The 112,525-nt window shown below is 62.1% G+C and carries 107 protein-coding genes and 1 tRNA gene (2 of these 108 only partly in view); 59 read left to right on the top strand and 49 right to left on the bottom strand.

What is annotated here, in order from left to right; translation table 11 throughout:
• Nucleotides 1-1,164, bottom strand: the 5' portion of a protein-coding gene (locus tag JHX88_RS02145; RefSeq protein ID WP_076522587.1) for a cytochrome P450. The gene continues 12 nt to the left of window position 1, outside the view; the window shows 1,164 of its 1,176 coding nt (coding positions 1-1,164); it begins with the start codon at nt 1,162-1,164; the stop codon falls past the left edge of the window.
• Between the two features lie 149 nt (nt 1,165-1,313).
• On the opposite strand from JHX88_RS02145, the gene JHX88_RS02140 reads away from it, so the two are divergent.
• From JHX88_RS02140 to JHX88_RS02125, 4 genes are all read left to right on the top strand, one after another.
• Nucleotides 1,314-2,246: a LysR family transcriptional regulator gene (locus JHX88_RS02140; protein WP_076522586.1), complete on the top strand. Its 933-nt coding sequence runs from the start codon at nt 1,314-1,316 to the stop codon at nt 2,244-2,246.
• A gap of 116 nt (nt 2,247-2,362) precedes the next feature.
• Complete coding sequence (locus tag JHX88_RS02135; protein WP_076522585.1) at nt 2,363-3,406, top strand: TRAP transporter substrate-binding protein; 1,044 nt, start codon at nt 2,363-2,365, stop codon at nt 3,404-3,406.
• The gene (locus JHX88_RS02130; RefSeq protein ID WP_076522584.1) at nt 3,406-3,915 is read left to right on the top strand and encodes a TRAP transporter small permease; all 510 of its coding nucleotides are present in this window, start codon (nt 3,406-3,408) and stop codon (nt 3,913-3,915) included. Before JHX88_RS02135 ends, JHX88_RS02130 begins: the two co-directional genes overlap by 1 nt.
• Nucleotides 3,916-3,918: 3 nt before the next feature.
• A complete protein-coding gene (locus JHX88_RS02125; protein ID WP_076522583.1) occupies nt 3,919-5,277 on the top strand; it encodes a TRAP transporter large permease in 1,359 nt (452 codons plus the stop codon).
• Between the two features lie 384 nt (nt 5,278-5,661).
• On the opposite strand, the gene JHX88_RS02120 is transcribed toward JHX88_RS02125, so the two are convergent.
• Both JHX88_RS02120 and JHX88_RS02115 read right to left on the bottom strand, forming a co-directional pair.
• A complete protein-coding gene (locus JHX88_RS02120) occupies nt 5,662-6,885 on the bottom strand; it encodes a UbiH/UbiF/VisC/COQ6 family ubiquinone biosynthesis hydroxylase (protein ID WP_076522582.1) in 1,224 nt (407 codons plus the stop codon).
• A gap of 44 nt (nt 6,886-6,929) precedes the next feature.
• Nucleotides 6,930-7,787 carry an SDR family oxidoreductase gene (locus tag JHX88_RS02115; RefSeq protein ID WP_076522581.1) on the bottom strand — a complete coding sequence of 286 codons (858 nt, stop codon included), beginning with the start codon at nt 7,785-7,787 and terminating at the stop codon, nt 6,930-6,932.
• A gap of 92 nt (nt 7,788-7,879) precedes the next feature.
• Between JHX88_RS02115 and JHX88_RS02110 the strand changes: the two genes are divergently transcribed.
• From JHX88_RS02110 to JHX88_RS02100, 3 genes are all read left to right on the top strand, one after another.
• On the top strand, nt 7,880-9,364 hold the full coding sequence (locus JHX88_RS02110; RefSeq protein ID WP_076522580.1) for an AMP nucleosidase: 1,485 nt from the start codon (nt 7,880-7,882) through the stop codon (nt 9,362-9,364).
• A gap of 149 nt (nt 9,365-9,513) precedes the next feature.
• Nucleotides 9,514-9,813: an HU family DNA-binding protein gene (locus JHX88_RS02105; protein ID WP_076522579.1), complete on the top strand. Its 300-nt coding sequence runs from the start codon at nt 9,514-9,516 to the stop codon at nt 9,811-9,813.
• 124 nt (nt 9,814-9,937) lie between these two features.
• Nucleotides 9,938-10,840 carry a DMT family transporter gene (locus JHX88_RS02100; protein WP_076522578.1) on the top strand — a complete coding sequence of 301 codons (903 nt, stop codon included), beginning with the start codon at nt 9,938-9,940 and terminating at the stop codon, nt 10,838-10,840.
• Between the two features lie 106 nt (nt 10,841-10,946).
• Here JHX88_RS02100 and JHX88_RS02095 read toward each other — a convergent pair whose 3' ends face one another.
• The 3 genes from JHX88_RS02095 to JHX88_RS02085 form a co-directional block, all read right to left on the bottom strand.
• Nucleotides 10,947-11,729: an inositol monophosphatase family protein gene (locus tag JHX88_RS02095; protein ID WP_076522577.1), complete on the bottom strand. Its 783-nt coding sequence runs from the start codon at nt 11,727-11,729 to the stop codon at nt 10,947-10,949.
• Nucleotides 11,716-13,077 (bottom strand): TldD/PmbA family protein, encoded by a 1,362-nt coding sequence (locus JHX88_RS02090; protein WP_076522576.1) that lies wholly within the window; start codon nt 13,075-13,077, stop codon nt 11,716-11,718. Before JHX88_RS02090 ends, JHX88_RS02095 begins: the two co-directional genes overlap by 14 nt.
• 102 nt (nt 13,078-13,179) lie before the next feature.
• Nucleotides 13,180-14,790 carry a DUF2125 domain-containing protein gene (locus tag JHX88_RS02085; RefSeq protein WP_076522575.1) on the bottom strand — a complete coding sequence of 537 codons (1,611 nt, stop codon included), beginning with the start codon at nt 14,788-14,790 and terminating at the stop codon, nt 13,180-13,182.
• Nucleotides 14,791-14,863: 73 nt separating this feature from the next.
• Here JHX88_RS02085 and JHX88_RS02080 point away from each other — a divergent pair, with 73 nt between their 5' ends.
• Entirely contained in the window at nt 14,864-15,484 is a 621-nt protein-coding gene (locus JHX88_RS02080; protein WP_076522574.1) for an enoyl-CoA hydratase/isomerase family protein, read from the top strand.
• On the opposite strand, the gene JHX88_RS02075 is transcribed toward JHX88_RS02080, so the two are convergent.
• From JHX88_RS02075 to JHX88_RS02060, 4 genes are all read right to left on the bottom strand, one after another.
• The gene (locus JHX88_RS02075) at nt 15,475-15,816 is read right to left on the bottom strand and encodes a DUF2853 family protein (RefSeq protein ID WP_076522573.1); all 342 of its coding nucleotides are present in this window, start codon (nt 15,814-15,816) and stop codon (nt 15,475-15,477) included. The genes JHX88_RS02080 and JHX88_RS02075 overlap by 10 nt on opposite strands.
• A gap of 87 nt (nt 15,817-15,903) precedes the next feature.
• Nucleotides 15,904-17,196: a TRAP transporter large permease gene (locus tag JHX88_RS02070; RefSeq protein WP_076522572.1), complete on the bottom strand. Its 1,293-nt coding sequence runs from the start codon at nt 17,194-17,196 to the stop codon at nt 15,904-15,906.
• The gene (locus JHX88_RS02065) at nt 17,189-17,683 is read right to left on the bottom strand and encodes a TRAP transporter small permease (protein ID WP_076522571.1); all 495 of its coding nucleotides are present in this window, start codon (nt 17,681-17,683) and stop codon (nt 17,189-17,191) included. Before JHX88_RS02065 ends, JHX88_RS02070 begins: the two co-directional genes overlap by 8 nt.
• A gap of 92 nt (nt 17,684-17,775) precedes the next feature.
• Nucleotides 17,776-18,741: a TRAP transporter substrate-binding protein gene (locus tag JHX88_RS02060; protein ID WP_076522570.1), complete on the bottom strand. Its 966-nt coding sequence runs from the start codon at nt 18,739-18,741 to the stop codon at nt 17,776-17,778.
• A gap of 290 nt (nt 18,742-19,031) precedes the next feature.
• Here JHX88_RS02060 and JHX88_RS02055 point away from each other — a divergent pair, with 290 nt between their 5' ends.
• The 3 genes from JHX88_RS02055 to JHX88_RS02045 are packed head-to-tail and all read left to right on the top strand — an operon-like array spanning nt 19,032 to nt 21,207.
• A complete protein-coding gene (locus tag JHX88_RS02055; protein ID WP_076522943.1) occupies nt 19,032-19,796 on the top strand; it encodes an amino acid ABC transporter substrate-binding protein in 765 nt (254 codons plus the stop codon).
• Nucleotides 19,796-20,470, top strand: a complete 675-nt coding sequence (locus JHX88_RS02050) for an amino acid ABC transporter permease (RefSeq protein WP_076522569.1) — start codon at nt 19,796-19,798, stop codon at nt 20,468-20,470. The genes JHX88_RS02055 and JHX88_RS02050 overlap by 1 nt, the downstream gene beginning before the upstream one ends.
• Nucleotides 20,467-21,207 (top strand): amino acid ABC transporter ATP-binding protein, encoded by a 741-nt coding sequence (locus tag JHX88_RS02045; protein ID WP_076522568.1) that lies wholly within the window; start codon nt 20,467-20,469, stop codon nt 21,205-21,207. The genes JHX88_RS02050 and JHX88_RS02045 overlap by 4 nt, the downstream gene beginning before the upstream one ends.
• Before the next feature lie 241 nt (nt 21,208-21,448).
• Here JHX88_RS02045 and JHX88_RS02040 read toward each other — a convergent pair whose 3' ends face one another.
• The 3 genes from JHX88_RS02040 to JHX88_RS02030 form a co-directional block, all read right to left on the bottom strand.
• Nucleotides 21,449-22,036 carry an ATP-binding cassette domain-containing protein gene (locus tag JHX88_RS02040; RefSeq protein WP_076522567.1) on the bottom strand — a complete coding sequence of 196 codons (588 nt, stop codon included), beginning with the start codon at nt 22,034-22,036 and terminating at the stop codon, nt 21,449-21,451.
• Nucleotides 22,026-22,739, bottom strand: a complete 714-nt coding sequence (locus JHX88_RS02035) for an ABC transporter permease (RefSeq protein WP_084202796.1) — start codon at nt 22,737-22,739, stop codon at nt 22,026-22,028. The genes JHX88_RS02040 and JHX88_RS02035 overlap by 11 nt, the downstream gene beginning before the upstream one ends.
• 61 nt (nt 22,740-22,800) lie before the next feature.
• Complete coding sequence (locus tag JHX88_RS02030) at nt 22,801-23,781, bottom strand: ABC transporter substrate-binding protein (protein WP_076522565.1); 981 nt, start codon at nt 23,779-23,781, stop codon at nt 22,801-22,803.
• Nucleotides 23,782-23,957: 176 nt separating this feature from the next.
• On the opposite strand from JHX88_RS02030, the gene JHX88_RS02025 reads away from it, so the two are divergent.
• From JHX88_RS02025 to JHX88_RS01995, 7 genes are all read left to right on the top strand, one after another.
• Nucleotides 23,958-24,665, top strand: coding sequence for a response regulator (locus JHX88_RS02025; RefSeq protein ID WP_076522564.1), 708 nt, complete (start codon nt 23,958-23,960; stop codon nt 24,663-24,665).
• A complete protein-coding gene (locus tag JHX88_RS02020) occupies nt 24,665-25,834 on the top strand; it encodes an FIST N-terminal domain-containing protein (protein WP_084202733.1) in 1,170 nt (389 codons plus the stop codon). The genes JHX88_RS02025 and JHX88_RS02020 overlap by 1 nt, the downstream gene beginning before the upstream one ends.
• Nucleotides 25,824-27,146: an ATP-binding response regulator gene (locus JHX88_RS02015; protein ID WP_076522563.1), complete on the top strand. Its 1,323-nt coding sequence runs from the start codon at nt 25,824-25,826 to the stop codon at nt 27,144-27,146. Before JHX88_RS02020 ends, JHX88_RS02015 begins: the two co-directional genes overlap by 11 nt.
• A 92-nt stretch (nt 27,147-27,238) precedes the next feature.
• A complete protein-coding gene (locus JHX88_RS02010) occupies nt 27,239-27,859 on the top strand; it encodes a hypothetical protein (protein ID WP_076522562.1) in 621 nt (206 codons plus the stop codon).
• On the top strand, nt 27,856-28,200 hold the full coding sequence (locus JHX88_RS02005; protein WP_076522561.1) for a hypothetical protein: 345 nt from the start codon (nt 27,856-27,858) through the stop codon (nt 28,198-28,200). Before JHX88_RS02010 ends, JHX88_RS02005 begins: the two co-directional genes overlap by 4 nt.
• Before the next feature lie 137 nt (nt 28,201-28,337).
• Entirely contained in the window at nt 28,338-29,024 is a 687-nt protein-coding gene (gene rpe / locus JHX88_RS02000; protein ID WP_076522560.1) for a ribulose-phosphate 3-epimerase, read from the top strand.
• A 51-nt stretch (nt 29,025-29,075) separates the two neighbouring features.
• Nucleotides 29,076-29,855 (top strand): SDR family oxidoreductase, encoded by a 780-nt coding sequence (locus JHX88_RS01995; RefSeq protein ID WP_076522559.1) that lies wholly within the window; start codon nt 29,076-29,078, stop codon nt 29,853-29,855.
• Nucleotides 29,856-29,885: 30 nt separating this feature from the next.
• Here the strand turns inward: JHX88_RS01995 and JHX88_RS01990 are convergent, their stop codons facing one another.
• Together JHX88_RS01990 and JHX88_RS01985 are read right to left on the bottom strand one after the other, a co-directional pair.
• Nucleotides 29,886-30,206, bottom strand: a complete 321-nt coding sequence (locus tag JHX88_RS01990) for a TM2 domain-containing protein (RefSeq protein WP_076522558.1) — start codon at nt 30,204-30,206, stop codon at nt 29,886-29,888.
• A gap of 112 nt (nt 30,207-30,318) precedes the next feature.
• Complete coding sequence (locus JHX88_RS01985) at nt 30,319-31,179, bottom strand: D-amino-acid transaminase (protein ID WP_076522557.1); 861 nt, start codon at nt 31,177-31,179, stop codon at nt 30,319-30,321.
• 175 nt (nt 31,180-31,354) lie between these two features.
• On the opposite strand from JHX88_RS01985, the gene JHX88_RS01980 reads away from it, so the two are divergent.
• The gene (locus JHX88_RS01980) at nt 31,355-32,311 is read left to right on the top strand and encodes an L-malyl-CoA/beta-methylmalyl-CoA lyase (RefSeq protein WP_076522556.1); all 957 of its coding nucleotides are present in this window, start codon (nt 31,355-31,357) and stop codon (nt 32,309-32,311) included.
• 556 nt (nt 32,312-32,867) lie between these two features.
• Here JHX88_RS01980 and JHX88_RS01975 read toward each other — a convergent pair.
• Both JHX88_RS01975 and JHX88_RS01970 read right to left on the bottom strand, forming a co-directional pair.
• Complete coding sequence (locus tag JHX88_RS01975) at nt 32,868-33,752, bottom strand: TIGR02186 family protein (RefSeq protein WP_272848163.1); 885 nt, start codon at nt 33,750-33,752, stop codon at nt 32,868-32,870.
• A complete protein-coding gene (locus JHX88_RS01970) occupies nt 33,752-34,666 on the bottom strand; it encodes a sulfite exporter TauE/SafE family protein (RefSeq protein ID WP_076522555.1) in 915 nt (304 codons plus the stop codon). Before JHX88_RS01970 ends, JHX88_RS01975 begins: the two co-directional genes overlap by 1 nt.
• 146 nt (nt 34,667-34,812) lie before the next feature.
• On the opposite strand from JHX88_RS01970, the gene surE reads away from it, so the two are divergent.
• Genes surE through JHX88_RS01955 form a run of 3 tightly spaced genes read left to right on the top strand, consistent with a single transcriptional unit; the run spans nt 34,813 to nt 37,459 of the window.
• Complete coding sequence (gene surE, locus JHX88_RS01965; RefSeq protein ID WP_076522937.1) at nt 34,813-35,637, top strand: 5'/3'-nucleotidase SurE; 825 nt, start codon at nt 34,813-34,815, stop codon at nt 35,635-35,637.
• Nucleotides 35,634-36,293 carry a protein-L-isoaspartate(D-aspartate) O-methyltransferase gene (locus JHX88_RS01960; RefSeq protein WP_076522554.1) on the top strand — a complete coding sequence of 220 codons (660 nt, stop codon included), beginning with the start codon at nt 35,634-35,636 and terminating at the stop codon, nt 36,291-36,293. Before surE ends, JHX88_RS01960 begins: the two co-directional genes overlap by 4 nt.
• Nucleotides 36,294-36,331: 38 nt before the next feature.
• Nucleotides 36,332-37,459, top strand: a complete 1,128-nt coding sequence (locus JHX88_RS01955; RefSeq protein WP_076522553.1) for a LysM peptidoglycan-binding domain-containing protein — start codon at nt 36,332-36,334, stop codon at nt 37,457-37,459.
• Between the two features lie 62 nt (nt 37,460-37,521).
• On the opposite strand, the gene JHX88_RS01950 is transcribed toward JHX88_RS01955, so the two are convergent.
• The 3 genes from JHX88_RS01950 to JHX88_RS01940 all read right to left on the bottom strand — a co-directional run bounded on the left by JHX88_RS01950 (nt 37,522) and on the right by JHX88_RS01940 (nt 40,332).
• Nucleotides 37,522-38,208, bottom strand: coding sequence for a hypothetical protein (locus tag JHX88_RS01950; protein ID WP_076522552.1), 687 nt, complete (start codon nt 38,206-38,208; stop codon nt 37,522-37,524).
• Nucleotides 38,209-38,284: 76 nt separating this feature from the next.
• Nucleotides 38,285-39,655: a TolC family outer membrane protein gene (locus JHX88_RS01945; RefSeq protein WP_076522551.1), complete on the bottom strand. Its 1,371-nt coding sequence runs from the start codon at nt 39,653-39,655 to the stop codon at nt 38,285-38,287.
• Between the two features lie 23 nt (nt 39,656-39,678).
• Entirely contained in the window at nt 39,679-40,332 is a 654-nt protein-coding gene (locus tag JHX88_RS01940) for a protein-L-isoaspartate O-methyltransferase family protein (RefSeq protein WP_076522550.1), read from the bottom strand.
• A 126-nt stretch (nt 40,333-40,458) separates the two neighbouring features.
• On the opposite strand from JHX88_RS01940, the gene JHX88_RS01935 reads away from it, so the two are divergent.
• The 8 genes from JHX88_RS01935 to opgC all read left to right on the top strand — a co-directional run bounded on the left by JHX88_RS01935 (nt 40,459) and on the right by opgC (nt 50,909).
• Nucleotides 40,459-40,532: transfer RNA gene (locus JHX88_RS01935), tRNA-Cys, on the top strand.
• Nucleotides 40,533-40,553: 21 nt separating this feature from the next.
• A complete protein-coding gene (locus JHX88_RS01930; protein WP_076522549.1) occupies nt 40,554-41,747 on the top strand; it encodes a 3-deoxy-D-manno-octulosonic acid transferase in 1,194 nt (397 codons plus the stop codon).
• A 34-nt stretch (nt 41,748-41,781) separates the two neighbouring features.
• Complete coding sequence (locus tag JHX88_RS01925; protein ID WP_076522548.1) at nt 41,782-42,195, top strand: DUF1178 family protein; 414 nt, start codon at nt 41,782-41,784, stop codon at nt 42,193-42,195.
• Between the two features lie 112 nt (nt 42,196-42,307).
• Nucleotides 42,308-43,564, top strand: coding sequence for an aspartate kinase (locus JHX88_RS01920; RefSeq protein WP_076522547.1), 1,257 nt, complete (start codon nt 42,308-42,310; stop codon nt 43,562-43,564).
• Nucleotides 43,565-43,631: 67 nt separating this feature from the next.
• On the top strand, nt 43,632-45,875 hold the full coding sequence (gene ptsP / locus JHX88_RS01915; protein WP_076522546.1) for a phosphoenolpyruvate--protein phosphotransferase: 2,244 nt from the start codon (nt 43,632-43,634) through the stop codon (nt 45,873-45,875).
• 215 nt (nt 45,876-46,090) lie between these two features.
• On the top strand, nt 46,091-47,581 hold the full coding sequence (locus JHX88_RS01910; RefSeq protein ID WP_272848162.1) for an OpgD/OpgG family glucan biosynthesis protein: 1,491 nt from the start codon (nt 46,091-46,093) through the stop codon (nt 47,579-47,581).
• Nucleotides 47,578-49,671 (top strand): glucans biosynthesis glucosyltransferase MdoH, encoded by a 2,094-nt coding sequence (gene mdoH, locus JHX88_RS01905; protein WP_076522935.1) that lies wholly within the window; start codon nt 47,578-47,580, stop codon nt 49,669-49,671. The genes JHX88_RS01910 and mdoH overlap by 4 nt, the downstream gene beginning before the upstream one ends.
• Entirely contained in the window at nt 49,668-50,909 is a 1,242-nt protein-coding gene (opgC, locus tag JHX88_RS01900) for an OpgC domain-containing protein (protein WP_084202730.1), read from the top strand. The genes mdoH and opgC overlap by 4 nt, the downstream gene beginning before the upstream one ends.
• 67 nt (nt 50,910-50,976) lie before the next feature.
• On the opposite strand, the gene JHX88_RS01895 is transcribed toward opgC, so the two are convergent.
• Genes JHX88_RS01895 through JHX88_RS01880 form a run of 4 tightly spaced genes read right to left on the bottom strand, consistent with a single transcriptional unit; the run spans nt 50,977 to nt 54,539 of the window.
• Nucleotides 50,977-51,735 (bottom strand): iron ABC transporter ATP-binding protein, encoded by a 759-nt coding sequence (locus JHX88_RS01895; RefSeq protein ID WP_076522543.1) that lies wholly within the window; start codon nt 51,733-51,735, stop codon nt 50,977-50,979.
• On the bottom strand, nt 51,732-52,688 hold the full coding sequence (locus JHX88_RS01890) for an iron chelate uptake ABC transporter family permease subunit (protein ID WP_076522542.1): 957 nt from the start codon (nt 52,686-52,688) through the stop codon (nt 51,732-51,734). The genes JHX88_RS01895 and JHX88_RS01890 overlap by 4 nt, the downstream gene beginning before the upstream one ends.
• Entirely contained in the window at nt 52,681-53,637 is a 957-nt protein-coding gene (locus JHX88_RS01885) for an iron chelate uptake ABC transporter family permease subunit (protein ID WP_076522541.1), read from the bottom strand. The genes JHX88_RS01890 and JHX88_RS01885 overlap by 8 nt, the downstream gene beginning before the upstream one ends.
• The gene (locus JHX88_RS01880; RefSeq protein ID WP_076522540.1) at nt 53,637-54,539 is read right to left on the bottom strand and encodes a siderophore ABC transporter substrate-binding protein; all 903 of its coding nucleotides are present in this window, start codon (nt 54,537-54,539) and stop codon (nt 53,637-53,639) included. Before JHX88_RS01880 ends, JHX88_RS01885 begins: the two co-directional genes overlap by 1 nt.
• Nucleotides 54,540-54,739: 200 nt before the next feature.
• Here JHX88_RS01880 and JHX88_RS01875 point away from each other — a divergent pair, with 200 nt between their 5' ends.
• Entirely contained in the window at nt 54,740-55,723 is a 984-nt protein-coding gene (locus JHX88_RS01875) for an aldo/keto reductase (RefSeq protein ID WP_076522539.1), read from the top strand.
• A gap of 270 nt (nt 55,724-55,993) precedes the next feature.
• Here the strand turns inward: JHX88_RS01875 and JHX88_RS01870 are convergent, their stop codons facing one another.
• Together JHX88_RS01870 and JHX88_RS01865 are read right to left on the bottom strand one after the other, a co-directional pair.
• On the bottom strand, nt 55,994-56,389 hold the full coding sequence (locus tag JHX88_RS01870) for a VOC family protein (RefSeq protein ID WP_076522538.1): 396 nt from the start codon (nt 56,387-56,389) through the stop codon (nt 55,994-55,996).
• A 219-nt stretch (nt 56,390-56,608) separates the two neighbouring features.
• Nucleotides 56,609-57,913, bottom strand: a complete 1,305-nt coding sequence (locus JHX88_RS01865; protein WP_272848161.1) for a S8 family serine peptidase — start codon at nt 57,911-57,913, stop codon at nt 56,609-56,611.
• 70 nt (nt 57,914-57,983) lie between these two features.
• Between JHX88_RS01865 and JHX88_RS01860 the strand changes: the two genes are divergently transcribed.
• From JHX88_RS01860 to JHX88_RS01845, 4 genes are all read left to right on the top strand, one after another.
• Complete coding sequence (locus JHX88_RS01860) at nt 57,984-58,475, top strand: RNA polymerase sigma factor (RefSeq protein WP_076522536.1); 492 nt, start codon at nt 57,984-57,986, stop codon at nt 58,473-58,475.
• A 51-nt stretch (nt 58,476-58,526) separates the two neighbouring features.
• Complete coding sequence (locus JHX88_RS01855; RefSeq protein ID WP_076522933.1) at nt 58,527-59,225, top strand: RseA family anti-sigma factor; 699 nt, start codon at nt 58,527-58,529, stop codon at nt 59,223-59,225.
• A 149-nt stretch (nt 59,226-59,374) separates the two neighbouring features.
• On the top strand, nt 59,375-59,869 hold the full coding sequence (locus tag JHX88_RS01850) for a L,D-transpeptidase family protein (protein ID WP_084202792.1): 495 nt from the start codon (nt 59,375-59,377) through the stop codon (nt 59,867-59,869).
• 80 nt (nt 59,870-59,949) lie between these two features.
• On the top strand, nt 59,950-60,303 hold the full coding sequence (locus JHX88_RS01845; protein ID WP_076522535.1) for a hypothetical protein: 354 nt from the start codon (nt 59,950-59,952) through the stop codon (nt 60,301-60,303).
• 88 nt (nt 60,304-60,391) lie between these two features.
• On the opposite strand, the gene JHX88_RS01840 is transcribed toward JHX88_RS01845, so the two are convergent.
• Nucleotides 60,392-60,754: a DCC1-like thiol-disulfide oxidoreductase family protein gene (locus JHX88_RS01840; RefSeq protein WP_084202728.1), complete on the bottom strand. Its 363-nt coding sequence runs from the start codon at nt 60,752-60,754 to the stop codon at nt 60,392-60,394.
• Nucleotides 60,755-60,845: 91 nt separating this feature from the next.
• Between JHX88_RS01840 and JHX88_RS01835 the strand changes: the two genes are divergently transcribed.
• The 4 genes from JHX88_RS01835 (at nt 60,846) to JHX88_RS01820 (ending at nt 65,921) form a co-directional block, all read left to right on the top strand.
• Entirely contained in the window at nt 60,846-62,252 is a 1,407-nt protein-coding gene (locus tag JHX88_RS01835; RefSeq protein WP_076522533.1) for an HTTM domain-containing protein, read from the top strand.
• Nucleotides 62,253-62,439: 187 nt separating this feature from the next.
• Nucleotides 62,440-63,282: an alpha/beta fold hydrolase gene (locus tag JHX88_RS01830; RefSeq protein ID WP_076522532.1), complete on the top strand. Its 843-nt coding sequence runs from the start codon at nt 62,440-62,442 to the stop codon at nt 63,280-63,282.
• A gap of 39 nt (nt 63,283-63,321) precedes the next feature.
• Nucleotides 63,322-64,374, top strand: coding sequence for a P-loop NTPase family protein (locus JHX88_RS01825; RefSeq protein ID WP_076522531.1), 1,053 nt, complete (start codon nt 63,322-63,324; stop codon nt 64,372-64,374).
• On the top strand, nt 64,356-65,921 hold the full coding sequence (locus tag JHX88_RS01820; RefSeq protein WP_076522530.1) for an ABC transporter transmembrane domain-containing protein: 1,566 nt from the start codon (nt 64,356-64,358) through the stop codon (nt 65,919-65,921). Before JHX88_RS01825 ends, JHX88_RS01820 begins: the two co-directional genes overlap by 19 nt.
• A gap of 58 nt (nt 65,922-65,979) precedes the next feature.
• On the opposite strand, the gene mgrA is transcribed toward JHX88_RS01820, so the two are convergent.
• A complete protein-coding gene (mgrA, locus tag JHX88_RS01815; RefSeq protein WP_076522929.1) occupies nt 65,980-67,011 on the bottom strand; it encodes an L-glyceraldehyde 3-phosphate reductase in 1,032 nt (343 codons plus the stop codon).
• Nucleotides 67,012-67,206: 195 nt separating this feature from the next.
• Here mgrA and JHX88_RS01810 point away from each other — a divergent pair, with 195 nt between their 5' ends.
• Nucleotides 67,207-67,983 (top strand): VOC family protein, encoded by a 777-nt coding sequence (locus JHX88_RS01810; protein WP_076522927.1) that lies wholly within the window; start codon nt 67,207-67,209, stop codon nt 67,981-67,983.
• A gap of 14 nt (nt 67,984-67,997) precedes the next feature.
• Here JHX88_RS01810 and JHX88_RS01805 read toward each other — a convergent pair whose 3' ends face one another.
• Nucleotides 67,998-68,681: a GntR family transcriptional regulator gene (locus JHX88_RS01805; protein WP_076522529.1), complete on the bottom strand. Its 684-nt coding sequence runs from the start codon at nt 68,679-68,681 to the stop codon at nt 67,998-68,000.
• A 182-nt stretch (nt 68,682-68,863) separates the two neighbouring features.
• Here JHX88_RS01805 and JHX88_RS01800 point away from each other — a divergent pair, with 182 nt between their 5' ends.
• From JHX88_RS01800 to JHX88_RS01785, 4 genes are read left to right on the top strand one after another with little or no spacing between them, the layout of a single operon-like run.
• Nucleotides 68,864-70,555: a thiamine pyrophosphate-binding protein gene (locus JHX88_RS01800; protein ID WP_076522925.1), complete on the top strand. Its 1,692-nt coding sequence runs from the start codon at nt 68,864-68,866 to the stop codon at nt 70,553-70,555.
• A gap of 49 nt (nt 70,556-70,604) precedes the next feature.
• Nucleotides 70,605-71,588: a Bug family tripartite tricarboxylate transporter substrate binding protein gene (locus JHX88_RS01795; protein WP_076522528.1), complete on the top strand. Its 984-nt coding sequence runs from the start codon at nt 70,605-70,607 to the stop codon at nt 71,586-71,588.
• A gap of 24 nt (nt 71,589-71,612) precedes the next feature.
• Entirely contained in the window at nt 71,613-72,119 is a 507-nt protein-coding gene (locus tag JHX88_RS01790) for a tripartite tricarboxylate transporter TctB family protein (protein ID WP_076522527.1), read from the top strand.
• A gap of 4 nt (nt 72,120-72,123) precedes the next feature.
• On the top strand, nt 72,124-73,629 hold the full coding sequence (locus JHX88_RS01785) for a tripartite tricarboxylate transporter permease (RefSeq protein WP_076522526.1): 1,506 nt from the start codon (nt 72,124-72,126) through the stop codon (nt 73,627-73,629).
• 188 nt (nt 73,630-73,817) lie between these two features.
• Here the strand turns inward: JHX88_RS01785 and JHX88_RS01780 are convergent, their stop codons facing one another.
• The 4 genes from JHX88_RS01780 to JHX88_RS01765 all read right to left on the bottom strand — a co-directional run bounded on the left by JHX88_RS01780 (nt 73,818) and on the right by JHX88_RS01765 (nt 78,151).
• Entirely contained in the window at nt 73,818-73,979 is a 162-nt protein-coding gene (locus JHX88_RS01780) for a putative hemolysin (RefSeq protein WP_272848160.1), read from the bottom strand.
• Between the two features lie 349 nt (nt 73,980-74,328).
• Nucleotides 74,329-74,484, bottom strand: coding sequence for a hypothetical protein (locus JHX88_RS01775; RefSeq protein ID WP_176011379.1), 156 nt, complete (start codon nt 74,482-74,484; stop codon nt 74,329-74,331).
• 290 nt (nt 74,485-74,774) lie between these two features.
• Nucleotides 74,775-77,162 (bottom strand): phenylalanine--tRNA ligase subunit beta, encoded by a 2,388-nt coding sequence (gene pheT / locus JHX88_RS01770; protein WP_076522523.1) that lies wholly within the window; start codon nt 77,160-77,162, stop codon nt 74,775-74,777.
• 248 nt (nt 77,163-77,410) lie between these two features.
• Complete coding sequence (locus JHX88_RS01765; RefSeq protein WP_076522522.1) at nt 77,411-78,151, bottom strand: N-formylglutamate amidohydrolase; 741 nt, start codon at nt 78,149-78,151, stop codon at nt 77,411-77,413.
• Between the two features lie 114 nt (nt 78,152-78,265).
• Between JHX88_RS01765 and pyk the strand changes: the two genes are divergently transcribed.
• The 7 genes from pyk (at nt 78,266) to pheS (ending at nt 84,510) form a co-directional block, all read left to right on the top strand.
• Nucleotides 78,266-79,711 carry a pyruvate kinase gene (gene pyk, locus JHX88_RS01760; protein WP_076522521.1) on the top strand — a complete coding sequence of 482 codons (1,446 nt, stop codon included), beginning with the start codon at nt 78,266-78,268 and terminating at the stop codon, nt 79,709-79,711.
• Between the two features lie 32 nt (nt 79,712-79,743).
• A complete protein-coding gene (locus JHX88_RS01755; RefSeq protein ID WP_076522520.1) occupies nt 79,744-80,040 on the top strand; it encodes a hypothetical protein in 297 nt (98 codons plus the stop codon).
• 121 nt (nt 80,041-80,161) lie between these two features.
• Entirely contained in the window at nt 80,162-80,362 is a 201-nt protein-coding gene (gene rpmI / locus JHX88_RS01750) for a 50S ribosomal protein L35 (protein WP_076522519.1), read from the top strand.
• Nucleotides 80,363-80,379: 17 nt separating this feature from the next.
• Complete coding sequence (gene rplT, locus JHX88_RS01745; RefSeq protein WP_076522518.1) at nt 80,380-80,739, top strand: 50S ribosomal protein L20; 360 nt, start codon at nt 80,380-80,382, stop codon at nt 80,737-80,739.
• 134 nt (nt 80,740-80,873) lie between these two features.
• Nucleotides 80,874-81,977: a calcium:cation antiporter gene (locus tag JHX88_RS01740; protein ID WP_076522517.1), complete on the top strand. Its 1,104-nt coding sequence runs from the start codon at nt 80,874-80,876 to the stop codon at nt 81,975-81,977.
• Nucleotides 81,974-83,335: a cytochrome P450 gene (locus JHX88_RS01735; protein WP_076522516.1), complete on the top strand. Its 1,362-nt coding sequence runs from the start codon at nt 81,974-81,976 to the stop codon at nt 83,333-83,335. The genes JHX88_RS01740 and JHX88_RS01735 overlap by 4 nt, the downstream gene beginning before the upstream one ends.
• Nucleotides 83,336-83,427: 92 nt before the next feature.
• On the top strand, nt 83,428-84,510 hold the full coding sequence (gene pheS, locus JHX88_RS01730; protein WP_076522515.1) for a phenylalanine--tRNA ligase subunit alpha: 1,083 nt from the start codon (nt 83,428-83,430) through the stop codon (nt 84,508-84,510).
• A 34-nt stretch (nt 84,511-84,544) separates the two neighbouring features.
• Here the strand turns inward: pheS and JHX88_RS01725 are convergent, their stop codons facing one another.
• The 8 genes from JHX88_RS01725 to JHX88_RS01690 all read right to left on the bottom strand — a co-directional run bounded on the left by JHX88_RS01725 (nt 84,545) and on the right by JHX88_RS01690 (nt 93,187).
• Nucleotides 84,545-85,501 (bottom strand): phosphate acetyltransferase, encoded by a 957-nt coding sequence (locus JHX88_RS01725; RefSeq protein WP_076522514.1) that lies wholly within the window; start codon nt 85,499-85,501, stop codon nt 84,545-84,547.
• A 3-nt stretch (nt 85,502-85,504) separates the two neighbouring features.
• Nucleotides 85,505-86,530, bottom strand: a complete 1,026-nt coding sequence (locus JHX88_RS01720; RefSeq protein ID WP_272848159.1) for a YeiH family protein — start codon at nt 86,528-86,530, stop codon at nt 85,505-85,507.
• Between the two features lie 70 nt (nt 86,531-86,600).
• Nucleotides 86,601-88,382, bottom strand: coding sequence for a sulfoacetaldehyde acetyltransferase (gene xsc, locus JHX88_RS01715; RefSeq protein WP_076522513.1), 1,782 nt, complete (start codon nt 88,380-88,382; stop codon nt 86,601-86,603).
• Nucleotides 88,383-88,394: 12 nt separating this feature from the next.
• Complete coding sequence (locus JHX88_RS01710; RefSeq protein ID WP_076522512.1) at nt 88,395-89,786, bottom strand: NAD(P)/FAD-dependent oxidoreductase; 1,392 nt, start codon at nt 89,784-89,786, stop codon at nt 88,395-88,397.
• A gap of 7 nt (nt 89,787-89,793) precedes the next feature.
• The gene (locus tag JHX88_RS01705) at nt 89,794-90,189 is read right to left on the bottom strand and encodes a nuclear transport factor 2 family protein (protein ID WP_076522511.1); all 396 of its coding nucleotides are present in this window, start codon (nt 90,187-90,189) and stop codon (nt 89,794-89,796) included.
• A gap of 15 nt (nt 90,190-90,204) precedes the next feature.
• Complete coding sequence (locus JHX88_RS01700) at nt 90,205-91,545, bottom strand: TRAP transporter large permease (RefSeq protein WP_076522510.1); 1,341 nt, start codon at nt 91,543-91,545, stop codon at nt 90,205-90,207.
• Nucleotides 91,545-92,102 carry a TRAP transporter small permease gene (locus tag JHX88_RS01695; RefSeq protein WP_076522509.1) on the bottom strand — a complete coding sequence of 186 codons (558 nt, stop codon included), beginning with the start codon at nt 92,100-92,102 and terminating at the stop codon, nt 91,545-91,547. Before JHX88_RS01695 ends, JHX88_RS01700 begins: the two co-directional genes overlap by 1 nt.
• 83 nt (nt 92,103-92,185) lie before the next feature.
• Nucleotides 92,186-93,187 carry a TRAP transporter substrate-binding protein gene (locus JHX88_RS01690; RefSeq protein ID WP_076522508.1) on the bottom strand — a complete coding sequence of 334 codons (1,002 nt, stop codon included), beginning with the start codon at nt 93,185-93,187 and terminating at the stop codon, nt 92,186-92,188.
• A 114-nt stretch (nt 93,188-93,301) separates the two neighbouring features.
• Here JHX88_RS01690 and pdxR point away from each other — a divergent pair, with 114 nt between their 5' ends.
• Nucleotides 93,302-94,777: a MocR-like pyridoxine biosynthesis transcription factor PdxR gene (gene pdxR / locus JHX88_RS01685; protein WP_076522507.1), complete on the top strand. Its 1,476-nt coding sequence runs from the start codon at nt 93,302-93,304 to the stop codon at nt 94,775-94,777.
• 48 nt (nt 94,778-94,825) lie between these two features.
• On the opposite strand, the gene arsH is transcribed toward pdxR, so the two are convergent.
• From arsH to JHX88_RS01670, 3 genes are read right to left on the bottom strand one after another with little or no spacing between them, the layout of a single operon-like run.
• Nucleotides 94,826-95,539 (bottom strand): arsenical resistance protein ArsH, encoded by a 714-nt coding sequence (arsH, locus tag JHX88_RS01680; protein WP_076522506.1) that lies wholly within the window; start codon nt 95,537-95,539, stop codon nt 94,826-94,828.
• A 29-nt stretch (nt 95,540-95,568) separates the two neighbouring features.
• On the bottom strand, nt 95,569-96,621 hold the full coding sequence (gene arsB / locus JHX88_RS01675) for an ACR3 family arsenite efflux transporter (protein ID WP_076522505.1): 1,053 nt from the start codon (nt 96,619-96,621) through the stop codon (nt 95,569-95,571).
• Nucleotides 96,622-96,628: 7 nt separating this feature from the next.
• Nucleotides 96,629-96,985 (bottom strand): ArsR/SmtB family transcription factor, encoded by a 357-nt coding sequence (locus JHX88_RS01670; RefSeq protein WP_076522504.1) that lies wholly within the window; start codon nt 96,983-96,985, stop codon nt 96,629-96,631.
• Nucleotides 96,986-97,131: 146 nt separating this feature from the next.
• Here JHX88_RS01670 and JHX88_RS01665 point away from each other — a divergent pair, with 146 nt between their 5' ends.
• The 5 genes from JHX88_RS01665 to JHX88_RS01645 all read left to right on the top strand — a co-directional run bounded on the left by JHX88_RS01665 (nt 97,132) and on the right by JHX88_RS01645 (nt 104,132).
• Nucleotides 97,132-97,617, top strand: a complete 486-nt coding sequence (locus tag JHX88_RS01665; RefSeq protein WP_076522503.1) for a DUF1801 domain-containing protein — start codon at nt 97,132-97,134, stop codon at nt 97,615-97,617.
• 200 nt (nt 97,618-97,817) lie between these two features.
• Nucleotides 97,818-98,627 (top strand): endonuclease III domain-containing protein, encoded by an 810-nt coding sequence (locus JHX88_RS01660; RefSeq protein ID WP_076522502.1) that lies wholly within the window; start codon nt 97,818-97,820, stop codon nt 98,625-98,627.
• A 21-nt stretch (nt 98,628-98,648) separates the two neighbouring features.
• Nucleotides 98,649-99,437, top strand: coding sequence for an ImuA family protein (locus JHX88_RS01655; RefSeq protein WP_076522501.1), 789 nt, complete (start codon nt 98,649-98,651; stop codon nt 99,435-99,437).
• Nucleotides 99,340-100,914, top strand: coding sequence for a Y-family DNA polymerase (locus tag JHX88_RS01650; protein ID WP_076522500.1), 1,575 nt, complete (start codon nt 99,340-99,342; stop codon nt 100,912-100,914). The genes JHX88_RS01655 and JHX88_RS01650 overlap by 98 nt, the downstream gene beginning before the upstream one ends.
• The gene (locus JHX88_RS01645; RefSeq protein WP_076522499.1) at nt 100,911-104,132 is read left to right on the top strand and encodes an error-prone DNA polymerase; all 3,222 of its coding nucleotides are present in this window, start codon (nt 100,911-100,913) and stop codon (nt 104,130-104,132) included. The genes JHX88_RS01650 and JHX88_RS01645 overlap by 4 nt, the downstream gene beginning before the upstream one ends.
• A 134-nt stretch (nt 104,133-104,266) precedes the next feature.
• Here JHX88_RS01645 and JHX88_RS01640 read toward each other — a convergent pair whose 3' ends face one another.
• The gene (locus JHX88_RS01640) at nt 104,267-105,133 is read right to left on the bottom strand and encodes an NAD(P)-dependent oxidoreductase (RefSeq protein WP_076522498.1); all 867 of its coding nucleotides are present in this window, start codon (nt 105,131-105,133) and stop codon (nt 104,267-104,269) included.
• A 168-nt stretch (nt 105,134-105,301) separates the two neighbouring features.
• Between JHX88_RS01640 and JHX88_RS01635 the strand changes: the two genes are divergently transcribed.
• Nucleotides 105,302-107,719, top strand: a complete 2,418-nt coding sequence (locus JHX88_RS01635; protein ID WP_076522497.1) for a penicillin acylase family protein — start codon at nt 105,302-105,304, stop codon at nt 107,717-107,719.
• Between the two features lie 39 nt (nt 107,720-107,758).
• On the opposite strand, the gene JHX88_RS01630 is transcribed toward JHX88_RS01635, so the two are convergent.
• Genes JHX88_RS01630 through JHX88_RS01620 form a run of 3 tightly spaced genes read right to left on the bottom strand, consistent with a single transcriptional unit; the run spans nt 107,759 to nt 110,861 of the window.
• Nucleotides 107,759-108,595 carry an HTD2 family dehydratase gene (locus tag JHX88_RS01630; RefSeq protein WP_076522496.1) on the bottom strand — a complete coding sequence of 279 codons (837 nt, stop codon included), beginning with the start codon at nt 108,593-108,595 and terminating at the stop codon, nt 107,759-107,761.
• Nucleotides 108,592-109,698, bottom strand: a complete 1,107-nt coding sequence (locus tag JHX88_RS01625) for a CaiB/BaiF CoA transferase family protein (protein ID WP_076522495.1) — start codon at nt 109,696-109,698, stop codon at nt 108,592-108,594. The genes JHX88_RS01630 and JHX88_RS01625 overlap by 4 nt, the downstream gene beginning before the upstream one ends.
• A complete protein-coding gene (locus JHX88_RS01620; RefSeq protein WP_076522494.1) occupies nt 109,698-110,861 on the bottom strand; it encodes an acyl-CoA dehydrogenase family protein in 1,164 nt (387 codons plus the stop codon). Before JHX88_RS01620 ends, JHX88_RS01625 begins: the two co-directional genes overlap by 1 nt.
• A 116-nt stretch (nt 110,862-110,977) precedes the next feature.
• Between JHX88_RS01620 and JHX88_RS01615 the strand changes: the two genes are divergently transcribed.
• Nucleotides 110,978-111,931 carry a LysR family transcriptional regulator gene (locus JHX88_RS01615; RefSeq protein WP_076522493.1) on the top strand — a complete coding sequence of 318 codons (954 nt, stop codon included), beginning with the start codon at nt 110,978-110,980 and terminating at the stop codon, nt 111,929-111,931.
• Between the two features lie 17 nt (nt 111,932-111,948).
• Here the strand turns inward: JHX88_RS01615 and JHX88_RS01610 are convergent, their stop codons facing one another.
• On the bottom strand, nt 111,949-112,525 hold the end of the coding sequence (locus JHX88_RS01610) for an acetyl-CoA C-acyltransferase (protein WP_076522492.1). The gene runs 590 nt beyond the window's last position; only the last 577 of its 1,167 coding nucleotides appear in the window; its start codon lies beyond the right edge, outside the window; it ends in the stop codon at nt 111,949-111,951.

Below are 112,525 nucleotides of genomic sequence, written 5' to 3'. Positions count from 1 at the left end.
GACGGGCATGTTGATCGGACCGCGAAAGCCGAAACCCCTCCAGACCACGTCCCCGGGATTTTCAAGCCGCATGTTCGGGAAGCGCTCGAACAGGATCGGCAGCAGCAGCCTGCCGACCGTCATGCGCGCCATATGCGTTCCCATGCAATGATGCGGCCCGCTGCCAAAGCTTTGATGCGGCTGCGATTTGCGCAGGGCGTCATAAAGATGGCCATTCTCGTACAGATCCTCGTCGTGATTGGCCGATGCCTGGATGGTCATCACCACCGTTCCCTTGGGGATATCGCAACCGCGGATTTCTGTGTCCTCAAGCACCAGCCGCGAGCTGGCCTGGATCGGCGCAACCCAACGCACGCCTTCCTCGAATGCCCCCGACCAGTTGCCCGAAGCCGTGATGGCCTCCAACTGGTCGGGATTGCTCAGAAGCCCATAGACTATCGTCAGCAAGGCGTCGCGCGGTTCGTTGATGCCTCCGCCTATGGCAATCTTGATATTGGCAACGATCTGGCTCCACGGGATCGGATCCTCGGCGTTCAGCATCACCGACAGGGCGGACTGGTCCGGAGTGGCCTTCACCCGCTCCGCGTTTCCCTCGATGATCAGGTTCATCTCCCTGTTGGCGCGGGCAACCCGTTCGAAAGGCTCGTCGAACCAGCCGAAATTGCCCGCCCCGTCGATCAGCGCCTGACTCCAGAACTGCATCTGTTCGTCGCTCGCATCGGGGATGCCCATGCATTCGGCGAGTATCCGGGCGGCCAATGGGCCGGCAAGCGTCGGGAAAAGATCGACAACCTCGCCCTTAGGCAGGCGATCGAGATATTCCGCGGCGTAGCGTTCATACATCGGGCCCCAGATCGTCTTGAGATTCCGGGGCGAGAATGTCGGCATCATCGCGTTGCGTTCGCGCAGATGCTCCTCACCATCCTTGCGCATCAGCGTATGCGCCTCAAACGCCTTTTCCATCGGGGTCGTGGGATCGTTGGAACTGAACAGCGCCGGGTTGTCCTTGACCATCCGGCAATCCTCGGCCTTGGTCAGCATCGTGCGCTTGACGGAAGGCACCTGAACTACCGGCGTATTCGCCCGCATTTCCGCATAGACCGGGTATGGATCATCGATCAGCCGATGAACCGTCACGCTGTCATTTACTGGCGCCGTAGCCATTGCCGGTATCCTCCACCTTCTCCTCCGTCACGAGCCCTGCCCGAGTTTGGCCGACTATACGAGGGCGAACGACCATCAGACAATTGGATGGAATTGATTGGCACAATCAAAAATATGTATCATGGGTGATGAAAAGGAGGATCGCCTGCATGAAGAACTCGCTGCCCTTGGGCGTTGATTTCGCTGCGCTGCGAACGCTGCGGCTGGTCTTTGAGCTGCGGTCCTTCACGGCGGCGGCCACGGCCTTGGGCGTCAACCAGTCGGCGGTCAGCTACACGGTCGACAAGCTGCGCCGGATATTCAACGACCCGTTGTTCTTTCGCCTCGGCGGCAAGGTCGTCCCGACCGAGCGATGCGAACAGCTCGTTCAGCAAGCATCGGATATGCTGGACATGTTCGAGGCGATGATCTCGTCCGCCACTTTCGAGCCTGCCGAAGCGGACCAGACCCTGTCCATCGCCTGCAATCACTATGAACGGCTGGTCATCCTTCCGCAGGTGATCCGCGCGCTGCGCAAACAGGCGCCGGGGCTGCGCCTCGGGCAGGTCAATTCGACCAATCAGGGGCCGGATCTGCTCAAACGCGGGATTGCGGATGTGCTGATCGGGCCGATCAGGCCGGATGAGGACGGCTTCTATTGCCGCACGGTTCTGGCCGAGCGGTATTGCTGCATCATGGACCCGTCGAACCCGCTGGCTTCGGACAAGTTGACGAAAGACGCCTATACCGCGGCCAATCACCTGACCGTCAACTATGGCGGCGACTGGCGGTCGCGCTTCCTCGTCGATCTCGAGAATGACGGCCGGAAACTGAATGAAGTGATCCAGATCCCCAGCCCCGCAGGGCTCGATGAGTTGCTGCCGGGAACCGACCTGATCTCGACTCTTCCGGTACGGCTGGCGGAACCCATGGCCGACCGGTTGGCGTTGCGGCCCTGCCCCTATCCCGGGGAGTTCGAGATCCACATGGTCTGGACCGCGCGAACCCATCATTCCCCGATGTATGGCTGGTTCCGCGATCTGGTCGTTGATACCATACGCCGAACCGTGAGGCGGGAACCCGAGCCGGACTGCTTCATCTAAATTTTTGATGCAGGTCATGCACAGCGCCAAATTGTCTTTATCGGCGAGGGATGGCTATAGTCCAAGGTGATCCATTCTCCCTCGACGGGTCTGGATCGCAACGAAAGGGAGGAAAGATGAAACGCAGAACCGTACTTGGCGGGCTGGCTGCCGGTGCCGCCGTGATGACCGGGGCCGGACGGGCGCTGGCACAGGAATTCACCTTCAAGCTGCACCAGCCGCTGAGCGCGAATGCCTCGGCACAGGTCAACATGCTCGAACCCTGGGCGAAGGCCGTGGAGGAAAACTCCGGCGGTCGCGTCAAGATCGAGATCTTTCCTTCCATGACGCTTGGCGGACGCCCGCCCGAATTGATCCAGCAGGTGCGCGATGGCGTGGTCGATCTGATCTGGACCGTGAACGGCTACACGCCGGGCCTGTTCCCGCGCAGCGAGGCCTTCGAGTTGCCGACCGTCTACAAGAACGATCCGGTTGCAACGAATCTCGCCATGCATGACATGTTCGAAAGCGACCTGAAAGAGGACTACAAGGGCGTCGAGGTGATGTTCCTGCATGTTCATGCGGGACAGGCGCTGCAAATGCGCGACAAGGAAGTGCGCAGCCCCGGCGACACCGCAGGAACCAAGCTGCGGATTCCCACGCGCACCGGTGCGTGGGTCATCGAATCCCTTGGCGCCGCACCGACCGCGATGCCGGTTCCCGAACTGCCGACCGCCCTGCAAAAAGGCGTGGTGGACGGAGCGCTGATCCCGTGGGAGATCATCCCACCGCTGAAAATCCAGGATCAGACGGAATACCAGATCGAGCTTAACAACCAGGAACGCTTCGGCAATACCACCTTCCAGGTAGCGATGAACCAGGCTCGTTGGGACAGTCTGCCCGACGATATCAAGCAGGCATTCCGGGATGCGTCGAATCGCGACTGGTGGGCGAAGGTCGGCGAGATCTGGCGCAAGGCCGATGATGATGGTCTCAAGATCGCGGTGGATTCGGGCAATACCTATATCGCCCTGTCCGAGGAAGAGACCGAGACCTTCCGGCAGGCAATGGCCCCGGTCGTCGATCGCTGGATCGAAGAGGTCTCTGACAGCGGTATCGACGGTGCGGGCCTTGTCGAGAAAGCCCGCGGATTGATCGCCGAGAACGCCGGAGCCCAGTGATGGCGCTGGATCTGAAACTGGGCCGCAGCGGGTTTCCCGGTGCGGTCGCCGCCGCTGCGACCTTGTGGGCGCTTGCAGGCGGCATGGTCCTGCTTGCGGTCGTGCTGATCAATTTCTTCTCGGTCATCGGCGGCGTCGTCTGGAAGCCCTTCCCCGGCGATTTCGAATTGACCGAGATCGGGGTCGCCGTCGCCGCCTTCAGCTTTCTGCCCTACACCCAGATCACCGGCGCCAATGTCACGGCGGATATCTTCACCGCCAGGGCCAGTCCGCGCACCATCGCGGCCTTCACCTGTCTGGCCGCACTGATCGCGGTGCTGTTTGCCGGCTTTCTGACATGGCGGATGTATTTCGGCCTGCTCGATCAGAAGGCCTATAACTACACCAGCGCCATCCTGCAGATTCCGCTCTGGTGGGGCTTCGTACCGATCCTGATTTCCCTTGTGTTGCTGGCCTTGGCCGCCATCGTCACCTTCCTTGAAAACACGCGCATATTCGCCGGGACCTGACGCATGACCGATCCGATCACCCTTGGCGTCATCGCGCTGATCGTCCTTGTCGCCCTGATCGCGATCCGCATTCCAATCGCCTACGCGATGATCCTGGTGGGCGGGATCGGCGTGACCATGATGGATGGTCCGGCGCTGATGCTGAGCCAGCTCAAGACGCTCGCCTATGGGCAGTTCTCGATCTACGATCTTTCGGTCGTGCCGATGTTCGTCCTGATGGGCGCATTGGCCTCACGTGCGGGGCTGTCGCGGGCACTGTTCCGCGCTGCCAATGCATGGCTCGGCCGGATGCCGGGTGGAACCGCGATGGCCTCGATTGCAAGCTGCGCCGGGTTCGGCGCGGTCTGCGGATCCTCACTGGCGACGGCGGTGACCATGGGGCGCGTCGCCCTGCCGGAACTGTCGCGCTACAAATATTCCGGCGCGCTTGCCACCGGATCGCTGGCGGCCGGAGGGGTGCTTGGAATCCTCATACCGCCTTCGGTCGTGCTGATCGTCTATGCCGTCATCGTCGAGGCCAGCATCGTTGACATGTTCGCCGCCGCCCTGCTGCCCGGCATTCTTGCAGTAATCCTGTTTTTGCTGACCATCGCGATCTATGTCGCGATCAATCCCAAGGCCGGCCCGGCGCATGGCGGTGTCGAGCCGGGCGAGTTCCGCGAGGCAACCATCGGGGTGATCCCGGTGCTGCTGATCTTCGGGATCGTGCTGGGCGGGATCTATGCGGGGCTGTACACGCCGACGCCCGCCGCCGCGATCGGAGTTGTCATGGTCTGGCTCTACGGTGCGGTAACACGCCAGATCCGCATCGGCGAACTGATTGAATCCCTTAAGGAAACGGCAAGCACGACCGGCATGATCTACCTGATCCTGCTAGGCGCCGAGATGATGAAAATCTTCATGAGCCGCGCCGGACTGCCACAGGCCACGGCAGAATGGATCATCAATTCGGGCCATGCGCCGATGACGGTGATGATCCTGCTGCTGGTCGGCCTGATCGCCCTGGGCTGCCTGATGGACAGCCTGTCGATGATCCTGCTGGTCATCCCGTTCTTCTGGCCGGTCCTGTCCGAACTGAATGGCGGCATCTACCAGGCCGCCGATGGCGCAGCCTTTGGCATGTCCACCGAAGACCTGAAAATATGGTTCGGAATCATAGCTTTGATCGTGGTCGAGCTGGGCCTCATCACGCCGCCGGTCGGCATGAATGTCTTCGTCATCTCGGCGCTGGCCAAGGATGTGCCGATGTCCGACACATTCAAGGGCGTGATGCCCTTCTTCCTCGCCGAACTCGTCCGGGTCGTGCTGATCCTGTTATTCCCGGCGCTGACGCTATGGTTACCGATGCTGGTCCGGGGCTAGACGCGACGCCTCTGGACAGAAGACGCAACAGCAGCGCGCGCTGCAAAGGCACAGTGACGCAACAGCCGCTCAGTTTTCCCAGTAAATGCTGGGTTTTCGGCTGCACAAGCTGTGCACAACATGTACACAGCGCGTACACAGCCTGTACACAGGTAGCGCGCGTTGCACTGTAAATTGCGGCGATTTGCGAGGGTCACATGACACGCCAGGCAGCGTCTGGAAACGAAACCGCCCAAGTCAGTACGAAAAACATACTAACCAAATTGCACATGCCAGCCCGCCCTTTCTTCTTCATGCAAATATCCTCTGGGGGTCCGGGGGGCGAAGCGCCCCCGGCCATCGCGGGACGCAAGCCCATCCGGCCCGAGGGCACCCTGACAGATCCTATAACGACTGCCCCGCCAGCAATCTCGGCATCGGGTCCACGGACAGCCCGGCGGCCTGCCGCATGAAGCGCCGGCGAAGTCCCGGCAGGGCGGTGACGGCCCCCATGCCCGCGCCCCGCAAGCCGCTCAGCAGCGGGTTGCCGCTGGCGAACAGGTGGTTCACGGCATCCATCTCAAGGGCAAGGCTGGTCGCGTCGAAACGCCGCCATTGCTGGTACCGCTCCAGCACATCTTCGGCGCCGATATCCTCGCCACGCCGGGCCGCCTCGACCAATGTCTGGGCCAGCGCCGCGACATCGCGCAGTCCGAGATTGAGCCCCTGCCCGGCAACCGGATGCACGCCATGCGCCGCATCGCCGACAAGGGCGACACGCGGTGCGGCATAGGCTTCGGCCAGCGACAGGCTGAGCGGATAGGAAAAGCGCTGACCGGCGAGGGAAATTTTGCCGAGGAAATCGCCAAAGCGGGGCCGCAGCACCTGCAGGAACTCTGCATCCGGCAGGGCCTTGATGGCAGCGGCATTGGCTTCGGTCTCCGACCAGACCACGCTGCTGCGATTGCCGGGCAGCGGCAGGATCGCCAGCGGTCCGGTCGCCATGAAATACTGATGCGCGATGCCCTCATGCGGCAAGTCGTGGTCGATCGCCGCCACCAGCGCCGTCTGGCCGTAATCCCATCCGCGCCGCGTGATCCCGGCACGCTCTGCCACGCCCGAGCCGCGCCCATCCGCGCCGATCAGCAGGCGCGCCGTGACCAGCCGCCCATCCGACAGTTCTGCCGTAACATGCGCCGCCCCGACCTGTTGGCCGATCACCGAGACCCCCGGCATATGCGTCACCTGCCCGTCCATCGCGGATAGCAAGGCGCGATACAGGAAGCGGTCCTCTAGCATGAAGCCGACCGGACCTTCCTCGATCTCGGCACTGTCGAAATGCAGGAAGAAGCGGGCGGCACCTTCGCCGGGTTGTCCCTGGGAGGCCTTGACCTGGTGGATCGGCTGGCACTTGTCGGCCAGGTCTCCCCACATGCCGAGCGCCTTCAGCAGCCGCTGCGACGCCACGGCGAGGGCGTAGGCGCGGCCATCGAAGGCCTCTGCCGATCTTGCATCGGCGGGGCGGGGATCGACCACGGCCACGCGCATCCCGGCCCCGGCAAGGGCCAGCGCCAATGTCGGGCCGTTCAGCCCGCCGCCCGCGATGAGAATGTCGAAATCCGTGGTCATGACGCGCAATCATGCATGTGGCGGCGGCAATGGCAATGCGGCAATCACTCCTCCGCCTCGGCCTTCAGGATCGCCGCAAGGGCGCTGCGGTAATCCGGGTATTTCAGCGTGATCCCCAGGTCGCGCTTGATCCGCGCGTTCGAGACGCGCTTGCTGTCGGAATAGAAAGAGCGGGCCATGGGCCCCAGATCGGCCTCTTCGAAATCGACAGCCGGGGGGGCCGGCATGTCCAGCATCCGCGCGGCGCAGGCAATGATATCCTGCGGCGGCGCCGGATCGTCGTCGCAAAGGTTATAGACCGCCCCCGGCGCGGGCGCATCGATGGAGGCCATCAGGATTCGCGCGATATCCTCGACATGGATGCGGGAAAAGACCTGCCCCGGCTTGACAATCCGCCGTGCCGTGCCACCTCGCAGCTTGGCGAAGGGGCCGCGGCCGGGACCGTATATCCCGGCCAGCCGGAAGATATGCAGGGGCAGGTCATGCGCGGCGGCCAATGCCTGCCATGCCTGTTCGGCCCGCACCCGGCTGCGCCCCCGCGCAGTGGAGGGGTCCAGATCGCTTGTCTCGTCCACCCATCCGCCATTGCGGTCCCCGTAGACCCCGGTGGTGGACAGATAGCCCAGCCAGTGCGGGCGCGCCCGGCCCAGTTCTTCGGCGAAAGCCGCCAGGACCGGGTCGCCTACTTCCGTCGGGGCGGCAGAGACCAGGATCGCATCGGCGCGCGCGATGGCGCGGCGAATATCGTCCTCTTGCCCCGGCCAGAGCAGGGCGTCGGCCCCTGCTCTGGCCACGCGCTCGGGGTGGTTGCGGGTGGTGCCGGTGACGCGCCAGCCTCGTGCAATAGCAAGGCGCGTCAGGTAACCGGCGGTGTAGCCATGACCGAATATCAGCATTTCCATGACGGCAAGGTAACCATCCGGGCGCGCCTGCGCCAGATGCTTGCGTGTCGCGCATGGTGCAGGCAGGGTAACGGTAAAGAAGGAAAGAACAGATGGATACGGATTCGCGTTTTCTGCCGGTCGAGACACCGCCCATGGGCCCCCGCGAGCAGTTCACCGACCCTGCCGCAGCAGCAGCCCGCCTGTGCGAGTTGTATGACGAGGCAACGGGATTCCTGCTGGATCATTTCACCCGGCTTCTGGCAGGCGAGCAACCGCAGGCGCGGTATCGTGCCTTCTATCCCGAGCTGCGCCTGACCGTCACCAGCCACAGCAAGATCGATTCACGGCTGTCATTCGGGCATGTCGCCGAGCCCGGCATCTATGCCGCCACGATCACCCGGCCCGACCTGTTCCGGACCTACCTGACCGAGCAGATCGGCCTGCTGATGCGCAATCACGGCGTTCCCGTCAGCGTCGGGGTCAGCGAGACGCCGATGCCGGTGCATTTCGCCGTCGCCACGCAGAACGACCTGAACGTGCCGCAGGAAGGCGTGCTGACATTCTCGCTGCGCGATGTGTTCGACGTGCCCGAGCTGAACACGATGAACGACGATATCGTGAACGGGGTCGCCGCGCCGATGCCCGATGGCAGCCAGCACCTGGCGGCCTTCACCGCGCAGCGCATCGATTATTCGCTGGCGCGGCTGCAGCATTACACCGCCACCGCGGCCGAGCATTTCCAGAATTTCGTCCTGTTCACCAATTACCAGTTCTACGTGGACGAGTTCGAGGCCTTCGCCCGCCGGGCGCTAGCCGATCCCCTGCTTGGATACGACTCCTTCGTCGCCCCCGGCAACCAGGAGATCAGCGAGCCGGATGCCCCCCTGACCCCGCTGGCGAAGATGCCGCAGATGCCGACCTATCACCTCAAGCGGGCCAATTCGCAGGGGATCACGCTGGTCAATATCGGGGTCGGCCCGTCCAACGCGAAAACCGCGACGGATCATATCGCCGTGCTGCGCCCGCATGCCTGGCTGATGGTCGGGCATTGCGCGGGGCTGCGCAATTCGCAGAGCCTCGGCGATTTCGTCCTCGCCCATGCCTATCTGCGCGAGGATCACGTGCTGGACGACGATCTGCCGGTCTGGGTGCCGATCCCGCCGCTGGCCGAGGTGCAGGTGGCCCTGCAAGAGGCTGTGGCCGAGGTCACCAGGCTGGACGGTTACGAGCTCAAGCGGATCATGCGCACCGGCACCGTCGCCACGATCGACAACCGCAACTGGGAGCTGCGCGATCATTCCGGCCCGGTCCATCGCCTGTCGCTGTCGCGCGCAGTCGCGCTGGACATGGAGAGTGCCACCATCGCCGCCAATGGCTTTCGCTTCCGGGTGCCTTACGGCACGTTGCTCTGCGTCAGCGACAAGCCGCTGCATGGCGAGCTGAAGCTGCCCGGCATGGCCACGGATTTCTATCGCACACAGGTCGCCAACCACCTGCTGATCGGAATCCGGGCGATGGAGAAGCTTCGCGAGATGCCTCTGGAACGCATACATTCGCGTAAATTGCGGTCATTCAGCGAAACAGCATTCCTTTGACCTAACGTCAACTTGACTATTTTGCGCTGGTTTACCCATGTTTTGCGAAAAAGGCTTGATCTGCCGGTCAAAACCGTGTGTAGCAAGCTTTATGCCGAAAAAGGCGCAAAATTGTTAGTGCGCGAAACAGGGCGAGAGGAGACAGATATATGGCAACGCCTTCCGCAAAACCGATGACGAAAACGCAGCTCGTGGCGGTTCTGGCCGAAGAATTGGGTTCGGACAAGAAATCTGCTGCCGCGGCTCTGGATGCGATCTCTGCGGTCGTGACCCGTGAAGTCGCCAATGGCGGCGCAGTCACACTGCCGGGGATCGGCAAGATCGCCTGCCGCGCTCGTCCCGAGCGTCAGGTCCGCAACCCGCAGACCCAGGAAATGATGACCAAGCCGGCTGACAAGCAGGTCAAGGTGACCGTCGCCAAGGCTCTGAAGGACAGCGTCAACAGCTGATCCTGCTCAGGAATGCGAATGCAAAGGGTCGTGCCCGACAGGGCGCGGCCCTTTTCCTTTCCGCCCTTCCGGTCACCGCCGCCTTCTGCTAGCGGTCTTGCATCATCTGCATGAAAGGCGGTCCATGGATATTCGCGCGATCCTGATGGGGGTGAGCTTCGCAGTCATGTGGGCTTCGGCTTTCACGACCACACGGATGATCGTCACCGAGGCTCCTCCGCTTCTGGCGCTTTCCCTGCGCTTCGCCCTGTCCGGCGTCATCGGGATCGCGATCGGCCTTGCAATGGGGCAAACCTGGCGCAAGCTCAGCCGATTTCAGTGGCGCGCGGTGATCGTGCTGGGGCTGTGCCAGAACGCGCTCTACCTGGGGCTCAACTGGGTGGCCATGCAATGGATCGAGGCGGGGCTTGCCTCGATCATCGCGGCAACCATGCCGTTGATGGTCGCGGCGATGGGCTGGATCTTCATGGGCGAAAGGCTGCGCCCGCTCGGTTACGGCGGGCTGTGCCTTGGCCTGGTCGGCGTGGCGATCATCATGGGAGCGCGCCTGCAGGGCGGCAGCGATCCGATCGGCATCGCCATGGGCTTTGTCGCGGCGCTGGCACTGGCCATCGCCACCCTCTCGGTCCGAGGGGCCAGTTCCGGCGGCAACGTGATGATGATCGTCGGGCTGCAGATGCTGGTCGGTGCCGCCACACTCGCACTCGTCGCACCGTTTTTCGAGACTTGGAATGTGGCGGTTAGCGGACGGCTCGCCTGGGCCTTCATCTATACCGTCCTTGTGCCGGGACTGGCGGCAACATGGATCTGGTTCCTGCTCGTCCAGCGCATCGGCGCGGTTCGCGCCGCCACCTTCCATTTCCTGTCGCCCTTCTTCGGCGTCGCCATCGGGGCGCTGGTCCTTGGCGAAAAGCTGGGGTTCAGCGACGTGATCGGTGTCGGCATCATCATGGCAGGCATCCTTGCGGTGCAGCTGTCCAAGGCCCCCGCGACGATACCCCCGGTGAGGCGGCCACCGCCTGCATAGATGGGCGGGCACGGCCCCGGCACGCTTCCCTTCTTCTTCATCGAAATATCCCACGGGGGTCCGGGGGTGTGAAACCCCCGGCCATCGCGGGACGCAAATCACCTGCTCACGGCTTCAGCCGCTCCAATATCTGCCCGTGCAGCCGGTCTCCGGCGACGATCAGGCCATCGACCATGGCGCGCTGGCTGTTGAAGCGCATCCGCTCGCCGCGCCGGTCGGTGACGGCAGCACCGGCCCGTTCCGCAATCAGGCTGCCTGCCGCGATATCCCATTCCCATGCCGCCCGCAGCGAAAGTGCGGCGTCGAACCTGCCCTCGGCGGCGAGGCATAGCCGCCAGGCCAGCGAGGGGCGGAATTCGCGGCGGAATGGCGGGACCTGTTCGTCGCGCCAATGCCCAGGCTCGGAAACGGCGCGATAGGTCAGCACGGAGGCGCCGTCGATATCGGCCTGCGCGGGCGTTATCGGCTGACCGTTTCGCTGCGCCGGGCCATCGGCGAAGGCTGTATAGGTGATGTCACGGACCGGCAGATGGACGACCGCGGCCACGATCCGGTCGCCATCCGTCACGGCGAGGGAATGAGAGAAACCTTCCTGCCCGGCGATGAAGGCGCGCGTGCCGTCGATCGGGTCGATGATGAAGCAATGCTGCGCGTCCAGCCGCGACGGGTCCGCCTCGCTTTCCTCGGACAGCCACCCATAGCCCGGCCGGGCGGCCATCAGGCTCGCCTGCAACTCGTCGTTCACGGCCAGGTCGGCCTCGGTGACGGGACCGGCATCTCCACCCTTGTCCCATGAGCGCGGATCACGCCGCCAGAAACCGAGCGCGATCCGCCCCACCCGCCGCGCGGCATCGACCAAAAGCTCCAGATCGGCCTCAGGCGCCGGCAACGGTCATGCCCTCCACCAGCAGGCTGGGAACCTCGATGCCGCGCCATGGCAGCGCGTCATTCCCCGCGATCAGCGTCATCAGCATGTCGCGCAGGTTGCCCGCGATGGTGCATTCATTCACCGGATAGGCGATGCGCCCGTTCTCGACCCAGAAACCCGCCGCCCCGCGTGAATAATCCCCGGTCGTGCCATTGATCGAGGCACCCAGCATGGATGTCACGATCAGCCCGCGCCCCATATCGGCGATCATCTGTTCCTGCGTCTGCGTGCCGGGTGTCAGGATGACATTGCTGTTCACCGGAGAGGGCGGCGATGTCAGCCCGCGCGCGGCAGAGGCGGTGCTTTCCATATCCAGCTTGCGCCCAGTGGCCAGATCCAGCGTCCAGCCCTGCAATATCCCCCCCGAGACGATCTCGCGCCTGCGGGTGGCCAGCCCCTCGGCGTCGAAGGGGCGCGAGGATGGATAGCGGATGCGCAGCGGGTCTTCGATCAGGTCCATGCCGAGGGGCAGGACCGCCTCGCCCATCTCCTTGCGCAGCCAACTTGCGCCGCGCGCGATTGCGCCTCCGTTCACTGCCGCCAACAAATGAGCGATCAGCGAAGAGGCAATCCGGCGATCATAAAGGATCGGGAACGCCCCGGTCGGCGGCTTCCTAGAACCGGCGCGGGCTAATGTGCGTTCGGCGGCAAGCGCGCCGATCTCTTCGGGATCGGGAAGATCCTCTGCCCAGCTTCGGGATTCGGCGGCATAGTCGCGCTCCATCCCCAGCCCCTCGCCGGTGATGGCGACGGTCGAGATGACATGGGTGCTGCGGCCGTAACCGCCCGAGAACCCGTTCGAGGCCGCCAGCCACATATGGCGGTTGCTGAATGCCGCGCTGGCGGCTTCGACCTGGCTGATGCCCTTGGCGGCCATTGCCGCCGCCTCGGCACGCAGGGCCGTCTCCTGCAGGGCTTCGGGGGCCGGATCGGGCTGGTCGTCCAGCACCTGCAATCCCCCCGCATCACGTTTCTCCGCCAGTTGATCCGGCTCGGCCAGTCCAAGCGTATCATCGACCGGGGCCTCGCGCGCCATGGCCACACCGCGCTCGGCCAGTTCGGCGATGGTCGCCTCGCCATGATCCGAAGCCGAGACACAGGCCTGGCGCCCGCCGATCAGGACACGCAGCCCGATCTCGATCCCTTCCGCGCGCTCGGCCTGTTCCAATGCGCCGCCGCGGACATCTATGCTGACCGAGCGGCCCTGCATGGCCAGGGCATCGGCCTGATCGGCGCCGGCACGCCGGGCTGCTTCGACCAGTCCCTCGGCCAGCTTTTTCAGATCGGTTTTCGCAGCATCGCCGCTCATGCCTGTCCTCCGACTATGGCCCCACCGTCCCGCAGCGCCGGAAGTGGAGTGAACGAAAAAGGCCGGGCGGGTCGCCCGGCCCTGTGCCTTACGGCTGCATTGTTATTGCACTTGCTGACCATTGGCAAAGATCGAGCCGTCTTCCTTGAACTCGAGCTTGGTCTGCATCTGGTCGGGATTGCCCTCGACCGGCTTGGCGAACATCGCGATCATCATGCGCGCGCCCATCAGCTGCTCTTGCGGGACTAGTCCGATCGATACCAGCTTTTCGAGCAGCGCGTTGACGCCGGTGAATTCGCCCTCGACAATGCCGACCGGCTGCTGCGCGCCCTGCGGGATCGTCAGGTCGCCGGTCACGTTGGCATCCACTCCGACAGCCTGAAGCGTGACGGCGTTGATCTTGACCGATTGCGGCTCGAACGGCATCTCGGGCGAGGCGGGCATATCGGCACCATCAGCGGTCGCGCCCTGATCCGCGCCGTCAGCAGTCGGATCCTGATCGGAGCTCTCCTCGGCCATACCGGCCATTTCTTCACCGAAGGCCGGGTCGAACAGATCGCCCTTCATCAGGGCCTCGCCCGCCACGTCGATCTTCAGGTTAGCCGGATCGCGCGGCAATTCCTGACCCGGATCGAACAGGTTCCAGATCCCGTCAGCCAGCGTCAGGCCCACGAGCTCGTAATTGAGCGAGAATGGCTGAGCATCCTCCGACTTGCTGATCGGGAAGGTCAGTGCACCCGCGGCGCTTTCGACGGCATAAGCGATCGGGAAAGGCAGTTGATCGACCGTCACCTCGACCTCGGTCCCCTGCGATGTCCCCTCATAGGACATGCCGTCCTTGGACATGGCGAATGTAAGATCGCCGCCCCCGGAGGTGAACTTGCCGCTTCCGGATTGCGAGCCCCCGTCAGCATCGGTTCCCTCGAAGGTCGCGTTGCCCGTCATCTCGCCCATCTCGAGCGTGCCATCGGCCAGGAACCCGGCATTCAGCGCGAGATCGATCCGTTCCGCCATGTTCTCCACGCCTGCGGGCAGGACTGTCTGACCGGAGGTGGTGATGCCATCGATATGCATCTGCCCCGCGAATTTGCCTTGGCCCTGGCTTTCGCCTTCCGAGGGCGGCTCGTTCACGTTCAGCTCCAGGTCCATCCCTGCGGCTGTCATGTCATAGGTGATATTCTGATCGTCGCCCTGCACAGTGCGATATTGTCCGGTGAGATCGGTCAATGTCGCGGTAAACGGAACTTCGCCCCCATTCGCATTCTCATCGCCGAGGCGAACCACGGTCTCAAGGCTGGGATAGTTGAACTCGTGCAACATGTCTTCGACCGTGCCCGAGGACAGCATCTCGTTGTCGGGCGCGACGAGAACCACGTTGAACTCCATCGGTTCTTCGTCAGGAACTTGGGTCAGCGACTCGATGGTGAGCTCTCCATCCATCACCGAGCGCACCTTGGCATCGCCCGTCTGCTCCAACGTCAGTGTCGGAATCGTGATTGTCGTATCGACCTGCTCGGTCTCGGACGTGGCGACAACATCCGAAAGGGTCAGCGTGCTACCGGCATCGTCCGTCGAGCCGATAGTTACCTGATATCCCATGTCGGTATAATAACTTTCCAGGTTCTCCCAGACCTGGGCCGGGGTGAGATCTGCCAGAACGGGGCCCGCGCCCACGATCAGTGCGATAGCGGAGCTTGCAAGGGTGCGACGCATGCTAATACCTTTCGTCAAGAATAACTCAGGGCAGTTTCTGACATAGCCCGAAGGCAAGGGGAAGGGAACATTCGTGATACAATCGGAGTCTGAAGAAGATATTGCCCTGTTGACCATCGATCGTCCGGACAAGGCCAACTCGCTGACCGGGCAAATGCTACGCGATCTGACGAAACGTCTGGACGACCTGGCGGAATCGGGCTGCCGGGCACTGATCCTGACCGGAACGGGAAAGGTCTTTTCCGCCGGGGCGGATCTGGCAGAGGCCAGGGCCGGGCTGGCCAAATCCCCGGAATGGGAGCGGCTCTCGGCGCGCATGGCCTCGATGCCCTGCCTCACCATCGCGGCACTGAACGGCACGCTGGCGGGCGGAGCCTTCGGGATGGCTCTGGCCTGCGATCTGCGCCTGGCGGTGCCGGAGGCGAAATTCTTCTATCCGGTGATGAAGCTGGGTTTCCTGCCGCAGCCGAGCGATCCGCCCCGCATGGCGGCACTTGTGGGCCCGTCACGGGCAAAGATGATCCTGATGGGAGGCGCAAAGATCGAAGCGCCCGAGGCTCTTGCCTGGGGCCTGATCGACCGGATCGTTCCGGCAGAAGAGCTGATCGCCGCGGCACGGGAACTGGCAGAGGACAGCAGGGCCGCTTCGCCGGATCACGTGGCGGCGATCAAGGCAATGATCGATCAGCCATAGGCCGATTGCTTGCCGAAATGCTTGCACAGCATGTAATAGATGACCGGGCGGTACTTGTTGCGGTTCGACCGCCCGTATTTGTCGATGATCGAATTGATCGCTTCCATCAATTGCGGGCCGTCTGCCAATCCCAGCTTCTTCATCAGGTAATTCTTGCGAACCCGGTCCAGCTCCGCGTCATCGCTCGAGGCAATGGTCTCGGCATCGGCATTGTAGATCGACGGGCCGCAGCCGATGGTGACCTTGGTCAGCAGGTCCATATCCGGCGTTTCGCCCAGCTTGTCCTTGATGTCTTGTGCATATTTGGCGATCAGATCGTCACGTCTACTCATTTTCACTCCCCCGTTTGGTTGATATTGGACACATGGAGGATGCGGCGCTGCGCGGCATTTGGCAACCGCCTACGAAACCGGCGCGATTCAGCCCCGCGAGAACCCGCCAAGCGCGGGCAGCCAGGTAGACAGGGCCGGCACGAAGGTCAGGATCAGCAACACCGCGATGGCCGCCATGAAGAAGGGCGGCAATTCACGGATCAGATCGGACGGGCGCTGCTTGGTGGCCGAGGCGACAACAAAGATCAGCCCGCCGACCGGGGGCGTGATCAGGCCGAAGGTCAGGTTGACGATGACAATGATCGCGAAATGATCGGCGGCGATTCCGAGGCTGTGGGCTATGGGCGCGAGGATTGGAACAAGGATCATCACGCCGGGCAAGGGGTCCATGAACATGCCGAAAGCCAGCAGAAGCAGGTTGACCATCAACAGGAAGGCCATGGGCGACAGTTCCATGGCGATCACCGCATCGGCCATGGCCTGCGGCACGCCCTCGATGATCAGCACCCAGGCAAAGGCCCGCGCGGCAGCCAGAATCATCAGCACCGCGACCGACATGATGCCCGCGCGCCAGAACGCTCCCCACAGGTCGCGCAGGGTAAAGCCGCGATAGACCACCGCGCTGACGACGATGGCATAGGCGACGGCAATGACCGAGGCCTCGGTGGGCGTGAAGACCCCTCCCCTTATGCCGCCCACGATCAGCACCACCAGGAAAAGCGCCGGAAAGGCCGTCAGCGTGTTGCGGATCATCTGTGCAACCGGCGGACGGGGCTCGGCGCTGCGATAGCCGCGCTTGCGGCTGATCCACCAGTTGACCCCGGCCATCGCGCCCGAGATCAGCAGCCCCGGCAGGATCCCGGCCATGAAAAGCGAACCGACCGACACGTTCCGATCCTGCAGCGCATAGATGATCATGGTGATCGAGGGTGGAATGATCGGCCCGACGACCGAGGTGGCGATGGTCAGCGCCCCGGCATAGGCGCGGGAATAGCCGCCCTTCTCCATCATCCGGACCATCATCGCTCCCGGCCCCGCCGCATCGGCCAGCGCCGAACCCGAGATCCCCGCGAAGAGCGTCGAGGTCAGGACATTGGTATAGCCCAGTCCGCCGCGCAGATGCCCGACAAATTGCGAGGCAAAGCGCAGCAGCATCACGGAGATTGCCCCCGCCGACATGATCTCGGCAGCGAGGATAAAGAAGGGCACGGCCAGCAGCGGGAAACTGTCCAGACCGGTGAACATCTCCTTGACCACGACTACCAATGGATATTGCCCGGTGATGATGACGGCAGCGAATGCAGCCAATGCCAGCGCGAAGGCGACCGGCACCCCCGCCAGCATCAGGATCAGGAAGGCGGCAACCAGGATCTCAACCACGGGCGGCCTCGTCGGTGTATGAAAACCCGGCCCGCAGGTAACGCGGGGCAATCAGCGCGAGATGGACGATCATCAGGGCGAAACCGGCTGGCATGGCCGCATAAACCCATTTCATCGGCAACCGAAGCGCCGCAGATTTCTGGATCGCCATGCGGTTCATGTAGTCGATCCCCACCCAGACCATGAAGGCGAAGAAGCCGAACAGGAGCAGCAGGATCATCCATCGCAGCCAATACTGGGCGGGGCCGGGAAGCGCCTCTTGCGCATTGCTGATGGCGACATGCGCACCCTCGCGCAGCGCCAGTCCGCTGCCGAGAAAGGTCAGCCAGATCATCGTGTAGCGCGCCACCTCGTCGGCCCAGGGCAGGGAATTCGCCCAGAGATAGCGGGCCGAGACATTCCAGCCGACGACCACCGCCATTAGCGCCAGACCGGCGATGACGGCGGTGCCGTTCAGCAGGATGAAGGCGCGTTCGATCCGGCGCATCGGTCAGGCGACGGATCGCGTCCCGCGACGGCCGGGGGCGCCGCCCCCGGACCCCCGGGATATTTCCATGAAGAAGAAGCGCATATCGCTGCTCATTCGGCCGCCTGGATGCGGTCCATCAGGTCCTTGCCGAACTGCTCCTCATAGGTCTTGTAGGGTTCGGCCAGCGCGTCGCGGAAGGCGGCTTTCTGTTCCGCGGAGAGCTCGTTCACCTCCATGCCCTGCTCTTTCAGCGTGGCAACGCCCGATTCCTCGACCTCGTCCACATAGCCGCGCATCGCGGTGACCGCATCGGTAGCGGCTGCCTCGAAAGCGGCTTTCTGATCGTCGTCCAATTCACCCCACAACTGCGGCGAGATCAGGATGACGGCGGGCGAATAGACATGCCCGTCCAGCGTCAGATAGGTCTGCACCTCGCTCAGCTTGGCCGAGACGATCACCGAAAGCGGATTCTCCTGCCCGTCGATCGCGCCTTGCTGTAGGGCACCGATCACCTCGGGCCAGGCCATCGGAGTGGGCGCGGCGCCGAGCGCTTCGAAGGCCTCGATATGTACCGGGTTCTCCATGGTGCGGATCTTCAGCCCATCGGTATCTGCAGGAGCCGCGATCGGGCCGCGATTATTGGTGATATGCCGGAAGCCCTGTTCGCCCCATGCCAGCGCATGCAGCCCGGCATCGTCGAACTTGGCCAGCATTTCCTGCCCGATCTCTCCATCCAGGACACCTCGGGCATGATCGAGGCTGCTGAACAGGAAAGGCACGTCGAACACGCCGGATTCCGGCACGAAATTCGACAGGGTGCCGGTCGACACGATGGTCATCTCGACCGTACCGAGCTGCACCCCCTCGACCACCTCGCGCTCGCCGCCGAGGCCCGAGGACGGGAAATGCCGGAAGCTGAACTGATCGCCCAGGGCAGCGGTCAGCGATTCCTCGAATGCCTTGGCCGCGACGCCATAATGACTGTCTTCAGCGAGCGCATAGCCGATCTTGATTTCTTCGGCGGCGACGGGTGCGGCGATGGCGGCCAGGAATGCGGCAGAATAGAGTTGTTTCATGTGATGGTCCTCCCTCTTTGGCGCGGAGTTTGCGCGACCTGACGCGCGAGCGCAATCACCTGTTGAGGAAAGATCGGATCGGGCCGCGACCGGGACCGCGTTCTTCCTGCAACAGCTTTGCCGCCACACGACAGAACGATATCACCCTCACCCAGCCAGTATACGGAAATTTTTCTGCTTCCCCCCGCCTGCCGTCAATGCGATCCTTATTTCCGGCGACCGGTCCCGTTGATATTGTGGTCGTCACCGAAAGGCCCGATCTAGTCAGCCGAACCATGAAGGAGTCCATCATGCGCAAGACCATTCTTTCGGCGATCCTTGCCCTTGGGGCATTCACCGCCCCCGCCCTGTCCGAGACGATCCGCGTCGGCATGTCCGGCGGCTATTTCCCCTTCACCTTCACCCGCGCCGACGAGTTGCAAGGTTTCGAGGTCGATCTCATGCGCGCCATCGCCGAGGAAACCGGCGACGAGGTCGAGTTCGTCACCATGTCCTTCTCGGGCCTGATCGGCGCGCTGGATTCAGGCCGGATCGACACGGTCGCGAACCAGATCACCATCACCCCGGATCGCGAGGCTAAATTCGTCTTTACCCAGCCCTATGTCTATGACGGCGCACAGGTCGTGGTGAAGGCAGGCAACGAGGACGAGATCACCGGCCCCGAAAGCCTCAAGGGACGCTCGGTCGCGGTAAACCTGGGCTCGAATTTCGAGGAATTGCTGCGCAACCTGCCCTATGCGGACGAGATCGACATCCGCACCTATGAATCGAATATCGAACAGGACACGGCGCTTGGCCGCGTCGATGCCTTCGTGATGGACCGCGTGTCCTCGGCGCAGGTCATCAAGGAAAGCCCGTTGCCGCTGGCGCTGGCCGGACAGCCCTTCGACGAGATCCGCAACGCGCTGCCCTTCCGCGACGACGAAGCTGGAAACGCCCTGCGCGACCGCGTCGATGCCGCGATCACCACGCTGAAGGAGAACGGGACGCTGGCCGAAATTTCCGAGAAATGGCTGGATGCGGACGTGACCAAGCCGCTGGCTGAAGCCGACTGATGCGGCCCCTGGACATCGCCTATATGTGGGACCTCGTGCCGGTGATCGCCGGCTATGTCCCGCTGACCCTGTTCATGGCGCTGGTCTCGATGGTGGCGGCTCTGGTTCTGGCGGCGCTGCTGGCCATCGTGCGGGTGCTGAAGATACCCGTGCTGGACCGGGTCGTGGCGGTGTTCATCAGCTTTTTCCGGGGCACGCCGCTGCTGGTGCAGCTGTTCCTGTTCTATTACGGGCTGCCCCAGATGCTGACCTTCCTGACCACCATCGACGGGGTGACGGCGGCGATCTTCGGGCTGACCATGCATTTCTCGGCCTATATGGCCGAAAGCATCCGCGGCGCGATCCTTGGCGTCGACCGCAGCCAATGGGAGGCCGCACAGTCCATCGGCATGACCCAGAGTCAGCTCTTGCGGCGGATCGTCCTGCCGCAGGCGGCACGCACCGCCGCGCCGACCCTGATGAACTATTTCATCGACATGATCAAAGGCACCTCGCTGGCCTTCACCCTCGGCGTGACCGAGATGATGGGCGCCGCCCAGAAAGAGGCGGCGGGCAGCTTCCTGTACCTGGAGGCATTCCTTGTCGTGGCGCTGTTCTACTGGGCCATTGTCGAGACTCTCTCGGTCGGCCAGCGCCGCATGGAACGGCATCTTGGAAAGGCGGTGGCGCGATGAGCTGCGAGATCGATATCGCCGGGCTGGTCAAGCGTTTTGGCGGCAACACGGTGCTGAACGGCATCGACCTGTGCCTGAAACCGGGCGAGCGCGTGGCGATCATCGGCCCATCGGGGACCGGCAAATCGACGCTTCTGCGCTGCCTGAATTTCCTCGATCCTCCCGACGAGGGGCGGATCACGATCGGCGACCTGTCGGTCGATGCGGCAAGGGTCAGCAAGGCCGACATGCTGGCGCTACGGCGGCGGACCGGCTTTGTCTTTCAGAACTATGCGCTTTTCGCCAACAAGACCGCCCGCGACAATATCATGGAGGGGCTGACCACGGTCCGGAACTGGCCCAAACCCAGGGCCGAAGAGCGCGCCCGCGAGATCCTGCAGCAGATCGGCCTTGGGGATCGCGGCGACAGCTATCCCTCGGCGCTGTCGGGCGGGCAGCAGCAGCGCGTGGGGATCGGCCGTGCGATGGCGCTGGATGCCGAGCTGATGCTGTTCGACGAACCGACAAGCGCGCTGGACCCCGAATGGGTGGGCGAGGTCCTGGATCTGATCCGCCGCATCGCGGATGGCCGCCAGACCATGCTGATCGTCACGCATGAGATGCAGTTCGCCCGCGAGATCGCCGACCGGATCGTGTTCATGGAGGGAGGCCGGATCGTCGAGCAGGGGCCGCCCGCGCAGATATTCGGCAATGCACAGGATGAACGCACCCGCGCCTTCCTGCGCCGCGTAGGCTGACCGGCGGATCACCGGTTTCCGAAAGGAAGGCCCGCAAGCTGTCGCCATCCGCGACAATCCATCGCAGTTTTCCACGCAACGCACGCTGGCTGTGTACGCTCTGTGTACGTTCTGTGCACGCGTGGTGTACGGGTTGTGCAGCCGAAATCCCAGCATTTGCTGTGTCAAGCCGCGTGGATGTTGCGTCCGGCACAAGGGCGCAACGCACGGTGGTGTTGCGCGACGATCCCTCGCCCGCCCTCTAGTCTTGCAGCACCGCCGGACTACCGCCCAATTGTACCGGCCTCGCCCCAAGCTTCGCCGGTTCGCCGGTATCATGGGTGACAAGCAGCAACCCGGCCCCGCTGCGCTCCAACAGGTCCATGGTCAACCCGATCATCCGCGAAGCCGTATCGGCGTCCAGACTCGCAAATGGTTCATCCATAAGCAGAATATCGGGCTGCGCGGCAAAGGCGCGGGCCAGTGCGAGGCGGCGTTGCTGCCCCAGCGACATCTGGCGCGGGAACTGTTCCTCGCGCCCCGACAACCCGACCAGAGCCATCAGTTCACGCGCCGCCTCGCCATCGCAGCCGGCTGGAATCGTGATGTTTTCCAATGCTCTGCGCCAAGGCAGCAAGGTCGGCTCCTGGAACACAACCGCCAGCCGGTCATCCCCTGACAGGCTCCCGCTGAATTCATCGTCCAGCCCCGCGACGATCCGCAGAAGCGTCGATTTACCGATCCCCGACGGCCCGAGGACCGCGATACGCTGGCCCCGCCCGATCTCCAGCGTCAGGGGGCCCAGGACCTCGCGTCCGGCGAAGGATTTCCCTTTCAGATCAATCCTCATCGCGTCTCCAGCGATTGGCGCGAGCCTCCCATGGCCGCAGCACGAACATGTCGATCGCCAGCATCACCGCGACGAATGCCAGTGCCCAGGCCAGCACGCCGGTCACGTCGAAATTCGAGAACAGCAGATGGATCTTGAAGCCGACACCATTCGAGCGGCCAAGGAACTCCACCACCAGAACAATCTTCCATATCAAAGAGATACCCGCCCGCGCCGCAGAGGCAACATGCGGCGCGAGCTGCGGCAGCACCACGTGGCGAAAGCGGTCGAGCGACGACATGTGAAAGGCCCGCGCCATGTCGTCCAGATCGGGGCGCAATGCACGCGTTCCCTCGCGGATCATCACGATCACCAGCGGGATCTTGTTCAGTGCGACAGCCGCCACCGCCGCCACCTCGTTAAGCCCGATCCAGATATAGGCGAGCACGATAATGACCAGCGCAGGCATGTTCAGCGCGATCACCAGCCCCGGGTTCAACCAGTGATCCGCACCGCGCGACCTGCCCATCCACAGCCCCAGGATCAAGCCAACCGCCATCGCCAGAACAAAGCTCGCCAGCACCCGAAACAGCGTCATACCGGCATGAAACCAGAGATCGCCCGAGGCAGCGATCTGCCCGATCCGGGCGGCGACGCTCCATGGTGCGGGCATGGTCCGGGGACTGTCCGACCAGATCGCCACGAGTGTCCACAGCAACAGCATCGCCACAAGCGACAAAAGCCCCGGCACCGTGCCGGGGCTTTGCCATGGATATCGTCGCGCCCTACTCACCCGACCAGAACAGCCCTTCGGGCAGTTCGGTCAAACCGCCGGTCAGCTCTTCGCCGCCCAGATCCGCCATGATCGAGAACATCCTCTGCGCATTCCCCCGGTCCACATCCCCCTGTGGCGGGATGCCTGCGTGCCAACCCTCGCGAAGCGCTTCGAACTCGGCATCATCGGCGGCATTCATGATCGGCCTGATGTCTTCCCAGACAGCGTCATCACCGGCCAGCAATTCCTTGGCCTGCCGCGACGCGGTTGCCAACCCCTGCGCCAGTTCCGGATGCTCCTCGATCCAGGAATCGCGCAGCACGTAACCCAAAAGCGGTGTCGTCGGGTCCAGTCCCAGATCGGCCGCGGCCTTTGAGACGCTGATTACCTCGCGCATTCCCCCGGCTTTCATCTTGGCCAGGTAATGCCAGAAATTCACCGCTCCGGCGATTTCCCCTGTCTCGGCGGCATTCCGGATCACCGGCGGCGCGCCAAAGACCTGCCCGGTCACATCGGTAAGATCCTCTCCGTTCTGCTGCCGGTTCCAGGCCCGCAGGATCAGCCAACTCTTGTCGACAGGCCCGCCCGCGATGCCGATCTTTTGCCCCTCGAGATCGGCGAGATCCTGAACATCGCTATCCTTTGGCACAACCAGCCCGCCCACGGCGGTCGAATAGGGAAGGAAGGTGAAATCCGCACCCGAAGCACGCTGCCGCGCCACCCAAAGCCAGTCCGAAACGATCGAATCGACCTCGCCGCCCTGCATCGCGATCTGGGTGGCCGGGTTTCCCGCCAGGGACACCACTTCCAGCTTGAACCCGTTCTCGCGATCAAGCCTCTGTTCGAGAATCGTCTGCAATTCCCAGTTGACCGTGCCGTTCTCCAATGTGCCGATGCTGATCACCGGGGGCTCCGCAAGGGCGGGAAAAACGGCCGCAATAAGGGCCAAGGTCGCGCATAAGGCCGCAATCCCTCTGCGGATCGTGCTCATGAAGGTCCTCCTGGATGCGATGTCAGCGTGACATGGCCGGCAATCGGTCACAATAGCACCGAAGTCTTAGCTTCGGGCTTGCGTTGTCTACAAGCCGCCCTACAATCGGTTATGGAGGTGCGGATACTGTTGGGGGGCGGTGCCGCGAAGACGCCATTGCCTTGGGAGGAGATACGATGACCGCCGCAGCCATGCAGGCGAAACCGCCGCAGACGCCACGACCGAATGCCGATCAGGTTCGAGAGATCCTGATCGTGGACGACCACCCGCTGATGTGCGACGCCCTCGCGCTGACGCTCAAGATCAGCTTTGGTCTCAAGAATGTGCGCACCGCGCGCAGCCTGGGGGCCGCGATCGAGCAGATCAAGGCCCAAGGTGCACCCGATGCGGTGATCTTGGACCTGAACCTGCCGGATGCCCGTGGGGCCGAGGGGATCGTGACCCTGCGCCGACAATTGCCCGACGTCCCGATCACCATGATCTCGGCGGACCTGGAAGGCGCGATGATATCGGCCGCGATGGCAGCAGGGGCACAGGGCTATATCAGCAAGTCACTGAGCCGCGAGGCGCTGGTCGACAGCCTGCGCCGGATGTGGGACGGCGAATTCGTCACGCCCGAGGGTTACGAACCCGATCAGGCTGATGCCAAGGACGAAGCACGCGCCGAACTGGCCCGCCGCTTTGCGACGCTGACCCCGCAGCAGATGCGTATCCTGCGACTGATTTGCCAGGGCAAGGCGAACAAGGAAATCAGCTACGAGCTGTCCATCGCCGAAGCCACGGTGAAGACCCATATCACCGCGATCATGTCCAAGATCAATGCCCGCCGCCGGACGCAGGCGGTGCTGCTCGCCAACTCGATCAGGCTGTTCGAGGCCTGCTGATGGATACCGGCCCGGTCGCGAAGGAGGACGTCGCCGGGCCGGTGGCCGTGCAGGCCGACCGCGATGCCGCCGATCTGGCGGATCGCCTTCTGGCCGGCCTGCGCGCCGCCGATCCCGGACTCGTTTTGGTATTCGGAGCCGCGGGCGAGGGACTCGCCAAGCTGGGCTCCGATCTGCATGCGTCCCTGCCATCGGGATGCGTGATATGCGGCTGCTCGTCGGCGGGAGAGATCGGCCCGGGCGGCTACAGCTCGGGCAGCGTGGTCGCGATCGGCTTTCCCCGCAGCAGTTTCCGTGCGGAAGCGATCACGCTACGCAACCTGGCGACCCTTCCCGTTTCGGACTGGATGGCCATTCTGCGCCGCATGCACAGCAATTTCAGCCCCGATGCCGCGCGCTCGCAATTCGGGCTGCTGTTGGTCGATGGCGTTGCCGGGCAAGAAGACGCGCTGGTTTCGACGATCGAGGCCGCCTTGCCCGCCGTGCCTGTCCTGGGCGGCTCGGCAGGCGATGCGCTGGATTTCCGGCAAACGACCCTGCTGGTCGATGGCGAGGTCATCAGCAATGCCGCCGTTTTCCTGCTGGTCGAGACCGATCTGGCCGTCAGCGAGGTGACCTTCGCCCATTTCAGCCCGACCGAAACCCGCGCCGTGGTGACCGCCGCGATCCCGGACAAGCGCCGCATCGTCGAGCTGAATGCCGAACCCGCGGCCGAGGAATATGCCCGCATTACCGGGCTTGCCATGCAGGACCTGACGCCGACCGAATTCGCCCGCCACCCGCTGTTGTTGCGGATGGGCAGGCGCCATCACGTCCGCGCCATAAGCGAATTGACCGAGGATGGCGGGCTGTCGCTGATGTCCTCCATCGACACGGGCACCGTTCTGACTCTCGGGCGCAGCGACGACATGACCCAGGGTTTCGCGGAAGCGTTGGAGGCATTGCCGCGCCCGCCGCTGATGGTGCTGGGCTTCGACTGCATCCTGCGGCGACTGGCGCTGGAGCGCGCCGGGCTGATGGATACGATGTCCGAGATGTTCACCCGTTACCGCGTCGCGGGCTTCAACACCTATGGCGAACAGCATAGCGGTATGCATGTGAACCAGACCTTCGTGGGCGTGGCCTTCATGCCGCCCATACCGGAAGGAGAGGCGCATAATGCTGCGTGACAGTGATCCGCCGCATCGGCAGGTCGAGAAACTGAGGCGCATCACCGACGTTCTGATCGACCGTATCGACCGGCTCGAGGAGACACGGGGTTCGGCATGGTCGATGTTCCAGGCCGCCGTCGCGCTGGAACAAGAGGTTCTGGCCCGCACAAGGCAGCTTGAACAGGCGATGGCCGACCTGTCGCAACGCAACCGCGAACTGGCCGTCGCCCGCGCCGCCGCCGAAGAGGCGAACCGCTCGAAAACCCGATTCCTGCGCGCCGCCAGCCATGACCTGGTGCAGCCCTTGTCCGCCGCCCGGCTGTTCCTGTCGGCACTGACCGACACCCCCATGGACGAACAACAGAAGGAACTGACCGAACGCCTGTCGGGCGCTTTCGAATCGGTCGAGCAATTGATGCATGCCGTCCTCGACATCTCACGCCTCGACAGCCAGCGCATCGAGTTTCATCGCCAGCCCGTCCCGTTGGGGGAATTGTTTCGCCGCCTCGCCGCCGAATTCGCGCCCTTGGCCGAGGCAAAAGGCCTGCGGCTCAGCTTTGCCCCGACCGATGCGGTGGTGGAAAGCGACCCGGTCTTCCTGCGCCGTATCGCGCAGAACCTGGTGTCGAACGCGATCAAGTATACCAACCGCGGCGGCGTCGTCGTCGGGGTCCGGCGACGTGGCGCGACCGGATGGCTCAGCGTGTATGACAGCGGTGTCGGCATCCCGGCGGTAGACCGCAACCGGATCTTCGACGAGTTCCAGCGGCTCGGGAACGATAACGGCACCCCAGGCATGGGTTTGGGCCTGTCGATCGTGCGGCGCGCTTGCAACAAGCTGGGACACCCGATCAGCCTGAGTTCCGAGGCGATGCGCGGCACCTTGTTCCGCGTTGGGCTGCCACTGATCGATGGCAGTCACGAGCACCACCCGAAAGCAAGCGATGCGTCGAGCCACGTGCTGCGCGGGCGTGTCGCGCTGGTCATCGAGAACGACCATGGTATGCGCCGTGGCTACGAGATGATCCTGGCAGAACGTCTCGGCATGGTCGCCCGCGTGACCGGCGGCACGGCAGAGGCACTTGCCACGATGGGCGAAGAGCCGCCCGATATCATCCTTGCCGACTATAACCTGGAAGGCGACGATACGGGCCTCGCGTCGATTCTGGCGCTGCGGGACGCGGCGGGCAGGAATGTTCCCGCCGTGGTGGTGACCGCTCACCGGGATCCCGAGATCGCCCGGCGCTGCGCCGCGATGGGGGTGCCGCTTCTGGAAAAACCCGTGCGTCCGGCCGAGTTGAGCGAGATTCTGGTCAGGCTTCTGAGTTAAGGCTGCGACCTAGGGCTGAGAGAGGGCCATGCGGGGCTTGTTCTTCGGAACGCAGGGCGCAAGTCTGGTCCGGTATTATGGGAGGAACGGCAATGAAACGCAGCATCGCCACCGCGCTGTGGCTGGGGCTGTCCGCGAGCCTTGTCGCGGCATCTCCGCTGGTCGCGGGCGAGGCCGGGGACATGGTCTTCGCTGACCGGGGACCATGGTCGATCGAGCCCGATGGGCTTAGCTGGTCGGTGCATGTGGACGGGCCGGACGCGGCCGGTTTCCTGCATGTCGAGGATGGCTCGGTCACATTGAACGAGATCACCGATCCTTCGGACAACCAGCCGGCCCTGCAGCTGACCCAGGAAACCGACAGCCGGACCCGCGAGATCGGACCGTTTCCGATCTCGGGCGGCGATCCGGTGCTGACCTTCTTCCTGGAGCAGACGACCCGGGATATCGCCAAGCTGACCGGCGGCAGTCCGTATTACATACGCAACCGCATCAAGGATGCGCTGTTCAGAAGCGGCGAGATCTCTCAGGACGGCAGCACGGCCACTTTTCATCCTTTCGAAGATGATCCGAATGCCGGGCAGATGAAGGGTTTCGAAACGCTGACCCTGACCTTTGCGCTGGATGAAGACCCCGAAGCCCCGATCCGCGAATTGCAGGCCCGGACGGAGGGTGACGAGCCGGGCTATATCAAACGAATGGTGCTGCAATGAAGCCGACCGTCATCGCGATTGCTCTTGGCGTAACGCTAACCGCGTCCGCGGTATGGGCGCAGGCCGTGAATGACTATCCAACGAATGTCCGCGCCGAGTATGTTTTCACCTGCATGGCCTCGAACGGCCAAAGCCGTGACATTCTGGACCGTTGCTCTTGCGCTATCGACCAGATCGCCTCGGTGCTGCCCTATGAGGACTATGTCAACGCCGAGACCGTGTTGCGGATGCGTCAAGTCACCGGCGAGCGCGCCTCGATGTTCAAGGGCATGGCCGAGATGACCGATATCATCGCCCGCCTGCGGCGCGCCGAGGCCGAAGCCGAGATCCTCTGCTTCTGACAGGCGCGACCTGAAGGGAGATCCTGTCCGCTTGCGGTTGACGGGAAGTCGTTTTCGACCATAACCGATACCAACGGCTTTTCCGTCATGTCATCGTGCCGGGCCGGATATCGCGACGACTGCAGGAAGGATCAGCCATGAATTTCGACCGCCGCATCAAGATCGCCCCGTCGATCCTCTCTGCCGATTTCGCCGATTTCGGGCGCGAGATCCGGGCCATCGAGGCCGAAGGCGCCGATTGGGTGCATGTCGATGTCATGGACGGCCATTTCGTGCCCAACCTGACCTTTGGCCCTCCGGCGGTGAAAGCCTTCCGTCCGCATGTCCGGGGCTTCATGGATGTGCACCTGATGATCGCCCCGGTCGATGCCTATATCGACGCCTATGCCGAGGCCGGCGCCGACATGATCACCGCCCATGTCGAGGCCGGGCCGCATCCGCACCGGACCCTTCAGGCGATCCGGGCGGCGGGAAAGAAGGCCGGGATCGCACTCAACCCCGGTACCCCGGTCGAGGCGGTCGAATACCTGCTGGATCTCTGCGACATGGTGCTGGTGATGACCGTGAATCCCGGTTTCGGTGGGCAGAAATTCATCCATAGCCAGATCGACAAGATCGCCCGGCTACGCGGCATGATCGGCGACCGGCCGGTCCATATCCAGGTCGATGGCGGCATCGATGCGAAAACCGCCCCCCTCGTCGCGACGGCGGGGGCCGATGTGCTGGTCGCGGGCTCGGCGGTTTTCAAGGGCGGCTCGGTCGATCAACCTAGCATCTATGGCAACAATATCCGTGCCATCCGCGAGGCCGCGCAAGCGGTTTGACAATCCCGCCGCACAAGCGTTTGCTCTGCCGCGAAGAAACAGGAGGACGTTATGGATCTGGGGATCAAGGGAAAACGAGGGCTGGTTTGCGCGGCTTCCAAGGGGTTGGGGCGCGGCTGCGCCGAGGCGCTGGCCGAGGCTGGCGTCAACCTGGTCATCAATAGCCGGACCGAGGCCGACATCACCCGGACCGCCAAGGAGATCGCCGACAAATACGGTGTCGAAGTCACTCCTGTCGCCGCCGATATCACCACCGATGAGGGCCGCGAACGCGTGTTGGCCGCCACCGGCGAGGCCGATATCCTGGTGACCAATGCGGGCGGCCCTCCTCCGGGCACCTGGACGGATTGGAGCCGCAAGGATTTCATCAAGGCCATAGATGCGAACATGCTGTCGGCGATCGCGCTGATGCAGGCGCTGGTTCCCGGTATGATGGAGCGTGACTGGGGCCGGGTCGTCAACATCACCTCGCAATCGGTGCGCTCTCCCATCGCGGTGCTGGGCCTGTCGAATACCGCCCGCGCCGGGTTGACCGGCTTTGTCGCAGGCATGTCTCGGCAGGTGGCAGGAAGCGGAGTTTGCGTCAACAATATCCTGCCCGGCATCCATGCCACCGCCCGCGCCGACAGCCTGGACAAGGGTGTCGCCGAGAAGGGGGGAATCAGCATCGACGAGGCCCGCAAGAAACGTCAATCGGGTATCCCCACCGGCGCCTATGGTCAGCCCGAGGATTTCGGTGCCACCTGCGCCTTCCTGTGCAGCCAGCAGGCGCGCTTTATTGTCGGCCAGAATATCCTGCTTGATGGCGGTGCGCTGAACGTGACGGTCTGACGTCGTTATCCTTCGTCGGGACCGGGTCGCTTAACGCTCCCACCCGGTCTCGGCGAGCAGCCTTTGCCGGATGATCGCATTGTCCTCGCGGATCATACCGGGGATCAGGAACATGTCGATGATCACCCACAGGCAAACGAAGCCGATCGGCAACCAGCCGATCAGGATGGGGGCGGTCAACCAGCCCAGCCCCCAGATCAGCAGCATCAGGAACCCGCTGACATAGCGGCCCAGATACATCCGGTGGACGCCGCAGCCCCACAGGAGAAGCAACAGCAAATAGGCGACAATCTGGGACTTCCCTTCATTCGCCACCCGCTGCTCGATCAGCAATTGCTGTTCTACATTCATCGCTACCGATCCTCTGATCCACCATTACCTTCATGTAAGAGGTAATATCCCGCAGCGGATAGGCAAGTGGCGAGACCTAACCATCTATAAAACCAAGGAAAATCCAGGCAGATCAGATCGCCGTCTTGCGGCTTTCCTCCAGGTAGATTTCGCGCAAACGCGTTGCCACGGGACCGACCTTGCCGCCGCCCACCGATGTGCCGTCGATCTCTATCACGGGCATCACGAAGGCCGAGGCCGAGGTCACGAAAGCCTCGTCCGCCGCCTGTGCCTCGGCCAGGGTAAAGCTGCGCTCCTCGACCTGCATCTGCGCCTCGCGGGCAAAGCGCAGCACGGCGGCGCGCGTGATCCCGTGCAGGATATCGTGGCTCAGCTCGCGCGTGATAATCTTGCCGTCCTTGACGATATAGGCATTGTTCGAGGTGCCTTCGGTCACCTTGCCCTCCTCGATCAGCCAGGCATCGTCGGCCCCGCGTGCCTTCGCCTCCATCTTGGCCATGGACGGATACAGAAGTTGAACGGTCTTGATGTCGCGCCGTCCCCAACGCAGATCCTCGACACTGACGATCTTCCATCCGGTTCGGGCAGCCGGAGCATCCGCCAAACCGGGCTTCGCCTGCGTGAACATGACCGTGGTCGGAACCGTTCCCTTCGGCGGATAAGCAAAATCACGATCACCGGGATTGCCACGAGAGACCTGCAGATAGATCAACCCGTCGGTGATCCCGTTACGCTGGACCAATTGCCGATGCGCGTCGAGATATTCATCCTCGGACAACGGGTTGTCCATCTCAAGCGCCTCAAGGGAACGGGCCAGCCGCGCCATGTGACCGGCGAAATCCAGCAGTTTGCCGTCCAGGACGCTGACCACCTCGTAGACGGCATCCGCCATCAGGAAGCCCCGATCAAAGATCGAAACCGTGGCCTCGTCCTCGGGCAGAAATTCGCCATTCACATATACGGTCCGCGCCATGCCTTATCCTCCGTTCCGGCCGATTTCCTTGGTCCTGCGCCGAAAGCGGCACAGCGTCAAGCACGACAATCCGACGGGCCCGCCATGCTGCGGTGCAAAAACCCGGCTTGATGCTCGCAAAGGGCTGCGTTAAACGGTGGCGCAACATCGTTTCACCGAACGCCAAGGATTCGCAATGAGCTTTCGCCTTCAACCTCAGCCACCCGCCCGCCTCAACCGCTGCCAATTGTTCGGTCCGGGTTCGCGGGTGGCTCTGTTCGAGAAGATGGCAAAGTCCGATGCAGATGTGATCAATATCGATCTCGAGGATTCGGTCGCCCCCGATGACAAGGACAACGCGCGCAAGCAGACCATCCAGGCGATCGGGGATATCGATTGGGGCGACAAGACCTTGTCGGTGCGGATCAACGGGCTGGACACCCCCTACTGGTATCGCGACGTGGTGAACCTGATGGAACAGGCAAGCGAACGCCTGGACCTGATCATGATCCCCAAGGTCGGCAACGCCTCGGATATCTACGCCGTCGACGCCCTGGTGACCGCGATCGAAAGCGCGAAGGCTCGCGAAAAGCGGCTCGGCTTCGAGGTCATCATCGAAAGCGCGGCCGGTATCTGCCATGTCGAAGAAATCGCCGCGGCCTCCCCCCGCATGCAGGCGGTCAGTCTCGGGGCGGCCGATTTCGCCGCGTCGATGGGCATGGCCACGACCGGGATCGGCGGGACGCAGGAAAACTATTACATGCATCGCGAGGGTCAGAACTACTGGTCCGATCCGTGGCATTGGGCGCAAGCGAAAATCGTCGCGGCCTGCCGCAGCCATGGGGTTCTTCCGGTCGACGGTCCATTCGGCGATTTCAGCGACAAGGAAGGCTTCATGGCCCAGGCCCGGCGCTCGGCAACCCTTGGAATGGTTGGCAAATGGGCCATCCATCCCAGCCAGATCGCACTGGCCAACGAGGTCTTTTCGCCATCCGACACCGCCGTGACCGAAGCACGCGAAATTCTCGCCGCGATGGAAGAGGCCAAGCGTTCGGGCGCGGGCGCCACGGTTTACAAGGGAAGACTGGTCGATATCGCCTCGATCAAGCAGGCCGAGGTCATCGTGCGTCAGGCCGAGCTGATCCGGACGTAATCGCCATACCCGAGCAGGCCCGGTTCAGTGGAGGGAGCCAGCCTGCGATTTGGGAGGGCGCGGGCCCCGTGGAAACACGGGGCCCGCTGCGTTCCGGTTGACCGGAACCCCCCGGAATGGGATCCGCGAAACCGGCCGGAAGGAGTTGCAACAGGCAGCGTGCGTTGCATTGGCACGCCAACGCAACACACAACCGATTCAGCCAGCAAATGCTGGGGTTTCGACGGCACAGCCCGTACACCGCGCGTACACAGGGCGTACACAGCCTGTACACAGGCAGCGCGCGTTGCGTGATGAATTCCGATCATTCGTTCGAGTCACGTAGTATGCCAAGCTGTAGCCGGAAACTATCGCACAGAATTTAGTACGAAAAACATACTGAGGCAGCGGATAGGGACCGCCACCTTACCACGAAACTCGATGCGCCCCTTCTTCTTCACGCAAATATCCCTGGGGGGCACCGGGGGGCAGGCAGCCCCCCGGCCATCGCGGAACGCAATTTGTTCCCTTTTCTTTCCTGCCACGACTCCGGCAGGAGCCATCCCAAGCTGCGAAATCAGGCGCGGCGCAGCTTGCGGAAAGCGGCAGAGGCGCCCCAACCGGCAATCACGGCAACGGCGAGCGACATCAGCCCGTAAAGCAGCGGCTGATCGAAGGCCAAACGGTAGAGCCAGCGTTCCAGCCCGACCTTCCGAACATCGATTGGCGCGCGATAGACATCCATGACCTGCCCATCGCGCAGCAGGAAGATCCGGGTCTTGTAATCGCCCTCGATCAGATTGGCAGGCAAGCGCACATCCGCGCGGAACAGCGTCTGGTCCACCAGTTTCACGCTTCCCTCATCGAGCCGATACAGCCCATTGCTTTCGCGCAGGCGGATCAGGGCCTCAGTAAAAGGCACCGCGTCGTCGACGGCCAGTTTTCCGGCATAGGCCCGCAGCGCCAGCGGCAAGGAGATCCGGTAGCGGCGATCCCAATCCTCTTGCAGGATGTCACTCATCGGCCCCGAGGTCGCGACGGCGTAGAATCCCGGCGCGGCTCCGATCTCGACCTTTTCGGTGTTGATCCAGATACCCGCCTTGCGTTCCTTGCGCCAGATCGTCAGCGGGCGCGACGGTGCCTCGACAGTCACGATGATCTGTAGCGGCGGACCGTCGGGGATCGGTGTCTCGCGCTTGATCGCGCCATAGATCAGGATCTCGGACCCGTCGAAGCTCGCCGTGATCGCCACCGAATCCCTGGACAGCCCGGCCACGACCTGCTCGACAGGGCGGTCCTTGCTCTTGGCGATTGCGGCGATCACGCGCTGGCGCTGCGACGGGTCGGGAAAAGTCGGGACCGGTTCGCCATACTCGATCATGCCGGCCGGTGCATCGGCCTCTTGTGCCGTGGCCGCTCCGGCCAGCCACAGCGCCAGAAGGGCTGTCAGGGCCGTCCGCATCACCGCGCCTCCGTGGTGATCGAGTAAAGATCGTCCGGGCGCAGGAACAGGTCCAGCGCCAGCTTGCCGCAGACCAGCAGCACCAGCAGAGCCAGAAGGATGCGCAGTTGCTCGGCCCTGAGACGCGCACCCAGGGTGGTGCCAATCTGCGCACCGACCACCCCGCCCACGATCAGCAGCACGGCCAGCATGATATCCACGGTGTTGTAGCTGACCGCATGCATCACCGTCGTGAAGGCCGTGACGAAGGTGATCTGGAACAGCGAGGTGCCGACGACGACCTTGGTCGGCACGCCGAGCAGGTAGATCATCGCGGGAACCATGATGAACCCGCCGCCCACCCCCATGATCGCGGCCAACACACCGACGGCCACCCCGACCAGCAGCGGGGGAATGACGCTGATATACAGGCCCGAGGCGCGGAATTTCATCTTGCCGGGCCAGCGATGGACCCACATGTGCTGGTGCGAACGCTTGCGATAGGTGGGGTTCTTGGAGCGGCGCAGCGCGCGGACACTTTCCTGCAGCATCATCGCGCCGATCAGGCCCAGGAACACGACGTAGCAAAGCTGCACGACCAGATCGACCTGGCCGACTTCCTGCAGGATGGTAAATACCCACACGCCCAGGCCCGATCCGACCAGGCCGCCAGCCAGCAGCACACCCCCCATACGGAAATCGACGGTCTTGCGCTTGACATGTGCCAGCACACCAGAGACCGACGAGGCAACCACCTGATTGGCGCCCGTGGCCACGGCGATGGCCGGGGGAATGCCGATGAAGAACAGCAGCGGTGTGATCAGGAAGCCGCCGCCCACCCCGAAAAGCCCGCTCATCAGGCCGACGAGGCCGCCAAGCCCGACCAAAGTGAAAGCGTTGACCGAAACCTCGGCAATGGGAAGAAAAATCTGCATGTCACGCGCTATCGGGCAAGTTGTCTCAGGATGCAATGCCGGGCTGGTCACGTCAAACCACTTTCCGTCAGCCTCCAATGGGTTGAAGCCTATCCGGCACAGGGATAAGCAGAGAAATGAAACAACAGCGCTTGAACGGAACCGCAATGCGCATTCTCATCACCAATGACGACGGCATCAACGCTCCGGGGTTGGAGGTGCTGGCCGAAATCGCCGCCGAGATCGCCGGGCCCTCGGGCGAGGTCTGGACGGTCGCCCCTGCTTTCGAGCAGTCCGGGGTGGCGCATTGCATCAGCTATTCGCATCCGACCATGGTCGCCCGGCTGGAAGAGCGCCGATACGCCGCCGAGGGCAGCCCCGCCGATTGCGTGCTTGCCGCGATTTCGGACGTGATGGCCGATGCCCTTCCCGATCTGGTCCTGTCCGGTGTGAACCGTGGCAATAACGCGGGCGAGAACGCGATGTATTCAGGCACGATCGGCGGCGCGATGGAGGCGGCGTTGCAGGGTCTGCCTGCCATCGCCCTGTCGCAATACCTGGGGCCCGAGACGGCTGGCCTGGACGATCCGTTCGAGGCGTCGCGGCGTCATGGTGCGGCCGTTGTTCGCCGGCTTCTGGAGCTTGGCGACTGGAATTCCAGTGACGATTTCCGGCTGTTCTACAACGTCAATTTCCCCGCGAAGCCAGCCTCGGACGTGCGCGGCATCCGTGTCGCTCCGCAGGGGCGCCGGAAGGATTCGCGCTTCAGCGTGATGCCCTACACGGCGCCGAATGGCAGGCGTTTCATGTGGGCGCAGGGCGGATCGCAGCAGGCTCCGGCCAACGAGGGAAGCGATGTGGCGGTCAACATGGAGGGTTTCGTGTCGGTCACGCCGATGCGGGCCGACCTGACCTGTCATGCCTCGCTTGATCGGCTTTCCGAGGCTCTGGACCGTGACCGCGAGCAGCAGGAGGCCGATCCGACCAGATGAGCGACGAGGATCATCAGGACAGCCCGGCGGAACGCAAGATGCGCTTTCTTTTCCAGCTGCGCTCGCGCGGGGTGACCGATCCGCGCGTTCTGGCGGCGATGGAACGGATCGACCGCGGCATCTTCGTTCGCGGGCAGTTCGCGGATCGCGCATATGACGACACGCCCCTGCCCATTCCCTGCGGCCAGACGATCAGTCAGCCCTCGGTGGTGGGCCTGATGACGCAGGCGCTGAATCCGGGGCCGCGCGACACGGTTCTGGAGGTGGGCACCGGCTCGGGATACCAGGCGGCGGTGCTGGCCGGGCTGTGCCGCCGGGTCTATACCGTCGACCGCCACCGCCGGCTGGTGCAGGAGGCCGAGGCGATCTTCCACGATCTCGGGTTGCCGAATATCACCGCGCAGGTGGCCGATGGCTCTCGTGGACTGCCCGATCAGGCACCCTTCGATCGCATTCTGGTGACGGCCGCGGCCGAGGACCCCCCAGGTCCGTTATTGGCACAGCTCAAGATCGGCGGTATCATGGTGGTGCCTGTCGGGCAGTCAGACGCGGTGCAGACATTGATCCGCGTGACCCGGTCCGAGACCGGGTTCGATTACGACGAGCTGCGGCAGGTGCGGTTCGTGCCGCTGGTCGAGGGGTTGGGCCAGTCATGACCCCCGGCCGGGCAGAGTTACAGGTTAAGGATAACGGAATGAGCGGAAATTTCAGGCTTCTCGCCAGTGCGGCAGGGACAATCGCGCTGCTTGCATCCTGCGGCCCCAATGGCTTTGACCCGGACCTGCGTGGATGGGTTCCCGGCGCGCTCAACACCGCCGATGCGGCGGCCAAGGCCGTGCCACGCCCGAATCCCGACAGTCGCGGATTGATTTCTTTCCGCGATTACCAGGTCGCGATAGCCAAGTCGGGCGACACCCCGGCCAGCATTGCATCACGGATTGGATTGGGGGCCGATGAGCTGGCGCGGCACAACGCATTGCCCGCCGACGCGACCCTGCAGAGAGGTGCGGTCCTCGTACTACCCCGCCGCGTCGAGGGTGGAACGCAGGTCCAGGGCGGCATCGTCAGCAACACCGGACAGGTCACCGATCCTTTCGCCGGTCAGGACAAGGACAGCGCCCAAGGCCAGACCACCGCGCCCAAAGGGCAGCAACCCAAGCAGCATCAGGTTACCGCGGGTGAGACAGCGTGGTCAATTGCGCGGAAATACGGCGTCAACGTTCAAGACCTGGCATCGTGGAACGGGCTGCCATCCGATATGGGGCTTCGGGTCGGTCAGAGGCTGATGATCCCGGTCGCGGGCCAGGCCGCGCCCAACACCGCGGCAGCCACGACAGCGCCAGGTTCCGGCACCCCGACTCCGCGTCCGCCATCCGCCGCCGAGCCCCTTCCGGACGAGGATACCTCTCCTGCCTCGGAGCCCGGGCCCGAAGCCGATGCCCCGGATCTTGGTGCGACGCGGACGGCGGCCTCGGGCAGCGGGCGCTTCAACATGCCTGTCTCAGGTTCGATTGTTCGCGTCTATGAGAAGGGCAAGAATGACGGCATCGACATTTCCGCGCCGAGCGGAACACAGGTCAAGGCGGCAGGATCCGGCTCGGTTGCCGCGATTACCCGCGATACGAAAGGCGTGCCGATTGTCGTCGTCCGTCACGATGACGGGTTGATGACTGTCTATACAGGACTGGACGGGCTGAACGTTTCCAAGGGAGACAGCGTCAGCAGCGGGCAAGCGATGGGAACTGCCGGAGATTCCGGCGTCGTCCATTTCGAGGTCCGCCGCGGCTTTGACAGTGTCGATCCCGAGGATTACCTGCGCTGATTTCCAATCATGACCGGCCAGATGGCTTATGCGCATATGGCCGGTCAGTTGGTTTTCCCGCCTCAAACGCGGTCGAACTGATCGTCGATAGCCGCCGCGATCTCGCGCCGGATCACGATGCGCAGATTGCGCGAGAATCGCTGACCAAGCTCTCCCTGCAATTCACCCTGGATCATTTCGCGGATCTGGCTGCGAACGCCTTTGATATCATCTTCGATCACCGGACCGAAGAGCGATCCAAGCCCATTGGTGGCGAGCGGTTGCGGTTTATTATTCACGGCTTCCAGCTTGGCCGGACCCTCGTCACGAAGATCGACCTTTTGCGCGATCCCGCTATCTGAGAGCGGTTTGAGTTGTTTTGCCGTCTGCATCTGCTTTTCCTTTTCCATGTCAGTGACGTTATTCACGACACCCGCATCCGGCGGGCGAGCGTTCTCGCTCTCATCGCTTTGCGATGAAATTGTTTCTTCGGTGTTTCTGGAAGAACCCGGCTGCTCTTGCAGCGTGACGGGACTGCCGATGATATTGCATCGCTTATCATCATCGGCTTCGGCTGGCTGTTCAGAGGTCACGGCAATCGCGTTCCGAACCGGCGCCCTGGCACCCAGCCATCCGCGCCAGCCAAGGCTGCCGCTCCTGTCCGTATTGTCAGTCGAGGCATCAAGCGGCAGGTCTATCGCCGCATCGGCAGGGCCATTGCCGCTGGAGGATCGGGAAGCGGAGCGTTTCTGCTGCCTTGCCGATTTCACAGCCGGCCCCGTTCTGCAGGTAAACCTGTACAGAACCGTGCATCAGCCATGGGTTACCCCCATGGCTGAAATGTTGTCAGTTGTCGCGACCGATGGCGCGCAGAACGCGGTCCAGGCTTTCGCCCTGTTTGCTGGTAAACGGCGCATCGCGCACCGCGTTGTAATATTGGGACGGGTCATATGTTGGAACCCCAAGCTTAAGGTTTTCTACCGTAAGCAGACCCATAGCGGCCAAAAGTTGATAATGTGCTAATTGCAGATTGGCTTCCGCCGTAATCTTGTCAGCACGCGCCTGGAGCAGGGACTGTTCCGCGTCCAGCACATCCAGCGTCGTGCGCGCGCCAAGCTGAGCCTCTTCGCGCACTCCGTCATAAGCTTGCTGCGCAGCTGAAATCTGTTCGTCGATCGCCCCGATCTGCGCACGCGCCACGTCGATATTCGCCCAGGCTGTCCCGACCTGCTGATTGACATCCCGTGCGACACCCAAAAGCGCGGCCCGCGCCTCGTCGCGCGAGGCCATCGCCTTGCGATGTTCGGCTGGCAGGCGTCCGCCGGAATAAATGGTCTGGCTCAGCTCCAGCCCGACCGATCCGTTCAGGCGGGTGTCGTAATCGCCGGTCACCTGATTGGCCACATCGCGCCCCACTCCGACCTGAGCCGTACCGGACAGGGTCGGGTTGCGGTCCGCCGCTCGCGCGGCCACGCCCAACTCGGCAGCCGCGGCGGAACGCTGTGCCTGCTTGATCGCCGGGTGATTCTTTTGCGCAATGGACCGGGCCGCTTCCAGATTGGCGGGAAGTTTGGGCAAAGGTGGAGGAGCGGATAATTGGCCGGGCCTATTGCCGGTCGCGGCCAGATATTGTTCCTGCGCCACTTCAAGATCGCCCTCGGCAGCAGCCAGGGACGCCCGCGTCGCTGCAAGCCGCGCTTCTGCCAACGCGACGTCCGTCACCGTGATCTCGCCCACATCGAAGCGATCCTGCGCGGCCTGGCGTTCCTGCCCGATTACCCGAACCGAATTCTCTTGCAGGGAAACCTGTTCGGTCGACCGGCGGACATCGAAGAAAGCCTGGGTCGCCCCAAGAAGAACGTCCTGTTCGACTCCGACCAGCGCCTGCCGGGTTGCCAGCACCTGCTCCTTGGCCGAATCGATCGCCAATTGCGAACGCCCCCAATCATAGAGCGGAATTTCGGCACGCACGGCCAACGAACTGGAACGTGCAGTGGACGCCCCTTCTGTCCGTTGAACCTGGTGACTGGCGACCCATTGCAGGATCGGGCGAAGTTCGGCCACGGCACCAGCGACATCCTCGTCGGCGGCCCGCAGAACGGCGCGGTTCTGTTCCATCAGCGACGAATGTCGATAGGCGGAGACCATGGCATCCGCCAGCGATTCCGCGCCCGCAGGCAATGCGGCGGCAACAGACAACGCCGCAGCGGTTGCCATGCGTTTGAGACTCGTCAGCTGTTTCACAGGTTGAATCCCCGTTCCTTCGTGAAGGCCTTTAGCACCGGCGCATGCGCGTTGAACGCATAGCGCCAGTTTACCCGACCATTCAGGCGATATCCGATTCGGGCAACGCCAAGCGAACCTTCCATGAAGAGGGCGCCGATCCGCCCTCCCTCCTTCAACTGATCCAGGATTGCCGAGGGCACTTCCTCGACCGCACCTTCGATCAGGATGACGTCATAGGGACCTTGCTTGGGGTTCCCCTCGGTCAGGTTGCCGTGAAGCGTCGCGACATTGAAGACATCCGCCTCGGCAAGCCGTTTCTCGGCTTCGGCCGCCATGGTTTCATCGTCCTCGATGGCGACCACGGCCTCGGCAAGCCGTGCGACGACCGCGGCGGAATACCCATAGCCGCAGGCCAGATCCAGAACCAGATCACCGGGTTGGACATCCAGCCCGTCCACCAGCTTGGCCAATGTCCGCGGCTCGAGCAGGACGCGCCCCTCACCTATGGTGAGATTCTCGCCTGAATAGGCGACGGCACGCAGAGGTGCCGGAACAAACTCTTCACGGGGAATCGCCAGCATGGCTTCGATCACCGGGAACTTGGTCACATCATTAGGGCGAACCTGGGTATCCACCATCACGGTGCGGCGCGCGGCAAAATCGGTCATTGTCGGAACCTCTGCTCGACCTGCTTCGGGGGCTTATTGCCACGTTTCATGTAGGTGAGCAACGGCGGTCATTCCAGTCTTGCACGCCGCGCATCGATCCTTTATCCCAAACGCACTCTCGACGGCGGTGGGTTGGCGGAGTGGTTACGCACCGGATTGCAAATCCGTGAAGACCGGTTCGATTCCGGTACCCACCTCCATCATCAGCCCGAGGGTTTCCGATGATCTACACCGCAACCACCCGATTGGCCGAAGCCTTTCTGCGATTACGCGCAAATATTGGCAGATCGGAGAACCTGCGGAACAGGCTCGTTCTGGACCAGGCGCCCGCCACCGCAGATATCTGGGTGCACGGCGCTTCCGTGGGCGAACTGACTTCAGGCCGCCCGATGATCGAGGCATTGGCCAGTGAATTCAGCATACAGGTCACGACGAACAGCGTGACCGGACGCGATATGGTCGCCGGGTGGGGTCTGCCCGCAAGATTGGCTCCGCTGGATATGCCGGGATCGCTGAACCGCTTTCTGGATGCCGCTCAACCGCGCCTTGCGCTGACTATCGAAGGCGAGTTCTGGCCGTTGCGTTCCCGCGTGCTCGCAGAACGAGGTATCGCGCAAGCGATGATCGGCGCGCGGATGTCCGAGCGTTCGGCGGCGAAATGGAGGCGGCTGCGCGGTGTGATCTCGCCGATGCTGGGGCGGATTGCCGCCCTATCGGCCCAGGATGCGGGAAGCGAGGCCCGTTTGCGCTGTCTTGGCCTGCCGGATGCAGCGATACTGCCGCAACTGGACCTGAAGCTGCTGTCACCAGCGCAGGTCGTCCCGCCCGCCGACGATTCGGCACGCGGCCTTGTCGCTCTGGCCGCCTCGACCCACGAGGGCGAGGATGCGGTGATTCTGGACAGCTGGCTGGCGGCACGCGCCGTCCACCCCGAGCTTCGGTTGATTCTCGCCCCACGCCATCCGCAGCGCAGCGATGACATTGCCGGGCTGATCGCTGCGCGTGGGCTGGATGTCCGGCGACGGTCCGAGGGTGCCGAGGATGCGCCGCTCTTGCTGGCAGACACATTGGGAGAGATGCCGCGCTGGTATGCAAAGGCTGGAATTTGCCTCGTCGGAGGATCGCTGACGGATAATGGCGGGCATACGCCTTGGGAACCTGCGGCATATCGCTGCGCGATCCTTTGCGGCCCGCATGTCAGCAATCATGCAGAAAGCTATGCCGCCCTTGCCTCGGCAGGCGGAGCCGTCGCGATAGACAGTGAAACCTTGCCCCTCGAGTTGATCCGGCTGACAGGCGATCTTGCCGCTGCTCGAACGATGGGCCATGCCGCACGCGATGTGCTGAACAGGCGCGCGGGTGATCCCACGGCATTGCTCGCCCGGCTGAGAGAGCTTGCCAAATCCGGATTGTGACACGATATAGGGTGGACATGAATGGGGATTTCGCATGATCCGTTATGCGTTGCGCTGCGATAAAGGTCACGATTTCGATGGCTGGTTCCGCTCGTCCGAGGGTTTCGAGACAATGAGGGATGCCGGCCAGGTCGCTTGCGCGCAATGTGGATCGACCAGCGTGGAAAAGGCGTTGATGGCCCCCTCGGTGCCCGCGGAACAGAAGGCGCCGCTGGATGCACCGCGCAATCCATCAGAGGCCGCGCTGGAAAAGCTGCGCGAACATGTCGAGAAGAATTCCGATTACGTGGGCCTGCGCTTTGCCGACGAGGCACGGGCCATGCATGAGGGTGAGCGCCCGGGCCGCGCGATTCATGGCGAGGCGAAACCGGAGGATGCCCGAAAACTGATCGAAGATGGCGTGCCGGTCGCCCCGTTGCCGTTTATCCCGCGTCAGAAGGCTAATTGACGCCGCATGCGGCAGCGGCGACACGACATGCCGGTTGCATCTCCTCTTGCGGTTTCTCCTTCCCGCCCATAAAAGCCGCGCCGATGGACAAGTCTGAGGCTGGAGGCCCGCAATGCCGCTTCTGGTAATGAAATTCGGCGGTACTTCCGTGGCCGATCTGGAGCGCATCAGGAACGCCGCCCAGAAGGTGCAGCGCGAGGTGGAGCGCGGCTTTGATATCATCGTTATCGTCAGCGCCATGTCGGGCAGAACCAACGAACTGGTTGGCTGGGTCGAGCAGACCTCGCCCCTGTTCGATGCGCGCGAATATGACGCCGTGGTCAGCTCGGGCGAGAACGTGACTGCCGGACTGATGGCCTTGACCCTGCAGGAAATGGGCGTGCCCGCGCGTAGCTGGCAGGGTTGGCAAGTGCCGATCAACACCACCGACGCCCATTCGGCGGCGCGTTTCGTGGAAATCCCGCGCGATAATATCGACCGCAAGTTCCAGGAAGGCTTCAAGGTTGCCGTGGTGGCGGGCTTCCAGGGCATCGGCCCGGACGGGCGGATCACCACGCTTGGACGTGGCGGCTCGGACACCACCGCCGTTGCCTTCGCGGCCGCATTCGGGGCCGAGCGCTGCGATATCTACACCGATGTGGATGGTATCTATACCACCGATCCGCGCATCACCTCGAAAGCGCGCAAGCTGGAAAAGATCGCCTTCGAGGAAATGCTTGAACTGGCCAGCCTGGGGGCGAAAGTGCTGCAAACCCGCTCGGTCGAGCTGGCGATGCGCTACAAGGTCCGGCTGCGCGTGCTATCCTCTTTCGAGGATACCGATGAAAATTCAGGCACGCTGGTCTGCGATGAGGATGAAATCATGGAATCGAAAGTCGTAAACGGGGTCGCCTATTCGCGGGAAGAGGCCAAGATCACCCTCGTCACCGTCGAGGATCGGCCGGGAATTTCTGCGGCGATTTTCGCTCCGCTGGCCGATGCGGGCGTGAATGTCGACATGATCGTGCAGAACATATCCGAAAAGGATGTCGGCGATCGTCCGGGATCGGTCACCGACATGACCTTCTCGGTTCCGGTCAACCAGGTCGAACGTGCCAAACGCGCCATGGAGGAAGCCCGCGCATCGGGACATATCTCTTATGATGAGTTGATTGTGGACACCGAAACCGCCAAGGTCAGCGTCGTAGGCATCGGCATGCGCAGCCATACGGGCGTTGCAGCCCGCATGTTCAAGGCGCTGGCCGATGAAAATATCAATATCAAGGTCATCGCCACCAGCGAGATCAAGATTTCGGTGCTGATCGACCGCAAATATATGGAACTCGCGGTGCAGGCACTGCATGATGCCTTCGGGCTCGAGGCGGCCTGAATCAAACCGGACGCAAGATCCGGAGAACGGCCCGCAGGGCCATCGCGGCAGAACAGACAGGGGCGCGATGCCGGACCGTAAAGATAGCGATTCACGCAAGCTGCTGAGGCGGCTCAAGGAAATTCTTGCCGCCCCCGGAGGCGGGCAGGATCGGCTGGACCAGATCACACATCACATCGCCGATTCGATGGGCACGCAGGTTTGTTCGATCTACCTGTTCCGCGATGCCGAGACGCTGGAGCTGTGCGCCACCGAAGGGTTGCGCAGCGAGGCGGTGCACCAGACGAGGCTGCGCTTGGGTGAAGGTCTGGTCGGACGCGTCGCCCGCACCGGACGTTACGTGAACACCGCCGATGCTCCCTCGGCTCCCGGTTTCCGCTTCATGCCCGAAACCGGTGAGGAAGTGTTCCCGAGCTTTCTCGGCGTCCCGATCCAGCGCGTTGGCGAACGGCTCGGAGTGCTGGTCGTCCAGTCGCTGGACAAGCGATTGTTCAGTGACGACGAGGTTTACGGGCTCGAAGTTGTCGCCATGGTGCTGGCCGAGATGACCGAGCTCGGCGCCTTTCAGGGAAGTCAGTCCGACAGCATGCCTCTGGCGCATCGCTTCCCGCTGATGTTTCGCGGCGGCACCGGCCAGGAAGGCGCCGCAGAGGGTCATGTCTGGCTGCACGATCCCCGGGTGGTGATCGCCAATCCAGTGGGCGATGACCCCGAGGCAGAGCTCCAGCGCCTGCATGACGGCGTGAATCGTTTGCGCGAGACAGTCAACACGATGGTTGCCGCGGCCGATATGGGCGGTGGCGAGCATACCGCCGTTCTGGAAACCTATCGCATGTTCGCCCATTCACGCAGCTGGCTGCGCCGGATGGAAGAGGACATCAAGCTGGGTCTCTCGGCAGAGGCCGCGATCGAGAAAGAGCAATCCGCCGCGCGCGCCCGGCTGGAGATGGCAGCCGATCCCTATCTGCGCGACCGGCTGCACGATCTGGACGACCTGTCGAATCGACTGCTACGCATCCTGACCGGTCAGGGCAACGATACCGGAGCCGAAATGCCGGACGATCCGATCTTGGTCGCCCGCAATATCGGCCCGGCGGAACTGCTGGAATATGGCCGCAAACTGAAGGGCGTGGTGCTGGAAGAGGGCTCGGTCGGCAGCCATGCCGCCATCGTCGCGCGCGCGCTCGCCATTCCCCTGGTCATCCATACCAGCCGCATCACCGCCGAGGCGCTGAATGGCGATCCGATCCTAGTCGATGGGGATCAGGGCATCGTGCATCTGCGCCCCGAGGAAAGTGTCGCCGCCGCCTTCCGCGACAATCTTGCCATGCAGGCCGAAGCGCAAGACCGGTATGCCAGCCTGCGCAATTTGCCCGCGATCGGCACCTGCGGCACGTCGATTCAGCTTTACATGAATGCCGGTCTTATGGCCGATCTGCCTTCGCTGGAAGGATCGGGTGCCGAGGGCGTAGGGCTGTTTCGGACCGAATTGCAGTTCCTGGTCCGAAACCATGTCCCCCGCCGGGCGGAGTTGGCAAAGCTTTATCGCCATGTCATCGACAGTGCCAAGGGCAAGCCGGTGATGTTCCGCACGCTGGATATCGGCTCGGACAAGGTGCTACCCTACATGAAACCGCAGGACGAACCGAATCCGGCAATGGGCTGGCGTGCCATCCGCGTGGGCCTGGACAAGCGCGGTGTCTTGCGTATGCAATTGCAATCACTCATCCGCGCATCGGGCGGGTGCCCTCTGCATGTGATGTTCCCTTTCATTTCGGATATCACAGAATACGAGGCCGCCTATCGCATCCTGATGCATGAGCTGGCCCGCGAGCAACGGTTGGGGCACGACATGCCTAGCGATATCCGGGTTGGGGCCATGCTGGAAACCCCTTCGCTGGCCTTCGCGCCCAAGCGATTTTTCGAGATGTGCGACTTCATCTCGATCGGCGGCAACGATCTGAAACAGTTCTTCTTCGCCGCCGACCGAGAGAATGAGCGCGTGCGCCGTCGTTACGATACGCTCAGCACCTCGTTCCTGATGCTGCTTCAGCAGATCGTCGCGCGCTGCGAAGAGGCGCGCGTGCCGCTTTCGTTCTGCGGCGAGGACGCGGGCCGTCCGATCGAGGCGCTGACATTCGCCGCCTTGGGCATAAGACGGCTTTCCATGCGGCCGGCCTCGATCGGGCCGGTCAAGCATCTGATCCGTCGCGTTTCGATCAGTGAACTGCGCAAAGTCATCGACGATGCACAGGAATCGGGGCTGACGAATCTGCGTCGTCCGATCACCGAATGGCTTGCACGCCAATAAGTGCATATATTCCGATTTCACAGAAGGTGACGCGGAGTTATGCACTTCTACGCCCATGGCAGGGAAACTCGCTGGCGGACCAGCGCGTTACCGCCTATACAGCTTGCTGCAATGCGGCAGTAGCCGTATGATAATCAGGTTTTTGGCATCGAACTCCACTCATGAAGCGCAGACAATTTCTCAATGCCGCCAGTGCGCTGGCTGTCGGAGGCCAAATGGTGGCCACCAAGGCGCAAGCTCAGGGTACGGTCGAAGGACCGTCTCCGGAGCCTGATGTTTTCGGGTTCGAAGAGGTCGCCGCGCTTGCGGCGGACCGCGCCACGCGTATCTATAAGCAACCGGTCGCGGAACAGGTCGGCAGCTTTGCCGATCTGGATTACGATCAATACCGGGCCATCCGATTCCGTCCCGAGATGGATCCGCTGAACGGGCGCGGAGGCTTTGGACTGGATCTTCTGCCACCGGGGGCGATCTTTTACGAGCCGGTGAATATCAGCATCGTTCGCAACGGGGTTCCACAAAAGCTGGGCTTCGATCCGCATATGCTGGAATTCGACTCTTCGCAGTTTCCCGATGGTGCCGACCTGGAAACCACGGGCGACATGGGATGGTCGGGGTTCCGCCTGCGTACGATGCTGAACAAGCCGGGCGTGATGGATGAATTCCTGGTCTTCCAGGGCGCCACATATTTCCGCGCCGTGGCGCGGGGCACGCTTTACGGGCTTTCGGGGCGCGGACTTGCCATCAAGACCGGCAGCCCCGATGGCGAGGAATTCCCGCTATTCACCGATTTCTGGATACATGAGCCGACCGATAACAGCGGCACGATCCGCATTCACGCGATGCTCGACAGCAAATCCGTGACCGGAGCCTATCAGTTCGATGTCAATCCCGGCGCGGTCACCATGATGAAAACCCGGGTCGCGTTGTTCCCTCGCATCGATCTGCGCGAAACCGGCCTTGCGCCCCTGACATCGATGTTCTGGTTCGGTCCGGCCGGTCGACGTGGAGTGGATGATTATCGTCCCGCCGTCCATGACAGCGACGGGCTACAAATGCATACCGGTGCTGGCCAGGCATTGTGGCGCAGCCTGTCATCGCCCTCAAAATTGCAGATCGCATCATTCGTGGATCGCAATCCCAGGGGATTCGGCCTGATACAACGCAAGCGTGATTTCGAGGATTATCAGGACGCGGAAGCCATGTATCACCTGCGCCCTTCGGCCTGGATCGAGCCAGAGGAAGCTTGGGGAGAGGGTGAAATCCGTCTGGTCGAAATTCCGGTCGAGAACGAATTCAACGACAATGTCGTCAGCTACTGGGTCCCGAAAGAACCCATGGCGAAAGACAAGCGACATGAATTTCACTATCGCCTCAGCTTTGCCGCGCTGCCTCCCAACGATCTGCCACTTGCGAAAATCCGGCAGGTGCGGTCGGGCCGTTCGATCAACTCCGAAACCATGCGCAGTTACATCGTGGATTTCGATCTGTCGCTATTTTCAGAAGACATGCCCGAATCCAAGGTGACAACCTCGGCTGGCGAAATCATCCACGCCTATCTGAAACCGTTGCCTGAGCAGCAGGTACTGCGACTGGCTTTCGAATACGAGCCGGGCAACGCGGATTTGGCCGACCTTCAGGCCGTACTGACCAACAAGGAAGGTGTCGCGTTAAGCGAGACCTGGATGGCACGTTGGACGGCATGACCACGCGCGCGGCGAAGGACAATCTCGTGGAACCTCCAATGCCGCCCGAGATGCCGCTGGACATGCCGGAGCAGAATTTCCGCGCAGCTCCTCCCGCCGGCCCACGCCGCAGCCGCGACGGATTGCGGATCTGGGCGGCCAGGTTGGTGGCTTTCGGCGGCACGGTCGCCTTGGCCGTGATCGGCTTTTTCCAGATGCTTACGGCATTCGGCGACAAGCCGACGCCGATGCAGTTGATGCTGCTTGCGCTTTTCGTACCGACCTTCGCCTGGATAGGGTTCAGCTTCTGCGCCACGCTTGCCGGTTTCCTTGCGCCCCGCCCCAAGACCCCGACCGATCCCGGCAAGGCGAATGTCGCGGTGGTCATGCCGATCTATCATGAGGATGCCTCGGCCAGTATCGGGCTGCTGACGGCACTGGCCCGCGAGCTTGAGCAAGAGGGAATGGCCGATCGGGCGGAAATTTTCGTGCTGTCAGATACGCGCGATCCATCGGTTGCAGTGAATGAAACGCTCGCGGTCGCAGCTGCGCGCGAGATTTCTCCCCTGCCCTTCTGGTATCGGCGGCGGGAAACCAATGCTGACCGGAAATCGGGCAATATCGCCGAGTTCCTCCGCAGATGGGGCGGACGCTACGATCAAATGGTGGTTCTGGATGCCGACAGCGTATTGAGCGGGGCTGCCGTCAAGGCCTTGTCGGCGCGAATGGAAGCCGCGCCCGATCTGGGGCTGATCCAGACGATGCCGGTACTGATCGGCGGTGAGACCATCTTTGCCCGCCTGACCCAATTCGCGGGCCGGGTCTATGGCCCGATGATCGCTCGTGGAGTTTCGGCCTGGTCCGGGAATACCGGCAATTACTGGGGGCATAACGCGATCATTCGCATCAATGCCTTCGCGCAATGCTGCGGTTTACCCCGGCTGCCGGGCAAAGCCCCCTTTGGCGGTTCGATCCTGAGCCATGACTTCGTCGAAGCCGCCGCATTGTGCCGCGCGGGCTGGAAGGTCCGGTTGGATTACGATCTGCGTGGCAGTTACGAAGGCTGCCCGCCGACACTTCTGGACATGGCGGCGCGTGAGCGGCGTTGGGCGCAGGGGAATCTCCAGCATCTCAGCCTGCTTGGCATGCGCGGCACCCGCGCCATCAGCGGGGCGCATTTCGCTATCGGCATATTGGGTTTCATGATGAGCCCGATCTGGCTTGCACTGATCCTTGTCGGTCTCGTCCTGTCAGCCACGGTTCTTTTATCCACGCCGGAATATTTTCCGAACGCCTACCAGCTTTTCCCCGATTGGCCGGTTTTCGATTCCCGCCGGATGCTCTGGCTGTTCATGATTGCCATGGGCCTGCTGTTGCTGCCAAAACTCTTCGGCATCTTTCGCGCATGGTCCCGCCCCCTGGCAAAGAATTCAGGGGGCCCGGTGCATATCTTCGCCAGCGCGCTCTTCGAGATCATACTCTCCGCACTGATCGCCCCCGTGCAGATGCTGACCCAAACGCGGCAGATCTACGAGATCCTGTGCGGTCGCGACAGTGGGTGGAAGGCGCAGACCCGTGCGGGATCGATGCCCCCCTGGCATGTCGTGTTGAGTCGTCACTGGGCCCATGTCGCCTTGGGTCTGGGCACCTTGATCGTGCTGGCAGAGTTTTCGCCTGAACAGTTGATCTGGCTGTCGCCGATCCTTGCCGGGCTGATCCTTTCCCCGCTGACATCGCGCCTGTCGGCTAGCCCGGTATTTGGCCGATGGGCTCGTATGCGTGGCCTTCTGGTTACGCCGGAAGAACGTGAAACTCCGCCGATCATAGCAGATGCACAGGCAATGACCCGCCGTCTGCCCCGCCCTGTCGATGGGCTCGAATCGATCTTGCGCCTAGGGCTAAATCCCGAGCTCATGGCCCGGCATATCGCCATGCTGCCTGCCCCGATCGATCGCCCCGCTTCCGAGAAATTGGCCAGCATTACCGCCGATGCCAAGATCGCCAATGCGGCATCCCAATCGCAGGCATTGGATTTTCTGAACCAAACCGAAGCGGATGCGTTGGTGTCCAACAAGGACCTGCTGACACGTTGGAGCCGCCTTCCCGCATGAAACGAATAATAGCACTGGACATGCTGCGCGGCTATGCGCTGGTCTGCATAATGGTCGACCACATGCCACGCTCGGTATTGCGCGAGACGACATTGGGAAACTTCTCGGTTTTCGATGCCGCCGAACTCTTCGTGCTGTTATCCGGGTTTCTCGTCGGGCTGGTCTGGCAAACAGTCGAAACAAAACAGGGCCGCCCCGCCGCGCAGTGGCGTTTTGCCCGCCGCGCCTTCGAGGTCTGGCGTGCCCTGGTGATCGGCGGGATGCTCATGGCGTTACTATCGGCCGGATTGCTGGCCCTGGACATGAAGCATACCGCGATCTGGAATCAATATGCGATCTGGGTGATCGATAACCCGCTCGGATATCTGGGAACCCTGGCGACGATGTGGCTGCAGCCGAACCTCATGGACGTTCTGGCCGTCTATGTGGTTCTCATTGCATCCGCGCCGCTCCTTGTCCCAGTCCTGCTCCGATGGCCACTGTTTTTCGCCGTAGCATCACTGATCACCTGGTGGTTTGCGCCCGACCTCAACAAGATGATCCCGAACCATCGCGACAACGGCCTGTTATTCAACCCGTTCGGCTGGCAGATGCTTTTCTATACGGGCACCGCGATGGCCCTGTTCAGGCATCGTTTCATGCCGGTCTTGCTGCGCTACAAGCACCTGTTGACCGCGCTCTCCATAGGTATGTTCACTTTTGGCGCCGCAATCGTCATTGCAGTCGAGTTCGGCGAATCCGCCCTTCCCGTTCGGGAAGCGCTGAAACAGGTCTATGGCGTCATCGTCAAATGGCATCTGGATGGCACCCGCTATCTTGCGATTCTCGCGGCCAGTTGGCTGATCGCCGTACCGCTAAGCAGTCCGATGGAACGGCTGGCTGCAACCCGCTTTGGCGTCGGGCTGCAACAGATCGGGCGCGGTGGGCTATGGTCGTTTGTCGCTTGCGTTCTCCTCTCCGTGATTGGCGACGCGCTTCAACAGAACCCGCCCGATCAGTTCTTCTTGCGTAAGCTGAGTGTCGATATCCTGGTCGTTTTGGCGCTATGGTGGCTCTCGGTTCTCTGGCTGACCTATGGAGCACCACGGAAAAAAGCCCCTAGCCCCAAAGTGCAAGCCGCGGCAAGCACGCCCCCGCATGATTACCAACCGAGCAATGCTGCGAGCATGAAACCTCGTTTGGGCCAGAAACGGGATCAGCAGGCTTTCCCGGATCGGCCGAAAATGGTCAATCATTGAGCTTGACAGGTATTCCCGGATGATCCCGGGAAAATATCTCGCGCAGCCTGCATACGACTACAAGTCGCTACGCGTGATGCAGAACCAGCGGACGGTCCCGGTGACGTCCGACCCTGACATGCGTGTCGTAAAGTTCCGATAGCACGGACTCGGTCAAGACAGTTTCGGGGCCACCTTCAGCCATGATCTGGCCATCTTTCATCGCGATGACATGATCGGCCCATGCGGCGGCGTAATTGATCTCATGCACGACCATCGCGACGCTGCGGCCCCGCGCGTGGACCAGATCGGAAAGCTGGGTCATGAGGCCGCGCGCATGGGCCATGTCCAGATTGTTCAACGGCTCGTCCAGCAGCAACCACGGGGTGTCTTGCGCAAGGCTCATCGCGATATGCGCACGCTGCGCCTGGCCTCCGGAGATCTCGTCCAGAAAGCGATTGGCCAACGGGGTCAGCGCGAATGCCTCCAGGGCTTGCGCAATCTTGTCGCGGTCCTCTGGACCGGGGCGGCCGTGATGATGGGGCCAGCGGCCGAACCCGACCAGCTCGGTCACGCGCAACCTGCTGGCAATGGCGGTATTCTGGCCGAGAATGGCCATCACCTTTGCCAGCTCACCGGTCGGCGTCGTGGCAAGATCATGCCCGGCGACAGTGATCTGCCCCGATTGCAGCGCCTCCAGCCGTCCGATCAGCCGCATCAGGGTGGATTTTCCCGCCCCGTTCGGCCCGATCAGCGCCGTCAGCCTCCCCTCGGGCAGTTTCGTCCGGATGCCGTGCAATATCCGCACGGCGCCGATTTGATGATTGACACCCTCGATGGTGATCATCGGATACGTCCTTTCAGAAGAAGGTACAGAAAGAAGATGCCGCCCGCGAACTCGATCACCACCGACAGGGTCGCAGCCTGTCCCAGGGCGCGTTCAAAGACCCATTGCCCTCCGACAAGCAAGACCGAGGCGATCAACGCGGCAGCAGGCAACAGCGCAGCATGACGCGTGCTTTGGGCAAGACCATGGGCAAGCCCCGCAACGATAAGGCCAAAGAACGTCACCGGCCCGACCAGTGCAGTAGATACAGAGACCAGGATCGCAACCAGCATCAGCGTACCGACCACCATCGCGTCAAAGCGCAATCCCAGGGAAACGGCGGGTTCGCGCCCCAATGCCATCACATCCAACCGGGGCGCCAGCCATATCGCGATCACCATCGCCGCAATAGTCAACAATGCCCCGATCGGCAGCAGGGTCGCGTCGACATGGTTGAAGCTGGCAAAGCTTGCCGACTGAACCACGGCAAATTCGTTCGGATCCATGATCCTGGTCAGGAAACCCGACATCGAGCGAAACATCACGCCAAGGATCACACCGGTCAGAATTGTCCTCGGAATATCGCGCCCGCGACGCCCGAGCAGCGTGCCGAACAACAGCGCGGCAAGAATACTCATCACACCGACTTCGGTGAGGAATTTCAGAATACTGGAAAACCCCGCCATGCCTGCCGTTCCCATCGACGCGACCATCGCCGTTTGCAGCAGAACATAAAGCGCGTCAAATCCCATGATCGAAGGCGTCAGGACGCGGTTTGCAGCCACTGTCTGGAACAGCACCGTGGCCACACCGATCGAGGCGGCAACCGTGACCAATGCCGCAAGCTTGCCAGCCCGAAGGCGTAGGATGAATTCGCGATTGCCCCCTCCGACACCCTGAAACATCCAGAGCAGCGAGGCCGCCAGAAGCAAAAGCGCCAATCCGCAGAGCAATATGATCTTGCGTCTATCCATGGGCCGGTCGGTGATGGAGCAGCCACAGGAAAATGCCTCCGCCCAGCATACCCAGGATCAATCCGACAGGCAGCTCGAACGGATAGACCGCAAGGCGTGCGATCAGGTCACAGGCCAACAGCAGCAGCGCCCCCGAGAATGCAACCACCGGGAGCGAGGCCCTCAAGTTGTCGCCCATCACGCGGGCCACCAGGTTGGGCACGACCAGCCCGACAAAGGGGATCATCCCGACCGTGGTGACGACCATTGCGGTCACCACGGCAACAACGGTCAATCCCAATCGCATCACCGTTGCCGTGGACAATCCGAGCCCGGTCGCAACCTGGTCTCCCAGGCCGAGGATCGCCAACCGGTCGGCGGCGAACCAGGCCAGGATCGCGGCCCCCCCTGCGATCCACAGCAATTCGTAGCGTCCGGCAATGACACCGGAAAACTCGCCCGTCATCAGCCAGGTGCCGACATATTGCATCAGGTCCGTCTGCCAGCCGACGAAGATGACGACCGATCCCAGAACCCCCGACAGGACCAGGCCCGCGATGGGTACCAGCATGACCTCACGCACGGGCAACCGACGGATCATCGCCAGGAACAGCGCGGTCGTGGTCATGGCCGAGACGCTTGCCGCGATCATGCGCAACCAGATGGGACTATCTGGCATCAGGATGGTGATCGCCAGCAACCCCAATGCCGCGCCTTCCGCCGTGCCGGATGTATCCGGGCCGACAAAACGATTGCGCACCAGGCTCTGGATGACCACGCCCGCCACAGACAGCGCCGCCCCGGTCAGCAGCACGGCCAAGGTGCGCGGCAACCGCGACTCCATCAGCACCAGCATCGCGTATGGGTCCCGCCAGGCCGACAGCAGGTCGACCCGCGCGACACCGGTCAGCAGACTGGCCACCATCAGGAGCAACAAGGCTCCCCCTGCCGCGGCCAGCAGAAGACGCATCAGCTACCCGTGGCCTTCAGTGCTTCCGTCAGCTTGTCCAGATTGCCGGTGAGCGCCGTGTAACCGCCGCCCGAGATATAGGTGCTGGCAGGATTCAGATACACGACATTCCCGTTCTTCCAGGCTTTCGTGCCCTCGACCAACGGGTTCTTCAGCGTTGCCTCCGCCGACTCGCCTTCCTGCCCGATGGCGGCACCGCGATCCAGCACGATCAGCCAGTCGGGGTTATGCTCGGCAATGAATTCGTGACTGATCGCATTCCCATGAGTATCGGCTTGCAAGCCTGCCGCTGCCTCTTGCAGGCCGGTCGCGCCAAAAACCCAACCAAAGCGTGATCCGATGCCATAGGCCGACATCTTCGGCCCGTTGGTCAGAACCATCAGCGCCGTGCCCTTTCCCTCGCCCGCGGCATGAGCGTCGGCCAGTTTCCGATCAAGCCTCGCGATCAGCTCTGCGGCATTGTCCTGCCTGCCGAACAAGTCACCAAAGGCCGCGATATGGGCCTTGGCGTCCGATACCAGATCGGGACCGATCGTCATGTCGATGGCCGGAGCGACCTGCGATACCGCGTCAAGCTGTGCGGCGGAACGCCCGCCGACCACGATCAGATCAGGGTTCAGCGCCGCCAATGCCTCCAGATCCGGTTCGAACAGGGTGCCGACAGGCTGAGCAGCCGCTTCGATATCACCCAGGTAATCGATCAGCATATCGTCCGGTCGACCGGCAGGCATGACGCCCAAGGCATGCAAGGTATCGAGTGCCGCCACATCCAGAACGGCCACCTTTTCCGGCTGACCGGTCAATGTGACCTCGCCCTGCGCTGTCGCGATGCTCACATCGGCAGCTGACGCAGCAGCACATAAAGACAGCGTGAATAATCCGGATAGTGCAATGTGACGCATTGGATGTCGTCCCTCGATATTGATTGTCGACCGGATACTCGACCCGATTCAATGCGATTGACTAGCTTTATCCTCGGGGCGTGTAAATAATATCATGGTAATTTAATCGGGAATTAAGGCTGCATTGCAAGATCGTCAATCCGGCTTTTCATCCGACACGCATGGATGCAGGATCGTGCCGGGCAAGCAGGAGACACAAGATGCAGAGACGGCCATTAGGGCAGCATGGTCCGATGATTGGCGCGGTTGCGCTTGGAACGATGAACTTCGTCGGAACATATGGGCCCGCCGATCCCGATGAAAGCCTGCGCTGCATGGCAGCCTGCCTCGAGATGGGGGTCGATCATTTCGATACTTCGAATGTCTATGGCATGGGCCGGGCCGAGGAATTGCTGTCGCGGTTCCTGAAGGATCATCGTGATCGCGTCGTGCTGGCCAGCAAATGCGGAATTACCCGCAATCCCGATCATCCTTTCGACAATTCGCCCGAACATATGCGGCAGGAGCTCGAGGGTTCCCTTGAACGGCTCGGGGTGGAACATATCGAACTTTATTACTTGCATAGGCATGAGCCTGAGCGGCCCATCGAAGAAATCATGGAAACGCTGATGAAGTTCCGCGACGAGGGCAAGATCGGGGCCATCGGGTTGTCCGAGATCGCCCCATCCACGTTGGAGCGTGCCGCGGCAGTGGGGCCGGTGGCCGCGGTACAATCGGAATATTCGCTCTGGTCCCGCCAACCCGAACTGGGCATCCTGCAAGGCTGCGCGCACCACGATGCGGCCCTGGTCTCATTTTCGCCGGTTGGACGCGGGGTATTGTCCGACGCGCCACCTGAACCGTCAGAATTCGGCGAAGGCGACATGCGGCGCAACATGCCCCGTTTCAGCGCCGAGAACTGGCCGCGCAACCTGGCCCGCCTCCGCACTTTCCGCGAATATGCGCATGACAATGGCCACAGCCCCGCCGCGCTGGCCATCGCGTGGGTGCTGTCGCGTGGCCAGCACGTAATCGCATTGCCCGGCTCGCGCAGCATTGCGCATATGCAGGAAAATGCCCGTGGCGGAGCGATCACCCTGACCCCGGATCAATTGGAGGAAATCGAGCGGATTCTCCCCACGGGCTGGGCACACGGACCGCGTTACGGCGAGGCCATGTCGAAAGGGCCAGAGGCCTATTGCTAACGGAGATTGAAGCGGCACATGCCGGCAGGGGAATGCCGCCGAAGCACCTACCATCAGCCAGCAGAGGGCGGCTCGTGAACGATCGCAGATTGGCCGCCACCATTTGCAGCAGCGTCGCCATCTCATGCTCGCTGATCGCCGTGACCTCTACTGCTCAGGCCGCGTCCGGGACCACAAAGCCCGGGTCGGCCCCCGTGTTCTCAGATGGGACATGGCTCCCCCTCCTCACATGCCGAACGGTCAAGCGCCCTCCCCCGGCATATGACCGCACTACTTGTAGCGGCCGCCCCGCTGCAGCACCTCGATCTGGTAGCCATCCGGATCGGCAATGAAAAAGAAGCGTGCGATAACCTCTCCCCCGGGGGCAAAATCGACCAGTTTGCGAGGTGCATAGCCCTCGGCTTCCAGCCTCGCGTGCAGCGCGTCCACATCATCGACGGAAAAGGCGACATGACCATAGCCATCGCCCAGATCATAGGGCTCGGTCCGGCCCTTGTTGACGGTCAGTTCAAGCTCGGTCCCGCTTTCTTCGTTGGCCAGGTAGACCAGTGTGAAATTCTCGAAATCCAACCGCTCGGCAACCTTCAGGCCGAAGCAGCGGTCATAGAACTGGACCGAAGCCGCCTCGTCCAGAACCCGGATCATCGAATGGATGTATTTCGCCATTGCGAGCCTCTATTGCCTGTTCATTGCAGGAAAAAATTACGGCACCATCGAAGGCCGCGGGTAGTATAGCGGTACTACAGGGGCAGAAATATCTGCGATCTCGGCCTTTTCCGCATATCAGGCCAGACTCCGGTCTCCCGGTCGCGTTTCCCCCGAGCATCGGTTCCATTCGAGGTGAGGCAGATGGCGGCCCCTGAGATGGCGATGCAAGGACGGTTTCTACCTGCAGGCCGTTTGCGCCGTGACCAGACCTTCCCCGAAAATATTGTCGCGCCCCTGCGGTCCCAGATCGCGGGCATCGGCAAGCAGGCGTGAACGGATCTGCTCATTGGTCAGGCCCGGCTCGCTTTGCAGCAGCAGCGCTGCGGCTGCGCTGACGAACGGCGCGGCATAAGAGGTGCCGGTCTTGGTGCGCGCGCCGCGAATCGATGCCGCCGTCCAGACATCGACACCGGGAGCCGCCAGATCGATATGGGGCCCACGATTGGCGCGGCGATAGATGGTTCCGCGGCGATCGACGGCTGTAACGGCGATGACCTGCGGATAGGCGGCCGGATGCGCAGGAGGAGCTGCCGGCCCCGTATTTCCCGCAGCGGCTATCAATAATATTCCGGTCTTGTCCATTTTCGAGACCTGCGCCTCCAGAGCCTCGTTGGCTGGACCGGCCAGCGAAAGATTGACGATCCTGACCTGCCTGTCGGCCAGGTAATCCAGCGCCCGGATCAATGAAAACGCGTCGGTGCGCTGATCCTGACCGGCGCGGTGGAAAGCATCCACCGCCAAAAGCTCGGCTTCGGGGATCAGGCCCGGACTGCGGCTATCGGCCTCTCCGACCAGCAGCGCGGCGACTGCGGTGCCATGCAAGAGGTCCGACGCTTTCCGGCCATCGTCGAAGCGATGCAGCTGAATCTTCGCGCCCTCCAAGGCCTTGTGTTGCGCGTTCAACCCGGTATCCACCATGCCGATTCGCGGCAGGCTTCCGCAAGCGGCGGTCGAGACGGGCCAGTCGATCATCTGCCGTGCGGGGCAATCGATGCCATTGCAGGCACTGCCTTGCTCGGAACGGTAAAAATGGTTGAAATCCGAGCCGTCGTCCGAAGTCAGTTCGCGCACGATGGCAAGAGCCTCGTTCATGCTCAGCGCGGCGGGCTTGCGCAAGCGCACCAATAACTGGCCATTTGACAGCCTGTTGCTTTCGAGCGTGCTGAAATCCTGTTGCAGTAATCCGGCCAGATCGTCTTCCGACAGGCCGCGCGCCAGGATTTCATTCGCGGCCCTTTGCGGAAGTGGCGTTGGCGGCGTCGCTCGCGGAGCCCGGACCCGACGCCGGGTGGGGCCGTCGTCATCATCGTCGTCACCTATCTCGCGGCGACCGCCATCGTCATCGTCGTCATCCGCAAGGGCAGCCAGGAACAACGACGGGCCTTCGGAACCGATATGCGGCTGCATCGGCAACGTCATGATAGCGACGATCAGGATGATCACGAATTTCGGCATGTTCGGCCCCTTTACTTCCGGTTTCATATTACTACGCTGCTGCGCAGGATATATTCCCTTCGTTGATGCATTTTGTCTTTCCGGGTCGGAGAATGCCATGAATGCAGCGTTTGGCGAGGCTCTGATAGAGCGTCTGCCAGCCTTGCGGCGCTATGCCCTGTCTCTTTCGCGACGCGGCGATGTCGCCGACGATCTGGTCCAGATCACCGTAGAGCGGGCGATTATCGCTGCCGACAGCTATGACCCGGCCTTGCGGCTTGAGCCCTGGCTGTTCCGAATCATGCGCAACGCCTTTATCGACATGACGCGTCGCCACAGGACCCGTGGCGCCGAAGTCGATGTATTCGAGATGCCCGAGGCGTTGCCGGTCGATTCCCAGGGACAGATCGAAGCGCGGCTGATGTTGCGCTCGACCGAAGCTGCGATGGCCGAACTCTCGCCCGAACAGCGCGAAATTCTCGATCTGGTCTGCATTCATGAGCTCAGTTACGCCGAAGCGGCCGAGGTTTTGAATGTCCCGAAAGGCACGGTCATGAGCCGCTTGTCCCGCGCACGGCTGGCCTTGGCCGAGAAGCTGGGAATAAAATGACCGGCGGCGCGTAAGCGATGTAAGGAGCCCGTCTTGGCCAAGGAACCGCAGATGCAGATCACAGACGAAACCCTGATGGCGCTGGCCGATGGCGAGCTGTCTTCCGACGTTGCCGAACGTGTCATGGCTGCGGTCGAAGCGGATTCCGAATTGCAGGCACGGCTGCGCCGCTTTACCGAAACCCGGCGCCTGCTACGCGAGGAAGCGGCTCGGCCACAGCCGTCACCCAGGGATGCCGCACTGATCGCACGGATCACCGCCGCCACGCAGACCAAGCCCGCCCCACCCGAAGAACAGCGCGGGTCGGCGCCGGCCAATCTTAACCGCCGCCCGCTGGCGGCACTGGCGGCAGCGATGGCAGCGGCGGTGATCGGCCTTGGCTGGTGGTGGGGCTACGGCGGCCCGGAAAGCAGCTTGCCCAAAGCTCATCTCACCGCGCTGGACAGCCTGATGTCAGGCGAATCCAGCGAGTTGCCGGACGGACAAGACCTGACCATGATCGCCTCTTACCGAACCGGTGCGGGTGAACTGTGCCGGGAGTTCGAGACCCATTCCGGCACCGAGATGACGGTTGTCGTCGCCTGCCGCGAGGGGGAAGGCTGGTCACAACGCTTTGCCACCGACATAGAGGCCGCCGAGGGCTATGTTCCCGCCTCGGGTGACCTCGAGGCGCTGGACAAGTTCCTGGCCGAAACGGAGGCTGGCGCCCCACTCACTCCGGCTGAGGAAACGACGGCACTGGCAGAGTGAGCGTGGCGATAAAACTGCGCGATTATCTGGCCCTGATAAATGAATTGTGGACCCAAATAAATTCCTCACATCCGGAATAAAAAATCGTGACCTCCGTATTTTCCATATGAAGCAACGAGATCGCTTCTTCAGGAAAAATGGAGATCATTATGCAACAATCGTCCTTGCAAGCCTGTCTTCTGATCATGGCCCTTTTCCCCGGCGTTTCGATGGCAAATATTGATCGCAGCACCACGGAAATCACCCAACTTCTGTTAGATAAATCCGAACGAACCCTGCACCTGCTCAACGGCAGGAAGTCGGTCAGTTCCTACAAGGTCGACCTGGGCCCGAGTCCAGAGGGACACAAGCGTTTTCAAGGTGATGGCAGAACACCAGAGGGATTGTATTACATCAGCCACAAGAATCCGAACTCCAGGTTCCATCTGTCTCTTGGAATTTCCTATCCGAATGCGCGGGACAGCGCCCATGCACGCGCCCAAGGCTTGAGCCCCGGCGGCGATATTTTCATTCACGGACGGGGAACCGCCACGAGAAATCCACCCGAGGATTGGACCCTGGGCTGCGTCGCCGTATCGGATGATGAAATGACGGAAATATATGATCTCGTGAAACCGGGAACTCCAATCTTCATCAAACCATGAAAGAACCCGGGAATAAATATGGCCATGCCACGTAATCCTGGTGCGGCTGCCAAAGGCCGCCTTGAAAACAGGAGAAGATCATGAAGACCCTGAAAATCCTGACCATCGCCGCCCTGATGGGAGGCGTGACCCTGCCGAGCGCCAGTTTCGCCGATCCTGATCCGGTGGCCCGCTTTCTGAACAGTATTTTTGGTGGCTTGGGCCACAGCCACGCAGGAAATCGATCCACACGCGATGACGATGATGATGACGGCCGGCGTGGCACCAGCTTTTCGCGCGATGACGACGACGATGATGGCCGCCGCGGCACCAGTTTTTCACGCGACGACGACGACGATGACGGTCGCGGGCGGGCATCGAGGGACGACGATGACGACAATGGCGGGACTCGCGGAGGCCGCGGAGGTCGGGGCGGCAACGACGATGACGATTGATGCACTGCGGACATCCCCCTTCCGCACAGCAACTGAAGTGCCGGCGATCCGCCGGCACTTCCTTTTTCGGATAATACCGTTCTCGTCCTCAGTGCAGTCCCTGGCGATTGAGTAATCTCAATGTCAGCCTGCGCCCGGCCCGCAATATCGGGTAGATGATCGCAGCCCGGCGCGGCGAACGCAGGACCATTCGAAGCACCCCCCGCTCCTCTGACAGAACGGCCAGAAGCCGGATGGCCTCGGCGCCGTGAAAGATCTGCGCGCCGTGCCGCACCGCCATGCCTTCATCAAGATCGAAACCGGCCTCGGTCAGCACGGCAACCCGCGGATCGTCCGAGCGCGCGTCGATGAGTTCGACCTCGCCCACGGCGCGGCGAAGGTTCAGCATTCGCATATAGGCACGGCAGAATGGGCATTCCCCGTCATAATAAATTTCAAGTCCTGCGCTCATGCTCTCCCCACTTTCCGCCATCGTCGCGGGAATAACGTGTCAGCATGCTGCGTAATTCCATCGAACACCGTATGATGGAAGAGAAAAGCCAATGTCGGTCGCCTTGCCAAGCAGAATCCTCAACCACTTGTCCCTGGCCGTTCCCGCCCAGTCCCTTGCCCTGTTCCGTATCATTTTCGGGGCGCTTTTGCTCTGGGATTGCTGGCGCTTCATCAAATATGACCGGATCTGGCGCTATTGGGTCGCGCCCGACTTCCATTTCTCCTACCCGGGTTTCTCATGGGTCGAACCCTTGCCAGAGCCCTGGATCCAGATTGCCTGGCTTGGTCTCGGCGTGGCGGCGCTTCTGGTCATGCTGGGACTGTTATACCGTTTCGCCATCATCGCACTGACCCTGCTTTTCGGCTATTTCTTTCTACTCGATTCAGCAGAGTATCTGAATCATTTCTACCTGGTGCTGCTTTACGCCTTACTGCTGTGTTGCCTGCCTGCGGCGCGTGTCTGGTCGCTGGACGCCCTGATCCGGCCGCGGCGCGAAACCTCGGTGCCCTATGCGGCGGTGTTCATGCTGCGCGCGCAGACCGAGATCGTGCTGATTTATGCCGGGTTGGTGAAGCTGACACCTGACTGGCTGCGGGGAGAGCCGCTTGGGCTATGGCTGCGTGAGCGAACCGATGGGCTATGGATCGAGCCAGTCTTCCAGCAGGATTGGCTGATCGTCCTGGCCTGTTGGAGCGTGATCGCGTTGCATGTGTTGGGAGCACCGCTGCTGTTGAAACGAAAGACCCGGCTTCCGGTTTTCCTGATCTACGGCTTGTTCCATTTTGCCAATGCCTTCTTCTTCAATATCGGCATATTCCCCTGGCTGACCATTGCCGCCACCACGATCTTCTTCGCGCCCGACTGGCCCGTCCGGATGATCAGCTGCCTGCGCAAAAAAGGCACAGTATCGCGGATGCCGCAAACCACCACTCCGGCCAAGGCTCTGCCCCGCTTCGTCTTGCTGGTGTCCGCGGTCTGGCTTGCCGGGCAACTGGTGATCCCGATCCGCGGCGGCGCCTTTGAATCCGAGATCCGCTGGAGCGGCGACGGCCACCGTTTCTCGTGGCGGATGCGGCTCTTCGATCGCGAGGCGGTAGGCATGTTCGTCGTGACCGACCGGGAGAGCGGCGATAGCTGGCGGGTCGATCCCGACGACTATCTGACCTTCCGTCAGACGGACAAGATGCTGGTCCGCGCCGACATGATCCATCAATTCGCCAATCACCTGGCCGATCTATGGCAGCAGGAAGGGCGCGACGTTTCGGTCCACGCCGAGATCTGCAAATCGTTGAACGGTCGGCCCTGCCAGATCTTCATCGACCCCGATGCCGATCTGACTCGGGTCGAATGGAATCTCTTGTCAACCGAGCCCTGGGTTTTGCCGCTCGAAAAGCAGGCATGGGGTATTGCCGACAACCGAAAGCGGCAGGAAGTGATCATTGGGCAGAACATGTGAATGACAGCGAATCCGATAATTTCCACGCCATCGGGATTTCGCGAACCGTCCCGACCCGCTGTCAGTCTTGAAAAAGTTTATCCTGTCCCCACGACGCGCTCAATTTCGCAAGAAAAATTTAACCGGTCAGGAATACTTCCCATGCTTCCGCGTAATCGATGCGGAACACGGCTCAAGGAGAACCGTCATGGACCGCAAATTCGAAAACCTTGCCACCGCAAGCACCACCGATCACATCAGGGTCGCGACGCCGGCTGGCCCGCTTGAGGCATATGTCATACATCCACGCCGTATCACGCATGCGAAGCCGCTCGTGGTCCTGCACGGTATTTCGCGAAACGCCCAGACTTTGGTGCGATATTTTCGAGACGAGGCCGAACGCAATGGCCGATTGATTATCGTACCGCATTTCACGGAAAAGGACTGGCCGCATTTTCAGCGTCCGGGGCCTGCGGCGCGCGCCGACCAAGCCCTTGTCGAGCTGTTGAACAGGCTCGCACTGCAATTTCCCGCTTGCGCGGGTCCGGTGGATCTATTCGGTCATTCCGGCGGGGCGCAGCTCGCCCATCGCACCGCCATGCTCTATCCGCAACGTATCGCCCGGCTTAACCTCGCTGCTGCCGGTTGGTATTGCCTGCCCAATATGTCGATGCCTTTTCCCTACGGCCTTGGCAAAAGCGATGCGCGGGGCGCAGAGCTGTGGACCCGACGCAAACAGGCAGGGCTTGCCGCCTATCTCGGGCTTGAAATTCGCGTATTCATCGGCACCCGGGACACGGAGCGTGATTGCGCCCTGCGAGTCACTCCAGCATTGGATGCCGGACAAGGCCGGACAAGGCATGACCGCGCCCGATCCTATGTCGAGGCCGTGCGCAAGGCGGCGCGCTCCAATGGTTACACGGCCAGGATTTCCCTGATCGAGTTGCCGGACTGTAGCCATGATGTCGAGCAGGCGATCATCACTGCCGGCCTGGCCCGGATGGTGGCCGATATTCCCGATACCTCCATATCACTCGCCGCCGCCGGCTGACGCCGGCTCGATCATTCACAGAATTACAGGAAACACGACATGACGCCCCCTCTTCAAACGCAAATTGCCGCCGCCAAATGGACATTCTCCACGCGCCGGGTTCCACATGATGCGATCGCCGGCATGGATACCGAATTCTCAAAGGCCCGCCCCGGCGATCTGATCCTGGCGCATGTAGCCGAGATCGGACAGCACCGGCGCGTGCAGCTTTCCTCGGGACGGCATTCGGATATCTATCCGGGCGATGCGATCGTGCTGGCCTGCGGAGCGCGCTATGCACCCGATCAATTCGAAGGCCTTGCCGAGATCAGGCGTGAAGGTGCGGATATGCTTGCCGGTGGCGGCTGCATCGGACGGATGGTGGCGAAGAATGAACGGATCAGGCAGGCGACACGCCTCATTCCTGCCGGACGGCTGATCCGGGCAGATGGCACATCCCTGAACCTCGAGGACTACGCGCTGAAGCCATCGGCGCGTGGTGACCGGATTCCTGTGGTCGCAATATTCGGAACGGCAATGAATTCCGGCAAGACAGTCGCCACCGCACAGCTTGCATTGGGATTGCGCCGCGCAGGCTGGTGCGTCGCCGCGCTCAAGGGCACTGGCACGGGCGCGTTTGGTGATTTCAACGAATACCAGGACACCGGCGCGCATGTGGTAGCCGATTTCACCGATGCCGGGATGGTTTCGACCTATCGCGAACCGGTCGGACGTGTCCGTGCCGGGATCGAACGGCTGCTCGCCCATGCCGAAGACTCTGGCTGCGAGATCGCCGTTCTGGAAATAGCCGATGGGTTGTTTCAGCGCGAGACGGCACAGCTTCTTGCCGATCCTGAATTCCGAAAGCGCATCTCTGGCTTCGTCTTCGCCTGTGGCGATGCGGTCGCGGCCGCGGGCGGTGTTGCCGAGCTTCGACGGCACGGTGTCGAGCCGGACGCATTGACAGGCATGCTGAGCTGCTCACCCATGGCATCCGCCGAAGCCCGAACCGCAACCGGCATCCGGGTGCTTGGAAAGAGCGATCTGTCCGATCCCGCAGAAGCCAACGCATTCGCCCTGCGAGCAGGGGCCAAGTGGCAGAGCGCCGCCTGATGGCTCTGCCCGGATTGTTGGGACATGGCCGCCAGAGGGGATTGCTGGCGGTCAGCGCGCTGACACTTGCGCAAGGGGTTGGGGCAGGTGCTGCGGCATTCGCCACTCGTGGGCTGTTCGAGGCCCTGCATGGCCCGGCAGTGCTTCCGGTGACATTGCTCGTCACATTGGCGGCTTCCGGGGTGGTGATCGCAATGGCCCGGGTTGCGGCACGGGTGACGGGCGAACGGCTCGGGCAATCCTATGCGCGCGACATCCGGCTTGCCCTGTTCGAACATGCCGCCGGAATGTCGGCAAGCGATGTTGCCGCGCGGCGCAATGGCTATATGAGCCTGCGCTTCGTGGGCGACATGACCGCGTTTCGCAACTGGGTCGGGCTTGGCCTTCCCCGTCTTGTCGCGGGCATAATCCTGATCCCCATGGCGCTTGCCGTGCTGTGGTTGCTCGCCCCGATCTTCGCCCTGGCAACACTTCCGCTCGTCATCGTCACGCTCGGCACGATCGGATTCGGCGGGTTCCATCTCAGACCTCTGCATCGGCGCCTTCGCGCCCGGCGCGCCCGCATCGCCGTCGATATGGCCGAACGAATGCCCATGGCGCCGGAACTGGACCATCTGGGCCGCCGTGGGATCGAGACGGACCGCCTTGATCGCAAGATCGACCGCATGGTCCAGGCGGCGATTGCGCGCATCCGCATGGCCGAAGCATTGAAGGCGATCCCCGATATTCTGGCCGGGCTGGCAGCAATGGTAATCATCCTGAGCGGCTTTCGCAGCGGCGCAACGCCCGGCGAGATCGCGGGCGGGCTGGCAGCGTTCGGATTGATGATCTCGCCCCTGCGCGATCTCGCGACCGTCTGGAACCTGTATTCGGCCTGGCGTTCGGCGGCAATCAAGGCGGATGCAGCACTTTCCAGGCGGCAGCGCGGGTCTTATGTCAAAACACGCGCTTTGCCCAAAGGACCGATTGCCATTGCCATTTCGAGTCTCGAAATGCCATCGGGCAGCCGGTTCGAACTTGATCTGGACGCCGGAGGCAATGCTCTGCTGGATTTGAACGAGCACGACACCGCCTATCTGTTCGATGCCCTGCGGGGGCTCGAAAAAATACCGGAAGGACGTATCGGCTTTTCCGGTCTCTGCCTCGGGCAGGTAAGCCGGGGCAGCCTGCGGCGGGGAATTGTCGCGATCAGTCCCGAACCGCTTATCCTCCGGGGATCGCTGCGCAGAGCGTTGACCCTTGGAATATCGCGTCGCAAAGACGATGCGCATATTGAAACGCTCGCGAAAGAAGCCGGGCTTGCCGACGCTCTTTCCCGGTTGGGCGGCCTCGATGGCAAGCTGTCCGAGGGGGGGCGAAACCTGTCATTCTCGGAACGCATGCTGGTCAGTCTGGTGCGCGCCATGCAACTTCGCCCCGGACTGATCCTGATGGATAGCCGTATCGGCAGCCTGGAAAACGCGGCGCGCCAGAAAATCGCCGACTGGATTTCCCGGTCCGGCGCAACACTGCTTCTGCAACGCGGGACATTCGACAACCTGCCATAGGCGGCTGGCCCTCAAACGCCAATGGCAATGCAATCGACATATGTCATCGCGACGGGTTTCAAACCCCTTCGGACGACCGCGCCCAGAGATTGATGTCCTCCTCCGAGGAAATCCGGTCGATCTCGGCCAGTTCAGCCTCGGTGAATTCCAGATTGCCGACCGCCCCCGCGCAATCCTCGACCTGCGAGGGACGCGATGCGCCTATTAGCGCCGTGGTGATACCATCGCGACGCAACACCCACGCGATTGCCATCTGGGCCAAGGTCTGACCGCGCTTCTCGGCCAACGCATTCAGCCTGCGCACGCTTTCCAATGCGCTTTCGGTGATCGTTCCGGGGTCCAGCGACTTGCCTTGTGCGGCACGGCTGCCATCGGGAATACCGCCCAGGTATTTCTTCGTCAGAATGCCCTGCGCCAACGGTGTGAATGCGATCGATCCGATCCCCAGCTCGGCCAGTGTATCCTTCAGCCCATCGCGCTCCACCCAACGGTTCAGCATGTTGTAACTGGGCTGGTGGATCAGGCATGGCGTGCCCAGTTCCTTCAGGATCGCCGCTGCCTCGCGCGTACGCTGACTGTTATAGCTGGAAATGCCGACATAGAGCGCCCTGCCCGATCGCACGATGTGATCGAGCGCACCCATGGTCTCTTCCAACGGTGTTTCCGGATCGAAGCGATGGGAATAGAAAATGTCCACGTAATCCACGCCCAAGCGCTTCAGCGACTGGTCGCAAGAGGCGATCAGGTATTTCCGGCTGCCCCATTCGCCGTAAGGCCCCGGCCACATGTCGTATCCGGCCTTGGAACTGATAACCAACTCGTCCCGATATCCCCGGAAATCGGTCTTCAGGATCTCTCCAAACGCCTCTTCCGCGCTTCCTGGCGGTGGGCCGTAATTATTGGCCAGATCGAAATGAGTAATGCCATGATCGAATGCCGTGCGGCAAATCGCGCGTTTCGTCTTGTGCGGTGTGTCATGGCCAAAATTGTGCCAAAGGCCCAGCGACACGGCGGGCAATTTCAGCCCCGAACAGCCACAATGGCGATAGACCATGCGGTCATAGCGGTTCTCGGCCGGAATATAGGTCATCACATCTCCCTCGAAATCCGCGCCCATCATTGGGGCATCATAGATGTTGTCAAGCCGATGGCCCGAAAGCCTGGCATGTGGATTCGACGACTTTCGCGCTTGCACTTACTGTGCTTCATGGTCGGCGGCGACGACGTCGAACGAAATGGAAGCGGCCATCCCATCGGATGGTCTCTATTTGCAAGGGAACGCGACATGAGTCTGGACCATATCGTCATCAATACCCTGCGAAACATGGATGACGCGGCCGCGATCTTCGAGGATCTGGGCTTTTGCCTGACGCCCCGCGGCCATCATTCGCTCGGTTCCATCAATCACCTCATGCTGGAACCGAGCGCCTATCTGGAACTTGTCGGCGTGCCCCAGAGCGGACGGCAACGGCAAGAAGTCCTGGACAGTCCTCCAGGCCTGAACGGCCTTGTGTTTCGCAGCGACGATGCCCCTGCGACCCATGCACGGCTGATCGCGGCCGGGTTCGATCCGCAAGAGCCGATCATTCTGGAACGCCCGGTCGAGATCGAGGGCGAGACGCGGCAGGCACGGTTCCACAATGTCCGGATGAGGATGGAGGAGTTTCCGGCCGGTCGGGTCTATTTCTGCCAGCATCTGACACCCGATCTTGTCTGGCGCGTTGAATGGCTGACCCATCCCAACGGCTTTGCCGGGCTGGCGGAGATCGCCATCCATAGCCTCGACCCGGAACGGGAGGCGCGCACCTATGCCATGCTCGCCGAAAGCGCGGCAGAACCATCCGGGAATGATTGGCTGATCCGGGATGGCGGTTTCACGATCCGGCTAAGCCAGCATGAAACGCCCGGTTTCGCGTCTGCAACCCTGTTGTTCGACGATCTTTCGGATATATCCCGGCGAGCATCGAGCACGAATGGCGTCGAGTGGCAGGAGGGACGAACCGGAAAAGGTGCAATCCTCGTGCCATCGCTGGACCTGCGGCTGCAATGCCGGACCGCCTGACGCGATAATCGCCCTCAGGGCGCGTAAATGCGTGAAAAGGCCATACGGACGTTCTGTGTCACCTCTTCGAGGCGGCGCGAGATATGTGCGTTCATCTCGCGCGCTGCGCCCTCTTCATTCCCGGCCTTGACCGCGGCAAGGATACGGACATGGGGCCGGATCGTGATGGCAGGTACCCCTTCGCGCTCGCTCAGGGATTGCAGGTCGATGATCCGGATGTAATGGATACGCTCTGCCACGTTCTCCAACAGCCGGACAAGTTCGGCATTGCCGGACAGTTTTGCCAGCCGCAGGTGAAATTCCTCGTCCAGCCGGACAAGTTCGACCGGAGAGACGCCGGGGCTGTAAACAGCCTCCGATTCCTTCAGGAACCTCTGGAGCCCGGCCAGTTCCGCAGGATCGAAACGTCGTGCGGCCAGCCTCGCGGCCTCGCTTTCGATCGCGGCGCGAGCCTCGTAAAGATCCATGATCTCGGATGGATTGAGCGAGCGGCAATAGAACCCCTGTCCGCTGCGGAATGTAAAAAACCCCTCTGCTATCAGCCGATTAAGCGCCTCTCGCAGCGGAGTCCGACTGATATTGAGCTGTACCGAAAGCGTTGATTCATTCAGACGCTCATCAGGCTTGAACTTGTAGCTGGCCGCCATTTCCTTGAGCGCGCGATAGGCGCGTTCAACGGCCCCTTGCTTGGTTTCCATTACTCGTCAACACCTTGGCTCTGGTTCGGCAGCATGATCCGCCGGGTTGCCGAGAAATTACCCGCGCCGGAGGAAAAAGCAATTGATTTGTGTTCAGTTCTGAATATTGTCCTGCATACAATCAAAGAATACATGACTGTATGCAGAAAAGTATTCCGGTACGCCAGGATGAAGGAGCAACCGTGAGCAATACCCTGAATGGCGCGCAGGCCATGGTGCGCAGCCTAGAGGCACATGGCGTCAAACATATCTTCGGTCTGTGCGGGGATACGACGCTGCCATTCTATGACGCGATGCTGCAGCTCGATCACTGGATCACCCATGTGCTGACGCGGGACGAGCGCAGCGCGACCTATATGGCCGACGCCTATTCCCGGGTAACCGGCAGGGTCGGGGTTTGCGAGGGGCCGTCGGGCGGCGGGGCGACCTATATCCTGCCCGGCCTGATCGAGGCCAGCGAAAGCTCCTACGCCGTGTTGGGGATCACCACGGATGTCGCGGTCGCCTCTTATGGCCGCTATCCGCTGACCGAGGTCGATCAAGAGGCACTGATGCGGCCCCTGACCAAGTGGAACACGGTCATCCGGCGGGCCGATCACATCCCGCGCATGGTCCGCAAGGCATTCCGCGCCATGACCACCGGACGCTCGGGCGCGGCGCATCTGGGCCTGCCCTATGACATCCAGTATGACAGCGTCGAAGCTGCCGATATCTGGGCGGATCCCAAGCTGGGCAGCTATCCCGCCTATCGCACCGGTCCGGACCCGGATTCGGTCGCGGCGGCAGTGGATGCGATCCTGTCGGCCGGATCGCCGCTGATCGTCTGTGGCGGCGGGGTCGTCATCTCGGGCGCAATGGATGAGCTTGATCGATTGGCCACGCGGCTGGACATCCCGGTCGCCACCTCGATCTCGGGACAAGGCAGTCTGGCCGAGACGCATCCCAACTGCCTTGGCGTGGTCGGCTCGAACGGTGGCACCGACGAGACATGGGAGGCGATGACCGGTGCCGACCTGGTGGTGTTCATGGGCTGCCGGGCTGGTTCGACCACGACCTCGCGTTGGGAGGCACCCAAGCAGGGAACACGCATCGTACATTGCGATGTCGATCCAATGGTCGTCGGTGCCGTCCTGCCCACCGAAGTCGCGGTGGTCGGCGATCTGCGCCTGACGCTCGAGGCGCTCAATGCCGAGCTGGACCGCCGCAAGCAGGGCGAGGCCAGCATGGGCGGAGCAAGTGCCGTCGCAGATATCCGCCGCCGCAAGTTCGAGAAATTCGACGCATTGGCCGCTTCCGACGAATTCCCGATCCGCCCGGAACGGATCATCGCGGCGCTTCAGCGCACCTTGCCCGAGGACGCGACCATCGTCTCGGATCCCGGCACCTCCTGCCCCTATTTCTCGGCCTATTACACATTGCCTAAACCGGGGCGGCATTTCATCACCAACCGGGCCCATGGCGCGCTTGGCTATTCGCTTTCCGCCGCGCTCGGGGCGTGGTTCGGCGCGCCCGAGCGCAAGACCGTGGCATTGATGGGCGACGGGTCTTTCGGCTTTACCTGCGGAGAGCTGGAAACCGTGACCCGCTCACGCGCGCCGATCACCTATATCGTCTTTTCGAACTCGAATTTCGGCTGGATCAAGGCCAGCCAGCACGACGATTGCGATGCGCGCTATTACAACGTGGATTTCAACCGCACCGATCAGGCCGCCGTGGCTGCGGCCTATGGCGTGAAATCCTGGCGTGTCGAAGACTCCACGAAACTCGAATCCGTCCTGAAAGAGGCGCTTGCCCATGACGGGCCGACGCTTGTGGATGTCATCTGCCAGCCTCTGGAAGAGGCGCGGGCCCCCGTCCGCCGCTGGATGGGATGACAGGCCGCGCCGTTGCGGCGCAATGCAAACAACAGGGAAAGGAAAACCAATGATCTTCAACAGGACCAGGACCGCCATCGGAGCATTCCTGCTGGCGCTGCCCTTCGCCGGCCCCGCCACCGCACAGGATTATCCTGAGAAGGACATCACCCATATCATGCCATGGGGCGCAGGCGGCGGCACCGATACGGTGATGCGCACCTTCATGAATTTTGCCGAGGAACAGTTGGGCGTCGGCATCAACACCCAGAATATCGATGGCGCGCAAAGCGGCATCGGCACTTTGCGGCTGATGAAGGCGCAGCCCGACGGCTACACCATCGGATCGCTGACATGGGACAGTGTAATCACCGTACCCTATTACGGGCTGGTGCCGGGATACGATACCGAGCAATTGACCTATCTGGGATCGGTCACCGTGCATCCGACGGTGCTCGCCGTGGCATCGGATTCCCCATATGAAACGCTGGAGGATTTCATCGCCGCCGCCAAGGAGGCACCGGGCGAGCTGTCGATCTCCAATGTCGGCAATGGTGGCGTCTGGCACCTGCCCGCGCTGGACATGGCGGACGCGGCCGGGATCGAGGTCAGCCATATCCCCTATCCCGACGGGTCGGGCGCACAGCGCGAAGCGCTCTTGTCGGGGGAAACCGACGCCGCCTCGCTGAGTGCATCGGCCATCTATCCGGCAGTGGAATCGGGTCAGGCCCGGGTGCTGGCGGTGATGGGTGCCGAGCGGAGCGAATTCCTGCCCGATACGCCCACATTCACCGAGCTGGGCCTTGACGTGGTCTGGGGCAGCTTCCGCCTGATCGCCGCACCGAAGGGCATCGACGAAGATCAGAAGCAGGCGTTGGAAAAGGCCTTTGCAGCCGTGTTTGAAATGCCCGAGTTCCAGGAACGCGCCGAAGAGACCGCCATGGGCGCGGTCTGGATGAATGGCGAGGAGACGGCGAAATATGTCAAGACCTCGCAAGAGAAGGCCTTTGCGCTCATCGACGACCTGGTCGAGCAGGGTATCCTTGAAAAGTAACCCGGCAACGAGAGGAACCCGCAGATGAGTGGTCTTCGCCGGCTCAACGGGCAGGTCAGTTTCGCGCTTGTCCTGCTGGTGATGACCACGGTCTATGCCAGCCAGATCCCGCAACTGGGCATCCCTTTCACAAGATCGGGTGAGCCGGGGCCGTCGCTGCTGCCAATCGTGCTGAGCGTCATCCTGTTCATTGGCGCGATCCGCATCATCCTGGCCGAATTGCGCGGGGCCCGTCCAACAAGCTCGCGGCCTGCGGCAAATTCCGGGCATGTCCCCGCAATCGGTCTTGCCGGGCCAGCTCTGCTGATCCTGCTGACCGGGTTGTTCGCCGCCGGCCTGCTGCATGTCGGCTATTTCGTCTCGGCGGGGCTCTACTGCTTTGCCGTCGCGCTGTATTTCAACTTCGAGGAAACCGGGCGGCCCTTGCGCGCCATCGGCCTGTCCGCCGTTACCGCCGCCGCGATCACCGTTTTTGGCTGGCTGTTCTTTGACAAGCTGTTCGGCCTCTCGCTGCCGGGCTGGAGCCTGTAGGCCGATGTCGGAGCTTCTGACCGGATTCACGACGCTGTTCACGCCTTGGCCGTTCCTCTACCTGGTCGGCGGTTTCCTTCTGGGGCTGTTTTTCGGGGCCATTCCGGGTCTGACCGCGACGCTGGCCATCGCCCTGTTGCTGCCCTTCACCTTCGGGATGGAGGTGGTGCATGCGCTGATCATGGTCATGGGCATCTACATGGCCGGGATTTATGCGGGCTCGATCACCGGGATCACGGTAAATATTCCCGGCGCGCCCTCTGGCGCGATCACCAGTATCGACGGGCATGCGCTGATGAAACAGGGCCACGGCGCACAGGCACTCGGTCTCGATGCCTTCGCCTCGTCGGTGGGCGGCATGATCGGGGCCGTGGTTCTGATGCTTCTGGCCCAACCGATCAGCGAATTGGCGCTTCTGTTCCGAACGCCCGACAAGTTCTCGCTTGTGCTCCTGGCCGTGGTGACAGTGACGGTGGTCGCGCGCGGGCCGATCTGGCCGGCCATCATCGCGATGACCTGCGGGCTGATGATCTCGACCGTCGGGATCGACCCGATGGTGCCCGTGGGCCGCTTCGATTTCGACAGCTATCACCTGGTGGAGGGGATCGGACTTCTGCCCGCCGTGATCGGCCTGTTCGCGGTTTGCGAGCTTCTGGTCCAGGCAAGCACTCCCGCGCACGAGATGCGCGGCGAGGCCGTGGCCCGGATGCCCAAGCTGCGTCATCGCGACTTCGTTCCCAGCCTCGCCATGATCCGCGAGATCGGGCCGATCACCTATATCAAGAGTTCGATCATCGGCGTGCTGATCGGGATGCTGCCGGGCGGCGGTGCCTCGATGGCCTCTTTCATCGCCTATGCCGAGGCCAAGCGCAGTTCCCGCCGTCCCGAAGAATTCGGCCAGGGCTCGCATGAAGGGCTGGCCGCCTCGGAATCCGCGAATAACGCCATGTGCGGCGGCGCGATCATCCCGCTTTTGACCATGGGCATTCCCGGAGACGCGGTCACGGCGATCATCTTCGGCGTCCTGCTGATTCACGGGCTGGTGCCCGGCCCCGGACTGCTGACCGACAATGCCGCGACGATTGCTCCGATGTTCGCCGCGCTTTTCGTTGCGCTTTTCGTTGCGTCGATCTTCGTGCTGGTCTCGGTGATCCTGTTCGGACCCTTTTACATGCGGCTGGCCCGGATCAATCGCGGGGTGCTTTACGCTTTCATCGCGATGATCTCGATGGTCGGAGTCTATGCCTCGTCCTTCTCGGGGTTCCAGATGTGGATGGCCCTGGCGATCGGCATCTTCGCCTTCGCACTGCGCCGTTTCAACTATCCGGTGGTGCCGATGCTGATGGGCGTCATCCTTGGCCCTTACCTGGAAGAATTCCTGCGCCGCTCTCTCATTGTTTCCAAGGGCGACCCGCTGATCTTCGTCACCAGCCCCGGCAGCGCGGGTTTCCTGATACTGACGCTGGTCTTTGTCTGGCTGCTGCGTATCAGGCCCGGCGCTACGGGTTGAGCGATGGGCGATAGCCCAAGCCGGGCCAGCGGACAGAGGCCGGCCAGCTCGCGCTTGCGATCTCCTATCGTGCCGCCTCTAATCCCCGCAGATATTGCGCGGATGGCAGGATGCCCGCCTTGTCCCGCAATTCCAGGCTCAGCCGGGCTTTCGTAACACGGTGCCATGCCGCTTGCATGGCAGGAGAGTTACTCAGCTTGGGCAGATCGAAACAGCTCCCATTCCTCAACCACGCGGCCATCGGGAAGATGACAATATCCTACCGTACCCTGCTTTTCCTTGCGAAGCTCCACGACCCCGCCCTGGTTGACACAATGAAGCGATGCAGGATTCGGCTTGCCGATAGGCATGGGTTTCTGGCTGCATCCTGCCAGTGGAATCAGTGCCACAACCATTATTGCGCGATACATTACCAATGTTCTCCAATTACTTCGATTCATATCTTCAGTTGATCGTTCGGTCAGGTGCCCCTGTTATGCCGGCTCTATTTGCCGTGGTCATCTCTCGATCGGCGCTGCCTACCCACATACCTGAACTTTGGTCACGGGATCGACGGCCTGGCATTCCGCAATCGGGGGCGGCAGATCGTGATCAATGCCAGAGCATCCAGCAAGCATCAGATAAATGCCCAGAACAGAGGTGGCTTTGATCATTCCCAATCCTAATCGATTCTGCGAATCTGTCTGATATATCCGTAGATCACATCGAGTGCTGCAGGAAAAACAGGCGCGCCAGTTCTGCTGTCACCACATCCGCCGTCGGACCACAGGCGATCATGCGCACCTCGTTGAATACGATGGCTGCATCGGTAAAGCGCAAGGCATAGCCAAGATCGTGAAGCTGCAAACTTGCCATGTTGCGATCCTTCGGTTGAGGATCAGATACAAAAGAAGGGAATTCCGACGATCACGGTAACGATGCCGATGGGATTTACTGTCCCGGGTATGACCATCTTCGAGCCGATCGAGGCGAGCAGGCTGGCGATCTGCCTCTTAACCTTCAAGCAGCCGCGACGGATGTCCGACTGTGTCCTCACCCCAAGCGCTGAAGCCTGTGCAAGACCGGTTCTTGTCCGGCCACCCATACAAGAGTGCCGAGAGATACTTGGCTCCGGCCAACACAAGAGCTGTTTTCTCCGGCAGGCACTAACCGCGTAGAACGCCGCCGGTGGCTTTCTGGACCTTGTCTATGATCTTCTGGCTGACGGCCTCGATCTCGGCATCGGTCAGGGTCTTGTCGCGCGGCTGCAAACGGGCGGTGATGGCGATGGATTTCCTGCCGCCTTCGAGACCGGTGAACTGATCGAATACCGTGACACGTTCGATCAGCGCCTTGTCAGCGCCCTGCGCGGCATTCACCAGGGACAGAGCCTCGACCTTTGGATCGACGACGAAGGCGAAATCCCGTTCGACGGCTTGCAATTCGGCAATATTCAGCGCCGACCGCGTCGCAGTTTTCGTCTTCGGGAAGGGGATATTGGCGATGCGGATGGTGAAACCCACGGCAGGGCCCTTGACGTCCAGCTCGCGCAGCACCCGGGGATGGATTTCCCCGAATGTCGCCAGCACATTGGGACCAAGCGCGATATTGCCCGCGCGGCCCGGATGCCACCAGCCGTCCAGCTTGCGGTTGATCTGCGCCTTGGCCGGCGCGCCGATGACGGTCAGCACGGCTTCGGCATCCGCCTTGGCGTCATAGAGGTCCACCTTGCGACGGCTGCCGAAGGGATCGCGCGGAGAGGTGGAACCGACCAGCAGACCGGTCAGCTGTGTCGCCTGCTCGCCCGGTTCGCCGCCAGCAAAGACCGGTCCCATCTCGAATAGTGCCAGATCCGCAAAACCGCGCGCCTGGTTGCGGGCAGCCGCAGCCAGCAGGCCGGGCAGCAGATCGGGGCGCAGATGGGTCATCTCGCTGCTGATCGGGTTCTCGACCCGCACCGCATCCGCGCCGCCGCCGAACAGACTGGCAGCAGCCTGGTCGATGAAACTGTAGGTGACGCATTCGTTGTAACCCAAAGCCGCAGTCTGGCGTCGCGCCGTGCGTTCACGCATTTGCAGAGGCGTCAGGACCGGCTTCGGCACGCCGGGCTTCAGGCGCGGCAGCGGTTTACCCTCCAGCCCGGTGAGGCTCGCGATACGGGCGATTTCCTCGACCAGATCGGCCTCGCCCTGCACATCCGGCCGCCACGAGGGGACATGCGCCATGTCACCCTCCAACCGGAAGCCGAGCGCTTCGAGCGTTGCGCGTTGGGTCTCCTCGGGAATGTCCAGCCCGACAAGGCTGGCGGTGCGCGACGGGTCGAGGCGATAGGCGCGAGCGGTATCGGGAATGGCACCGGCAGTCACCACCTCGGATGGCTCGCCGCCGCATAGTTCCATGACCATCTGCGTGGCCAGATCCAGCCCCTGCAAGGTGAATTCCGGGTCGATGCCCCGCTCGAACCGGTAACGCGCATCCGAGTTGATCTTCAGCATCCGTCCCGTCGCGGCGGTGCTGATCGGATCGAAACAGGCAGCTTCGATGAAGACATCCGCCGTGTCCTCTTGCGAACCCGAGGCCGCGCCCCCCATCACCCCGGCAATGCTTTCGGGACCGTTCTCGTCGCAGATGACCACGGCGCCTTCGGGCATGCGATAGGTCTTGTCGTCCAGCGCAAGGATCTCTTCTCCCTCGCGTGCGGCGCGCAGGGTCAGGTCGCCCGTGACCTTGGCCGCATCAAAAACGTGCAGCGGACGGTTCAGGTCATAGGTGAAGAAATTGGTGATATCGACCAGCAGGTTGATCGGCCGCAGGCCGATGGCGGTCAGACGCTTTTGCAACCATGTCGGGCTCGGTCCGTTCTTGACCCCTCGCACCATCCGCCCCGAGAAGAACGGCGCCTTGGCGGCAACCCCCGCTTCGATGGTGACTCCGATCGGACAGGGAAAACCGGGCGAGATGTTCGCTTCTCGCAACGGCTTCAGCGTACCCAGGCCCCGGGCCGCCAGATCGCGGGCGATGCCGCGAACACCAAGCGCGTCGGGGCGGTTGGGAGTAATCGCGATATCGATCGTCGGATCGATCTTTTCCGGCGCATTCTCTGCCAGCCAATCCACGAATTTCTGGCCGACCTCCCCCGAGGGCAGTTCGATGATGCCGTCATGCTCGTCTGACAATTCCAGTTCACGTTCCGAGGCCATCATCCCGTGGCTCTCAACCCCGCGAATCTTGCCGACACTCAAGGTCACATCGATGCCGGGAACATAGTCGCCGGGTTTTGCCAATACGACGGTAATGCCCTCGCGCGCATTGGGGGCGCCGCAGACGATCTGCTTCTCACCTTCATCGGTCAGCACCCGGCACAGCTTCAGCCGGTCGGCATCGGGATGCTGCTCGGCATGAACCACACGAGCCAGCGTAAAGGCACTCAACCGGGCCGCGGGGTCCGAGACCTCTTCGACCTCGAGGCCAAGATCGGTCAGTGCCTCGGCGATCTGGTCGAGTGTCGCCGTGGTATCGAGATGCTCTTTAAGCCAGGAAAGAGTGAATTTCATGTCGCAACCGTCCGTTCGGGCCCGCGCCCGCTATGATTTGCCCGGTTCCTAGCGCAAGCACACGGGGATTGGTAGAGCCGGACCTGTATATCGAGCCAAATCTCCTCCGGCCCTTCTTCTTCAGGAAAATATCCTGCAGGGGGTCGTCGGGTGGTGCGCCATTGGTTCGAGAACCACCCGGCGACGGGATGCATAATCCCCCAGCCATCGCGGGACGCAAAGATCACCTGGAATAGCCGCACCGTAATTCACGCTTCGGCGGCGACAAGCACCCGAGGGATCACGCGGGCAAGGCGCTCGGCCCATTCTTTCTGCCCCGCCTCGGTTGCGATCAGGTCGTTGCGAAGTTCGATCAGCATGTTGGGGCGGCCATGGCGCAGCGCGTGACGATCAAGCGAATCACCTTCGAGATCTCCGCTATAGGGCTGATTCTCGCCGGTCACCCAGCCTTCGTCCCGGCATGCCTGGACCATGGATGGGCCAAGCCGGGCGTCGCGGTGCGAATAGAGGATGCCCACCTGCCACGGGCGCGGGGGACGCCCGCGCAGTTGCGGGGTGAAGCTGTGGATGGCGCAGATGCAGCGGGACGGATGCCGGCTGGCAAGACGCTCCAGCGCCCCGTGATAGGGGCGGTGCAGACGGTCAAGGCGATGCTCGCGCTCGCCCCGGTCGGCATGCTTGTTCGCGGGAATCACCGTGCCATCGTAAAGGCGCATGAGCACGGTCGGGTCGTCCTCGCCCCGGTTCGGATCGACCACGAGGCGTGAGAAATCGGAAAAGATCGCCGGTGCATCCAGCAACGCGGCAAGTTTCTCCGCCAGCCCCGCCGCCCCGATATCATAGGCGATGTGGCGCGCCATATCCGTCGCCGCTATTCCCAGGCTCCCCCCGTTCAGCCATCCGGGCACCCGGTTCGTCGCGTGATCGCAAGTGATCAGCCATCGCGAGGGCCTGTCCTCGCCCGATGTCCAATAAGCGCGTTCTGTCATGTCATTGTCACTGTTCATATCAGACGCTGTTTAAGGCAGACTCGGTTTAGACGCCAGTTGCCGCCAAGCGGCATTTGCGCCATAGATAGCGCTAAACCGGCATAGGGATTCAGCATGAGACGACATCGCAACGTGAAAATCGTGGCCACCCTGGGACCGGCCTCCAGCAGCAAGGAAATGATCCGCGCCTTGTTCGACGCCGGGGCGGATGTCTTTCGTCTCAATATGAGCCATGGCGATCAAGACGATCATCGCGCACGCCACGCCACGATTCGCGAGATCGAGGCGGAAACCGGACGCCCCATCGCTATTCTGGCCGATCTTCAGGGGCCAAAGCTGCGGGTCGGGCCATTCGCCGCAGAAGAGCATGATTTGGAAGAAGGCGACAAGTTCCGCTTCGATCTGGATGATGCCCCGGGGGACGCAAAACGTGTGCAACTGCCACATCCCGAGATTTTCGCGGCCCTCGAACCGGGGGCAGAACTGCTGGTCAATGACGGCAAGATCGCGCTGCGGGTCGATAGCTGCGGAAAGGATTTCGCGGAATGCACGGTCACGGTCGGCGGCACGATCTCGGACCGCAAGGGCGTGAACGTCCCTGACGTGGTCCTGCCCCTGGCCGCCCTGTCCGACAAGGATCGCGAGGATCTGGAATTCGCCTGCGAACTGGGAGTGGACTGGTTGGCCCTGTCCTTCGTGCAGCGCGCCGCCGATGTGGAAGAGGCCAAGGCACTAATAAAGGGCCGCGCCGCGGTGATGTCCAAGATCGAGAAACCCGCCGCCATCAAGGCCTTTGAAGAAATCCTGAAAGCTTCGGACGGAATCATGGTCGCGCGGGGTGACCTGGGGGTCGAACTGCCGATCCATTCGGTGCCGCCGATCCAGAAACGGCTGGTGCGCCGCTGCCGTGCTGCCGCCAAGCCGGTGATCGTCGCGACGCAGATGCTGGAATCGATGATCGAAAGCCCGATCCCCACGCGGGCCGAGGTCAGTGACGTTGCCAACGCCATCTATGAAGGCACCGACGCGGTCATGCTGTCGGCGGAAAGCGCCGCGGGGGATTACCCGATCGAGGCGGTCACGACGATGGACAGTGTCGCCCGCTCGGTCGAGGCGGATCCGAACTACCGCAATATCATCGAGGCCTCCCGCAGCGCCAAGCTGCACAGCGTCGCCGACGCCATCGTGACCGCCGCCCGCGAGATAGCCGAGACAACGGAAGTCGCCGCGATTTGCGCCTTCAGCCAATCCGGCGCGACGGTCAGCCTTGTCGCCCGCGAACGCCCCCGCGTGCCGATTCTGGCGCTGAGCCCGATTCAGTCGGTTGTCCGTCGCATGTGCCTGACATGGGGCACCCATTGCGTCATCACGCCGCGCCTGAGCCGCTTCAAGGAAGCCGTGGTGAATGCGACTCGTGCTGCCCGCGACTACGGCTTCGCAGACGAGACGCGGCAGGTGGTGGTCATGGCCGGGGTTCCCTTCAATGTTCCTGGCACCACCAACATCTTGCGCATCGCCCCCTGCGACGAGCGGTTGATTTACGCCACCGATCCGGAATAAGCGTCGGAAACCGAAGACAAGCGGGGGTTCCCATGTCCAACCTGTCCGATTATCTGCTGCTGGCCGGTATCGCGCTTTGCGTGATCTCGGTGATCGTCGCGATTGTGCAGCTTTTGCAGACCGAGCCGCCGCGCGGCGCGGTAATCACGCTGCTGCTCGGGATCGTCCTGATCTTCGCTGGCGCCTATACCGCACCGAAGCCGTTCCAACCTCAGGATATCCTGTCGGCATGGGCACGCGTGACCGGGGGCGAGCCCGTGAGCCAAGGCGAGGATGGCTCGGCGGACGAGCCCGAAACCGCAGGCGAGGCAGAAGCCCCCGCCAACTGAGAAACACCGGCAAGCTCTTGCCAAATCACCCCGGCGCGTCTATACGGCGCGCTTCTATCCGCGTGGCCGGCCTGAATGGCATTGCCGAGTCGCGCGTTCACTCTGACGAATGGAGACGAAAATGCCGAAGATGAAGACCAAAGCGGCCGCCAAGAAGCGGTTCTCGATGACGGCCACGGGCAAGGTGAAATCCGCCCAGGCCGGTAAGCGGCACGGCATGATCAAGCGCACCACGAAATTCATTCGCGATGCGCGCGGCACCACAGTCCTGTCGGACGCGGATGCCAAGATCGTCAAGAAATACATGCCCTACAACCGCTGATCGAAGGAACGTAACCAATGGCACGAGTGAAATCCGGCAAGGTCACCCACGCCCGCCACAAGAAGGTTCTGAAGGCGGCGAAAGGCTATTACGGCAACCGTTCGCGTAATTTCCGCACCGCTACGCAGGCTGTGGACAAGGCGAACCAATACGCCACGCGCGACCGCAAGAACCGCAAGCGCAATTTCCGCGCCCTGTGGATCCAGCGGATCAACGCCGCTGTGCGTCTGGTCGATGCCGATCTGAACTATTCCCGCTTCATCAACCTGCTGTCGAAAGCCGGGATCGAAGTTGACCGCAAGGTCCTGGCCGATCTGGCCGTGAACGAGCCCGAAGCCTTCGGTGCGATCGTCGAAAAGGCGAAAGCCGCAGCCTGATTCGTACCGAAGCGTGAAAAATCGGAAAGCCCGTCCATGGACGGGCTTTTTTCATGTTCCCATCACGGACCGATCACCCGTTTGCGTATGATGTGACGATTGTGGCTGGGCATGTTGATGATTAACCTGCCTCCATGAAACGCATTCTGCGAAACCTGTCTCAGGAACGGCCGATCCTGGCGGTCATCGTCACGCTCGCGATCTTCAATATCGCGCCGGGGGCATTCCTGCACCCTGCGACGGCGGTCTGGGCATTGCTGCCCTTCATCTGGCTTTTCGCGGTGATGATCTGGGGCGCCTCTGCCGTTGTGCGCCATGCCGAAGCGCTGGCCGATCGTTTGGGCGAACCCTATGGCACCCTGATCCTGACCCTGTCGGTCGTGGTGATCGAGGTCGCGCTGATCGGCTCGGTCATGCTGTCCGGTAACGGGGGCCCAACATTGGCGCGCGATACGATGTTCGCCGTGCTGATGATCGTCCTGAATGGGCTGGTCGGGCTATCGCTTCTGTTGGGTGCTCTGCGCCATGGCGAGCAAAGCTATAATTTCGCGGGTGCATCGGCCTTCCTGACCGTGCTTGTGCCCCTGGCAGTGTTCGGGCTGGCGCTGCCCGCCTATACCATATCCAGTCCCGATGACAGTTTCAGCACCGGGCAGGCGCTGTTCTTTTCGGTGGTAACGCTGGCACTTTATGGCGTTTTCCTGTCTATCCAGACCGTTCGCCATCGCGGCTTCTTCACCGAGGCCGAGGAGCCGCCCCTGCCCGCCCCACACGGATATCCGCGATATGCCACCTGGGCGCATGGCTTCTTGCTGCTGGCAACGCTGTTACCCATCGTGCTGCTGTCCAAAATGATGGCGGGTTTCGTCGATCACGGCATCAATGCCATGAGCTTGCCCAGTGCCCTGGGCGGTGTCGTCATCGCGACCATCGTGCTGGCTTCGGAAGGGATGAGCGCGGTGCGTGCCGCATTGGCCAATCGCCTGCAAAGGGCGGTCAACCTGTGTCTCGGTGCCGCGCTGTCAACGATCGGGCTGACCGTGCCCGCCGTTCTGCTGATCGACGTGACGACCGGACAGCATGTCGTGCTGGGCCTTGGCGCGCAAATGCAGGTGATGCTGGCGCTGACCCTGATCGTTTGCGTGCAGACATTCGGCACGAGGCGCACCAATGTCCTGCATGGCGCGGTGCATTTGGTGCTGTTCCTCGCTTATATCATGCTGGTGCTGGAACCATGACTACGCGCGAACCCGTCAAGGTCCCGCTGACCCTGCGCCCGATGGGTATTCTGGGCACGGTGGCGACCGCACGCCGCAACGTGCTGGAACTGATCCCCGGCATCGCCCTGCGCCAGCCCATCGTTTCGGGCCGGACGGGGCTGCGCTGGCATATGGTGATTGACCCCGAAAGCCTGCGCCATATCCTCAAGGACCGGGTCGAGGATTATCCGAAATCCGTCACGACCAAGCTGATCCTGAACCCCGCAATTGGCGACAGCCTGTTCGTGGCCGAAGGCGCGCATTGGCGCTGGCAGCGTCGCGCCGCCGCCCCTGCCTTTGCCGCCCGCCATATTACGGCACTCGGTCCGGTGATGACCGCCGCCGCCGAGGCGTCATGCAGACGGCTTGCCGCGGCAACCGGACCGGTAGACCTGTTCGCCGAGACCGTCGCAGCGACTTTCGAGGTCATCTCGGACGTCACCTTCTCGGGTGGTGGCGGTTTCGACCGCGACGCGGTGCACCACGCCATCGACGGCTATATCGCCCAGACCGCCAAGCTCTCGATCATGGATGTGCTGGGGCTGCCCGCATGGTTGCCGCGCCCGGGCCGGCTGATGTCGGGCCAGGGGCTGAAGCGGATGAAACAGATCGCCGATCAGGCCATCGCCGAGCGGGCACAGGCCGCAACCAAGGACGACACGCCCGATCTTCTGGACCTGCTGCTGGATGCCGCCGATCCCGAGACGGGACGCAGCATGACCCGCGAAGAACTGCGCGACAACCTGCTGACCTTCATCGTTGCGGGGCATGAGACGACCGCTCTGACACTCGCGTGGGCGCTTTATCTTTGCGCCTTTGATCCGCAGGTGCAGGAGCGTGCCGCCGAAGAAGCCCGCTCGGTTCTCGAAGGTCGCGCGGCAACCGCCGAGGATGTTGGCGCGCTTCCCTATATCGAGCGTGTGGTGAACGAGACGCTGCGCCTTTATCCCCCCGCCGCGTTCCTTTCGCGCACCGCGCAGGCCCCAGACCGGCTCTGTGGGCGCGAGGTGCAGATCGGCGATACCATCGTGTTGCCGATCTATGCGCTACATCGTCATCACCTGCTGTGGGAACATCCCGACGCCTTCGATCCCGACCGGTTCGAAACCACGCCCGACCGCTTTGCCTTCCTGCCCTTCGGAGCCGGCCCGCGCATCTGTATCGGCACCAATTTCGCGATACAGGAAGCGGTCATCATCCTTGCCACATTGCTGAGCCGGTTCCGGTTCGATCCTGTCCCCGGTCGGGACCCGCAGCCCCGGATGATCCTGACATTGCGCCCACATGGCGGGGTCTGGCTGCAAGTCTCGATGAGGAAGGAGCAAGCATGGGAATAAGCCGCACCGATCACCTTTCCCCGGTGAGCAAGCCTTTCCCATCGCTGCGACAAGTGGTAACGGAAGCCCCGACATGACGCCGAGGCTTTCCGATGGATGATCTGACCCCACTTCGCCAGCAATGGCTTGACCGTATCAAAACCGCGGCCGATCCCGCCGCCATCGAAGAGGTGCGCCTTGCCGCCCTTGGCAAGAAGGGTGAGATCAGCCTCAAGATGCGCGAACTGGGCAAGATGACCCCCGAAGAGCGTCAGACCACCGGTCGTGCACTGAACGAGTTGCGGGACGAGATCGACGCCGCGCTGCGCGCCCGCAAGCTTGCGCTGGAGGACGCGGCGCTCGAGGAACGGCTGGCCGGGGAATGGCTGGACGTGACCTTGCCGGGGCGGCCCCGTCCGCGCGGCACGATCCATCCGATCAGTCAGGTCACCGATGAGGTTACGGCGATCTTCGCCGATATGGGATTCGCCGTGGCCGAAGGACCGCAGGTCGAAACCGACTGGTACAATTTCGATGCGCTGAATATCGCGCCGGAACATCCCTCGCGGCAGGAAATGGACACGTTCTACATGCACCGGGCCGAAGGCGACAATCGCCCACCGCATGTGCTGCGCACCCATACCAGCCCGGTGCAGATCCGCTCGTTGCAGGAACAAGGCGCGCCCATCCGGGTGATCGCTCCGGGGCGCGTCTATCGCATGGACATGGACCAGACACATACGCCGATGTTCCATCAGGTCGAAGGACTCGCGATTGACCGCGATATCTCGATGGCGCAACTGAAATGGGTGCTGGAGGAGTTCTGCCGAACCTATTTCGAGGTCGACGAGATCGAACTGCGCTTCCGTGCCTCGCATTTCCCCTTCACCGAACCTTCGGCGGAAGTCGATATCCGTTGTTCATGGGATGGCGGACAGCTCAAGATCGGACAGGGCGACTCATGGCTGGAGATTCTTGGATCAGGCATGGTCCATCCGCATGTGTTGCGCTCTGCCGGGGTCGATCCCGATAAATGGCAGGGTTTTGCGTTCGGCATGGGCATCGACCGCATCGCCATGCTGAAATACGGCATTCCCGATCTGCGTGCCTTCTTTGAATCCGATCTGCGTTGGCTCCGCCATTACGGCTTCGCCGCCGGAGATATCCCAAGCGTCAGCGGTGGTCTTTCGCGCTGATCGGATCGAAGGCTGTCGTCTATTGCCTCGCCTTTTAATCTGCTTGTAACGCGGTGATCGCGGTTGCCGCGATGATATCGTCAACCGTGCAGCCCCGAGACAGGTCATTGGCAGGCTTGTTGAGTCCCTGCAGGATCGGGCCGATCGCGATCAGTCCACCAAGGCGTTGCGCGATCTTGTAGCCGATATTGCCAGACGCGAGATCGGGAAAGACAAAGATGTTCGGGCGACCGGACAGGCGGCTATGCGGAGCTTTCTTCGCACGGATCGCATCGTCGAGCGCCGCGTCGAATTGTAGTTCTCCATCGATTTCGAGATCGGGTTCCTCCGCGCGAATCCTGGCTAGTGCCTCGCGAATTCGGGTCAGGCTCGGATGATCGGCCGAACCGGCGGTCGAAAAGCTCAGCATCGCCACCCGTGGGGGCTCGGTCAGCAGACGGCGGCAGGAGGCGGCGGCAGCCCGGGCAATGGCCGTGAGCTCCTCGGCGTCGGGCTCGATGACAAGGCCGCAATCGGCAAAGATCATGCCGCCCTTCACCGGCGCCTCAGGACCGCAAGAGAGCATCAGGAAGAAACTCGACACCACCCCGGCATTCGGGGCCCGCCCGATGACCTGCAGCGCAGCGCGGACCGTATCGGCCGTTGTGGCGACCGCACCACCGACCGTTCCGTCGGCTTGTCCAAGCCGCACCCGCATGGCCGCCTGCCGGATCGGATCGCGCATCTCTTCCAACGCCCGTTCCGGCGTCATGCCGCGCGAAGCCCGCATCCTGTGCCAGTGATCGGCAAGCTCTGCCAGATCAGGCGCATCCGCCGGGATCAGACCAGTGACGCCGGGCAGCTCGGGACCGTCCATCAGGGTCACGCGCGCCAATCCCTGCTCGGTCAACCGCATGGCTGCCTCGGCCACACGCGGATCCCCCCCTTCCGGCAGGATGATATGTCGCGGCATGGCACGGGCGTTCTCAAAGATGCGGTCGAGCGGTTTCATGACTTATCCCAAAAAATGCAGGCCGGTGACAATGAAGGCACCGAGGAAGACGGTTTCCGCCACCATCAGCCCGATCGCACCTGCCCCGACCTCGACCATGCGGCCAAGCGAGGTCTTGATGCCCACCGCAGCGATGGCGATCAGCAATGCCCACCGGCTGAGAGCTCCGGCCCAATCCGCGATCATTGCCGGGATCAGGCCAATCGAGTTCAACGTTGCCAGGGCCAGGAAACCAAGCACGAAGCCCGGCAAGAGTGGCGGTTTCTTCCCGGCTTCGGCATCGGCGAGTCCCCTTTGCCGGATGACGAGCGAAAAGCACAGCACCACCGGTGCAAGCATCGAAACCCGGATCAGCTTGACCAGCGTGGCGGTCTCTCCGGTCTCGGGGCCGATCGAGAAGCCCGCGCCGACGACCTGGGCAACGTCATGAATGGTGCCGCCCAGGAAAACGCCGGAATCGCGCGCGTCGAACTGGAACAGTTGCGCCAGCATCGGGTACAGCACCATGGCCACGGTCGACAGCACTGTGACCGACAGCACGGTAAAGACCAGATCACGCTCGGACTTTTCGTGCCGCGGAAGAACCGCGGCGATGGCCATCGCGGCCGAAGCGCCGCAGATCGCGACCGAGCCTCCGGTCAGCAAGGCAAAGCGCCAGCGGCGACCGACGAAGCGGGCCACCAGCAGCGCGAACAGGATGGTCAGGATCACCCCCGCGACGACCAGCGCAATGGCCGCCGCACCCAGTTCCGCCAGCATCTCGACGCTGATCCGCGCACCGAGAAGCGCGACCCCAAGACGCAACACCGTCCGGGCGGTGAACTCGATCCCCGGCGCGGTACGTGTCCCCTCTTCAGCCAGGAAGTTCAGTGCCAGGCCCAGAAGCAGCGCCAGCAGCATCGCTGGCGCACCGTAATGTTCCGACAGGAACTGCGCCGAGACCGCCACAAGCGCGGCGACGGCAAAACCCGGGAACATCGGCTTCAGCGCCGGGACACTGGACAGACGCATGGCAAGGCTGGGGGGCATTCGAAAACTCCTGCGGGACAGAAAGACCCGGCGGGGCAGCTGCCCGCCGGGCCGGATAGCATGGGCCGCTTTACGCGGCACCTTGTTGCGGACGCATATCGGCGGGATCGATGCCCGCCACCTCGACCGGCTTCTTCATCGCATCGCGGCGGAACGGTTCGCCCAACTCCTGGTTCAGAACCACCTCAATGAAGGTGGTCTCGCCTTGCTTCATCTGACGCTCGACTGCTTGGTGCAAGGCTTCGGTCAGGTCTTCTTGCGAACTGACCTGCACTCCGCGCGCGCCGCAAGCCTCGGCGATCTTCGCGTAGGAGGTGCCGCGATCAAGCTCAGTGCCGACAAAATTGTTGTCGTACCACAGCGTGGTGTTGCGCTTTTCTGCGCCCCATTGGTAGTTGCGGAACACCACCATGGTGATCGCAGGCCAGTCGTCACGCCCGCAGGCAGTCATCTCGTTCATCGAGATACCGAAGGCACCATCGCCCGCAAAGCCGATCACCGGAGTGTCCGGATTGCCGATCTTGGCGCCAAGGATTGCCGGGAACCCGTAGCCGCAGGGACCGAACAGGCCGGGCGCCAGGTATTTGCGGCCCGCCTCGAAGCTGGGATAGGCGTTGCCGATGGCGCAGTTATTGCCGATATCCGAGCTGACGATGGCCTCTTTCGGAACGGCCTGCATGATCGCCCGCCATGCCTGACGGGGGCTCATCAGATCGGAATCGCGATCGCGCGCACCTGCGTTCCATTCGGTACCGGGATCGTCCTCTTCATGATCGAGGCTGGAGAGTTCCTGCGCCCAACGCGACTTGGTCTGCGCCACCAGATCGCGGCGCTCTGTGCGGCCCGCATCCCCGGCATTGGCGGATAGTTGCGCCATGATGCCGCGCGCGACCTTGGACGCATCGCCCTGAATGCCGACACTGACCTTCTTGGTCAGTCCGATCCGGTCGGCATTGATATCGACCTGGATGATCTTGGCATCCTTCGGCCAGTAATCGATGCCATAACCCGGCAGGGTCGAGAATGGGTTAAGCCGCGTGCCGAGCGCCAGAACCACGTCTGCCTTGGCAATGATCTCCATCCCGGCTTTCGAGCCGTTATAACCCAATGGCCCCATGGCCAGTGGATGCGAACCGGGGAAGCTGTCATTATGCTGGTAGTTCGAACAAACCGGGGCATCCAGCCGCTCGGCCAGCTTGACCAGATCCGGAATCGCGCCCGAGAGCACCACGCCCGCGCCGGACAGGATCACCGGGAACTTGGCCCCAGACAACAGCTTCGCCGCCTCGGTCACCGCCTGCTCGCCGCCCGCCGGACGCTCGAAGGCGACGACCTGCGGCAGATCGACATCGATCACCTGGGTCCAGAAATCCCGCGGGATATTCATCTGCGCGGGCGCAGAGTTCCGCCAAGCCTGCATGATCACCCGGTTCAGCACCTCGGGGATGCGGCTCGGATCGCGAACCTCTTCCTGGTAGCAGACGCAATCGGCGAAAAGCCGCATCTGCTCCATCTCCTGGAACCCGCCCTGTCCGATGGTCTTGTTGGCTGCCTGCGGCGTGACCAGCAACAACGGCGTGTGGTTCCAGTAGGCGGTCTTGACCGGGGTGACAAAGCCGGTCACGCCGGGACCGTTCTGGGCAATCGCCATCGACATCTTGCCGGTCGAGCGGGTGAACCCGTCCGCCATCAGCCCGGCATTGGTCTCATGTGCGCAATCCCAGAATTTGATCCCCGCCTTGGGAAACAGGTCGCTCACCGGCATCATCGCCGAACCGATAATCCCGAACGCCTGTTCGATCCCGTGCAGCTGCAAGATTTTGACGAAAGCTTCTTCGGTGGTCATTTTCATCGGCGTCGCTCCTTAATTACGCTCGTCGCGGAAGTGATAGAGGTGATAGAGACCCCACTGGCCAAGCCGCCGGAACGGCGTCTTCCAGCCCTCGTGAGGCAACTCGTTGTTGAATATCGGCAGGTTCGGGATCTTTTCTCCCGCGACCAGTTGCGCCATCCGGCGACCGGCCATGGCGGAATACATGACCCCATTGCCGCCATAACCAAGCGCATAGAAGGCGCCCGGCAGGTCGGGAAGGCCAGTGATCCGGGGCATCATGTCATGGCTGACATCGACCCACCCCCACCAGCTGTAGTCCAACTCGATCCCGCGCAGGACGGGGAATTTTCGGGCCATCCCCTCGCAAAGCGTTTTGAGATGCGTAGGGTTTGCCGCGTCCTTCCCGGTGATTGCTGCGCGCGATCCGATCTGCAGCCGGTTATCGGGAAGCAGACGATAGTAGTGCCGCAGCGTGCGGGTATCGGTCAGCGGCGACAGGCGCCGGATACCAACAGCCTCAAGTTCGTTGGCGGTCAATTCGCGGGTCACGATGCTGTTGGACATGATCGGCATCAACCGGTCCTTCAGCCTCGGATGCAGGTTCCGGGGCGCATAGGCCGCCGTCGCCACCGCCACGCGCCGGGCGCGAACCGTGCCGCCGGGCGTGCGCAGATGATGCACACCATCCTTGAACACCCAGCCCTGCACCGGGCTGTCAGTATGTACGCGAGCGCCGAGCTCGCGCGCCACCCGCAGATAGCCGAAAGCCAGCTTGGCCGCGTGGATGCCGACACCGTCGGGCTCCCACATGGCACCATGCGCCTCCATGTCCCGCGCGACGGTCTCGTGCAACTCGTCGCGGGAGAGCATCCGGGCTCCGTAGCCGAAACTGTCGCGCAAAAGCGTGGCCTCGGCCTCCAGCGAGGGCATGACCGAAGCCTTGTGGGCGATGTAGTAATGCCCGCCGTCCTGGGGTTCGCAGGCAATGTCATGATCACGGATCAGCCCGCGGAACAGACCGAACGCCTCGACCACCTCGGCATGCAGCCCCCTGGCGACATCAAGCCCCCAACGCTTGATCCACTGGCTGCGCTTGAGCCGGCCAGAGCTGATCTGCGCCTGCCCGCCATTCCGGGTCGAGCAGCCATAGGCCACGCCATTGGCCTCCAGCACCGCGGCCTTGATGCCGTGCATCTTGGCCAGGTGGATGGCGGTCGAAAGCCCGGTATAACCCGAACCGATCACCACGACATCCACATCCATGTCGGATTTGACCGGTCCGTCATCTTCTGGCGCGGCACCTGCCGTCCCGATCCAGTAGGTCGGCGCGTAATCGCTACCCGGACCAAGCGCGCGCGCCGTCATCGGATCGTAGTACGGGTCGAAGGGCTCTGATCCCGAGCGTTTATCGATCATCTGCATGATCGCCTCACTTCGCCGGAACCGCCGGGCGCTGCTTGCGGATCGCCTGTTTCTCGATGATCTTCCCGTCACGGATGCGGAACAGGTCCGCGCCCTGCACCTCGGTCCTCGTCCCGTCGGGATTGGTCGCGCGGAAAGTCCATTGCGAAACGCCCCGCGTGCCGTCCTCGGACATGAAATGGCTGTGATCGGCCCACTCGACATCCGGCATCGCGGTCCAGACGCCCTCGAAGGCCTTGGCGATGGCCTCTCGCCCTTCAATACGATTTCCGTATTCGTGATCGCCCGCGACCGTGTAGAACACGCAGTCATCGGCGAAATGAGCCATCACTCCATCAATATCGTGGCGATTGAAAGCGTCGAAAGTGGCCTTCAGATCCTTGGCGGTCAGATTACGGGACATGGGGATACTCCTTGATTAATAGCCCAGCATTCGCGGCAACCACAGCGTGAGTTCCGGAAAGCTGGCGATGACGAAGATTGCGGAGATTGAAGCAATGGCGAAGGGGATCGCGCGCAGGCTGATCCGCTCGATCGAGACACCCGAAATACCAGAGGCGATGAACAGGTTCTCGCCAAGCGGCGGGGTCTGAAAACCTACTGACAGGGTGCAGATCATCACGATGCCGAAATGAATCGGATCGATGCCGACCATATAGGCGACCGGCAGCATCACGGGCACGAGGATCATGATCGCGGCCAGCGTCTCCATGAACATGCCGATGATCAGCAACATGCCGATGATCATGGCCCAGATCGCATAGATATTGGTCGTCAGGCTTAGCACTCCGCCCGCGATGGCGCCGGGAACGTCGTTCTCGACCAGGATGCGGCCGAAGATCGTGGCGGTGAACAGCACCAGCAGCACGCGACCCGACAACCAGGTCGTGGTATCCAGAGCCTTGATCATTTCGCCTAGGTCAAGCTCGCGATAGATCGCCGCGCCGACGAAAAGCGTGTAGAAGATGGCCACGATGGCGGCTTCGGTCGGAGTGAAGAAGCCACTATAGATGCCGCCAAGGATCACCACCGGTGCCATCAACGCCCAGAAACCTTTGTAGCAGGCACAGGCGACCTTGTGGAGCGAGAGCGGCTCGTCAGAGCCGTGAAAGCCCCGGATTCGGCAACGGATATAGTTCATCACCAACAGCCCGCCCGCCATGACGGCACCGGGCAGGAAGCCCGCGATGAAGAGTTTCGAGATCGAAACCGACTGAAACGTACCATGCGCTTCGACCGCTGCCGGGTCAGGCTGCATACCCATCGCCGAGATGCCGTAGATCACCATCGGGATCGAGGGCGGGATAATGATCCCAAGACCGCCCGCGGCGGCGGTAACCGATGCCGCATAGCCCGGCCCGTAACCCTGCCGCGACATGGCGGGGATCATCAGCATTCCCACGGCGGCGGTGGTGGCGGGACCGGAACCCGATATGGCGCCAAAGAACAGGCAGGCTACGATGGTGGCCGCCGACAGCCCGCCGGTAAACGGACCGGCAAGGCTCTCGGCCACCGAGATCAGGCGGCGCGACAGACCCGCAGCCTCCATCAGCGCTCCGGCGAGGATGAAGGCAGGCAAAGCCATCAGCGGGAATGATCCCACCGAGGACCATGCCATCTGCACCATCTTGATCGGGTTGTCGCCCAGATAGATCATCGCGACCAGCGACGACACACCGAGGGCCACGGTGATGGGGGCGCCCAGGACCAGCAGCCCGAAGAACGCACCGAAAATGATTTCGATCAGCAGGTTATCCATCAGCGCTTCTCCCGGTCGAAGGCACGCTGTTCATCTTGTGACAGCTCGATCATGTCCTCGACCTCGACTCGGTCGGGATCGCGCGGATCGGTGCCACGGACCAGCTTGAGGTAATTCACCTGCAGGATGCGAAGCGTCATCAGCACGAAGGCGATGGGCAGTGCCAGATAGACATACCGCATCTCCCACCCCAGGGTCTGGGCCTTCACGAAGGGCTTGAGGCGGCTGATGAATTCGATCGAATACCAGATGAATACGGCGTTGAAGACGATCCAGAACAGGTCTCCGACAGCTTCGACGATCCGCGCCTTGTGGCGTGACATCGCGTTCAGGTGGAAGGAAACCCGGTTATGGGCGGCGATGCGCGCGGCATAGGACGCCCCGAAATAGGCGAACCAGACAAACAGGATGACCGACAACTCTTCGATCCATGTGATCGAAAAACCGAATAGCTGGCGAGAGACAATCTGCACGAAAAGCAGGCTCACGAATACGGCCAGCAGGATACGGCAGACATGGCTTTCGAACTTGTCGAGAAACGACCAGAGCGCAGGCATGGCGGGCCTCCAGAAGGGGGCTGCGATTAAGGGGGGATTTCGAAGGCGGGGGTGGCTGGCGGCGATGTGCCGCCAGAATCCTTTTATTCGACGACCGGACGATCAAGTGCGGTCAGCACCTCGTTCAGGACTTCCTTGCCGCCGATCTGGTCATAGAATTTCGGCCAGACGGTCGAGGTCGCCAGGTCCATGAATTCCTTTTCATCATTCGCCGGATCGGTGATCTCCATCCCGCGAGAGACGAGTTCCTCACGGATCTTGGCCTCTTCGCTGCGCAGGAACTCTGCCGAGGCCTGCGTCGCGGCTTCACCAGCGGCCAGCACCTGTTGTTGTTCTTCTTCGCTCAAGCCTTCGAACAGCGCTTCGCTGACGATGAGAGGTTCGATCGAAAAGATATAGCGCAGATTGGTGACATATTTCTGCACCTCGTCGAATTTCATCGCATAGACGGTCATGTAGGGGTTGTCCTGACCGTCCACGACCTTTTGCTGAAGCGCGGCGAAGGTTTCTCCCCAGGCCATTGGCGTCGGGTTGATGCCCCAGCTTTTATAGGTTTCGATCATGATCTCGTTCTTCGGGACGCGCACCACGAGACCTTGGAGATCTTCCACGGTCGAAACCGGCTTCTTGGAATTGGTCAGCACGCGGAAACCGGAATAGGCCCAACCGATGATGCGCACGCCCGCATCCTCGATGGTCTGATCGATCATCTGCTGGCCGATCTCTCCCTGCGTAACCTTTTCAGCGTCTTCTTGGCTGAGGATCACGTAAGGCAGTGTCAGGGTGCCAACCGAGGGTGAGAACGGGGTAATATTGTTGATGGCGAGGATCGAGAAATCCAGCGTGCCCGTCGCGGCGGCGGTCACAGTGTCCTGCTCATCGCCAAGCTGGCCATTCAGGAACAGCTTGCCGGTCATCTCGCCACCGGATTCTTCTTCCAGCGCCGCGATAAAGGCCTTGCCAAGCGCCTCTTGCGTGCCGCCGGCTCCATCGCCCACGGCGATATTGTATTCGGCCGCTGCGGCGGGCAAAGCCAGCGCGAGGCTCGTGGCGGCTCCTGTGAGCAATCGAGTCAGATAGGTCATTGGAATTCTCCCTGTGCATATTTGTGCCACATTGATTGTGGTCGGTTGCCGGGCGGAATGTTGCAGCAGATGCGATTCAGGGATATGTCCAGATTGAACAGAACATAGGTCCAGATGAGCGGTCGCATTCCAGTCGAGACCATCTTTCTGCGCGAGGATGAAGCACCGACGCTGCAGGGGCGCCTCATGGCAGCCATTGTGCGAGCAATTCTGGAAAGCCGCGCCCGTCCGGGTGCACGCCTGCCATCCAGCAGGCTGCTGGCCAGGTCGCTTGGCATATCGCGAATGACCGTCACGCTGGTCTATCAAGAGCTGGTCAGCCAGGGGTATCTGGAAACCCTTCCGCGCTCGGGTGTCGCGGTCGCCAGCACGGTTCCGCATCGCCGCCTGCGCGTGCCTGGCATTCGGCAGGTTGGAAAGCCGCCGGACTGGCAGGACTGGCTTTCCGATCATCGCCTACCGCGCCGGGTCATCCGAAAGCCCGCGAACTGGCGCGATTTCCGCTATCGTTTCATCTATGGACAGGCCGATCCAGACTTGTTCGATCATAGCGCCTGGCGCGACTGTGCCCGGCGTGCGCTTGGCACCCGCGATTTTGCCGCCCTGGCCGCAGATCAATACGGAGCCGACGACCCGCTATTGGTGGATTACATTTGCTCGAACACCTTGCCCCGGCGCGGCATCCATGCCGAGCCCGAAGAGGTGCTGGTCACGTTGGGTGCGCAGAATGCGCTGTTTCTGGCGGTCGAGTTGCTGGGCCGCGCGGACCGGCTCGCCGTGACCGAGGAACCCGGTTATCCCGATTTCGCGGAAACCCTGCGCAGGGCACAAAGCCCGACGACTTTTCTCCCGGTCGATGAAATGGGACTGAACCCCGCCGATCTGCCAGAGAACACCCGGCTGGTCATCGCAACACCCAGTCATCACATCCCCACCGGCGCGACCATGCCACTAGCACGCCGCAAGGATTTGATCACGCGGGCGGGTGAGCAGAACTTTGTCATCATCGAGGACGATTACGATTTCGAGATGTCCTATCTCGCCCCTCCCGCACCCGCGCTCAAATCGCTCGACGATACCGGGCGGGTCATCTATTTGGGCAGCTTCTCTAAATCGCTGTTTCCGGGACTGCGTATCGGCTACATGGTCGGCCCGGCGGCACTGATCACTCAGGCGCGGGCGCTTCGCTCGATCATGCTCCGCCATCCTCCCAGTCATCTGCAGCGCATCACGGCCTACTTCCTCGCATTGGGTCATTATGACGCCCATCTCGTTCGCTTGCGGCAGGCGCTGAAAAACCGGCGAGCGGTGCTGGAACAGGCGCTGCATCGAACCTCGCTGACGATTGCCGGCGCACCCACATCAGGCGGATCGAGCGTGTGGATCAAGGGACCCGAAGGGCTGGACAGCGCCGTTCTGGCAGAGCAGTTGCAACCGGACGGCGTTCTGATCGAACCCGGCGCGGTGTTTTTCGAGACGCCCCCGCCAGTCTGTCCCTATTTCCGATTGGGTTATTCCTCGATTTCCGAGAAAGACATACCGGCAGGCATCGAGTTGATTGCCAGACGGGCCACCGAACTCAGCACCTGAGACCACGCAATATCCGGCGACCGCACAGCAAACCGGGGAGACCGTCCGTCAGACGGCGCGTGTCTGGTTCACCCGTTTTGACAGCGCCTCGTGGCTTTCAACCCGTTCCGAATACCTGTCCACCAGATGTTCGCGGATATCCCGGGTCAACAGGGTGAACCGGGTCAGCTCCTCCATCACATCCACGATCCGGTCGTAATAAGGCGATGGTTTCATGCGGCCGGAATCGTCGAACTCTCCCCATGCCTTTGCGACCGAGGACTGGTTCGGGATGGTCAGAAGCCGCATCCAGCGCCCAAGGATGCGCAACTGGTTGACGGTATTGAAGCTCTGGCTACCACCGCAGACCTGCATGACGGCCAGTGTCTTTGCCTGCGTAGGGCGCACGCCGCCAAGCGAAAGCGGAATCCAGTCGATTTGTGTCTTCATCAGGCCCGACATCGCGCCATGCCGCTCGGGCGAGGACCAGACCATGCCTTCGCACCAGCCGACCAGATCGCGCAGTTCGGCCACCTTGGGATGATCCGCCTCGACCGCATCGGCCAGGGGCAAGCCATGCGGATCGAAGATGCGGGTCTCGGCGCCCAATCGTTCCAGGATGTGCCCAGCCTCTTCCGCCGCGAAACGCGAGAAGCTGCGCTCCCTCAGCGAACCGTAAAGGAGCAGGATTCGCGGCGGGTGGCTGCTGCGATGCTCTGGAAACAGGGCGTCGGAATCTGCCGGATAAAAGCAATCGGACTTGATATTGGGCAGGTCGGTCAAGCTATGTGTCCTCTGGTTCAGGATGACGATCAGGAAGGCGGTGCCGGGAAGCGGCTACGGGTGCGATTGGCAAAGGCGACTAGCGACAGCATGACGGGAACTTCGACCAGCACCCCCACCACGGTCGCCAGCGCCGCGCCTGAATTCAGGCCGAACAGGCTTATGGCGACCGCGACGGCCAGCTCGAAGAAGTTCGAGGTGCCGATCATCGCGCAGGGCGCGGCAATACGATGCGGCACCTTCAGGGCGAACGCGGCACCATAGGCAATGGCAAAAATCGCATAGCTCTGGATCAGGATCGGTACGGCGATCAGTAGGATGACGAAGGGTCGATTCAAGATCACCTCGCCCTGAAGGCCGAACAGGATCGCGACCGTGGCGATCAGCCCGATGATGGACCAGGGCTTGATCCGCGCCGAGAACGCCTCGATGGCTTCGGGGATACCAAGGATACGTCGGGTCATGAGGCCCGCGCTCAAAGGCAGTATCACGTAAAGCAAGGTTGCCAGCAAGAGCGTCTGCCATGGCACGGTGATATCGGTGACGCCCAGCAGGAAGGCAACGATTGGCGCAAAGGCCGCGACCATGATCAGGTCATTCACCGAAACCTGCACCAGCGTATAGGTCGCATCCCCCCGCGTGAGCTGAGACCAGACAAAGACCATCGCCGTGCAGGGCGCCGCGCCCAGCAGGATCAGCCCGGCGATATATTCCGCGGCATCTTCCGGCGCGATCCATGGGGCGAATACATGGTCGAAGAACAGCACCGCCAGAGCCGCCATGGTAAAGGGCTTGATCAGCCAGTTCACCGTCAACGTGATCAGCAATCCACGCGGCTGACGTGCGATATTGGCGACGGCCCCGAAATCGACATTGACCATCATCGGGTAGACCATGGCCCAGATCAGCACGGCAACGACCAGATTGATCGAGGCGATCTCGGCTTCCGCAATAACCTCGACCAGCCCCGGCGCAACGACACCGATGACCAACCCCGCGATCATCGCCAGCGCAACCCAAACCGTCAGATAACGTTCGAAGGCACCAAGGCCGTTGTCGTTGGAAACGGTGAAATCTGTCATTCCTGCCTCAAGTTTTCGGGGCGCAGCACGGCGCACAATCGCAGGCGATCTGTTCAAGCACAGGCTGGCAGAGTTCGGGCTTCCCGCCGCAGCAATCCTCCATCAGAAAGCCCAACAGGCTGCGCATGCCATCCATCTCGGCGACATAGCGGATCGAGCGCCCCTCCCGCGATCCACGAATCAACCCGGCCTGTGTCAGGACCGTCAGGTTGTTGGACAATGTGCTGGCACGCAGATCGAGCGCATCCGCGATCTCGCCAGCTGCCAGCCCACCCGGTCCCGCCTGAACAAGCAGGCGGAAGATATCGATGCGCATATCATGCGCCAGGGCCGAGAGGGATGCGAGTGCATGATTCTTTTCCATATTTCATGTAATATCGAATTAAAGAGGCCATGCAAGCCCTGATCTCACCGCTTCCGCAGTGATCACCAAACCCTGAATGGATTGAGTTAACCCCCGATAATCGACTAGCCTTGATTATCTGCCCGTCTCTTCGAGGAATGAACACGATGGTCGACAAGCCCGCGACAAAAGCCGCCCAAACCAGACGTAAACCTGTGGCCAGCAAGGACAAAGCTGCCGCGACGGATGGGAAACCAGTTCTCCTCTCGGGCGGGAATCCGCAGATCGCGAAGGCTGATGGCGATGCTCCGGTGCAGGCCTATATCGCGGCCATGCCGGGCTGGAAAAGCGATGTCGGGCGGCGTCTCGACGAGTTGATCCAGCGCAACGTTCCCGACCTGCGCAAAGCGGTCAAATGGAACTCGCCCCTATACGGAACCGAGGGCCAAGGCTGGTTCCTCGGGTTCCACTGCCTGACGAAATACATCAAGGTGGCGTTTTTCCAAGGTGCCGCACTGCATCCGCTACCCCCTGTCGAATCCAAGCAGGAGGAGGTGCGCTACTTCCACATCTACGAGGGAGACCAGATCGACGAGGAGCTCGTGGCGAGCTGGATCAAACAGGCATCGAAACTGCCCGGTTGGGTTCAATAATCGGCGACAGGCGTCACGGCTGCCTGGCACCGACTTGACGCGCCGGATCGGGATCGAGCTTTCGATACTCGGGATGATCGCAGCACCTTAGGAAACGGACCCCCTCGCTTCCGCCAGAATCGCATACCCTTGAACGTCAGGGAAAAGCGTGCCGACTCCGAATCATTGCAATGTTCCTGTTTTGTTCTTAATCTAAGGACATGCAATACAGCCTGCCCTTTGCGTCATTCAACCGGCTTGCAGCGGTTCACCAATGCCTGATCGAGGCATTCGGAACCCCACCGGAACATATGCGGCTTGATCCGGTCAGCCAGATGGTGCTGGCAATCATCAGTGCCCAGACGCGCGACGAAATCTCTGGACCTGCATTCTTGCGGTTGGCGCAGCATTGCGGCCGGTGGGAGATGCTGGCCCGGATGTCTCCGGATGAGATCGAACCCGTGCTTTATGACGTTACCCGTCCGGAGCGCAAGGCGATCGCCCTTCCCCGCGCAGTTCGAGGAATCATCGCCCGACGCGGCAGGCTGACACTTGATTTCTTGGCCGAATGGCCGGTCGGGACCGCGATTGACTGGCTGGAAAACCTTTATGGCGTCGGGCCCAAGACCAGTGCGGCCACGCTCAATCTCAGCACGCTGCAAAGACGCGCGCTTGTTGTCGATACGGCCCATTGGCGTGCCGCACTCTGCCTGGGACTGATCCCTGAAAGAGCGGATCCGGCGCACGCCGCGCGGATGCTCGATCATCTGGCGCCGGATGAATGGGGTGCTGCGGATATGACGCGGCACTATGTGCTGATGAAGCAGCTGGGAAAGACCTGCTGTGGGCATGCATCCTCCTCCTCATGCCCGTTTTCCCCTATCTGCGCATCCTCTGGCCTATCTGTTTCGCGAGCGGTGCAGGGAAAGCGGCTCGAAGACTGGCTCAGGGCGCGGGCACGTCAGGTAAGCAGCCATCCCTCCGTCGCCTTACGTCCCGGACATGATATCGCGTCCGACGGCTTGTCGTAACGCCAAGGCCGAATTCAGATCATGAACGTCCTTCATAGCATAGATACACTGCGCCAACGCATCGCCACTCAGGAACGCCTGTCGCCGACAGGACGCCCAGTGCTGTCTCTGGGCCCCGATAGGCTGGACGCCGCATTTGCCGATGAAGGTATTTCCACCGGTGCGCTGCATGAGATCGTACCGGCGGCACCTAACGATTTCGCCGCCGGCATCGGCTTCGGCGCCTGCCTTTTGGCACAAATTGCGCGCCTGCGGTCGGGCTTCGTCCTCTGGGTACAACCCGTGGATCGCGGAAGGCGTGGGGGAGCGCCTTACCCGCTTGGCCTTACTGCGCTTGGCCTTGATCCTGCCCATCTGATCCAGATCGAGGCGAGCAAGGGGATCGATATCCTCTGGGCCCTGGAGGAAGGACTAGGGCATCCGGCGCTCAGCGCTGTGATCGGCGTGTTGCCGGAGCGTGACCGAAGCTATGACTTCACCGCGAGCCGACGCCTTGCCATGCGTGCGGCAAAACAGGGCGTAACCGCCTTGCTCCTGCGCAACAATGCGCATCCGGCCATGAGCACGGCCGCGGAAACGCGATGGTCGGTCAGCGCCTTGCCAAGCGCATCATCGAATCGTGCCGGGGCGGGGCTTGGCGTGCCGCGATGGCGGCTTGAACTGACCAAATGCAAGAAAGGAACGCTCGGACATTGGGAGGTCGAATGGCATCATGAAACGCTTTCTTTCCGTTTTCCTGCCCCACTGGCCGATCGAGCGCCGGCATGGGCGCATGGCACTTACGGCGGCGGATGGGCAAAAGCTTCGTGAAGATAGGCCCCTGGTACTCGTCACGGCGTCAGAGACCGGTCAATATATCACCGCCTTGAACGCAGCCGCTCTGCACATGGCATTCCGGCCAGGCATGGCGCTTGCCGATGCACGCGCGATCCATCCGGCGCTTCAGGTCGCGCATGCCGATCTTGCGGGCGATGATCGCGCGCTGACCAGACTTGCCCTTTGGTGCCAGTGCTACAGCCCCTTCACTCGCACTGATCTTCCTGATGGCATCAGCCTCGACATCACAGGCTGCGCACATCTTTTCGGCGGCGAAAAAAAGATGATGGAAAGCGTCGCGGCACGGCTGAACAGTTTCGGCCTGTCCGCCCGGCTTGCCATCGCCCCCACCATCGGCGCGGCATGGGGCCTGGCCCGCCATGCGCCAAACCGCATTCATATCTCCCACCTTCAGGAACTGCGTGCAGATCTCGCACCGCTTCCCATAGCCGCGCTACATCTTCCGTCAGAAACCCGTCAGGCGCTTGAGAAACTCGGTTTGAAAAGAATCGGTGATCTCATTGGGCAACCACGAGCGCCCCTCACCGCCCGTTTTGGACCGCAACTCTTGCGGCGTCTGGACATCGCATTGGGTCAGGAGGAAGAAAGCTTTACTCCGCTCTGTCCCCCTGTTTCGCATATCTCGGAATGCCGCTTCGTCGAACCTATCATCACACGAACAGCCATCGAGATCGCCGTGGACCGGCTGACCAGCGATCTGGCGGTCATGCTGGAAAAGGCAGGCAAGGGTGCGCGGCGGGTGGAATTGCGACTTTTCCGCATCGATGGCTGGTTCGAAACGCTACCGCTTGCCACCAGCACCGCCACACGCGATCCCCGTCATCTCTGCCAACTGCTTTGCGAGCGGCTTGATCGTATCGAGCAACGGGCGGGATTCGGTTTCGAGGCAGCGCAGCTGAGTGCCCTTCTGGTCGAGGACAAGCCCGCACAACAAGAGGATATGGATGGCCCCATGCACGCCTCGGGGCGAGACGACATCGCCCCGCTGTTCGACCGGCTCGTCAATCGCTTCGGTCCGGATCGCGTCACACGCCCCTTGCCCTGTCCCAGCTATATCCCTGAAGGCGCGTTCCGCTTCGTCTCGGTTTTGGAAGAAACCGCAAGCCCCGATTGGCCCGCGCATGCCCGGATCGTTCAAGATGGCGCGGATTTCGCGCGCCCGCTTTTGCTCTTCACTCCGCCCGAACCCGTCACTGCCATTGCAGAGGCACCGGACAGCCCTCCGGCGCGCTTCGAATGGCGGTGCAAGACGCATCGCGTCACCCGCGCCGAGGGGCCAGAGCGTATTGCCCCCGAATGGTGGCTGACCCATGAAGGCGCCGACCGCACAACACGCGACTATTACCGGATCGAGGACGAGGCGGGGCACCGTTTCTGGCTTTACCGCGATGGGCTGTATGATCGCGTGGGGGATACGCCACGCTGGTTCATTCACGGGGTATTTGCATGACCTCGTCACCTTCATTTGCCGAACTTGCCGTTACCAGCAATTTCAGCTTCCTGCGCGGCGGCTCGCATCCAGAGGAACTGGTGGCGACGGCTGCACGGCTTGGCCATGCCGCCATCGGCATCGCCGATCGCAACTCGCTGGCCGGGGCCGTGAGGGCCCATGTAGAGGCGAAAACTCAGGGTATCCGCCTTGTCGTCGGGGTGCGGCTGGTACTGATGGAGGGGTTCGAGACGCTGTGCTTTCCGGCCGACCGCGCCGCCTATGGCCGATTGACCAGGTTGTTGACCACCGGCAATCGCCGCGCGCCAAAGGGAGAGTGTCACCTTTTCTTCGATGATCTTGCCGCGCTTGAAACAGGTCATCGCTTCATCGCCATGCCGCCCTATGATTTCGGCGCGGATTTCGAGGCTCATCTAACCCGGCTAGCCGTGCTTTTCCCCGGTGCCGTCTGTCTTGCGCTAACCTCGCATCGCCGCGCCAATGACCGGGTCCGGCAACAGCGGCTGGCGGCGATGGCCGATGCCAGCGGCACCCCCCTTATCGCGACCAATGACGTGCTTTACCACGCCCCCGCCCGTCGCCCATTGCAGGATCTGCTGACCTGCATCCGCGAGCATTGCACCATCGACGAGGCGGGCTTTCGGCTGGAACGCAATGCCGAGCGGTACTTGAAGGAACCGCAGGAAATGGCCCGGCTGCTGAACGGTCACGAGGCCGCCGTCGCGCGCTCGGTGGAACTGGCCGAGACCTGCCGGTTTTCGCTGGATGAGCTGGCCCAGGACTATCCGGCGGAATCCGCGGGGCAAAGCGCCACCCCGCAAGAGGAACTGGAACGCCTGACCTGGCTTGGCGCGCTGAAGCGCTTTCCAAATGGGCCCAGCGACGAACGGCGCGCCCAGATCGCTAATGAATTGCGGCTGATCCGGGAACTGAAATACGCCGCCTACTTCCTGACCGTGCATGACATCGTGCATTTCGCCCGCACGCGGGAGCCACCCATTCTCTGTCAGGGGCGTGGATCGGCGGCCAATTCCATCGTCTGCTACTGCCTTGGCATCACCTCGGTGGACCCGGACGAGATCGACCTGCTGTTCGAGCGATTCATCTCTGCCGAGCGTGGCGAGCCCCCGGATATCGATGTCGATTTCGAGCATGAGCGGCGCGAAGAGGTCATACAATATATCTATGACAAATATGGCCGCAGCCGCGCCGGGCTGGCCGCGACCGTCATCACCTATCGCAGCCGCAGCGCAATGCGAGAGGCAGGCAAGGCCATGGGCCTGTCGCCGGATGTCGTCGCCGCCATGACCAGCCATGTCTGGGGACGTTCCTCCGACACCCCGAAGACAGAGCGGATACGCGAGGCCGGGCTGGACCCAACCGATCCCCGGCTGCACCAGACGCTGATACTGGCCCGGCAGCTCATCGGCTTTCCGCGGCACCTGTCGCAGCATGTCGGCGGCTTCGTGCTGACGGATTCGCCGCTGGACGAGATCGTGCCGATTGCCAATGCGGCCATGAAGGACCGCACCATGGTCGAATGGGACAAGAACGATCTCGACGCCCTCGATATCCTGAAGGTCGATGTCCTGTCCCTTGGCATGCTGACCTGCCTGCGCAAGGCCTTTGACCTGCTGCGGGACCATTACGGCGAGGACCGGACGCTTGCCACCGTGCCGCGTGATGACGATCCGACCTATGACATGATCCAGCGGGCCGACACGATCGGTGTGTTCCAGATCGAGAGCCGGGCGCAAATGTCGATGCTGCCCCGCCTGCGCCCCAAGAATTTCTACGACCTGGTCATAGAGATCGCCATCGTCCGCCCCGGCCCCATCCAGGGCGACATGGTACATCCCTATCTGCGCAGGCGTAGCGGGTTGGAGAAAATCGAATATCCCAAGCCCGAACTGGAGGCAGTTCTCAGCAAGACCTGCGGTGTGCCGCTGTTCCAGGAACAGGCAATGAAGATGGCCATCGTCGCCGCCGGTTTCTCCCCCGCCAAGGCGGACAGGCTGCGCCGCGCCATGGCCTCTTTTCGGCACACGGGCACCATCGACGCTTTCCGCGAGGATTTCATAAACGGCATGACCGCAAACGGATATGAACCCGATTTCGCCGAGCGTTGCTTCAAGCAGATCGAGGGTTTCAGCGATTACGGCTTTCCCGAAAGCCACTCGGCCAGCTTCGCCCTGCTGGCCTTAGCCTCTTCCTGGTTCAAATGCCGTTATCCGGATGTCTTTGCCTGCGCCCTGCTGAATTCGCAGCCCATGGGCTTTTATTCAGCATCCTCCATCATCCGCGATTTCCGCGATCATGGCGGCGAGGTGCGGCCTGCCGATATCAATCACAGTGAATGGGATCACAGCCTGGAGCCGACGGAGAAACCGGGCGATATCCGCTTCGCCCTTCGCCTTGGCCTGCGGCAGATCGAGGGGATGCGCAAGGATACCGCCCGGGCACTCGCGCAGGCGCGCGGCACGGGATTCATGAGCCTGCGCGATCTCTATTTCCGGGCAGGGATCGATATGTTCTCGCTGCGCCGTCTGGCCGAAGCCGATGCCTTCCGCTCTGTCGGGCTTGACCGGCGTGCCGCGCTTTGGGAACTGTGGGGGCTGGGCGGGGATCAGGGCGCGCGGGCGGCTGCCGAGGACCTGCCGCTTTTTGCCGCGGCGCAGGCACCCGGCGGTGCCTCATTCCAAGCCGAGCAGACTGTCACCCTGCCCCAGCTTTCCCCGGGCGAGCATGTAGTCGAGGATTACAGCACGCTCAAGCTGTCGCTCAAGGCGCATCCGGTCTCTTTCCTGCGTCAGCGTCTGGTCAGGCAGCGCGTCCAGCCGACCGGGGCATTGGCCGATATCCCGAACGGGCAGCCGGTGCGCATCGCCGGTCTTGTCCTTGTCCGACAGCGGCCAGGCACGGCAAAGGGCACCATCTTCATGACGCTGGAGGACGAAACCGGTATCGCCAATGTCGTCATCTGGGAAAATGTTTTCAAGAAATTCCGGGGCATCGTTTTCAGTGCCCGGATGACCGGGGTGGAAGGTGTCCTGCAGAAAGAGCAGGAGGTCATCCATGTGATTGCCCATAGGCTCGTCGACCTAACGCCCGAACTCATGGACGCCTTGGCGTCAGGCGCGCAGCCAATGCCCGCGCAAAATCTCTGGCGGCATCCGCGCAATATGCGCGTGCTGCCAAAGGGGCGGAATTTTCATTGAGCGCCTAGCGATTGCGCCAGTGGCACCCCAACCGGCGACCCCATGGGGTATTTGCATGAAGAAAAAGCACAGATTTCACTTTGGAAGCCGCCGAAACCGACAGCTTCCCAAGCGTTGCGGGCCCGTACCGGCCCTTACCGCGTCAGGCGCGCGATCAGCGAAGAGGTGTCCCAACGCCCTCCACCCATGGCCTGCACTTCCTTGTAGAACTGATCGACCAGCGCCGTGACAGGGAGCGTGGCCCCCACCTCGTCCGCCGCCGCAAGGCAGATCGCCAAATCCTTGCGCATCCAGTCGACCGCGAAACCATGTTCGAATTCACCTGCCGCCATGGTCTTGTGACGATTCGCCATCTGCCAGCTACCGGCGGCGCCCTGGCTGATCACCTCGACCACCTTGTCGATATCCAGCCCGGCCTTCTGCGCGAAAGCCAGCGATTCCGACAAACCCTGCACCAGCCCCGCGATGGCGATCTGGTTGCACATCTTTGTCATCTGACCCGCGCCGACATCGCCCAAGCGGCGGCAGATCTTGGCATAGGCGTCGATCACCAGTGCCGCCCGGTCGAAATGCCCCTCATCACCGCCGCACATCACCGAGAGCTGGCCATTCTCGGCTCCAGCCTGACCGCCCGAGATCGGCGCATCGACATAGCCCAACCCGGCCTGCCCCGCCGCCGCTGCCAGTTCGCGGGTCACGGCGGCGGAGACGGTGGTGTGATCGACGAAAATCGCGCCCTCAGCCATGCCGGCGAAGGCTCCGTCCTCGCCCAGGCAGACCGAACGCAGATCCTCGTCATTGCCCACGCAGGCCATGACGAAATCAGCCGCTTCCACTGCTTCTCGCGGTGTTGCGCAGGCTTTTCCGCCATGTTCGGCCACCCATTTATGCGCCTTTTCGGCGGTCCGGTTATAGACGGTGACCTCATGCCCTGCGGATTTCAGATGCCCGGCCATCGGATAGCCCATCACACCCAGTCCCAGAAAAGCCAGTTTTGCCATATTCATTCCCCATTAGTGATAGCCGCGATAATGTCGCATCCAGCACTCGTTGAAATGCGGGCGCGGCTGCCTTATGCAGCACACCACCACCCCGGCGCATCATGGTCAAGCGCCAAAGGGACAGCCTGAGCCGACCTGACACGCGACCTAGATGGAACCTCCCCTCCGATGCTGACAATCTTTCGCTGGCTTCTCAGGCTGACTGTCGCGATGATCCTGCTGCTGGTGGCGGGGGCCGTGCTGATCTGGTATTTCGCCGTGCGTTCACTGCCCGACTACGATGGCAGCTACGAAATGACGGGCCTCACGGCCCCGGTGGAGATCGTGCGCTCGACCGAAAATGTGCCGCATATATTCGGGCAATCCGATGAAGACGTCTTTTTCGCGCTCGGTGTCGCGCATGCCCAAGATCGGCTATTTCAGATGACCGTCCTGCGCAGGGCTGCGCAGGGACGCTTGTCCGAGATTTACGGAGCGTCGTCCTTCGCCTTGGACGATCTCGCACGGCGATTGGGTCTTTACGAGCGCGCCGCGGCTTCGGTCGAGGCCCAGGACCCGGAAACCCTGGCCGCGCTGGAAGCTTACGCGTCAGGAATCAACGAGTGGATCCGGCAGGTCAATGAGGGGGCTATGGGCAAGGGCGCGCCCGAGTTTTTTCTGTTTCCCGATCAGATCGCGTATTGGCAGCCGGCGGATTCACTCGCGATCCTGAAGCTGCTAGCAGCAAGCACCAGCCGCTCCATCGGGGAGGAAGTGCTACGCGCACGCCTATCACTGGCATGGCCGGAACACGGGCCGGAACTGCAATCACCGGCCGATCCCGTCCTGCAACCCTATGCATCCCTGTTTCCCGGCGCTCGGCTCGGGAGCCCCCAAAACCATCGCACAACCTCGCACCCGCTGGATCTGCGTGGTTTCCTGCATCCAGGCATGGGGGGGCTGAGCGCAAATGGTTTCGCCGCTGCCAGCAACCGCACGGCAGCGAATGGCTCGTTGCTTGCAAATGATCCACAAACGCCGCTAACGGTACCGTCACTCTTTTATCTGGCACGGCTTGAGTTGACCTCGGGCGGGGTGATCGGCGCGACCATCCCCGGCATTCCGGCGGTCTGGTCCGGCCGCAACCAGCATCTCGCTTGGGGGCTGACCCCTGCAGCCATCGACGATGCAGATATCTACATCGAAGAGATCAAACCCGGCGTTTCCGATAGTTATCGCGGCATCTCGGGCTGGACGCAGTTTCAGACCGAAAGCACGGTCATCCGTATCCTAAACGGCCAGAACCAGACCATCACCTTGCGCGAAACCGAGAACGGCCCGGTGGTCCCACGGATGGACCCGGGATTGCAGGATGTAACCCCATATGGGCATGTCGCTTCGCTTCGCTGGACGGGGCTTTCGCAGCAGGATCAAACCATGTCCGCCCTTATCGGCCTGATGCGGTCGGGCGACCGGAATGCTGCGGCGGACGCGATGGAACAGACGGTTGCACCGGCCCTGACGGTCACGCTGGCGGATCCCGAGGGTGTTCAGCAGTTCATGGCAGGTGCGGTGCCACAGCGCGGGGCGAACCATCCGACTGGCGGAAAGATGCCCGCTCCCGGATGGCTGCGCGAAGCCCGGTGGACCGGCGTCGCCCAAGCCGCCGAACTGGAGCCTGACGAACCATCCGAGCAGGACATGGCCCTTGCAACGGATGAAGCGAGAGACGGCTCGAGGCACAAGCGGTTAAGCTATCTGCTTGCGGATCGCGAAATTCATTCCCGCGACAGTTTCATCGCAACGCAGCTGGATGTCGTCAGTCCGGCGGCCCGTGCCCTGCTGCCACTGGTCGGAGCCAATCTGTGGTTCAGCGGAGAGCCCGCCGCTGCCGGCACTCCCGAGCGCCAGCGTCAGGATGCCCTCAACCTTCTGGCCGAATGGGATGGCGAGATGAGCGAGCATCTGCCGGAACCGCTGATATATGCCGCATGGATGCGCGAATTGCAGAAACGCCTGATTCAGGACGAACTCGGACCGCTGGCGGATGATATCACGCAACTCCGCCCAAGCTTCATCGATGCGGTCTTCCGCAATCGAAACGGAGCCGCCCGCTGGTGCAATATCATCCAGAGCGCGCCTGACGAGGATTGCACCACCATTGCCCGCCAGGCACTGGATCGCGCCATTCTGGATCTGACCGACCGTTTCGGTCCGCAGGTCGCAAGCTGGCGTTGGGGCGATCTGCACCAGGCCCGGCACGATCATCCGGCATTGGGGCGGATTTCCGGTCTCGGTTGGATCATGAACCTGACTCAATCGGTCTCGGGCGGCGAATTCACCCTGGCGCGCAGCGGGTTGCTCGGGGGTGGAGACAACCCCTATGAAGCAGCCAGCGGCGCGGCCTATCGCGGGGTTTACGATCTGGCCGATCCCGACAGTTCGGTATTCATCATCTCCACCGGGCAGAGCGGGCATCCATTCTCGCGCCATTATGACGACCTGGCGGAACTGTGGCGGCGCGGCGAATATATCGGCATGTCGCTGGATCCTGAACTGGCGCGCGCCGCGGCTGTAGGGGTCACCGAACTGGTTCCCGCGAAATAGGCAAAACTTGCCCGGTCGGTTGCGATAGGCCGTAGCCGGTTACCACTCGGCGCGGGCCACCATTGCCACGGGACCGTCAGCATAGGACGTCCACAGCTTCAGTCCCGCGCCATCCTCGGCCGCGTTCAACGTGAAATCGGCGTCATCGAACAACGGCGACAGGCTGCGAAACTCGAATTGCAGGGGGTGGCGGCCACGGATCTGTTCTGCCAGTTGCATCAGCATCGTGGCCTGCATTGGTCCATGAACGATCAACCCGGGATAGCCCTCTTCCTCACGGACATAGGGCGCATCATAGTGAATTCGATGCCCGTTAAAGGTCAATGCGGAATAACGGAACAAGAGAGCGGCAGATGGCTGGACCGTTAGACGATATTCACCTTCTGGTGCGATGGAGAGCGTTTTCTTCGCGGTCGTGTCAGGGCTGTCTACGCCGCGATAGACGATGTCCTGCCGTTCAGTCAGAACCGCGCGACCATCGCTGTCGACCTGATGCTCAACAGTGACAAAGCAGAGCGTCCCCGTGCGGCCTTCCTTCACCACCACATCCTGAATGATCGAACGACGCGTGACCATTTCGCCCACATGAATGTCGTCATGGAAACTGAAAGCCCCGCCCGCCCACATGCGCCGCGGCAGCGGCACGGGCGGCAAAAAGCCGCCTCGCGCCGGATGCCCATCTGGACCAAGCTCTTCGGTCGGGATGGCGGGCGGCGCCAGGCAGAGATGAATCATCGCCGGAGCCTTGGCGCCGTTTTCCGTATCGCCCTGAAGGTTGAAGGTTGCGTTGAAACGCTCGACGATGGCCGGGGTCAGCAACTCGGATTGCAGTTCTTCACGACCGATCCATTGGCGCAAATGGTCGATATCGATCATGCCTTTTGCTCCTTTACAGGCAGCGCCGGCACCGGACCATATTGCCGTTCGACACCGGTTACTATCGGGGCCGGAGCGGGAAACGAGACCGGACCGTTCGGCGTATCGACAGTAATCCGGCGCACATGCGGATGGGTGGAAAGCTGCGCCATATCGCTGACCGATGCCAGGGCCACATCTGCTTTCAGCAGCGCGGCGACGGCCTGCTTTGCATCCATCCGGGCGAACCCTTCGGCAACAGCGGCGTCGGTCTGCACCCGGTTCTCGACCCGGGCGACATTGGTGGCGAAGCGCGGCTCCTCGCCCAGTTCCGGGCGTTCGAGAAACAATTTGCAAAGATTACGCCATTCCCGGTCGCTCTGGACCGAGATCAGCATTGCCTGATCGTCCCGCGTCCGGAACACCCCATAGGGCGCGATCGACGGATGCGCCATGCCAATGCGCTTGGGCGTCCTGCCACCCTCGTGATTGAGCAGCGGCACGGTTAGCCAATCGGCCATGACATCGAACATCGAGACCGAGATATTCGCGCCCTTGCCCGTGATACCGCGCCGGATCAGAGCCTCGAGTATCGCCGCATGGGCCGTCGCTCCGGTGGCGATATCGACGATCGAGATCCCCACACGGGCGGGCTCATCCGGTCCGCCGGTGATCGAGCACAGCCCGGATTCCGCCTGTATCAGCAGGTCATAGGCCTTGCGGTCAGCCATCGGGCCATCCTCGCCATAGCCGGTGATCGAGCAGGTGATCAACCGCGGAAAATCCTGCGCCAGCCGGTCGAAGCCGAAACCGAGACGCTCCAGCGCACCGCGCTTGAGATTCTGCAGCAGCACATCGGCGCCTTCCAGCATCCGCTCCAACTCGGCCTTACCCTCTGCCGAGCGCAGATCCAATGCGACCGACTCCTTGCCCCGGTTCAGCCAGACGAAATAGCTCGATTGACCCTTTGCCACGGCATCGTAGCCACGCGCGAAATCCCCCTCGGGCCGCTCGATCTTGAGTACGCGCGCACCCGCATCGGCCAGCCGCGAACTGGCGAATGGGGCCGCGACTGCCTGTTCGATGGCAATGACGGTCAGTCCTTCCAGTGGCAGCCCGCTCATCAGAACGACCTCGGCAAGCCCAGCACATGCTCGGCGACATAGGAAAGGATCAGGTTGGTCGAGATCGGCGCGACCTGGTACAGCCGCGTTTCGCGGAACTTGCGTTCGATATCGTATTCGCAAGCGAAACCGAAGCCGCCATGGAATTGCAGGCAGGCATTCGCAGCCTCCCAGCTTGCCTTGGCTGCCAGATACTTGGCCATGTTGGCCTGTGCCCCGCAAGGTTCCCGCGCGTCATAGCGGCGGCATGCCTCGAAACGCATCAGATTGGCGGCCTCCACCTCGATGAAGCTTTCGGCAATGGGGAACTGCACACCCTGATTCTGGCCGATGGGACGGCCGAACACGTTCCGTTCGCTGACATATTTAGAGACCCGGTCTACGAACCAGTAACCGTCACCGATACATTCGGCGGCAATCAACGTCCGCTCGGCGTTCAGCCCGGTCAAGATATACTTGAACCCCTGCCCCTCCTCTCCGATCAGGTTCTCGGCCGGGATCTCGAGATTGTCGAAGAACAGCTCGTTAGTCTCATGGTTGACCATGTTGAGGATCGGGCGGACCTGCATGCCCTTTTCCATCGCCTCTTTCACATCGACGATGAAGATCGACAGCCCTTCGGTCTTTTTCTTCACCTCGGCTAAGGGCGTGGTGCGGGCCAGCAGGATCATCAACTCGGAATGCTGAACCCGGCTGATCCAGACCTTCTGGCCGTTGATGACATAGCGGTCACCTTTGCGAACCGCCGTGGTCTTGATCCTGGTGGTATCGGTGCCGGTGGTCGGCTCGGTCACGCCCATGGATTGCAGACGCAACTCACCCGCGGCAATCCGGGGCAGGTATTTCTGTCGCTGTTCTTCCGAGCCGTGCCGTATCAGCGTGTTCATATTGTACATCTGTCCGTGGCAGGCGCCCGAATTGCCACCTGCCCGGTTGATCTCTTCCATGATGACCGAGGCTTCGGTCAGCCCCAATCCAGAACCGCCATATTCCTCGGGGATCAGCGCCGCCATCCAGCCGGCCCGCGTCAACGCGTTTACGAATTCCTCGGGGTAGCCGCGCTGTTCATCGATCTTGCGGTGGTACTCGTCGGGAAACTCGGCGCAAAGCGCACGCACCGCGTCACGGATATCCTGAAACTGGTCGGAGCCTATATTCTGCATCTTCGAACCTCGCCTTGTCGATTCAATGACTGGCGCAGCTCGAATTATAATGCAAATATATATTAGTTCTAATTATTATATAATTAAAATATACAATACCCCATCGAGGTCCCGGAATGGATATAAGGCAGCTGCGCTATTTTCTTGCAATCGTCGAAGAGGGTTCCTTTTCTCGCGCGGCGAAACGCCTGAATATCGCGCAACCAGCCCTGTCGCTCCATGTCCGCAAGATGGAAGAAACGCTTGGCACCCCGCTGCTGCTACGTCATTCGAGCGGAGTAAGCGCAACCGAGGCGGGCTCGCTTCTGGTCGAACGCGCCCGACCATTGCTGGCAGGGTTCGATCACATGCATGAGGAGCTGCATCAGGTTGGAAAGCAACCCGGTGGCACGGTTCGGATCGGATTGCCGGGTACGATCAGCGGTATCCTGTCGGTTCCCCTGATCGCGCATATTCATAGGCGTCATCCGAGAATCAAGCTGATCATCGCCGAGGCGATGAGCGGTTTTGTCGGCGAATGGCTTGAAGAAGGACGGATAGATCTTGGCGTCCTGTATGGCGCCACGAATAGCAGGCAGGTCCGGCTTGAACCGCTGTTGCAGGAAGAGCTGGTCATCCTGCTGCCAACCGGAATCACGGATTCCGCACCAGCGAGCCTGGCAACACTGACCAGCATGCCATTGATCCTGCCCAGTGCGTCACACGGGCTGCGCCGAATGATCCAGCAACGAATGCAGGAAGCGGGCCTCACCTTCGACCCGGCCATCGAGGTCGACAGCTACGCCTGCATCAAGCGTCTGGTTCAGGACGGTTTCGGCTGCTCTGTCCTGCCCGTCCATGCCGTCGTAGAAGAGGTCGAGCGCGGATTGCTGCAGGCACGGCCTTTCGCGGATGATCGGCTTTGGCGTAGCGCCTATTTGGCCAGCCACTCGACCCGCCTCCTGTCGCGGGCCGCCACTGCCGCCAGCCTGTGCCTGCGAGAAGTCACGGCGGAGTTGATCGGTCAGGGGAACTGGCTGGGCGCCAGCGATGTGCAGAGCACGCCAGAGATAGATCACCACGACCATTGAGGCGCATAGTTTCCGCCTCAGACAAGCTCGATCCCGATTGCCGTGCCCTCGCCGCCGCCGATGCAGATAGCGGCAACACCCCGTTTGCCGCCTCGAGCTTGCAGTGCATGAATCAGCGTCACGATGATCCGAGCGCCTGACGCGCCGATCGGGTGCCCTAACGCACAGGCACCGCCATTCACGTTGACCTTGTCATGCGACAAGGACATCCGCGCCATGAAAGCCATCGGAACGACCGCAAAGGCCTCGTTCACCTCCCACAGATCGACGCTGTCTTTCGACCAGCCAAGGTTGGACAGAAGCCTTTCGGCAGCGGGAACCGGAGCCGTGGGGAACTGGCCCGGCTGTTGCGCGTGACTGGCATAGCCGGCGATCCGGGCAACCGCCCCTGCGCTATCGGCAGCAATCACCAAAGCCGCCGCGCCGTCCGAGATGGAACTGGAATTGGCTGCGGTCACCGTGCCGTCCTTGCGGAAAGCAGGTTTCAGATGCGGAATCTTGTCAGGACGTGCATTGCCAGGTTGTTCATCCGTGTCCACAACCGCCTCACCCTTGCGGCCAGTGACTGTGACCGGAGCGATCTCGGCGGCGAAC

It is taken from the genome of Paracoccus saliphilus (assembly GCF_028553805.1).
In the GTDB taxonomy this organism is placed as follows: domain Bacteria; phylum Pseudomonadota; class Alphaproteobacteria; order Rhodobacterales; family Rhodobacteraceae; genus Paracoccus; species Paracoccus saliphilus.
This window is presented reverse-complemented; position numbering and strand designations above follow the sequence as displayed.

What these genes read in the sequence shown, in the direction of transcription:
- JHX88_RS02140 (WP_076522586.1), top strand. Translation starts at nt 1,314, where the DNA reads ATGAAGAACTCGCTGCCCTTGGGCGTTGATTTCGCTGCGCTGCGAACG.
- JHX88_RS02135 (WP_076522585.1), top strand. Translation starts at nt 2,363, where the DNA reads ATGAAACGCAGAACCGTACTTGGCGGGCTGGCTGCCGGTGCCGCCGTG.
- JHX88_RS02130 (WP_076522584.1), top strand. Translation starts at nt 3,406, where the DNA reads ATGGCGCTGGATCTGAAACTGGGCCGCAGCGGGTTTCCCGGTGCGGTC.
- JHX88_RS02125 (WP_076522583.1), top strand. Translation starts at nt 3,919, where the DNA reads ATGACCGATCCGATCACCCTTGGCGTCATCGCGCTGATCGTCCTTGTC.
- JHX88_RS02120 (WP_076522582.1), bottom strand. Translation starts at nt 6,885, where the DNA reads ATGACCACGGATTTCGACATTCTCATCGCGGGCGGCGGGCTGAACGGC.
- JHX88_RS02115 (WP_076522581.1), bottom strand. Translation starts at nt 7,787, where the DNA reads ATGGAAATGCTGATATTCGGTCATGGCTACACCGCCGGTTACCTGACG.
- JHX88_RS02110 (WP_076522580.1), top strand. Translation starts at nt 7,880, where the DNA reads ATGGATACGGATTCGCGTTTTCTGCCGGTCGAGACACCGCCCATGGGC.
- JHX88_RS02105 (WP_076522579.1), top strand. Translation starts at nt 9,514, where the DNA reads ATGGCAACGCCTTCCGCAAAACCGATGACGAAAACGCAGCTCGTGGCG.
- JHX88_RS02100 (WP_076522578.1), top strand. Translation starts at nt 9,938, where the DNA reads ATGGATATTCGCGCGATCCTGATGGGGGTGAGCTTCGCAGTCATGTGG.
- JHX88_RS02090 (WP_076522576.1), bottom strand. Translation starts at nt 13,077, where the DNA reads ATGAGCGGCGATGCTGCGAAAACCGATCTGAAAAAGCTGGCCGAGGGA.
- JHX88_RS02085 (WP_076522575.1), bottom strand. Translation starts at nt 14,790, where the DNA reads ATGCGTCGCACCCTTGCAAGCTCCGCTATCGCACTGATCGTGGGCGCG.
- JHX88_RS02075 (WP_076522573.1), bottom strand. Translation starts at nt 15,816, where the DNA reads ATGAGTAGACGTGACGATCTGATCGCCAAATATGCACAAGACATCAAG.
- JHX88_RS02065 (WP_076522571.1), bottom strand. Translation starts at nt 17,683, where the DNA reads ATGCGCCGGATCGAACGCGCCTTCATCCTGCTGAACGGCACCGCCGTC.
- JHX88_RS02060 (WP_076522570.1), bottom strand. Translation starts at nt 18,741, where the DNA reads ATGAAACAACTCTATTCTGCCGCATTCCTGGCCGCCATCGCCGCACCC.
- JHX88_RS02055 (WP_076522943.1), top strand. Translation starts at nt 19,032, where the DNA reads ATGCGCAAGACCATTCTTTCGGCGATCCTTGCCCTTGGGGCATTCACC.
- JHX88_RS02050 (WP_076522569.1), top strand. Translation starts at nt 19,796, where the DNA reads ATGCGGCCCCTGGACATCGCCTATATGTGGGACCTCGTGCCGGTGATC.
- JHX88_RS02045 (WP_076522568.1), top strand. Translation starts at nt 20,467, where the DNA reads ATGAGCTGCGAGATCGATATCGCCGGGCTGGTCAAGCGTTTTGGCGGC.
- JHX88_RS02040 (WP_076522567.1), bottom strand. Translation starts at nt 22,036, where the DNA reads ATGAGGATTGATCTGAAAGGGAAATCCTTCGCCGGACGCGAGGTCCTG.
- JHX88_RS02035 (WP_084202796.1), bottom strand. Translation starts at nt 22,739, where the DNA reads ATGCTGTTGCTGTGGACACTCGTGGCGATCTGGTCGGACAGTCCCCGG.
- JHX88_RS02030 (WP_076522565.1), bottom strand. Translation starts at nt 23,781, where the DNA reads ATGAGCACGATCCGCAGAGGGATTGCGGCCTTATGCGCGACCTTGGCC.
- JHX88_RS02025 (WP_076522564.1), top strand. Translation starts at nt 23,958, where the DNA reads ATGACCGCCGCAGCCATGCAGGCGAAACCGCCGCAGACGCCACGACCG.
- JHX88_RS02020 (WP_084202733.1), top strand. Translation starts at nt 24,665, where the DNA reads ATGGATACCGGCCCGGTCGCGAAGGAGGACGTCGCCGGGCCGGTGGCC.
- JHX88_RS02015 (WP_076522563.1), top strand. Translation starts at nt 25,824, where the DNA reads ATGCTGCGTGACAGTGATCCGCCGCATCGGCAGGTCGAGAAACTGAGG.
- JHX88_RS02010 (WP_076522562.1), top strand. Translation starts at nt 27,239, where the DNA reads ATGAAACGCAGCATCGCCACCGCGCTGTGGCTGGGGCTGTCCGCGAGC.
- JHX88_RS02005 (WP_076522561.1), top strand. Translation starts at nt 27,856, where the DNA reads ATGAAGCCGACCGTCATCGCGATTGCTCTTGGCGTAACGCTAACCGCG.
- rpe (WP_076522560.1), top strand. Translation starts at nt 28,338, where the DNA reads ATGAATTTCGACCGCCGCATCAAGATCGCCCCGTCGATCCTCTCTGCC.
- JHX88_RS01995 (WP_076522559.1), top strand. Translation starts at nt 29,076, where the DNA reads ATGGATCTGGGGATCAAGGGAAAACGAGGGCTGGTTTGCGCGGCTTCC.
- JHX88_RS01990 (WP_076522558.1), bottom strand. Translation starts at nt 30,206, where the DNA reads ATGAATGTAGAACAGCAATTGCTGATCGAGCAGCGGGTGGCGAATGAA.
- JHX88_RS01985 (WP_076522557.1), bottom strand. Translation starts at nt 31,179, where the DNA reads ATGGCGCGGACCGTATATGTGAATGGCGAATTTCTGCCCGAGGACGAG.
- JHX88_RS01980 (WP_076522556.1), top strand. Translation starts at nt 31,355, where the DNA reads ATGAGCTTTCGCCTTCAACCTCAGCCACCCGCCCGCCTCAACCGCTGC.
- JHX88_RS01975 (WP_272848163.1), bottom strand. Translation starts at nt 33,752, where the DNA reads ATGCGGACGGCCCTGACAGCCCTTCTGGCGCTGTGGCTGGCCGGAGCG.
- JHX88_RS01970 (WP_076522555.1), bottom strand. Translation starts at nt 34,666, where the DNA reads ATGCAGATTTTTCTTCCCATTGCCGAGGTTTCGGTCAACGCTTTCACT.
- surE (WP_076522937.1), top strand. Translation starts at nt 34,813, where the DNA reads ATGCGCATTCTCATCACCAATGACGACGGCATCAACGCTCCGGGGTTG.
- JHX88_RS01960 (WP_076522554.1), top strand. Translation starts at nt 35,634, where the DNA reads ATGAGCGACGAGGATCATCAGGACAGCCCGGCGGAACGCAAGATGCGC.
- JHX88_RS01955 (WP_076522553.1), top strand. Translation starts at nt 36,332, where the DNA reads ATGAGCGGAAATTTCAGGCTTCTCGCCAGTGCGGCAGGGACAATCGCG.
- JHX88_RS01945 (WP_076522551.1), bottom strand. Translation starts at nt 39,655, where the DNA reads ATGGCAACCGCTGCGGCGTTGTCTGTTGCCGCCGCATTGCCTGCGGGC.
- JHX88_RS01940 (WP_076522550.1), bottom strand. Translation starts at nt 40,332, where the DNA reads ATGACCGATTTTGCCGCGCGCCGCACCGTGATGGTGGATACCCAGGTT.
- JHX88_RS01930 (WP_076522549.1), top strand. Translation starts at nt 40,554, where the DNA reads ATGATCTACACCGCAACCACCCGATTGGCCGAAGCCTTTCTGCGATTA.
- JHX88_RS01925 (WP_076522548.1), top strand. Translation starts at nt 41,782, where the DNA reads ATGATCCGTTATGCGTTGCGCTGCGATAAAGGTCACGATTTCGATGGC.
- JHX88_RS01920 (WP_076522547.1), top strand. Translation starts at nt 42,308, where the DNA reads ATGCCGCTTCTGGTAATGAAATTCGGCGGTACTTCCGTGGCCGATCTG.
- ptsP (WP_076522546.1), top strand. Translation starts at nt 43,632, where the DNA reads ATGCCGGACCGTAAAGATAGCGATTCACGCAAGCTGCTGAGGCGGCTC.
- JHX88_RS01910 (WP_272848162.1), top strand. Translation starts at nt 46,091, where the DNA reads ATGGTGGCCACCAAGGCGCAAGCTCAGGGTACGGTCGAAGGACCGTCT.
- mdoH (WP_076522935.1), top strand. Translation starts at nt 47,578, where the DNA reads ATGACCACGCGCGCGGCGAAGGACAATCTCGTGGAACCTCCAATGCCG.
- opgC (WP_084202730.1), top strand. Translation starts at nt 49,668, where the DNA reads ATGAAACGAATAATAGCACTGGACATGCTGCGCGGCTATGCGCTGGTC.
- JHX88_RS01895 (WP_076522543.1), bottom strand. Translation starts at nt 51,735, where the DNA reads ATGATCACCATCGAGGGTGTCAATCATCAAATCGGCGCCGTGCGGATA.
- JHX88_RS01890 (WP_076522542.1), bottom strand. Translation starts at nt 52,688, where the DNA reads ATGGATAGACGCAAGATCATATTGCTCTGCGGATTGGCGCTTTTGCTT.
- JHX88_RS01885 (WP_076522541.1), bottom strand. Translation starts at nt 53,637, where the DNA reads ATGCGTCTTCTGCTGGCCGCGGCAGGGGGAGCCTTGTTGCTCCTGATG.
- JHX88_RS01880 (WP_076522540.1), bottom strand. Translation starts at nt 54,539, where the DNA reads ATGCGTCACATTGCACTATCCGGATTATTCACGCTGTCTTTATGTGCT.
- JHX88_RS01875 (WP_076522539.1), top strand. Translation starts at nt 54,740, where the DNA reads ATGCAGAGACGGCCATTAGGGCAGCATGGTCCGATGATTGGCGCGGTT.
- JHX88_RS01870 (WP_076522538.1), bottom strand. Translation starts at nt 56,389, where the DNA reads ATGGCGAAATACATCCATTCGATGATCCGGGTTCTGGACGAGGCGGCT.
- JHX88_RS01865 (WP_272848161.1), bottom strand. Translation starts at nt 57,913, where the DNA reads ATGAAACCGGAAGTAAAGGGGCCGAACATGCCGAAATTCGTGATCATC.
- JHX88_RS01860 (WP_076522536.1), top strand. Translation starts at nt 57,984, where the DNA reads ATGAATGCAGCGTTTGGCGAGGCTCTGATAGAGCGTCTGCCAGCCTTG.
- JHX88_RS01855 (WP_076522933.1), top strand. Translation starts at nt 58,527, where the DNA reads ATGCAGATCACAGACGAAACCCTGATGGCGCTGGCCGATGGCGAGCTG.
- JHX88_RS01850 (WP_084202792.1), top strand. Translation starts at nt 59,375, where the DNA reads ATGCAACAATCGTCCTTGCAAGCCTGTCTTCTGATCATGGCCCTTTTC.
- JHX88_RS01845 (WP_076522535.1), top strand. Translation starts at nt 59,950, where the DNA reads ATGAAGACCCTGAAAATCCTGACCATCGCCGCCCTGATGGGAGGCGTG.
- JHX88_RS01840 (WP_084202728.1), bottom strand. Translation starts at nt 60,754, where the DNA reads ATGAGCGCAGGACTTGAAATTTATTATGACGGGGAATGCCCATTCTGC.
- JHX88_RS01835 (WP_076522533.1), top strand. Translation starts at nt 60,846, where the DNA reads ATGTCGGTCGCCTTGCCAAGCAGAATCCTCAACCACTTGTCCCTGGCC.
- JHX88_RS01830 (WP_076522532.1), top strand. Translation starts at nt 62,440, where the DNA reads ATGGACCGCAAATTCGAAAACCTTGCCACCGCAAGCACCACCGATCAC.
- JHX88_RS01825 (WP_076522531.1), top strand. Translation starts at nt 63,322, where the DNA reads ATGACGCCCCCTCTTCAAACGCAAATTGCCGCCGCCAAATGGACATTC.
- mgrA (WP_076522929.1), bottom strand. Translation starts at nt 67,011, where the DNA reads ATGACCTATATTCCGGCCGAGAACCGCTATGACCGCATGGTCTATCGC.
- JHX88_RS01810 (WP_076522927.1), top strand. Translation starts at nt 67,207, where the DNA reads ATGAGTCTGGACCATATCGTCATCAATACCCTGCGAAACATGGATGAC.
- JHX88_RS01805 (WP_076522529.1), bottom strand. Translation starts at nt 68,681, where the DNA reads ATGGAAACCAAGCAAGGGGCCGTTGAACGCGCCTATCGCGCGCTCAAG.
- JHX88_RS01795 (WP_076522528.1), top strand. Translation starts at nt 70,605, where the DNA reads ATGATCTTCAACAGGACCAGGACCGCCATCGGAGCATTCCTGCTGGCG.
- JHX88_RS01790 (WP_076522527.1), top strand. Translation starts at nt 71,613, where the DNA reads ATGAGTGGTCTTCGCCGGCTCAACGGGCAGGTCAGTTTCGCGCTTGTC.
- JHX88_RS01785 (WP_076522526.1), top strand. Translation starts at nt 72,124, where the DNA reads ATGTCGGAGCTTCTGACCGGATTCACGACGCTGTTCACGCCTTGGCCG.
- JHX88_RS01780 (WP_272848160.1), bottom strand. Translation starts at nt 73,979, where the DNA reads ATGCCTATCGGCAAGCCGAATCCTGCATCGCTTCATTGTGTCAACCAG.
- JHX88_RS01775 (WP_176011379.1), bottom strand. Translation starts at nt 74,484, where the DNA reads ATGGCAAGTTTGCAGCTTCACGATCTTGGCTATGCCTTGCGCTTTACC.
- pheT (WP_076522523.1), bottom strand. Translation starts at nt 77,162, where the DNA reads ATGAAATTCACTCTTTCCTGGCTTAAAGAGCATCTCGATACCACGGCG.
- JHX88_RS01765 (WP_076522522.1), bottom strand. Translation starts at nt 78,151, where the DNA reads ATGACAGAACGCGCTTATTGGACATCGGGCGAGGACAGGCCCTCGCGA.
- pyk (WP_076522521.1), top strand. Translation starts at nt 78,266, where the DNA reads ATGAGACGACATCGCAACGTGAAAATCGTGGCCACCCTGGGACCGGCC.
- JHX88_RS01755 (WP_076522520.1), top strand. Translation starts at nt 79,744, where the DNA reads ATGTCCAACCTGTCCGATTATCTGCTGCTGGCCGGTATCGCGCTTTGC.
- rpmI (WP_076522519.1), top strand. Translation starts at nt 80,162, where the DNA reads ATGCCGAAGATGAAGACCAAAGCGGCCGCCAAGAAGCGGTTCTCGATG.
- rplT (WP_076522518.1), top strand. Translation starts at nt 80,380, where the DNA reads ATGGCACGAGTGAAATCCGGCAAGGTCACCCACGCCCGCCACAAGAAG.
- JHX88_RS01740 (WP_076522517.1), top strand. Translation starts at nt 80,874, where the DNA reads ATGAAACGCATTCTGCGAAACCTGTCTCAGGAACGGCCGATCCTGGCG.
- JHX88_RS01735 (WP_076522516.1), top strand. Translation starts at nt 81,974, where the DNA reads ATGACTACGCGCGAACCCGTCAAGGTCCCGCTGACCCTGCGCCCGATG.
- pheS (WP_076522515.1), top strand. Translation starts at nt 83,428, where the DNA reads ATGGATGATCTGACCCCACTTCGCCAGCAATGGCTTGACCGTATCAAA.
- JHX88_RS01725 (WP_076522514.1), bottom strand. Translation starts at nt 85,501, where the DNA reads ATGAAACCGCTCGACCGCATCTTTGAGAACGCCCGTGCCATGCCGCGA.
- JHX88_RS01720 (WP_272848159.1), bottom strand. Translation starts at nt 86,530, where the DNA reads ATGCCCCCCAGCCTTGCCATGCGTCTGTCCAGTGTCCCGGCGCTGAAG.
- xsc (WP_076522513.1), bottom strand. Translation starts at nt 88,382, where the DNA reads ATGAAAATGACCACCGAAGAAGCTTTCGTCAAAATCTTGCAGCTGCAC.
- JHX88_RS01710 (WP_076522512.1), bottom strand. Translation starts at nt 89,786, where the DNA reads ATGCAGATGATCGATAAACGCTCGGGATCAGAGCCCTTCGACCCGTAC.
- JHX88_RS01705 (WP_076522511.1), bottom strand. Translation starts at nt 90,189, where the DNA reads ATGTCCCGTAATCTGACCGCCAAGGATCTGAAGGCCACTTTCGACGCT.
- JHX88_RS01700 (WP_076522510.1), bottom strand. Translation starts at nt 91,545, where the DNA reads ATGGATAACCTGCTGATCGAAATCATTTTCGGTGCGTTCTTCGGGCTG.
- JHX88_RS01695 (WP_076522509.1), bottom strand. Translation starts at nt 92,102, where the DNA reads ATGCCTGCGCTCTGGTCGTTTCTCGACAAGTTCGAAAGCCATGTCTGC.
- JHX88_RS01690 (WP_076522508.1), bottom strand. Translation starts at nt 93,187, where the DNA reads ATGACCTATCTGACTCGATTGCTCACAGGAGCCGCCACGAGCCTCGCG.
- pdxR (WP_076522507.1), top strand. Translation starts at nt 93,302, where the DNA reads ATGAGCGGTCGCATTCCAGTCGAGACCATCTTTCTGCGCGAGGATGAA.
- arsB (WP_076522505.1), bottom strand. Translation starts at nt 96,621, where the DNA reads ATGACAGATTTCACCGTTTCCAACGACAACGGCCTTGGTGCCTTCGAA.
- JHX88_RS01670 (WP_076522504.1), bottom strand. Translation starts at nt 96,985, where the DNA reads ATGGAAAAGAATCATGCACTCGCATCCCTCTCGGCCCTGGCGCATGAT.
- JHX88_RS01665 (WP_076522503.1), top strand. Translation starts at nt 97,132, where the DNA reads ATGGTCGACAAGCCCGCGACAAAAGCCGCCCAAACCAGACGTAAACCT.
- JHX88_RS01660 (WP_076522502.1), top strand. Translation starts at nt 97,818, where the DNA reads ATGCAATACAGCCTGCCCTTTGCGTCATTCAACCGGCTTGCAGCGGTT.
- JHX88_RS01655 (WP_076522501.1), top strand. Translation starts at nt 98,649, where the DNA reads ATGAACGTCCTTCATAGCATAGATACACTGCGCCAACGCATCGCCACT.
- JHX88_RS01650 (WP_076522500.1), top strand. Translation starts at nt 99,340, where the DNA reads ATGAAACGCTTTCTTTCCGTTTTCCTGCCCCACTGGCCGATCGAGCGC.
- JHX88_RS01645 (WP_076522499.1), top strand. Translation starts at nt 100,911, where the DNA reads ATGACCTCGTCACCTTCATTTGCCGAACTTGCCGTTACCAGCAATTTC.
- JHX88_RS01640 (WP_076522498.1), bottom strand. Translation starts at nt 105,133, where the DNA reads ATGGCAAAACTGGCTTTTCTGGGACTGGGTGTGATGGGCTATCCGATG.
- JHX88_RS01635 (WP_076522497.1), top strand. Translation starts at nt 105,302, where the DNA reads ATGCTGACAATCTTTCGCTGGCTTCTCAGGCTGACTGTCGCGATGATC.
- JHX88_RS01630 (WP_076522496.1), bottom strand. Translation starts at nt 108,595, where the DNA reads ATGATCGATATCGACCATTTGCGCCAATGGATCGGTCGTGAAGAACTG.
- JHX88_RS01625 (WP_076522495.1), bottom strand. Translation starts at nt 109,698, where the DNA reads ATGAGCGGGCTGCCACTGGAAGGACTGACCGTCATTGCCATCGAACAG.
- JHX88_RS01620 (WP_076522494.1), bottom strand. Translation starts at nt 110,861, where the DNA reads ATGCAGAATATAGGCTCCGACCAGTTTCAGGATATCCGTGACGCGGTG.
- JHX88_RS01615 (WP_076522493.1), top strand. Translation starts at nt 110,978, where the DNA reads ATGGATATAAGGCAGCTGCGCTATTTTCTTGCAATCGTCGAAGAGGGT.